The organism is Streptococcus sp. FDAARGOS_522 (assembly GCF_003812445.1).
GTDB lineage: Bacteria > Bacillota > Bacilli > Lactobacillales > Streptococcaceae > Streptococcus > Streptococcus agalactiae.
On the sequence record NZ_CP033808.1, the window covers coordinates 1,971,543 to 2,086,885 of the forward strand.

The following is a 115,343-nucleotide window of genomic DNA, read 5'->3' on the forward strand; positions in this document are numbered from 1 at the left end:
AATATTTACCATGAACGTGTCCTTCTTTTAGTTGAATTCCTGATTGTTCTGCATCTGGAAAGACTCGTCCCGTAAATACTTTTTCTCCTTTATTTATAAAGATTTCAAAGATGGACTTATCGACAAAAATATTGACACTAGTAGCATCTTTTGGAATGTCACACTGGCGACTAGTACCAAATTCTGTGGCGTACTGCTGTCCGGCTTGTGAGCGGTCAACGATAACTTTCCCCTTTGCAGTATCAATAGTAATGGATAGTCCTTGTCCTTTCGGATTAGCAAAGAGAACAAATGAAGAAAGATCGTTTCTAGGAACTAGTAATTCTAATTCATAGGTGTTGTTAGTTTGAAGTTGTGTTTTAAATTCTGCTTGATGTTGACGAAGATTTTTCATAGCAGGAACGGGATATTGATAAAGGTTCCCATTGTTTATGCTTAACTCTTTAACTAAACTCATAGCTCCTTGATAATCAAATTGATCGCTAGGATAATCAATATCTGGCAAGCCTATCCAACTCACGATAAAGGCACGACCATCAGAAGTGTTAAATCCTTGAGTAGCATAGGCTTCAAAACCATAATCTAAATTATAGATAGGGGATGGTTCAACTATCTTAGATGAGTTAGCATCGAAATATTGTCCGATTTTGTAGGTATTTGGATAAATGTTTTGGTAGTCCAATTCGTTTTTATCTAGTCCTTGAGGACTATAAAGTAATACAGGTTTTCCTTTGACCAAAATAATATTTGGACATTCAATCATATACTCAGATCCAGTACCACCAAAATCTAAATCTCCCACAAACTCCCAATGATGGATGTCATTATTAAGTGCTTTATATAATTTAATGAATCCGCATTTTTTACTATTTTGCGCCCCGATAACAGCATAGAATTGATTATCATAATTGAAAATCTGAGGGTCACGAAAATGCTCAGTGACATCATTTGGTTGTGAAATAAGGACTTTATCAAATTTTGTAATCTTGCCATCACTTGTCATCCATGCTCCAATTTGGCGGGGGTCACGGTTCCATTTCATGTCACGGACATTACCAGTATAAAAAAGGAAAAGCTTATCGTCAATGGCTAATGCAGAACCGGAGTATGCACCATGGCTATCATTGACATGGTCAGGTTTAAGCTTGATTCCTGTTTCTTTGAAATGAACTAAATCATCTGATTCTGTATGTACCCATTGTTTTAAACCATGTGCAGCTCCAAAGGGCCAATTTTGATAAAAAAGATGGAATTTTCCATTAAAGTAAGAGAAGCCATTTGGGTCATTTAAAAGCCCTGTTTTAGCTTCTAAGTGATAAGTTGCTCTCCAAGGGGATTTTGAGACATTCTTTACAATATTTTCCTTATCTTCTTCAGTCCATTCATCATAAGGACGATAGCGGATTTCAGTGGGTAAATTCATTTGATACTCCTTGACTGTCTTAATATCTAATAACTATATAGTAAACGTTTTCTCTTTTGAAATCAACTCTTAATATCAAAAAATATTATTTTATGTCAAACGCTTGACATATATTTATGAGACGTGCTAGAATATTAGAGTAAATAAAATGAAACGCTTTCAAAACATCAAAGGAGATTTATAGATGGCTTCAAATACAGAAATTGCTAAACAAGTCATTAATGCGATTGGTGGTGCTAGTAATGTGCGTAGCGTAGCACACTGTGCCACTCGTCTTCGCGTTATGGTAAAAGATGAGACAGTCATTGATAAAAATACTGTTGAAAATATCGAAAAAGTTCAGGGAGCATTTTTCAATTCAGGTCAATATCAAATTATTTTTGGAACTGGTACTGTTAATAAGATTTATGATGAAGTAGTAGCTCAAGGTTTGCCAACTTCGTCAACCTCTGATCAAAAGGCAGAAGCGGCTAAACAAGGGAATGCTTTCCAACGAGCTATTCGTACTTTCGGTGATGTTTTTGTTCCATTGTTGCCAGCCATTGTTGCTACTGGTTTATTTATGGGAATTCGCGGTGCGATTAATAATGATACAGTTTTAGCTTTATTTGGGACGACTTCAAAAGCATTTTCAAGTTCTAATTTTTATACCTATACTGTCGTTTTGACTGACACGGCCTTTGCTTTTTTTCCTGCCTTGATTTCTTGGTCAGCTTTTAGAGTTTTTGGTGGAAATCCTGTTATCGGTCTCGTATTAGGATTGATGATGGTCAACTCTGCCCTTCCAAACGCTTGGGCAGTGGCCTCAGGTGATGCCCATCCCATAAAATTTTTCGGCTTTATTCCAGTAGTTGGTTATCAAAATTCAGTATTGCCGGCATTCTTTGTAGGTTTACTTGGTGCTAAACTTGAAAAATGGTTGCATAAGAAAATCCCAGATGTTCTTGATTTACTATTAGTGCCGTTCCTAACTTTTACAGTTATGTCAATTTTAGCACTTTTTGTCATTGGTCCTATTTTCCATTCAGTTGAAAACTATGTTTTAGCAGGGACAAAATTTGTCCTTAATTTACCTCTTGGCCTGTCAGGTCTTATTTTAGGTGGTGTTCATCAGATAATTGTTGTTACAGGTGTCCATCATATCTTTAATTTACTTGAAGCTCAGTTAATTGCTGCTGATGGGAAAGATCCATTTAATGCTATTATTACAGCTGCTATGACAGCACAAGCAGGTGCTACTTTGGCAGTTGGTGTTAAAACAAAAAATTAAAAATTAAAAGCCCTTGCTTTTCCGGCAGCGCTTTCAGCTGGACTTGGTATTACAGAACCGGCTATATTTGGAGTAAACTTACGTTTTGGTAAGCCATTTATTATGGGATTAATTGCAGGAGCAGCAGGTGGCTGGTTAGCTTCAATATTGAAATTAGCAGGAACTGGTTTTGGTATTACCATTATCCCAGGAACATTACTTTATTTAAATGGTCAAATTGTTAAGTACCTTATTATGGTGATTGGAACTACGGCTTTGGCTTTTGTATTAACTTATATGTTTGGATATGAAGATAAAGATGAAAAAGTAGTAGCTGAAGTTAGTCCTTTGGTTGAAGAAACAGATGACAATCCAACAATTACTCAAACTAGCCAATTAAGGGCAGAAACGATTGTTAGCCCTCTTGATGGACAGGTTATTGCTCTTGATACAGTAAGTGACCCAGTCTTTTCATCAGGTATTATGGGAGATGGCCTTGCTATTAAACCAAGCGGTAATACAATTTACTCACCTGTTGATGGTTTTGTCCAAATTGCTTTTGAAACAGGTCATGCTTACGGTATCAAATCAGATAAAGGTGCAGAAATTTTGATTCATATAGGTATTGATACTGTCACCATGAATGGCACAGGGTTTACTTCTAAAGTAAAGGCAGACCAAAAAGTGAAAAAAGGTGATATTCTTGGCACCTTTGATTCAGCCAAGATTGCAGAAGCAGGTCTGGATAATACAGCTATGATTATTGTGACTAATACAGCTGATTTTGCTGATGTTATACCATTGGTAAAAGAGGGTGTTGTTACTACAGGTGACATGATTATTGATGTTAAGTGAGGATTAAAGGTTGGGATAATTATCCCAACCTTTGTCTTTGAGATAGAGATTATAGATAGGAAAAAAGATGACAAAGTTATATGGTAGTATTGAAGCAGGTGGGACAAAGTTTGTTTGTGCAGTTGGTGATGAGGAATTAAAAGTTGTAGAAAAAATGCAATTTCCAACAACGACGCCTCAAGAAACGATTAAAAAGACTGTTGATTTCTTTAAAAGATTTGAAAAGAAGTTAGAGGCAGTTGCTATTGGTTCTTTTGGCCCCATTGATATTGATAAAAAATCAAAGACATACGGTTATATCACAACGACCCCAAAGTTACATTGGGCTAATGTTGATTTACTCGGCTTAATTTCTAAAGATTTCAATGTTCCATTTTATTTCACAACAGATGTTAATAGCTCTGCCTATGGTGAAGTTATAGCTCGTAACAATATTGATTCACTTGTTTATTACACCATTGGTACAGGAATTGGTGCAGGAGCTATACAAAAGGGTGAATTTATAGGAGGAACTGGTCATACTGAAGCAGGTCATACTTATATGGCGATGCATCCGCAGGACCAAGCAAATGATTTTAAAGGTATCTGTCCGTTTCATAATAGCTGTTTAGAAGGTTTGGCATCTGGTCCAACTCTAGAAGCTAGGACTGGTATTCGTGGTGAATTGATTGAAGAAAATTCAATGGTTTGGGATGTTCAAGCATATTATATTGCTCAGGCTGCGATGCAAGCAACTGTATTATATCGTCCACAAGTCATTGTATTTGGTGGAGGCGTCATGGCACAAGAACACATGTTAAGACGTGTTCGCCAGACATTTGCAACTTTATTAAATGGGTATTTACCAGTTCCCGATTTGTCTGATTATATTGTGACACCAGCTATAGAAGAAAATGGTTCTGCAACGTTAGGAAATTTTGCTTTAGCAAAGAAAATATCAAAAGGTTAATAAAACCCTTAAGCCACTACTTAGTTTAGTTAGCAAATAAAAGATTAAAAAAAGTAAGCGATATGATGGATAAAATGCTATAATAGGCTTGAATTTTACAAAAGATAGGGGATTCTTATGTCGGAACCATTATTTTTAGAAGCAAGCATGCACGATAAAATCTGGGGTGGAACAAAGTTAAGGGATGAATTTGGCTATGATATTCCAAGTGAAACAACAGGAGAATATTGGGCTATTTCAGCTCATCCTAACGGTGTCTCAAGAGTTAAGAATGGTCGCTTTAAAGGTTGTTTTTTAGATAAGCTGTATCAAGGTGAAAAAAGCTTATTTGGCAACCCTGATGATACTGTCTTTCCTTTACTAACTAAAATCTTAGATGCTAATGACTGGCTTAGTGTACAGGTTCATCCGGATGATGCTTATGCTCTTAAACATGAAGGTGAACTTGGTAAAACAGAATGTTGGTATATTATTTCTGCTGATGAAGGATCTGAAATTATCTATGGTCATAATGCTAAAACTAAAGAAGAACTTCGCCAAATGATTGAATCTGGAGATTGGGAACATCTTTTAACCCGAATTCCTGTTAAATCAGGGGATTTTTACTACGTTCCAAGTGGGACAATGCATGCTATAGGTAAAGGGATATTAATTTTAGAAACACAGCAATCTAGTGATACTACTTATCGTGTTTATGATTTTGATCGTCCAGATGCTTCAGGAAAATTACGTGATTTACACATTGAACAATCAATAGATGTTCTCACGATTGGTAAACCTGCCAATACTGTTCCTGCCAATATGAAGTTAAAACATCTATCTTCAACTTTATTAGTTTCAAATGATTTCTTTACAGTTTATAAATGGGAAATTTCTGGTGTTACCAACTTTAAACAATTTGCACCCTACCTTTTGGTTAGTGTCTTAGACGGAGCGGGTCACATTACAGTAGATAACAAAGTTTATACACTTAAAAAAGGTGACCACTTTATCTTGCCAAATGATGTTGTCAAATGGGATATTGATGGACAGTTAGAAATTATAGCAAGTCATGTTAAAAAATAATGAGAGTGGGGATACCACTCTTTTTAATCTCGATTAAAACGACCATTTATTGAAAGACAACATTATTTATGGTAAAATGTGGTGATAAGAGTATCGAAAGGAATTAGAATGGCAAATATTCTACGCACTGTTATTGAAAATGACAAGGGTGAATTAAAAAAATTAGATAAAATAGCTAAGAAAGTTGACTCTTACGCAGATCATATGGCTGCGTTATCAGATGAAGCTTTACAAGCAAAAACTCCAGAATTTAAAGAACGTTATCAAAATGGTGAAACTTTAGATCAATTGTTACCGGAAGCGTTTGCGGTAGTTCGTGAAGCTTCTAAACGTGTATTAGGTTTATACCCATACCACGTCCAAATTATGGGTGGTATCGTTCTTCACCATGGTGATATTCCAGAAATGCGTACTGGTGAGGGAAAAACTTTAACAGCGACAATGCCTGTTTATCTAAATGCTATCTCAGGATTAGGTGTTCATGTTATTACTGTTAATGAGTACTTATCAACACGTGATGCGACCGAAATGGGTGAGGTTTATAGTTGGCTTGGATTATCTGTAGGGATTAACTTAGCAGCTAAGTCACCATTTGAAAAACGCGAAGCTTATAATTGTGATATCACATACTCAACTAACGCAGAAGTCGGATTTGACTACCTTCGAGACAATATGGTTGTTCGCCAAGAAGATATGGTGCAACGCCCACTCAACTATGCTTTGGTTGATGAGGTTGACTCTGTATTAATCGATGAAGCTAGGACGCCATTGATTGTTTCAGGTCCTGTAAGCTCTGAGATGAACCAACTGTATACACGTGCGGACATGTTTGTAAAAACGCTTAATAGCGATGATTATATCATTGATGTTCCAACAAAAACAATTGGTTTATCAGATACAGGTATTGACAAGGCTGAAAACTATTTCCATCTAAATAACTTGTATGATCTCGAAAATGTTGCCTTAACTCACTACATTGATAACGCTCTTCGAGCTAACTATATTATGTTGTTAAATATTGATTATGTGGTTAGTGAAGAACAAGAGATTTTAATTGTGGACCAATTTACCGGTCGTACGATGGAAGGACGTCGTTTCTCAGATGGCTTACACCAAGCTATTGAAGCAAAAGAGTCAGTGCCAATCCAAGAAGAATCAAAAACGAGCGCTTCAATTACTTACCAAAATATGTTCCGTATGTACCATAAATTAGCAGGAATGACTGGTACTGGTAAGACTGAGGAAGAAGAGTTTCGTGAAATTTATAATATGCGCGTTATTCCTATCCCAACAAATCGTCCTGTTCAACGTATAGATCATTCAGATCTACTTTATCCAACTCTTGACTCTAAATTTAGAGCGGTGGTAGCAGATGTCAAAGAACGTTATGAACAAGGACAACCTGTACTGGTTGGTACAGTAGCTGTTGAAACGTCAGACTTAATTTCTAGAAAATTAGTTGCTGCTGGAGTACCACATGAAGTTTTGAATGCTAAAAATCACTTTAAAGAAGCTCAAATCATTATGAATGCTGGGCAACGTGGTGCTGTTACAATCGCAACCAACATGGCTGGTCGTGGTACTGATATCAAGCTTGGTGAAGGGGTTCGTGAACTTGGTGGTTTATGTGTTATTGGTACAGAGCGTCATGAAAGCCGTCGTATTGATAACCAGCTTCGTGGTCGTTCGGGTCGTCAAGGAGATCCAGGTGAATCACAATTCTATCTTTCGTTAGAAGATGATTTGATGCGTCGCTTTGGTACAGATCGTATTAAAGTGGTTCTTGAGCGAATGAATTTAGCTGAAGATGATACAGTTATTAAATCAAAAATGTTGACACGACAAGTTGAATCAGCTCAACGCCGCGTTGAAGGTAATAACTATGACACACGTAAACAAGTCTTGCAATACGATGATGTTATGCGTGAACAACGTGAGATTATTTATGCTAACCGTAGAGAAGTGATTACTGCTGAGCGTGATTTAGGACCAGAGCTCAAAGGGATGATTAAACGTACGATTAAAAGAGCAGTTGATGCACATAGCAGAAGCGATAAAAATACTGCAGCAGAAGCTATTGTTAATTTTGCAAGATCGGCGTTATTAGATGAAGAAGCTATCACAGTTTCAGAACTTCGTGGTCTAAAAGAGGCTGAAATTAAAGAACTTCTTTATGAACGTGCCTTAGCTGTTTATGAGCAACAAATTGCTAAATTAAAAGATCCAGAAGCTATTATCGAATTCCAAAAAGTCTTAATCTTGATGGTAGTGGATAATCAATGGACAGAGCATATTGATGCCTTAGATCAATTACGTAACTCCGTTGGACTTCGTGGTTATGCTCAAAATAACCCAATCGTTGAGTATCAATCAGAAGGTTTCCGTATGTTCCAAGATATGATTGGTTCGATTGAGTTTGATGTGACACGTACATTGATGAAAGCTCAAATTCATCAACAAGAGCGTGAACGTGCTTCTCAACATGCTACGACAACAGCAGAGCAAAATATCTCGGCACAACATGTACCTATGAATAATGAATCACCAGAATACCAAGGGATTAAACGTAATGATAAATGTCCTTGTGGCTCTGGCATGAAGTTTAAAAATTGTCATGGTCTGAGATGTTTACAATAACAATGATTTTAAAATAAAAATAAAACAGTCTGAGAAGACTGTTTTATCATTACTTGTCTAATAGTATGACGACTATATTGTATAGCAGAGCTTATTAATAGACTTAGGTTGTATTAGGAAAAAACATGGGATTTCATCAGTTAAGTGATAAAATTAATATTGAAATATTGAAGCAGAAAACTAGCTTAGATCTAGAAGTTAGCCAAAAAAAATTAGCCAAAGAAGAAGAGTTAAAAAATATCATAAAAGGTGAGGATCAGCGGTTTCTAGTAATAGTAGGTCCTTGTTCTGCGGATAATCCAAAGGCGGTGCTAACTTATGCAAAGCGTTTAGCTAAATTGGAAGCTGCCTTTAAAGATAAAATGTTTTTGGTTATGAGAGTTTATACCGCTAAGCCAAGAACGAATGGTGATGGTTATAAAGGCTTAGTTCACCATTCTGACAAACTAGGAGTTTTTTTTCAAGCACGTAAGATGCACTATGACATCATTCGAGAGACTGGACTCCTGACAGCTGATGAATTACTTTATCCAGAGATGTTATCAGTGATGGATGATTTAGTTTCTTACTATGCTATTGGTGCGCGTTCAGTGGAAGATCAGGGACACCGTTTTATATCTTCAGGTATAGATGCACCAGTAGGTATGAAAAATCCAACGTCTGGTAATTTAAGAGTCATGTTTAATGCGGTCTATGCAGCACAAAATCAACAGGAATTATTCTATCAAAATAAGCAAGTTAGAACAGATGGTAATTTGCTGTCACATGTTATTTTGAGAGGATATCATAATGCCGACTATCGAAGTATCCCTAATTATCATTATGAAAACCTTTTAGAAACTATTACTCATTATGAAGAGACTGATTTGCAAAATCCCTTTATTGTTGTTGATACAAATCATGACAATTCAGGTAAGCAATTTTTAGAACAAATTCGCATTGTGAAATCAGTACTTGCAGACCGACAGTGGCATACTAAAATTAGAAACTATGTTCGTGGTTTTTTGATAGAATCTTATTTAGAAGATGGAAGACAAGATAAACCAGATGTTTTTGGTAAGTCTATCACAGATCCATGTCTAGGTTGGGATAAAACAGAAATGCTAATTAGGGATATTTACAATAGTTTGTAAGTATCGAACTTATAGGAGTTACACATGATTGTTGGACACGGAATTGATTTACAAGAGATAGAGGCGATTACTAAAGCATATGAGCGTAATCAACGTTTTGCAGAACGCGTTTTGACCGAACAAGAATTGCTTCTTTTTAAAGGAATTTCCAATCCCAAGCGTCAGATGTCTTTTTTAACAGGGCGATGGGCAGCAAAAGAGGCTTATAGCAAAGCACTTGGAACAGGAATTGGGAAAGTTAATTTTCATGATATCGAAATTTTATCGGATGATAAAGGAGCGCCTTTGATTACAAAAGAACCGTTTAATGGAAAATCTTTTGTTTCAATATCTCATAGTGGTAATTATGCACAAGCTAGTGTTATTTTGGAGGAAGAAAAATGATTTCAAGTTATCATAGACCAACCAGAGCCTTGATAGATTTAGAGGCGATTGCAAATAACGTTAAATCTGTACAAGAGCACATTCCAAGTGATAAAAAAACATTTGCTGTAGTTAAGGCTAATGCTTATGGGCATGGTGCTGTTGAAGTTTCAAAATACATTGAGTCTATTGTAGATGGTTTTTGCGTATCCAATTTAGATGAGGCTATTGAGCTACGTCAAGCAGGAATTGTAAAAATGATATTGGTATTAGGTGTTGTTATGCCTGAGCAGGTTATACTAGCCAAAAATGAAAATATTACTCTAACAGTTGCTAGCTTGGAGTGGTTACGTTTATGTCAGACATCAGCAGTAGATTTATCTGGTCTAGAAGTACATATCAAAGTTGATAGTGGAATGGGACGTATAGGTGTTCGCCAGTTAGATGAAGGAAATAAGCTAATTTCTGAATTGGGGGAAAGTGGTGCCTCTGTCAAGGGGATTTTCACCCATTTTGCAACAGCTGATGAAGCCGATAACTGTAAATTCAATCAACAACTTACTTTTTTTAAAGACTTTATTTCAGGATTAGATAATTGTCCGGACCTTGTTCATGCTAGTAATTCTGCTACAAGCCTTTGGCATAGTGAGACAATTTTTAATGCCGTTAGATTGGGTGTTGTTATGTACGGCTTAAATCCAAGTGGAACTGATTTAGACTTACCTTACCCTATAAACCCTGCTTTAAGTTTAGAGTCTGAGCTAGTACATGTTAAACAACTACACGATGGTTCTCAAGTTGGCTATGGCGCAACCTATCAAGTTACTGGAGACGAATTTGTTGGAACAGTACCGATTGGCTACGCTGATGGATGGACACGAGATATGCAAGGATTTTCAGTTATAGTAAATGGAGAACTTTGTGAAATTATTGGGCGTGTCTCGATGGATCAAATGACTATCCGTTTACCTCAAAAATATACTATCGGAACTAAAGTAACCTTGATTGGTCAACAAGGTAGTTGTAACATTACAACTACGGACGTCGCTCAAAAAAGACAGACGATTAATTATGAAGTACTTTGTCTTTTAAGCGATCGTATTCCGAGATATTATTAAAAACAAATGACACAGTAGTTAACTGTTTTAAAAAATTTAAAAATATGTTAAACTAATCAGTGACAATTTTTATAGAAGGAAATCATTAGTATATGTCAAAACAAAAAGTAATGGCAACTTTGTTGTTATCCACTTTAGTCTTATCGCTATCATCACCTTTAGTGACCTTAGCAGAAACTATTAATCCAGAAACAAGCCTGACAATGGCAACAGCATCAACAGAAAGTTCTTCTGAAGCAGAGAAACAGGAAAAAACACAACCTACAGATTCAGAAACTGCTTCACCTTCAGCCGAAGGAAGTATCTCAACAGAAAAAACAGAGATTGGTACGACAGAGACATCATCAAGCAATGAATCATCATCAAGTTCATCACATCAATCTTCTTCCAACGAAGATGCTAAAACATCTGATTCTGCTTCAACAGCATCTACTCCTAGCACTAATACTACAAACAGTAGTCAAGCAGACAGTAAGCCAGGTCAATCAACAAAGACTGAATTAAAACCTGAGCCTACCTTACCATTAGTAGAGCCTAAAATAACTCCCGCTCCGTCTCAGATAGAAAGTGTTCAGACAAATCAGAATGCTTCTGTTCCTGCTTTATCCTTTGATGATAACTTATTATCAACACCGATTTCACCAGTGACAGCAACGCCATTCTACGTAGAACACTGGTCTGGTCAGGATGCCTACTCTCACTATTTATTGTCACATCGTTACGGTATCAAAGCTGAACAATTAGATGGGTACTTAAAATCTTTAGGGATTCAATATGATTCTAATCGTATCAATGGTGCTAAGTTATTACAATGGGAAAAAGATAGTGGTTTAGATGTCCGTGCTATTGTAGCTATTGCTGTCCTTGAAAGTTCATTGGGAACTCAAGGAGTGGCTAAGATGCCAGGTGCTAATATGTTTGGTTATGGTGCCTTTGATCATGACTCTAGCCATGCTAGTGCTTATAATGATGAAGAAGCAATTATGTTGTTGACAAAAAATACAATTATTAAAAACAACAACTCTAGCTTTGAAATCCAAGATTTGAAAGCACAGAAATTATCTTCTGGACAACTTAATACAGTTACTGAGGGTGGTGTTTATTATACAGATAACTCTGGAACTGGTAAACGTCGTGCCCAGATTATGGAAGATTTAGATCGCTGGATTGATCAACATGGAGGGACACCAGAAATTCCTGCTGCCTTGAAAGCTTTATCGACAGCAAGTTTAGCAGATTTACCAAGTGGTTTTAGCTTATCAACAGCAGTTAACACAGCTAGCTATATTGCATCAACTTATCCATGGGGTGAATGTACATGGTATGTCTTTAACCGCGCTAAAGAGTTAGGTTATACATTTGATCCATTTATGGGTAATGGTGGAGATTGGCAACATAAGGCTGGTTTTGAAACAACACATTCACCAAAAGTAGGCTATGCTGTATCATTTTCACCAGGACAAGCTGGTGCTGATGGCACTTACGGTCACGTAGCTATTGTTGAAGAAGTTAAAAAAGATGGTTCAGTTCTTATTTCAGAATCTAATGCAATGGGACGTGGTATTGTCTCTTACCGTACTTTTAGTTCAGCACAAGCTGCACAATTAACTTATGTTATTGGCCATAAATAATTAGACATAATAAAGGCGCTCTTGAGGCGCCTTTTTGGTGATCTTTTAGTATAATAAAAGATATTAGAAGGAGAATCTTATGCTATTACAATCACCAATTTCTAATCTTAAGGGATTTGGACCAAAATCAGCAGAAAAATTTCAGAAATTAGATATTTATACAGTAGAAGATTTACTTCTTTATTATCCGTTTCGCTATGAAGATTTTAAATCAAAATCTGTTTTTGATTTAGTGGATGGTGAAAAAGCAGTCATTACAGGCCTAGTCGTTACTCCAGCTAATGTACAATATTATGGTTTTAAACGTAACCGTTTAAGTTTTAAGTTGCGTCAAGGGGAAGCTGTCTTAAATGTTAGTTTTTTTAATCAACCCTATTTAGCTGATAAAATAGAACTTGGTCAAGAGGTAGCTGTCTTTGGTAAATGGGATGCAACTAAATCAGCTATTACTGGGATGAAGGTTTTAGCTCAAGTTGAAGATGACATGCAACCTGTTTATCGCGTAGCTCAGGGAATTTCACAGTCTACTTTGATTAAAGCTATTAAGTCAGCTTTTGAAATCAGTGCGCATTTGGAATTGAAGGAAAATTTACCAGCTACTTTATTGGAAAAATACCGATTGATGGGTCGTAGTCAGGCTTGTTTAGCTATGCATTTCCCAAAAGATATCACAGAGTATAAGCAAGCGCTCCGTCGGATTAAATTTGAAGAATTATTTTACTTTCAAATGAACCTTCAAGTTTTGAAATCCGAAAATAAATCTGAAACAAATGGTTTGCCTATTCTTTATAGTAAACATGCTATGGAGACAAAAATTTCCTCTTTACCTTTTATTCTAACGAATGCTCAAAAGCGCTCTTTAGATGAAATATTATCTGATATGTCATCGGGAGCTCATATGAATCGTTTATTGCAAGGAGATGTAGGATCAGGAAAGACAGTCATTGCTGGTCTATCAATGTATGCAGCTTATACAGCAGGTTTTCAATCGGCTTTGATGGTTCCAACGGAAATCCTAGCTGAACAACACTACATTAGTCTGCAAGAGTTATTTCCAGATTTATCAATCGCTATATTAACTTCGGGTATGAAAGCAGCTGTTAAGCGTACGGTTTTAGCAGCTATTGCAAATGGCTCGGTTGATATGATTGTAGGAACTCATGCTCTTATCCAGGACTCGGTACAGTACCATAAACTGGGGCTTGTAATTACAGACGAGCAACATCGTTTTGGTGTTAAACAGCGTAGAATTTTCCGTGAAAAGGGAGAAAATCCTGATGTTTTAATGATGACAGCCACCCCAATTCCCCGAACTCTAGCAATCACAGCTTTTGGAGAAATGGATGTTTCTATTATTGATGAATTACCTGCCGGTCGTAAACCTATTATTACACGCTGGGTGAAACACGAGCAGCTAGGTACTGTGTTGGAATGGGTAAAAGGTGAATTGCAAAAAGATGCTCAAGTGTATGTCATTTCACCGTTGATTGAAGAGTCAGAAGCTTTAGATTTAAAGAATGCAGTAGCATTGCATGCTGAATTATCTACTTATTTTGAAGGAATTGCTAAGGTTGCTCTTGTACATGGACGTATGAAAAATGATGAAAAAGATGCTATAATGCAAGATTTCAAGGATAAAAAAAGTCATATTTTAGTATCTACAACAGTTATTGAAGTAGGGGTAAATGTCCCAAATGCAACGATCATGATTATTATGGATGCCGATCGTTTTGGATTAAGCCAGCTACATCAACTTCGTGGGCGTGTTGGTCGTGGATATAAACAATCATACGCTGTTTTAGTGGCTAATCCCAAAACTGATTCTGGGAAAAAACGAATGACAATCATGACAGAAACGACAGATGGTTTCGTTTTAGCTGAGTCGGATTTAAAAATGCGTGGTTCTGGTGAAATCTTTGGTACTCGTCAGTCTGGAATTCCAGAATTTCAAGTAGCTGATATCGTTGAGGATTATCCTATTTTAGAAGAAGCCAGACGTGTTGCTAGTGATATTGTCAAAGATAATAATTGGAAAGAAAATACAGAATGGGCACTTATTCTAGATAATTTACGCCAACATTCAGATTTTGATTAAGTTTCTATTAAGGCTGTGCTAAGCTCAGTTTAAGCTTGCTGTCATATGATATTCCTATCACAGATGTGGAGGTATGTTATGACAATAATGATTACTGTAATTTATAATAGTACTTTTCAGAATAGATTTTTCTTACCGACTTATTTAGTCAATAATGAGTATCAGAAAAAAAGTTGAGTTAAATTTACTCAGCTTTTTGCATTTGTAATAGTAAGCCTTTTCATAGAAATTTTGTTATAATGAATTGATTAATCTTTCTGTTAATACAAACAGATTAGAATGGGGTGCATATGTTACAAAACATTGGACAAACAGGCATTCAAGCAACTCGAATTGCTTTAGGTTGTATGAGAATGAGTGACTTGAAAGGAAAACAAGCTGAAGAAGTAGTTGGAACAGCATTAGATTTGGGTATTAATTTTTTTGATCATGCTGATATTTATGGGGGAGGGCTATCTGAATTACGCTTTCGAGATGCAATCAAACATTTAAATGTCAATCGTGACAAAATGATTATTCAATCTAAATGTGGGATACGAGAAGGTTATTTTGATTTTTCTAAAGAGTATATTTTATCATCAGTAGATGGTATTTTAGAAAGATTAGGGACAGAATATTTAGATTTTCTCATTTTTCATCGTCCAGATGTATTAGTTGAGCCTGAAGAAGTAGCAGAAGCATTTACCAAACTGAGGGCAGAAGGTAAAGTAAAACACTTTGGTGTTAGCAATCAAAACCGGTTTCAAATGGAGTTGTTACAATCCTACCTTGACGAGCCCTTAGCAGTGAATCAACTTCAGTTATCGCCAGCACATACACCAATGTTTGATGCAGGGTTAAATGTTAACATGTTAAATAAAGCTTCAATTGAACATGATGATGGCATTGTTGATTATTGTCGTCTTAAAAGAGTTACCATTCAAGCTTGGTCTCCATTTCAAATTGATTTATCTCGTGGTTTATTTGTTAATCATCCGGATTATAAGGAATTAAATGAAACCATAGCTAAACTGGCAAAAAACTACAATGTTAGCAGCGAAGCTATTGTGATTGCATGGATTTTACGTCATCCTGCCAAAATGCAGGCGATTGTTGGTTCAATGAATCCATCTCGTTTAAAGGCGATTGATAAGGCTAATGATATCGCTTTAACCCGTAAAGAATGGTATGATATTTACCGTAGTGCAGGTAATATATTGCCTTAAACTAAGGGAGAGAGTATAAATTACATACTCTCTTTTTAATTGAGTCAGTTTTTGGTAAAATGAACTGAAATAAATTGTTAAGAAAGAAGGTTATACAATGAATTCATTAAATGGGGAAACTTTACTAACTGGTCTAATTGCCAATCCTGCACGCCACTCTCTATCCCCGTTAATGTGGAATACCTCTTTTCAAGAAAAAAACATGAATTATGCCTATCTGACATTTGAAGTAGAAGAGGGTAAATTAACAGAAGCTGTTCGAGGTGTCAGGGCATTGGGTATTCGTGGTGTTAATGTTTCAATGCCATTTAAACAGAGTGTTATCCCTTTGCTAGATGATTTATCTCCTCAAGCTAAATTAGTGGGTGCTGTAAATACTATCGTTAATCAAGGTGGAACCGGACGTTTAGTAGGCCATATGACAGATGGCATTGGTTGTTTTAAAGCTTTAGCAGCTCAAGGTTTCAGTGCTAAAAATAAAATAATTACAATAGCTGGTATTGGTGGTTCAGGTAAAGCAGTTGCAGTTCAAGCAGCTATGGAGGGAGTTGCGGAAATTAGATTATTTAATCGTAACAGCTCAAATTACGATAAGGTCATTGACTTATCAGATAAAATTAAAAAACAGTTTCAAATAAAGGTAGTCGTTGATTATCTAGAAAATAAGACAGCATTTAAAGACGCTATTAGAACTAGTCATTTTTATATTGATGCTACTAGTTTAGGAATGAGGCCATTAGATAATTATAGTTTAATTAACGATCCAGAAATTTTAACACCGAATTTAGTAGTTGTCGACTTGGTTTACAAGCCTAAAGAAACAGCATTGTTACGATTTGTTAGACAAAATGGAGTGAAACATGCTTATAATGGTCTAGGGATGCTGATTTATCAAGGAGCAGAAGCATTTCAATTAATAACGAATCAAGAAATGCCTATTAGCAGTGTTGAGAGAGTATTACAAACTGAAAATTAATAAAAAACTCTAGAAATATTTCTAGAGTTTTTTATCAACCTTCAATATAGTCTTTTAGATTTTGCCCTGTGAGACCTGCATTGAGTGCAATGAGTAATTTGAGTCTGGCTTTGGGAGCGTTTAGTTCTTTAACAAACATGACACCAGATTCTTGTAATTTTGCTCCGCCACCTTCATATCCGTAAACTGGCTCAGCAATACCATTAAAACAGCGAGACACTAGAACAACAGGGACACCTTGCTCAATTAATTCTTCGATTTCTTGTGCAGCTTTTGGGGGCATATTCCCTGCACCGAGTGCTTCAATAACTAATCCGCTAATATTTTGAGAATTTAAAAAGCTAATGATACCACTATCACCCATGCCAGCATATGCTTTCACGATAGGAACAGTTCCTGTAATTTTATCTAAATCAAAACGAACTCTCTCTTTAGTTGCTTTAAAGAAAAGCAGGTCTTGTTTCATAATAATCCCAAGGGGGCCATGTGTAGGGGTTTGGAATGTCGAAACGTTTGTTGTATGTGTTTTTGTGACATATTTAGCAGCATGTATCTCATCATTCATGACAACTAGCACCCCCTTGTCGGCAGCTTTAGTACTATTAGCGACACGGAGGGCTGATAGGTAATTATAAACGCCATCGCTACCAAGTTCATTTGTGCTTCTCATAGCACCGGTAATGATGATTGGGATTTTAGGGAGTATCATTGTGTCTAAAAAATATGCTGTTTCTTCTAAAGTGTCAGTCCCATGCGTAATGACAACACCATCAAAATTACTGGCATGTTGCTTCAGATAGTGATAGATATCAAGCATATGATGAGGGGTGATTTGAGGACTGGGAAGATTTAGAAAATCTACAACAGTCAAATCAAGGTCATCTAATGATAAATCAACGTATTTCATTGGGTTATCGGCGCTGGACATGACCTGTCCCTTCTCGTTAGCATTCATGGAAATCGTTCCACCTGTGTGTAGAACAAGGATTTTTTTCATTGATTTTATACTTCTTTCAAGTTGTGATATAATTTATTTTATCATAAAAAAGAGGGGATGTTGACCCAGTGGCAATTAAGGCAGTATTTTTTGATATTGATGGTACACTTCTTAATGATCGTAAGAATGTACAAAAGTCAACAATTAAAGCAATTCGAAATTTGAAAGACCAAGGAATACTAGTCGGTTTAGCAACGGGGCGAGGTCCTAGTTTTGTACAACCTTTTTTAGAAAACCTTGGTTTAGATTTTGCTGTAACCTATAATGGTCAATATATCTATAGTAGAAGTGAAATTATTTATACCAATCAATTATCTAAGACAACTGTCTATCGTCTGATTCGTTATGCTGGAGCAAGAAGAAGAGAAATTTCATTAGGAACAGCCTCAGGATTACTCGGTTCAGGTATTATTGGTCTAGGAACTAGCCGTTTGGGGCAGATTGTATCTAGCCTTGTTCCGAGAAAATGGGCAAAAGCGATTGAACGAAGCTTTAAGCATTTTATTCGTCGGATTAAACCTCAAAATATTGATAGCCTCATGGTTATCTTACGAGAACCTATTTATCAGGTCGTTTTAGTTGCAACAGAGGGCGAATCAGAGCGAATTCAAAAACAATTTCCTCGTGTTAAATTAACAAGAAGCAGTCCTTACTCAATGGATGTCATTTCTGAAGGGCAGTCAAAAGTTAAGGGAATTGAACGTGTTGGTCAACGCTATGGTTTTGATCTATCCGAAGTGATAGCATTTGGAGATTCTGATAATGATATTGAGATGTTATCTCAAGTTGGCATTGGTGTTGCCATGGGGAACGCTAGTCAGCAAGTGAGAGAAAATGCACGTTATACAACTGCTGACAATAATGATGATGGTATCTCTAAGGCATTAGCCCATTATGGACTTATCCAATTTGAGATTGAAAAAACATTCAGTAGTCGTGACGAGAATTTCAATAAAGTAAAATCCTTCCATCTATTAATGGATGGTGAAACTATTGAAACGCCACGCTTATATGACAGTAAGGAAGCTGGTTTCAGGTCAGACTTTAAAGTAGAAGAAATCGTTGAGTTCTTGTATGCTGCTAGTCAAGGTAACCAAAAAGTATTTGACCAATCTATCCGTAATTTACACTTAGCTATTGATAAAGCAAGAGATAAGGTTATTTCTAAAGACCATCCAGAAACACCATTAGTGGGAGAAGTGGATGCCTTAACAGATTTACTTTATCTGACTTATGGCTCCTTTGTTCTTATGGGAGTCGACCCAAAACCTCTTTTTGATACAGTACATGAGGCCAATATGGGGAAAATCTTTCCAGATGGCAAAGCTCATTTTGATCCTGTTACTCATAAAATTTTAAAACCAGACGACTGGGAAGAACATTTCGCTCCTGAGCCATCAATTCGACGTGAATTAGATAGCCAAATTCAGAAATCCTTAAATCGAAAATAAAAATATCCTGAGTTAATATAACTCAGGATATTTTAGAAAGTGAGCGTATTTAAATTTACATTGTTTTATTAGGGTCACGTACAATGAGTAAATCTACTTTAGCGTGACGAAGGATGTATTCTGAGGAAGATCCGATAAGGAAACGTTCAAAGGTATTAAGACCTGTTGCACCAACCATAATCAAGTCTACTTTTTCTTTTTCTGGAATATCATGTGCAAGTAATGTTTTGGGATTACCAAATTCAATGACTTGTCTAACTTTATCTGCTCCTTTTTCACGAGCTTGTTTTTCATATTCCTCAAGGACATCTTTTGCTTCTTTTTCTAATTTTTCATAGATATAAGTATCAAATGTCGCAAAGCTTTGTAAAGCACGTGTATCTATAACATGTGTCAAGATTAATTCAGAATCATTGCGAAGAGCAACGTTAACTGCCTTTTCAAAAGCAAGTTCAGATTCTGTTGATCCATCAATAGCGACAAGGATGCGTTCATATTTTTGTGACATAAGCCTGTCCTCCTCTAAATATAACCAAAAGAGATAACCTCTTGCACTCAACTAGCCATCTTATCAGAAGGAGTGAGTGATGAGTAAGTTAGATATGTTGGTTATTCATTTTATAGCTATATTATAACGTTTTTTCTAGAAAAATGAAAGCGTTTTATGTTAGTTTTCTGAAATAGCTTAATATTAACTTAATCGCTTGATAAACCGCAGTAAAAGTTTCAATTTTGAGAATATTTGTTTTATAATGGAAGATACGAGGTATTTTTATGAAGATATTTGATAAATCAATGAAGCTGGAACATGTGGCTTATGATATTAGAGGCCCTGTTTTAGAAGAGGCGGACCGCATGAGGGCAAATGGTGAAAAGATATTGCGGTTAAATACTGGAAATCCAGCTGCCTTTGGCTTCGAAGCGCCAGATGAAGTCATTCGTGATTTAATTACGAATGCGCGTGAATCAGAAGGTTACTCTGATTCGAAAGGTATTTTTTCAGCTCGTAAGGCTGTTATGCAGTATTACCAGTTACAAAACATCCATGTTGACATGGATGATATATACATTGTTAATGGTGTTAGTGAGGGAATCTCTATGTCAATGCAAGCTTTGCTTGATAATGATGACGAGGTTCTAGTTCCAATGCCAGATTACCCGTTATGGACAGCTTGTGTTAGCCTTGCTGGTGGAAATGCTGTGCATTATATTTGTGATGAGGAAGCTAATTGGTATCCTGATATTGATGATATCAAATCAAAAATCACATCCAAAACAAAAGCAATTGTCCTCATTAATCCAAATAATCCAACTGGAGCAGTCTATCCGCGTGAAATTCTGCAAGAGATTGTGGATATCGCTAGACAAAATGACTTGATTATTTTTTCAGACGAGGTTTATGACCGTTTAGTTATGGATGGAATGGAGCATATCCCAATTGCTTCTATTGCAGAGGATATTTTTACAGTTACTTTATCTGGCTTATCTAAATCACATCGCATCTGTGGTTTCCGCGTTGGTTGGATGGTATTGTCTGGTCCGCGACAACATGTTAAAGGTTATATTGAAGGTTTGAATATGTTAGCTAACATGAGGCTGTGTTCAAATGTTCTTGCTCAACAGGTTATTCAAACATCGTTAGGCGGACAGCAATCTATTGATAGTATGTTGTTGCCAGGAGGTCGTATCTACGAGCAACGTAATTATATCCATAAAGCAATTAATGAAATACCTGGTTTATCTGCTGTAAAACCAAATGCTGGACTGTATCTTTTCCCTAAAATTGATACAGATATGTACCGTATTGATAATGATGAAGAGTTTGTGCTTAATTTCTTAAAACAAGAAAAAGTATTACTAACACACGGTAGAGGATTTAATATGAATACCGCTGACCATTTTAGAATTGTTTACTTACCACGTGTTGATGAATTGACTGAACTACAAGAAAAAATGGCTCGCTTTTTAAGCCGATACAAGCGCTAGAATGAATTTTTATTAGATAAACATTAAATTAACAATAGAAGTTCTTAAAATGTACTGATATCGATTTGCAAAAGCTAAAATGCTTTGATATAATTGTAACGCAAAACATACAAAGGATGAAGGAAATGCCGAATTTATTAGAAAAAACTAGAAAAATTACATCCATCTTACAGCGTTCCGTAGATAGCTTAGATGCCGAACTACCATATAATACAATGGCGGCTCAATTAGCTGATATTATTGACTGTAACGCATGTATTATTAATGGTGGTGGTAACTTACTTGGCTATGCCATGAAATATAAAACAAACACTGACCGTGTGGAAGAATTTTTTGAAACAAAACAATTCCCAGATTACTATGTTAAATCTGCTAGTCGTGTTTATGATACAGAAGCTAACTTATCAGTAGATAATGATTTGTCAATTTTCCCAGTTGAGACAAAGGAAAACTTCCAAGATGGTATTACAACAATCGCTCCAATTTATGGTGGTGGAATGCGCTTGGGAACATTTATTATCTGGCGTAATGATAAAGAATTTAGCGACGATGATTTGATTTTAGTTGAAATTGCAAGCACCGTTGTTGGTATTCAATTACTTAACCTTCAAACAGAAAATCTAGAAGAAAATATTCGTAAACAAACAGCGGTGACAATGGCTATCAACACTCTATCTTATTCAGAAATGAAAGCTGTAGCTGCTATCTTAGGAGAATTAGATGGACTTGAAGGACGCCTAACGGCATCTGTTATTGCAGACCGTATTGGAATTACACGTTCCGTTATTGTAAATGCTCTTCGTAAATTGGAGTCTGCGGGAATCATTGAGAGCCGCTCACTCGGTATGAAGGGAACATACCTCAAAGTTATTAACGAAGGTATTTTTGACAAATTAAAAGAATATAATTAATCATAGCATGGGACTGGGAGTAGCTTTCAGTTCCTTTTTTGAAATCAAGAGGAGATAAGAAGAAAAATGACAAAAGCACTCATCTCAATAGACTACACATATGATTTTGTGGCAGATGATGGGAAATTAACGGCAGGTAAACCAGCGCAATCTATCGCTTCAGCTATAGCTGACGTTACAGAGAAAGCATACCGGTCAGGGGATTATATTTTTTTTGCGATTGATAATCATGATATTGGAGATGTTTTTCATCCAGAGAGCAATCTTTTTCCTGAGCATAATATTAAAGGGACTTCTGGTAGAAACCTATATGGTCCTTTGGGAACTCTATATGAAACTATTAAGGAAGATAGTCGTGTTTTTTGGATAGATAAGCGTCATTATTCTGCCTTTTCTGGCACTGATTTAGATATTCGCCTACGTGAAAGACGAGTAGATACTTTGATATTGACAGGAGTATTGACAGATATTTGTGTATTACACACAGCAATTGATGCTTATAACTTAGGTTATAAAATTGAGGTCCCAGCAGCAGCTGTAGCTAGCTTAAATGATAGTAATCATCAATGGGCTTTAAATCATTTTAAAACTGTTCTTGGTGCAACTATTCTTTAGTTGAATTATAAAAGAGGTTAGATTTTTATCTAACCTCTTTTATAGTTTAGTCGTAATCATAAAAGCCGTGTCCAGCAGCTTTACCGGTACGTCCTTTATCAATGAATTCTTCTTTAAGCATTTTTGCAAGGTGAGCATGAAGACTATTAGGATCGCTGTTGGTATCTGAATAATTCTTCATGATATTATAAGCGGTATCGATGCCAATAATATCTAAAATTTCTAAAGGTCCCATCGGTGCTCCTGTTCCTAACTTCCAGGTTTTATCAATAGTTTCAGAATCAGAAACCTTATCATAGTACAATGCTAGTGCACTCTCTAAGAATGGAACTAGTATTGAATTAAGAATATAGCCAGGTTGTTCTTTATGAATATGTAAAGGCACCATACCAATATCTTTTGAGAATGCCAAAGCTTCTTTGATAACCTCGTCGTCAGTTCCCTTATGTCCCATAATTTCAACAATATTATTTTGCCAAATATTGTTAGCGAAATGCATTGCTAAAAATTTGTCAGGCCGTCCTGTTATATCAGCAAACTGACTTGGAACAAGTGTTGAAGAATTTGTTGCAAAGATTGTCTTTGAAGGTGCCACTTTAGCTAATTGTTTATAAAAATCTTCTTTTATACTAACTGTTTCTGGGACAGCTTCGATTACTAAATCGGCGTCACTTACAGCTTGGTCTAAGTTTTTTGAAAAAGTAATTTGGTTTGGTAAATCAGCAATCAAGTCTAATGAATCGGCAACTTTTGAAAGAAAAATATGGTCTAAGCTAGGCAATAAGTTTTTATTATACTTGATACTTTTAGCTTTATCACTATATGCTTCTTTTGCTGTTTCAATTTCTGATTGATAGACTTTAGCTAATTTTTTGATGCGTTCTTTTCCCTTATTTAAAGCTTCATCGTTAATGTCATATATGGTGACAGACATTCCTTTGTAAGCTGCTTGAAAGGCGATTTGACTACCTAGAACGCCACTTCCTGCAACAGTGAGATTTTTAATTGTCATATTACAACCTCCGATACTTATATTCGAAAACGTTTTCGAAGAAAGTTTAACAAAAGATATGTCTAAAAGCAAATATATAGTATGATTATTTTTAAAATAGTATCTTTTTTTACTTGATTTCAGTAAAAAAAGATATATAATATAACATATAAAATAAATAGTATACAATATATAAAGAAGGTGATCTTATTCAATTAAATCAAAGGCAAGAAAGAATTATTGATATTATCAAACAGTTTCAGCCCATTACTGGTGAGCTAATAGCTGAGAAATTAGGAGTAACAAGAGCAGCACTAAGGTCTGATTTGGCGGTTTTAAGTATGCTAGGTATCATAGATGCAAAACCTAAGGTTGGTTATTTTTATTTAGGACAGTATCATGCTTCAATAGGGACAAGTCATTTTGAAAAGATGACAGTTTCAGAAATTATGGGGATCCCTCTGACAGTTCATCAAAAAGATTCAGTTTATGATGTTATTGTACATATTTTTATGGAAGATGCTGGTTGTGCTTTTATCTTGGATGATGATGATTTTCTCTGTGGAGTCGTGTCACGTAAAGATTTACTAAAAACCAGTATTGGCGGAGGAGATCTTTCTAAAATGCCAATAGGAATGGTGATGACACGTATGCCACACGTGACAACTGTTTTAGAAAATGAAAGTCTTTTTGCGGCAGCTGATAAATTAGTGAGCAGAAAAGTGGATAGTCTCCCTGTCGTTCGTCATGATAAGCAATATCCCGAAAAATTTAAAGTGATCGGGAAATTATCTAAAACAATCCTCGCTAGTTTGTTTTTAGAAATAAGAGATTATTAGGAGGAAACTGATGGAAGATCAACTCACTATATTTATTATTTCAGATTCTTTAGGGGAAACAGCCAAAGCTATTGCGAAAGCATGTTTGTCACAATTTCCAGGACATGATGATTGGCATTTTCAACGTTTTTCCTATATTAACAGTCAGGAACGCTTAGAACAAGTTTTTGAAGAGGCTAGCCAGAAGACAGTATTTATGATGTTTAGTTTAGTTGATGTTGCTTTGGCTTCCTATGCACAGAAACGATGTGAAAGTGAACATTATGCTTATGTTGACTTATTAACAAATGTTATTCAAGGAATATCAAGGATATCGGGTATAGATCCTTTGGGAGAACCAGGGATTTTACGACGCTTAGACAATGATTATTTCAAAAGAGTAGAATCAATAGAATTTGCAGTAAAATATGATGATGGGAGAGATCCGCGAGGTATTTTACAAGCAGATTTAGTTATTATAGGAATTTCAAGAACTTCTAAAACACCATTAAGTATGTTTTTAGCAGATAAAAATATTAAAGTTATTAATATTCCTTTGGTTCCAGAGGTTCCTGTTCCTAAAGAATTACGTATGATTGATTCTAGAAGGATTATCGGACTAACTAATTCGGTTGATCATCTTAATCAAGTCCGAAAAGTTCGATTAAAGTCCTTAGGTCTTTCTAGTACGGCAAATTATGCCAGTTTAGAACGGATTTTGGAGGAGACGAGGTATGCTGAAGAAGTTATGAAAAATTTAGGTTGCCCAATCATTAATGTATCTGATAAAGCAATCGAAGAAACAGCAACGATTATTTTAGAAATCTTAAAAACAAATGGACAAGTAGCTAAAAATCTGTAAAAGGAGACGCTGATGGAAACTAAGTTTGTGTATCATTTTGATGAAGGTTGTAAGGAAATGAAGGAACTGCTAGGTGGTAAGGGGGCTAATCTAGCTGAAATGACGAGTATTGGGTTACCGGTACCACAAGGTTTTACTATTACAACACAGGCTTGTAATGATTATTATGATAACGCTTGCCATATCCGAGAGAGTATTCTTAGTCAAATTGATCAAGCAATGGCACAATTGGAGGTTGAACAGAACAAGCAATTAGGAAGTGTTGATGATCCTTTGTTGGTGTCAGTTCGGTCAGGATCAGTTTTTTCAATGCCTGGTATGATGGACACAGTTTTAAATTTAGGGTTAAATGATCGTAGTGTCCAAGGTTTAGTGAAAAAGACAGAAGACGAGCGTTTTGCTTATGACAGTTATCGTCGTTTTATCCAAATGTTTGCAGATGTGGTTACAGGCATTCCAAAATATAAATTTGATACCATTTTAGATCGACTTAAGACAGATAAATGTTATCAAGATGACACAGAACTAACTGGTTCAGATTTAAAGAGACTTGTTGAATTTTACAAGGAACTATATCAAAAAGAAGCAGGAGAAAAATTTCCGCAAGATCCTAAAAGGCAGCTTTTGTTAGCAATTGAGGCAGTTTTTAAATCATGGAATAATCCAAGAGCTAAGATTTATCGTAAATTAAATGATATTCCGGAGACGCTTGGGACAGCCGTTAATATCCAAGCTATGGTTTTTGGGAATATGGGAAATAACAGCGGAACGGGAGTTGCTTTTACACGAAACCCATCAACTGGAGCAGCAAATTTATTTGGTGAGTATTTGATTAATGCACAAGGAGAAGATGTTGTTGCAGGTATCAGAACACCACAATCCATATCAAAATTGGCAGAACAAATGCCTATTATTTACCAAGAGTTTGTAAGCGTTACCCAAAAGTTAGAAGCTCATTATCGCGATATGCAAGATATGGAGTTTACAATTGAAAATGGTAATCTTTATATGCTTCAGACGAGAAGCGGTAAGCGTACAGCGAAGGCAGCTATCAAAATAGCAGTAGATCAAGTAAATGAAGGCCTAATTAGTAAAGAAGAAGCTATACTACGTATCGAGCCCAAACAATTAGATCAGTTATTACACCCTTCTTTTGACTTGAAAAGTTTAAAGAAAGCTATTATTTTGACGACAGGACTTCCAGCTTCTCCTGGAGCTGCTTATGGGAAAGTTTATTTCCATGCAGAAGATGTTGTTAAAGAGATGAAAAAGGGAAATCCAGTGCTATTGGTCAGACAAGAGACATCACCTGAAGATATCGAGGGGATGGTTAGTGCAAACGGGATTATAACAGCAAGAGGCGGAATGACTTCCCATGCGGCAGTAGTAGCCAGAGGAATGGGGAAACCATGCGTTGCAGGCTGTAGTCAATTATTGGTTGATGAAGTAAGACGAGAAATTTCTATTGGGCATCAAACGATAAAAGAAGGTGAGATGTTATCAATCGATGGTGCTACAGGAAATGTTTATATAGGACAAGTTCCGATGGCAGAGACTAGCGTAGATCGTGATTTTGAGATATTTATGAAATGGGTAGATGAAAATCGAGATATGATGGTGTGTTCAAATGCAGATAATCCGAGAGATGCTCAAAAGGCCTTGGACTTTGGAGCAGAAGGAATAGGTCTTTGTCGCACGGAACATATGTTTTTTGACGATGAACGTATTCCAGTCGTTAGAGAAATGATTTTAGCGGATGAAATATTGAGCCGAAGGAAGGCTCTAGAAAGGCTTTTATCTTTCCAAAGAGACGATTTTTATCAAATTTTTAAAGTATTGAAAGGTAAAGCTTGTACGATTCGTTTGCTTGACCCTCCTTTACATGAATTCTTACCCCATGATAAAGAGTCTATAGAATCTATGGCAAGACAAATGGGGATATCTACTTTAGCTATTGAAAAACGGATTCAAACATTAGAAGAATTCAACCCTATGTTAGGTCATCGTGGTTGTAGACTTGCGATTACCTATCCGGAAATTTACCAAATGCAGGTGAGAGCTCTTGTACAAGGCGCTATACTTGCAATGAAAGAGGGATATGAGGCAAAGCCAGAAATTATGATTCCTTTAGTGACAGCGCATGAAGAAATCTCTATAATACGTGATCTGATTGAAGAGACAATTGTTGAGGAGAGTAAATCTAAAAAAATTAACTTATCATTCCCTATTGGGACAATGATTGAAACACCAAGAGCTTGTATGATAGCGGATGATATTGCAAAGTTTGCGGATTTCTTTAGTTTTGGGACCAATGATTTAACACAAATGAGCTTTGGATTTTCACGAGATGATGCTGGAAAATTCTTAGGAGAATACGTTGATAAAGGACTTCTAAAAAAAGACCCTTTCCAAGTTTTAGATCAAAAAGGAATAGGAAGGTTTATTGAGCAGGCAGTGAGGTTAGGAAAAGAAGTTAAGCCAAACCTTAAAATAGGTATCTGTGGAGAGCATGGTGGAGAACCATCATCTATTGAGTTCTGTTACCAACTGGGGTTACATTATGTATCGTGTTCGCCGTTTAGGATTCCTATTGCTAAATTAGCGGCTGCACAGGCTAAAATCAAACAAAGCAGAAATGATATAACAATAGATAAATAAACAGTAAACGCTTCTTATCATAGGTAAGAAGCGTTTATTATGAAAAGCTGGGATAATGTGATAACATTGAGAGTTTAATATGCTATAATAGTAGAGACTATCTTAAAACGAAAATGATACAGAGATAAGGAGAACTCATGAAAATTTCTGAAGAAGAAGTGCGTCATGTTGCCAATCTGTCAAAATTGCGCTTTTCTGATCAAGAGACTAAAGAATTTGCGTCAAGTTTGTCAAAGATTGTTGATATGATTGAACTCTTAAATGAAGTTGACACAGAAGGCGTACCAGTAACAACGACCATGGCAGATCGCAAAACCGTGATGCGTGAAGATATTGCTCAACCAGGCCATAATCGTGATGACTTATTTAAAAATGTACCACAGCATCAAGATTATTATATTAAAGTACCTGCAATTCTTGAGGATGGAGGAGATGCCTAATGTCGTTTAATAATCAATCAATTGATCAGTTGCATGATTTTCTCGTTAAAAAAGAAATTTCAGCAACTGAATTAACAAAAGCTACATTGGAAGATATTCATGCGCGTGAACAAGCGGTTGGATCTTTTATTACTATTTCTGATGAGATGGCAATAGCTCAAGCCAAAGAAATTGATGATAAAGGAATTGATGCTGATAATGTTATGTCAGGTATTCCCTTAGCAGTTAAAGATAATATTTCAACAAAGGGGATTCTTACAACAGCTGCTTCTAAAATGCTCTATAACTATGAGCCAATCTTTGATGCTACGGCTGTTGAAAAGTTATATGCTAAAGATATGATTGTGATTGGTAAAGCAAACATGGATGAATTTGCCATGGGAGGCTCTACAGAAACATCTTATTTTAAAAAGACAAATAACGCTTGGGACCATAGTAAAGTTCCGGGAGGATCATCAGGTGGTTCTGCAGCAGCAGTAGCTTCAGGACAAGTACGTTTATCATTGGGCTCTGATACAGGTGGTTCAATTCGCCAACCGGCTTCATTTAATGGAATCGTTGGTATGAAGCCAACTTACGGACGTGTATCACGCTTTGGTTTGTTTGCTTTCGGTAGTTCGCTTGACCAGATTGGACCGATGTCTCAAACAGTAAAAGAGAATGCACAGCTTTTGACAGTTATTTCTGGGCATGATGTAAGAGATTCAACTTCTTCTGAGCGTACTGTAGGCGATTTTACTGCTAAAATTGGTCAAGATATTCAAGGAATGAAAATTGCTTTACCAAAAGAATATTTGGGAGAAGGAATAGCGCAAGGAGTTAAAGAAACGATTATTAAGGCCGCAAAACATCTGGAAAAACTAGGTGCAGTTATTGAGGAAGTTAGTTTACCGCATTCTAAATACGGTGTTGCTGTTTATTATATTGTTGCTTCATCGGAAGCTTCTTCAAACTTACAACGTTTTGATGGTATTCGTTATGGATACCGTACAGAAAATTATAAAAACTTGGATGATATCTATGTCAATACACGATCTGAAGGTTTTGGAGACGAAGTTAAGCGTCGCATTATGCTGGGAACGTTCAGTTTATCTTCTGGGTATTACGATGCTTATTATAAAAAAGCAGGTCAAGTTCGTAGTTTGATTATTCAAGATTTTGAAAAAGTTTTCGCAGATTATGACTTGATTTTAGGTCCAACAGCTCCAACAACAGCCTTTGACTTAGATTCTTTAAATCACGATCCAGTTGCAATGTACCTAGCTGATATTCTAACAATACCAGTTAATTTGGCTGGTTTACCAGGTATTTCAATCCCTGCTGGTTTTGATCAAGGTCTACCGGTTGGTATGCAGTTGATTGGTCCGAAATTCAGTGAAGAAACAATATATCAGGTTGCTGCTGCCTTCGAAGCAACGACAGATTATCATAAACAACAACCTAAAATTTTTGGAGGTGAGAACTAATGAATTTTGAAACAGTCATTGGACTTGAAGTCCATGTTGAATTAAATACGAACTCTAAAATTTTCTCACCTTCTTCCGCTCATTTTGGTCAGGAACAAAATGCTAATACAAATGTAATTGACTGGTCTTTCCCAGGTGTCCTTCCAGTCATGAATAAAGGAGTTATTGATGCAGGAATCAAGGCGGCACTTGCCTTGAATATGGATATCCATCAAAACATGCATTTTGATCGTAAAAATTATTTCTATCCAGATAATCCTAAAGCTTATCAAATTTCACAGTTTGATGAGCCTATTGGTTACAATGGTTGGATTGAAATCGAATTAGAAGATGGTACACGAAAAAAAATTCGTATTGAGCGTGCCCACCTCGAAGAAGATGCAGGAAAAAATACACATGGGACAGATGGTTATTCCTATGTTGACCTTAATAGACAAGGTGTTCCACTGATTGAAATTGTATCAGAAGCTGATATGCGTTCTCCTGAGGAAGCTTATGCTTATTTGACAGCTCTCAAAGAGATTATCCAATATACTGGAATTTCTGACGTTAAAATGGAAGAAGGTTCTATGCGTGTAGATGCCAATATTTCACTTCGTCCTTATGGTCAAGAAGAGTTTGGTACTAAAGCAGAACTTAAGAACCTTAACTCATTCAATAATGTACGTAAAGGTTTGATACATGAAGAAAAACGTCAAGCACAAGTTTTACGATCTGGTGGTCAAATTCAGCAAGAGACTCGTCGTTTTGATGAAACAACAGGTGAGACTATTTTGATGCGTGTCAAGGAAGGCTCATCAGATTATCGCTATTTCCCTGAACCAGATCTACCACTATTTGATATCTCGGATGAATGGATTGATCAAGTTCGTTTAGAATTACCAGAATTTCCACAGGAACGTCGTGCGAAATATGTATCGTCTTTTGGTCTATCATCTTATGATGCTAGCCAATTAACAGCTACAAAAGCAACTTCTGATTTCTTTGAAAAAGCTGTTGCTATTGGGGGTGATGCAAAACAAGTTTCCAATTGGTTACAAGGAGAAGTGGCGCAATTTCTTAACAGTGAATCAAAATCAATCGAAGAAATTGGTCTGACTCCTGAGAATTTGGTTGAGATGATTGGCTTGATTGCTGACGGTACAATTTCATCCAAAATTGCTAAAAAAGGTTTTGTGCATTTAGCTAAAAATGGTGGTTCAGCTGAAGAATTCGTTAAAAAGGCTGGTTTAGTTCAAATTTCAGATCCTGAAGTATTAATCCCAATTATTCATCAAGTCTTTGCAGATAATGAAGCTGCTGTGATTGACTTTAAGTCAGGAAAACGCAATGCTGATAAGGCCTTCACAGGTTATCTAATGAAAGCAACAAAAGGACAAGCTAATCCACAAGTTGCTCTGAAGCTGTTAGCGCAAGAATTAGCAAAATTAAAAGAAGAATAGAAATCAGCCTTTTGGCTGGTTTTTATTCGCTAATTTAGCACGAACACCTAGGGATAAATAATTAAGAAGCTAAGATATTTATCAGATGACTTTAACTACAGTGTTTAAGAAATAAAAATGAGGGGAAAAATGACTAAAAAAGGAAAAGGAACAATGATGACCTTAGCTGCCGGACTAGCATGGGGCATTTCTGGAATTAGTGGTCAATACTTGATGTCGCACGGAGTACACGTTAACCTTTTGACTTCTTTACGATTGTTGATAACAGGTATCTTTCTCTTGTCTTTAGCTAGATCAAAACAAAAGGAGCATTTAGTAGCAGCGTGGAAACAGCCAAAATTTTTAAAGCAGGTTTTACTTTTTTCTATATTTGGTTTAGTTTTAAATCAATATGCTTTTCTCAGAGCGATTCATTTAACAAATGCTGGAACTGCAACGGTTTTGCAATATATGGCACCAATACTTATTTTGAGTATTGTTTGTATCCTAAACAGACAAAGACCAACATCTTTTGAAATAATAGCAATTGCTATGGCAATTTTAGGAACCTATATGATTGCAACGCATGGGAAGTTAGGAAGTTTAGCTATCACACCGAAAGGATTAATGTGGGGGCTTGGTTCCGCCATTACTTATTCTATTTATATTTTATTACCTGTGAAACTTATTCATGAATGGGGAAGTACGATTGTTATTGGTTCAGGAATGTTTATAGGTGGGATTTTATTTAGTTTGGTGACAAAAGCGTGGCAATACCCCTTACAAATTAATGTGATGAGTATACTTGCTTATATTGGCATTATTGGTATTGGGACTATTTTTGCTTACACTTTTTTCCTTAAAGGGGTTAGTATTGTAGGTGCTGTCAAGGGTAGCTTATTAGCATCGGTAGAGCCAGTTTCTTCGGTATTTTTGACAGTACTTGTTTTAGGAGAAATTTTTTATCCAATAGATTTACTTGGGATGCTGTTTATTTTTCTTGCTGTAACTCTAATCTCTTACAAAGATTTAATTGCATTGAAGAAAATGAAACGAGTAAGATAGTATCTTTTGGGGTTGAAACCCTAATTTAAAGGTCTTTAAAGACCTTTTTTCTTTACTCGCTATCTCTTAAGAATTATGGTAGAATGAATAGTAAAATATATTTTTTGGAGATGAAATTGAGTATAGATGATTATAGGCCGACCTTCGTGGTTGAGGCAGTTTATGATTTAAGAGCAGAAGATTTATTACGTCATGGCATTCGTGCGGTTTTAGTTGATTTAGATAATACACTCATTGCTTGGAATAATCCAGATGGTACTGCTGAGGTGCGTGCATGGTTAGATGAGATGACAACAGCGGATATTTCAGTTGTAGTAGTGTCTAATAACAATCATGCTCGCGTAGAACGTGCAGTATCACGTTTTGGTGTGGATTTTGTAAGTCGTGCGATGAAACCATTTACTCGTGGTATAAACATGGCAATTGAGCGTTATGGCTTTGATCGTGACGAGGTGATTATGGTTGGAGATCAATTGATGACAGATATTCGTGCTAGTCATCGCGCAGGAATAAAGTCCGTATTGGTAAAACCAATTGTTAAATCTGATGCTTGGAATACCAAGTTCAATCGCTTACGTGAACGTCGCGTTTGGAAAAAAATAGAAGAGAATTACGGTAAAATCGTATATCAAAAAGGAATTTAATGGAAGAGTTATTTTGTATTGGCTGCGGAGCCAGGATTCAAACTGAAAATAAAGATGCTGCTGGCTATACACCTCGTGCAGCACTTGAAAAAGGTTTAGAGACAGGAGAATTATACTGTCAGCGTTGTTTCAGATTGCGCCACTATAATGAGATTACTGACGTTCATATCACTGATGATGAATTTTTGAAATTACTACATGAGGTTGGAGATAGTGATGCCCTTGTGGTGAATGTCATTGATATTTTTGATTTCAATGGTTCAATTATTCCTGGTCTTAGTCGTTTCGTTGCAGGAAACGATGTTCTTTTAGTAGGAAATAAAAAAGATATTCTTCCCAAATCGGTTAAAGATGGAAAAGTAACACAATGGTTAACTGAGAGAGCTCATGAAGAGGGGCTTCGTCCTGTTGATGTCATCTTGACAAGTGCCCAAAATCATCATGCTATTAAGGATTTGATTGATACGATTGAAAAGTATCGTCATGGTCGAGATGTTTATGTTGTTGGGGTTACTAATGTTGGAAAGTCAACTCTTATTAACGCTATTATTCGTGAAATTACTGGTAGTCGTGATGTTATTACGACCTCACGTTTCCCAGGTACAACGTTAGATAAAATAGAAATACCTCTTGATGATGGTAGCTATATTTTTGATACCCCGGGTATTATTCATCGTCATCAAATGGCTCATTATTTGACAGCAAAAAATCTTAAATATGTTAGTCCTAAAAAAGAAATAAAACCCAAAACTTATCAGCTTAATTCAGAACAAACATTATTCTTGGCTGGCCTAGCACGTTTTGATTTTATTTCTGGTCAAAAACAAGGTTTTACGGCATATTTTGATAATAACCTGAATTTACACCGCACTAAACTAGTTGGAGCAGATGAATTTTACACTAAACATGTTGGAAAATTATTGACACCACCAACAGGTAAGGAAGTTTCAGATTTTCCTAAATTAGTTCGTCATGAATTTACAATCAAAGATAAAATGGATATTGTTTATTCGGGTCTTGGTTGGATACGTGTGAAATCAGAAGCAGAAAATCCAGTAGTAGTAGCTGTTTGGGCTCCAGAAGGCGTGGCAGTTGTTTTACGCAAAGCTTTAATTTAATAACTAAATTAACCAGCAACATATGACGGTTTTTCATCTAATTTAGCTGATGATACAGTCATAATCCTATAATAGATAAAAAGGAAACTAATATGTTAACATCTAAACAACGTGCTTTCTTAAAATCAGAAGCACATTCTATGAAACCCATTATTCAAATTGGGAAAAATGGTTTAAATGATCAAATCAAAACAAGCGTACGTAATGCACTCGATGCACGTGAGCTAATCAAAGTAACCCTTTTACAAAATACCGATGAAGATATCCACGATGTCGCTGAAGTTCTGGAAGATGAAATTGGCTGCGATACTGTCCTTAAAATAGGACGTATCTTGATTCTTTATAAAGAGTCAGCGCGCAAAGAAAATCGTAAAATTTCAGTTAAAGTAAAAGCAGTAAAATCAAACTAAACTACAATAGATTAAGAAATAGAGTATAGAACTAAAAAACGATTTACCTAAGTTACACTTCCGTATGATAGCTGATCATGATAATCAGTGTTTGTTTTTTTAGAGATACTACTTGTTCATGGAGGAATTATGGCACTCGAATTGCTAACACCATTTACAAAAGTTGAATTAGAAGAGAAAAAGCGAGATACTAACCGAAAACAAATTGGAATTATGGGAGGAAATTTTAACCCTGTTCATAACGCCCACCTTGTTGTTGCAGATCAAGTACGTCAGCAATTGTGTTTAGACCAAGTTCTGTTGATGCCTGAATTTCAGCCACCACATATTGATAAAAAAGAGACAATTGATGAACAGCATCGTCTCAAGATGCTTGAATTAGCAATAGAAGGCATTGATGGTTTATCTATTGAACCAATTGAAATTGAACGTAAAGGTATCAGCTATACATACGATACGATGAAGCTTCTAATTGAAAAAAATCCAGATGTTGATTATTATTTCATTATTGGGGCAGATATGGTGGAATATCTACCTAAGTGGCATCGTATTGATGAACTTGTTAAAATGGTGCAGTTTGTTGGTGTTCAACGTCCAAAATATAAAGCTGGTACATCATATCCCGTTATTTGGGTGGATCTGCCATTGATGGATATCTCATCAAGTATGATTCGTCAATTTATTAAAAGTAATCGTCAGCCCAACTATTTACTGCCTAGAGAGGTATTAGATTATATCAGGAAAGAAGGTCTTTACAAATGACCTACAAAGATTACACAGGTTTAGATCGGACTGAACTTTTGAGTAAAGTGCGTCATATGATGTCCGACAAACGTTTTAATCATGTGTTAGGAGTAGAGCGTGCTGCAATAGAGTTAGCAGAACGGTATGGTTATGACAAGGAAAAAGCGGGTCTAGCTGCTTTATTACATGATTATGCTAAGGAACTATCTGATGATGAATTTCTTAGATTAATTGATAAATACCAACCAGATCCCGACCTAAAAAAATGGGGTAATAATATTTGGCATGGTCTTGTTGGCATTTATAAAATACAAGAGGATCTAGCTATCAAAGATCAAGATATTTTAGCTGCTATTGCAAAACATACTGTTGGTTCAGCCCAAATGTCCACATTGGATAAAATCGTTTATGTAGCAGATTACATTGAACACAATCGAGATTTTCCAGGAGTTGAAGAAGCTCGTGAGTTAGCGAAAGTTGACCTTAATAAAGCAGTAGCTTATGAGACTGCTAGAACAGTTGCGTTTTTAGCAAGTAAGGCTCAGCCTATCTATCCTAAAACGATTGAAACCTATAATGCTTATATACCTTATCTCGACTAATTCTTTTATTGAATAATGGTCATGATAGGTTTGGCGATGCAGTGGTCATTTTGGAGGAAAGTATGACTTGTGCACTTTTACTAATTGATATCCAACAAGGTATTATGGATAAGAAACCAAAGCATTTAACAAATTTTGCAGTGCTTTTAGATGATTTACTTTTAAGTGCCAAAGGTTCTAATTGTGAAGTGATATGGATAAGGCATCATGATAAGGAATTGCCTCAAGGTTCTCCACAGTGGGAAATTTGGGAACAGCGACATCTTGTGACGCATCACAAAATAATTGATAAAACTTACAATAGTTGTTTTAAAGATACTCATTTACATGATTACTTGCAAAGTAAGCATATTAGTCAATTAATCATGATGGGACTTCAAACAGAATACTGTTTTGATACATCAGTAAAAGTTGCTTTTGAATATGGTTATGATATCTTTATTCCACAAGGTGGACACCTAACATTTGATACACCAACTTTAAGTGGGGATTCTATTAAAAAACATTACGAGAATATTTGGCATCATCGTTTTGCGACAATGGTAGCAAAAGATAGCTTATTGAAATTAATAAACGAGGAATAAAATGACAGAAAAAGACTTACTACAGCTAGTCGTTAAGGCTGCGGATGAAAAACGAGCAGAAGATATTGTAATTTTAGATTTACAGCCTGTAACGAGTGTTGCAGATTACTTTGTGATTATGAGTGCAAGTAATAGTAGGCAGTTAGAAGCAATCGCAGACAATATCCGTGAACAAGTAAAAGGAAATGGTGGGGATGCTAGCCACCTTGAAGGCGATAGTAAAGCTGGTTGGGTACTTCTTGACCTCAATAGCGTCGTGGTTCATATCTTCTCTGAAGATGAGAGACAGCACTATAACCTTGAAAAACTTTGGCATGAAGCACCATTGCTTGATGCTGAAGTCTTTATGACAGAATAAAGCTAAGCAGTCTTGGGACTGCTTTTTGAGAGATGTAATATCAAGAAAGATTTGAGAACTATTATATGGCAACGTATGAAACTTTTGCAGCTGTTTATGATGCTGTCATGGATGATACTTTATATGCTAAATGGACTGATTTTTCACTTCGTCATTTTCCAAAAGGTAAGAAAAAACCTTTGGAATTAGCATGTGGTACGGGAATTCAGTCTGTTCGATTTGCACAAGCTGGTTATGCTGTTACAGGACTTGATCTTAGTGGCGATATGCTGAAACTTGCCAAAAAACGTGCAACTTCTGCTCACCAAAGTATCCAGTTTATTGAAGGAAATATGTTAGATTTATCTAATGTTGGTAAATATGATCTCATCACGTGCTATTCAGACTCTATTTGTTATATGCAAGATGAAGTCGAGGTTGGTGATGTTTTTATCGAAGTCTATAAGGCCTTAGAAGAAAATGGCGTCTTTATTTTTGATGTTCATTCGACTTATCAAACAGATAAAGTATTTCCTGGTTATTCTTATCATGAAAATGCAGATGACTTTGCTATGGTGTGGGATACTTATGAAGATGATGCACCTCATTCTATTGTCCATGAATTAACATTTTTTGTTCAAGAAGAAGATGGTCGATTTACACGTCATGATGAAGTTCATGAAGAGCGTACTTATGATATTTTGACTTATGATATTTTACTTGAACAGGCAGGTTTTAAAGATGTTAAGGTGTATGCAGATTTTGAAGATAAAAAACCAACTGCAACTTCTGCTCGCTGGTTTTTTGTAGCTCATAAATAAGTAATAATTTGGAGGTAAAAAGATGATAATATTCTTATACGCTTGTCTGATGATATTTGGGATACTTTATATTATTGAACGTCGGGTAAGTCAGAAAAAGTCTAAAGTTATTTTGGAATTATTGATGAACCCTAAACTTCATTTGGATTTATTATCGGCATTAAAACCATTTGAAAAAGAAACAGATCGTCTCATATACCTTCGTAAAACTTATCACCTAGATATTATTGATGCTGTTACTTTAAATAATCAATTGAAAGAGAAAGAAGTATGACAGTTACAGGAATTGTTGCCGAATTTAATCCCTTTCATAATGGGCATAAGTACCTTTTAGAACAAGCTCAAGGCATAAAAGTAATAGCCATGTCGGGTAATTTTATGCAACGTGGTGAGCCGGCGATTGTAGATAAATGGACCCGTTCCCAGATGGCACTAGAAAATGGTGCTGATTTAGTGATTGAACTCCCTTTTCTGGTTTCGGTACAGTCAGCGGATTATTTCGCTAGTGGAGCTGTGTCTATCCTGGCACGATTAGGTGTGGATAACTTATGCTTCGGTACCGAAGAAATGCTTGATTATGCCCGTATTGGGGATATTTATGTGAATAAAAAAGAGGAGATGGAAGCTTTTTTGGAAAAACAATCGGATTCTCTTTCCTATCCACAAAAAATGCAAGCTATGTGGCAAGAATTTGCAGGGATTACATTTTCGGGACAAACCCCAAATCACATTTTAGGCTTAGCCTACACCAAAGCAGCTAGCCAAAATGGTATTCGATTAAATCCGATACAACGTCAAGGAGCTGGTTATCATTCATCAGAAAAAACAGAGATATTTGCTTCTGCAACAAGTCTTCGTAAACATCAATCTGATCGTTTCTTTGTAGAAAAAGGTATGCCTAACAGTGACTTGTTTTTGAATAGTCCACAAGTAGTTTGGCAAGATTATTTTAGTTTACTCAAATATCAGATAATGACGCATTCTGATTTGACACAAATTTATCAAGTGAATGAAGAGATAGCCAATCGTATAAAAAGTCAAATTCGTTATGTGGAGACTGTGGATGAGTTAGTTGATAAAGTCGCAACTAAACGGTATACCAAAGCAAGAATTCGACGTTTATTAACCTATATCTTGATAAATGCTGTGGAAAGTCCTATACCAAATGCTATTCATGTCTTAGGTTTTACACAAAAAGGTCAACAGCATTTAAAGTCTGTGAAGAAGTCTGTGGATATCGTGACGAGGATTGGTTCACAAACGTGGGATAGTTTGACGCAACGAGCAGATTCTGTTTATCAGATGGGAAATGCTAATATAGCAGAGCAAACATGGGGACGTATCCCTTTTTATCAACCTGTTAGTCAAAGTGACCTTTGATTTAAGCTTTATAAATTAATCATCACAAAATAATATTTTTCCCTTGACCCTTACTTAACGTTATACATTATACTCTTTACAGAGAGGTTATTATGAAAACAGTTAAAGAAATAAGTCACATTTCTGGTATTAGTGTGCGCACACTTCATTATTATGATGAAATAGATTTGTTATCTCCTTCATTTGTAGGAGAGAATGGTTATCGTTACTATGATGATGAATCACTGATTAAGTTACAAGAAATTTTGTTATTTAAGGAACTGGAATTTCCTCTTAAAAAAATAAAAGAGATAATGGATAGTCCAAATTATGATCGTAATCAAGCACTTCTTGATCAAATTAGGTGGCTGGAACTAAAGAAACAGCGACTAGAAGAAGTAATTGAACATGCAAAGTCTATCCAGAGGGGTAAAAATATGTCAGATTTTACAGCTTATAATCAAGAAGAATTAGAAGCATTTCAAGAGGAAGCTAGAACACGCTGGGGGGATACAGATAGTTACAAAGAATTTGAAAATAGCCATAGTAAGAATGATTTTTCAATGATTTCACAAGCTATGAGTCAGATTTTTAAAGACTTTGGACAGTTGAAAGAACTTTCTCCGACAGATGAGAAATTTCAAAAACAAGTTCAGATTTTACAAGATTATATCACAGCTCAGTTTTACAACTGCACTAACGATTTATTAGCAAGTCTTGGAATAATGTACATCCAAGATGAGCGTTTCCAAAAGTCTATTGATAATTGGGGAGGCCAGGGAACAGCATTATTTGTTTCTAAAGCTATAGATAGCTATTGTCATTAGGCTATATTTTAGGTTTGCAATGAAATGATAGGAATCAAGGAACAGTAGATATTATTAAAAATGTCAGACTCTTATCTAAATTTTTGACAGTAAGGAGCAAAAAGAGTAGACTGTAGGCATAGAAAGGTAGGTATCGTTATGAAAGGATTTCATGGGAATATCGAAAAATTGACACTAGGAAATACAAATTTCCGCCAAGTCCTCTATACCGCAGAACATTGTCAACTCGTTTTAATGACACTGCCTGTTGGGGGAGAAATTGGTAGCGAGATTCATGCAGAAAATGATCAGTTTTTCCGTTTTGAAGCTGGTCATGGTAAGGTTGTCATTGATGGTAATGAATATGAAGTTGCAGATGGAGACGCTATAATAGTTCCGGCAGGTGCTGAACATAACGTAATTAACACTTCTGAAACTGAGATGTTAAAACTCTATACAATTTACAGTCCAGCTCATCACAAAGATGGTATTATCCGTGCCACAAGAGAAGAAGCTGAAGAAAATGAAGAAGATTTTGATGGAGTTACTACTGAAACTAAATAATACTAGACTAAAAAGCGCTATGTCAATAGCGCTTTTTAGCTTAATAGTAGTCATTTCTTGGAGAATATAAATAGTAATTTAGGAAGTAATGTTAATAACCGAGCTTTTAAGGAAACGTTAAGTAAGGGCGGTTATACTATAAACATCCTAAACTTTTTTCATAAAATCTCCAGAAAGAACACTAAGTATTTTGGTGTTTTTTCTATTTTGAAAGCATACTGCAACTATGAAAAACCAGAAAGTATTAACTTTCTGGTTTTTTAGTTAAACTAAAGTCAAAGCAATATTGTATAAGATAGCCCCAAGGACACCGCCGATAATTGGACCTACAACTGGAATCCAAGCGTATGACCAATCTGAGTTACCCTTATTTTCAATAGGTAAGATAGCATGCATAAGACGAGGCCCTAGGTCACGTGCAGGGTTAATAGCATAACCAGTTGTTGGACCAAGAGAGAATCCTACTGCGAAAATAACTATACCAACGATAATTGGACCAAGACCTGCTGCAACTTTACTAGGACCAATTGCCATAATTGTAATCACAAGAATAGCAGTACCGATAATTTCACCAAGGAGATTCGATGGTGTATGGCGGATAGCAGGTCCGGTTGAGAAGCTGGCAAGGATAAGTCCACTATCTTTTGTTTCTTTCCAATGAGGATAATAGTGTAACCATAAAATAGTTGCCGCAACCATTGCTCCTAACATCTGTGCAATGATAAAGGGGATAACTTGTCCCCAAGAAATTGCTCCAATAGAAGCCATTGCTAATGTGACTGCTGGATTTAGATGAGCGGGACTGAATAATCCAGAAACATAAACAGCAACGGTACAAGCAATTCCCCAGCCAAAAACAATAGCAGTCCATCCAGTTCCTTCTTCTTTGGTTTTACTGAGCACATTTCCTGCAACTACGCCATCCCCAAGAAGAACCAAAATAAATGTTCCTAAAAATTCCCCAAGAAATTGAGTCATAATATCTCCTTATTTATTGATAGTTAATTCAGCTAATTGTGATTGAATACTATCCAGGTCAGCACCTGCCTGTAGAAGAGCAGCAGCGGTGTAAGCTCCCTCCACTACTGGGACAGAGTTAATGATAATATTTTTTTCTGAAAAATCAGCTACTAACTCTAAATTCATTTTTGCTGAACCTAAATCAAAGAAAGCTAATAACGTCTTTTTATCATTTTGCTCTACAATCTGTTGAACTTGATCAAAAGAAGTACCAATCTCACCATCTTCTGTTCCACCCACGTAAGTTATTGAGACATCCTTTGCTACCTCTGAAATAAGATCAACAACTCCTTGAGCAATATTTTTAGAGTGAGAAACAACAATAATACCAATATCAGACATTAGACACCTCCAACTTCTAGTAATGCTTTAAATAATAATCCTGAAGAAAATGATCCTGGATCAATGTGTCCTACTGAGCGTTCTCCAACATAAGAAGCGCGTCCTTTTGTTGCTTTCATCCCTTTTGTAGCATCTACTAAGGAATCGATACGGTCTTCAGTCAATTCATTTTTTTCAATCGCTTCAATAACACCGTGCCAAACATCAACCATTGTTTTTTCATTAAGTTCAGCTTTACCACGTTTTTGAATCATTTCAAGTCCTGCGCCAAGTGCCTCTGAAATGGTACTTTTACTCTGTTCAGCTTTTGTAATTCCCATAAATGCAGAACCATAGAGTGGTCCAGATGCTCCGCCTACTTTGCTTAAAAGTTGCATGGACACGGTTTTGAAAACATCGGCAGCACTACTAAATTCATTGTTATCAAGGTTTTCAATAACAGCAGTCATACCACGCGCCATATTGCCACCATGGTCGCCATCACCTATTGGAGTATCTAGTTCGGATAAATAGTCCTTGTTGGATTGAATTTTTTGGTTAAAAGTGTGCATCCATTCTATTGCAGTTTTTACTTCCATAAGAGTTCCTTCCTTTTGTTCTAATTAACAGGAATGATTACCAAGCAATGGTTGTAACGTCACTATTAAGTGCTTCTAACCACTCTTGATTTTCCAGTTTAATCAAGGTTAGTGATAAACCAGCCATATCAATTGAAGTCATATAGTTACCAAGTTTTTTGTAATTCACTTCAATGCCTTTATCCTCAAGGAGTTTGGCAACATCGTTAGCAAAGACATATTGTTCCATAAGTGGGGTTGCACCCATACCGTTAATAAGGACACCATATTTTTCGCCAGATTTAGCATCGAACGATTCAATTAACTTATCAACTAATTCTGTCGCTAAAGCCTTTGAAGGTTGCATTTTTTCTTTACGATAACCTGGTTCACCATGAATACCGATACCAAATTCAATTTCATCTTCTGCAAGAACAAATCCTGGCTTGCCTACTTCAGGAACAGTAGCCCCGCTTAGTGCAAGTCCAACAGTGTGAATGTTTGGTACTAATTCATCAGCAATAGCTTTGATTTCCTGAAGTGATTTGCCATGACGAGCAGCATGTCCTAGAATTTTATGGACGAGTATCGTACCAGCTACACCACGTTTTCCTTGTGTGTAAAGACTGTCTTCGACTGCAATATCATCATCAACGACCACACTTGCAACTTCTATGCCTTCCATTTCAGCCATATCTTGTGCCATTTCAAAGTTCATGATATCCCCTGAATAATTTTTGATAACCATGAAAACTCCAGCCCCCTCATCAGCTTCTTTAATTGCTTCAAGAACTTGGTCAGGAGTTGGAGAAGTAAATACTGCACCACACACAGCTGCAGATAACATTCCTTCGCCTACGAAACCAGCATGTGAAGGCTCATGTCCACTTCCTCCGCCAGAAATGAGAGCCACTTTTCCTGACTTCTCTTCATTGCGAGCAATGATATCAAAACCTTCTATGCGATGTACTAAATCATTATGAACATATGCTAATCCATCTAGCATTTCAGTAACAACATCAGTTGGTTGATTGAGAATTTTTTTCATTTGGAAACTCCTTTTATGTTTAATTCTCTTTTATTATAAAATTTGTAAGCCTTTTCTGGAATGGACAGATTTTCTTGTTTGTCCGCTTTGTTAGGGTTTTCAATAATCATAAATCATGTTACACTAAACCATAATAAATCATCAGCAATTCAATATAAAATAAAGGAGAAATTATGACTTCTTCGCTTATTACTAAGAAAAAAATAGCCAAGTCATTTAAACGTTTATTTATTTCGCAAGCTTTTGACAAAATATCGGTGAGTGATATTATGGAAGATGCAGGTATTAGACGTCAAACATTTTATAATCACTTTGTTGATAAATATGCTTTATTAGAATGGATTTTCCAAACAGAATTAAGCGAACAAGTTACGGATAATTTAGACTATATCTCAGGTTTTCAGTTGTTATCAGAGTTGTTGACTTTTTTTAAAATGAATCAAGAATTCTATATTAAATTATTTCAAATTGAAGATCAAAATGATTTTTCTTCGTATTTTGAGTCTTACTGTGAGCAGTTAGTAGATAAGCTTCTTTCTGATTATAGTAAATCTAACTTTAATCAGAAAGAAAGAGTTACATTTATTAATTATCATAGTAAAGCCCTCTCTTATTTTATAAAATATGAGTTAATAAATAACTCAAAAGAAGAATTATTTAATAGGAAAGTCATTGAAAAAATTATCAGAACATCAATAGAAAATTATTAGGACAAGGATATGAGAAAAACAGAACATCATAAAATGGAATATGTTTTTGAAACAATAAAAGCAATCACTAAAACTAATCCTAAAGTAGAGCAAATAAAAGATTTGCCCGCTATTCATTATTTAGGGCAATCCGAGCAAGTAATTCCGATTTTATCAGGAGGAGGCAGCGGACATGAGCCGGCTCACTTTGGATATGTTGGTGAGGGAATGCTATCGGCAGCGATTAGTGGTCCTATTTTTGTACCACCATGTGCTAGTGATATTCTAGAGACTATTAGATTTATCAATCGAGGCAAAGGTGTCTTTGTTATTATCAAAAATTTTGAAGCTGATTTGGAAGAATTTTCCCAAGCGATTGAACAGGCTCGTCAAGAAGGCATTCCAATCAAATACATCGTTTCTCATGATGACATCTCTGTTGAAACATCAAATTTTAAAATTCGTCATCGAGGCGTTGCTGGTACTGTGTTGCTACATAAAATTATTGGACAAGCTGCTTTAGAAGGAGCAAGCTTAGATGAATTAGAACAGCTAGGACTATCTTTGACAACTTCAATGGCTACTTTAGGTGTAGCAAGTAAGTCAGCCACTATTTTAGGTCAGCATCAACCTGTTTTTGATTTAGAAGAAGGTTACATCTCATTTGGAATCGGTATTCATGGTGAGCCAGGATACCGGACAATGCCTTTCGTGTCCATGGAACATTTGGCAAACGAACTAGTTAACAAATTGAAAATGAAATTACGTTGGCAAGATGGAGAAGCATTCATTCTATTGATAAATAATCTTGGAGGAAGTTCTAAAATGGAGGAATTACTTTTTACAAATGCTGTCATGGAATTTCTGGCTTTAGACGATTTACAATTACCTTTTATTAAAACAGGCCACCTAATTACAAGTTTAGATATGGCTGGTTTATCAGTTACCTTGTGTCGTGTAAAGGATAGTAGATGGATTGATTACTTAAAACATAAGACAGATGCTAGAGCTTGGTGATAGAATTTCCATTTTACCAATTGCTATCAAAGTGCTATAATAATAGAGTTAAAATTAAGATTGCTTGCCAATATGAGCCAGCAGGTTATTAAAAATGAAATCAAAGGAGATTTTCCAATGGGACGTAAGTGGGCCAATATTGTTGCCAAAAAGACTGCTAAAGATGGTGCTAACTCAAAAGTATACGCTAAATTCGGTGTTGAAATATATGTTGCTGCAAAGCAAGGTGAACCAGACCCCGAGTCAAACTCAGCTCTAAAATTCGTTTTGGACCGTGCTAAGCAAGCACAAGTTCCAAAGCATGTTATTGATAAAGCGATTGATAAAGCCAAAGGAAACACAGATGAAACTTTTGTAGAGGGACGCTATGAAGGTTTTGGTCCAAATGGTTCAATGATTATTGTGGATACTTTGACATCAAATGTTAACCGTACGGCAGCAAATGTACGTACTGCTTACGGTAAGAACGGTGGCAATATGGGAGCTTCAGGATCGGTATCCTACTTATTTGATAAAAAAGGTGTCATCGTTTTTGCTGGTGATGATGCTGACACTGTCTTCGAACAATTACTTGAAGCGGATGTAGACGTAGATGATGTTGAAGCAGAAGAGGGAACCATAACAGTTTATACCGCCCCAACAGATCTTCATAAAGGTATCCAAGCACTTCGCGATAATGGTGTAGAAGAATTCCAAGTTACTGAACTTGAAATGATTCCTCAATCAGAAGTAGTATTGGAAGGTGATGACCTTGAAACTTTTGAAAAGCTTATTGACGCACTCGAATCAGATGATGATGTTCAAAAAGTTTATCATAATGTAGCAGATTTCTAAAAAATAAAACCGTAGTATTAATACTATGGTTTTTATTTTTGTGAGAGTTGATAGGTATTGTTAAAGAAGTGATAGGTAAAAAATATTATTCAAAAAGGTTTTTTAGGTGTAAAATGATAATTATTAGACAGTTATTGGTTGATGAGGGAGCAAAATGTTAACAAAGCCTATTATTGGTATTACAGGAAATGAAAGAGAAATGTCAGATATTCCAGGTTATTATTATGATTCGGTATCTAGGCATATTTCGGAAGGAGTTAAAAACGCAGGCGGGTTACCAGTTATCCTACCAATAAGTGAAGCAGAAAGTGCCAAAGCTTATGTTGAGATGATAGATAAGCTGATCATATCTGGTGGCCAAAATGTTTTACCATCCTATTATGGTGAAGAGAAGATAATTGAGAGTGATGATTATTCACTTGCGCGTGATATTTTTGAATTTGCATTAGTCGAAGAAGCGTTGAAACAAAATAAACCAATCTTTGCGATTTGCCGTGGCATGCAGTTAGTAAATGTGGCGCTTGGTGGTACACTTAATCAATCTATTGATAATCACTATCAAGAGCCTTACATTGGATTTGCTCATTATTTAAATGTGGAAAAAGGGAGTTTTCTAGAAGGCTTTATATCAGGTGATTTTAAGATCAATTCTCTTCATAGACAAAGTGTTAAACTGTTAGCTGAAGGTCTGATAGTTAGTGCTAGAGATCCTAGAGATGGGACAGTAGAAGCTTATGAAAGTCGAACAGAACAATGTATTATAGGTGTTCAATGGCATCCAGAATTAATGCTTCACCAAATTGAAAACCAAACCTTATTTGGTTATTTTGTTAATGAAACGTAGCATCCATATAATAGCAAAAACTCTCAGACGATAGAAGATAAGTGTTAGTTAAAAACTTAAAGATGTTATGATGTCGTGTACAATTAAAGAGGAGAAAAAAGATGACAATAAAAAAAGTGTTAAGTGTAACAGGAATTATTTTAGTGACAGTAGCGTCTCTAGCTGCTTGTAGCTCAAAATCTCATACTACTAAGACGGGCAAAAAAGAAGTTAATTTTGCAACTGTTGGAACAACGGCACCTTTTTCTTATGTGAAGGATGGGAAACTGACTGGCTTTGATATTGAAGTAGCCAAAGCTGTTTTTAAAGGTTCAGATAACTATAAAGTCACTTTTAAAAAAACAGAATGGTCATCGGTATTTACCGGCATAGATTCAGGAAAGTTTCAAATGGGTGGAAATAATATTTCTTATTCATCAGAGAGATCTCAAAAATATTTATTTTCATACCCAATAGGCTCTACTCCTTCAGTTTTAGCAGTTCCTAAGAATAGTAATATCAAAGCTTATAATGATATTAGTGGTCATAAAACACAGGTTGTCCAAGGAACGACAACTGCCAAGCAATTAGAAAATTTCAATAAAGAGCATCAGAAAAATCCTGTTACTCTAAAATATACTAATGAAAATATTACACAGATTCTAACGAATTTGAGTGATGGAAAAGCTGATTTTAAACTTTTTGACGGACCAACTGTTAACGCTATCATAAAGAATCAAGGTCTCACGAATTTAAAAACCATCCCTTTGACTATGAGAGATCAGCCTTATATTTATTTCATCTTTGGTCAGGATCAAAAAGACTTGCAAAAGTATGTGAATAATCGCCTTAAACAATTACGTAAAGATGGGACACTTTCAAAAATAGCTAAAGAATACCTTGGAGGTGATTACGTACCAAATGAGAAAGATCTCGTTACTCCTAAGGAGAAGTAGTAATAAAAACTAAGGAGATGTCAATCCTTAGTTTTTTGTTATATAGTTTAAAACTATAACAAGAGACAGTTTATAACAATTTGATTCTAATAACTTCCTATGGGATAATATCTTTATCACAAAAATTGAGGGAATTTATTATGAAGTTAAAACATATTGTCTTAGGATTAGCCTTAACAACACTTTTAGGAGTCACATTTAGTAATCAAGAAGTTTCAGCAAGCTCAACTTCAAGTAAAGTTGTTAAAGTTGGTGTTATGACCTTTTCTGACACTGAAAAAGCACGTTGGGATAAAATTGAAAAGCTAGTAGGTGATAAAGCTAAAATCAAATTTACAGAATTTACAGATTATACACAACCAAATCAAGCGACAGCCAATAAGGATGTGGATATTAATGCCTTTCAACATTACAATTTCTTAGAAAACTGGAATAAGGAAAATAAGAAAAACTTAATTCCACTTGAAAAGACTTACTTAGCTCCAATTCGTATCTATTCTGAGAAGGTAAAATCTCTTAAAAAATTGAAAAAAGGAGCCACTATTGCAATTCCAAATGATGCAACAAATGGTAGCCGTGCATTGTATGTCCTTCAGTCAGCAGGTTTAATCAAATTGAATGTTTCTGGTAAGAAGGTTGCAACAGTTGCTAATATCACATCTAATAAAAAGGATATTAATATTCAGGAGTTAGATGCGAGTCAAACACCACGTGCACTCAAAGATGTAGATGCAGCTATTATTAATAATACATACATTGAGCAAGCTAATTTAAAACCTTCAGATGCTATCTTTGTTGAGAAATCAGATAAAAATTCAAAACAATGGATTAATATCATTGCGGGACGTAAAAATTGGAAAAAGCAAAAGAACGCTAAAGCTATCCAAGCTATCTTGGATGCTTATCACACAGATGAAGTGAAAAAAGTTATCAAAGATACTTCAGCTGATATTCCACAATGGTAACGTGAATTGACTGTATAAGTTTAACAGGGAATCCTAATAGGATACAACTTATCAGCCATATAGCCATAAAGGGCCTGGGACGAATACAATGTGCCAGGCCCTTGGATTGTTTTTGAAGGAAGGTGGATGAAAGATGACTTTAACAAACGAAGAAAATCAAATTCAAAAGTTTCTATCTGATACTATTGTTCAGGATGATATCAATATTTTAAGAGATTTAATTGCAATTAAGTCAATTTTTGCTCAGAAAGTTGGTTTAAATGACTTATCAAGCTATCTTGGAGAAGTTTTCAGAAAAGCTGGCGCAGAAGTCATTATAGATGACAGCTATAGCGCTCCCTTTATCGTGGCAAATTTCAAATCATCAAAAGTAGATGCTAAGCGTATTATTTTTTACAATCATTATGATACTGTACCAGCAGATGAGGTAGAACAGTGGACTGAGGACCCTTTTACACTTTCACTTCGATATGGTAAGATGTATGGACGTGGTGTAGATGATGATAAAGGTCACATTACCGCACGTTTATCAGCAGTTAAAAAATATTTATCAAGACACAAAGGGGAACTTCCTCTAGATATCACTTTTATTGTGGAAGGAGCAGAGGAATCAGCTTCAGTAGGCCTTGATTATTATTTAGAAAAGTATCAAGAGCAGCTACAAGGGGCTGATTTGATCGTGTGGGAAGATGGCCCTAAAAATCCTAAAGGACAGTTGGAAATTGCTGGTGGAAATAAAGGCATTGTCACTTTTGATTTATCAGTAAGTTCAGCGGATGTTGATATTCATTCATCCTTTGGTGGGGTTGTTGATTCCTCGACATGGTATTTAATTCAAGCCCTCAATACGTTAAGGGATAACAAAGGTCATATATTGGTAGAAGGTATTTATGATAAAGTTATTCCCCCTACTAAGAGAGAGTTAGAATTAGTTGAAAAATATTCTTATAGATCTGCAAAGGCGCTAGAAGGTGCTTACCAATTAGTTTTGCCCAGTTTAGCAGATAGTCATAAAACTTTTTTGAGAAAGCTTTATTTTGAACCTTCTATAGCCATTGAAGGTATAACCTCAGGTTATCAAGGTGAAGGCGTCAAAACAATTTTACCTGCTTATGCTAAATGTAAAGCAGAGGTTAGGTTAGTACCAGGGTTAACCCCGAAAGGTGTACTAGATTCAATACAAAATCATTTGAAAGAGAATGGCTTTAAAGACATTGAGCTAACCTATACCCTTGGTGAAATGTCTTATCGTAGTGATATGTCAGCGCCATCTATCCTAAAGGTTGTTGATTTAGCTGAGCAATTTTATCCAGAAGGGATATCTCTGTTACCTACCTCACCAGGTACAGGACCAATGTATTTAGTTCATCAAGCTCTAAGAGCGCCAATTGCAGCTATTGGCATAGGACATGCCAATAGTCGAGACCATGGCGTTGATGAAAATGTTAGTATTGCTGATTATTACACCCATATTGAATTAGTGGAGGCTTTAATAGAATCATATGAGTAAAGAACCAATTATTAAATTAGACAACATTGATGTTACTTTCCACCAAAAGAAACGTGAGATTAATGCTGTTAAAGATGTTACTATCCATATTAATCAAGGTGATATATATGGAATTGTCGGTTATTCAGGAGCCGGAAAATCTACCCTTGTTCGTGTTATTAATTTGCTACAAGAACCTTCAGCAGGTAAAATTACTATTGATGACCAAGTTATTTACGACAACAAGGTGACACTGACTAGCACACAATTACGCGAACAGCGCCGTGAAATTGGAATGATTTTTCAACATTTTAACCTAATGTCACAGTTGACAGCAGAGCAGAATGTAGTTTTTGCTCTTAAACATTCAGGTTTATCAAAAGAGGCGAAAGCAGCTAAGGTTGCTAAATTATTAGAACTTGTTGGATTATCCGATCGTGCTCAAAACTATCCTTCACAATTATCAGGAGGGCAAAAACAGCGTGTTGCCATTGCGCGTGCATTGGCTAACGATCCTAAAATCTTAATTTCAGATGAGTCTACCTCTGCACTTGACCCTAAAACAACAAAACAAATACTTGCCCTTCTCCAAGATCTGAATAAAAAATTGGGACTTACGATTGTTTTGATTACACATGAGATGCAAATTGTCAAAGACATTGCTAATCGCGTTGCTGTTATGCAAAATGGTAAATTGATTGAAGAAGGATCAGTTTTAGACATTTTTTCACATCCTAGAGAGAGTCTTACACAAGATTTTATAAAAATAGCTACTGGGATTGATGAGGCAATGCTTAAGATTGAGCAACAAGAAGTTGTCAAAAATCTACCAGTAGGTAGCAAATTAGTTCAACTGAAATACGCTGGGCATAGCACGGATGAGCCGCTTTTAAATCAAATTTATAAAGAATTTGAAGTAACTGCTAACATCCTCTATGGGAATATTGAAATTTTAGATGGTATTCCAGTTGGAGAAATGGTAGTTATCTTATCAGGTGACGAAGAAAAATTAAGACAAGCCTGCCAAGCAATTACAGATTCGCAAGTTCAATTAACGTTATTGAAAGAAGGTGGTAAAGCATGATAGAGTGGATTCAAACACATTTACCAAATGTATATCAAATGGGTTGGGAAGGTGCTTACGGCTGGCAGACAGCTATTGTACAAACCCTTTATATGACTTTTTGGTCGTTCCTTATTGGAGGTTTAATGGGATTGTTAGGAGGTTTATTCCTTGTTTTAACTAGTCCTAGAGGAGTTATTGCTAATAAATTAGTATTTGGAGTTTTAGATAAAGTTGTTTCTGTTTTTAGAGCTCTGCCCTTCATTATTCTTCTTGCTTTGATTGCGCCAGTAACTCGCGTAATTGTAGGAACAACACTTGGTTCACCAGCAGCTTTGGTACCTCTTTCTTTGGCAGTTTTCCCATTTTTTGCTCGTCAAGTTCAAGTTGTTTTAGCTGAACTTGATGGTGGAGTTATTGAGGCTGCACAAGCCTCAGGTGGAACACTTTGGGATATTATTGTAGTTTATCTTCGTGAAGGTCTACCAGATTTAATTCGAGTATCAACGGTTACTTTGATTTCTTTAGTAGGTGAAACAGCTATGGCTGGCGCTATTGGTGCAGGAGGATTGGGTTCTGTTGCTATTACTAAAGGATATAACTATTCTCGTGATGATATTACTTTAGTAGCGACTATTCTGATTTTATTATTAATTTTCTTTATCCAATTTTTAGGTGATTTTTTAACACGTCGCTTGAGTCATAAATAAAAATGTGAGAAGGCTATTCTTCTCACATTTTCATTTGTTTAAAAATTATCAGGCTGGAGTAATATCGTTTTCGATGATAACTTTGAGAGTATTGTTTTCTTCAGCAGCTTTAAATACCTTATAAGCTTCTTCGATTTCAGATAGCTTGAAGTGATGTGTTACTAGTTGTGTTGCATCGATTTTGCCTGTCTCAAGAACTTCAAGGAGCATTTCAGTTGTATTAGCATTAACTAATCCAGTATTAAGGGTTATATTTTTTATCCATAAATCTTGGAGGTTAAATTCAACAGGTTTACCATGAACACCAACATTTGCGATATGTCCTCCAATAGAAACTACATTTTGACAAATATCAAATGTTGCAGGATAACCAACACATTCTAATACGACATCAACGCCACGGCCTTTGGTAATTTTATCAATTTCTTCTTTAACTTCTTGAGTAGACGTTGATAGAATGGTGTGTGTTGCACCAAATTTTTTAGAGGCTTCAAGTCGTTTTTGAGATAAATCAACCATAATAATTTTGGCAGGAGAATAGAATTGTGCAGTTAGTAAGGCAGATAGTCCAATTGGTCCAGCGCCTACAATACAAACAGTATCACCTGGTTTAATGTGAGAAGGTAAGACGCCGATTTCGTATGAAGTTGGTAAAATATCAGATAACATAACCAATGCATCGTCACAAACACCTTCAGGTGCATGATAAAGGCTACCATCTGCATGTGGAATATGAACATATTCTGCTTGAGTACCTTCAATAAGATGTCCTAAAATCCACCCGCCATCTTCACAATGTGAAGGCAACTGGTGCTTACAGTAATAGCAAGTATTACAGGCAGTGACACAAGAAATAATTACTTTATCTCCGACTTTAAAATGATTGACAGCAGAACCAACTTCTTCGACGATACCAATGCCTTCATGACCTAAAGTTGTTCCTGGTTTACAAGCAGGAACATCGCCACCAAGGATATGTAGATCAGTACCACAAATGGTTGTTTTGACAAGTCTTACAACCGCATCTGTGGGTTTTATTACTTGAGGTTTAGCCTTATCAGTAAGTGATAATTCATTAGCTGAAAGATAAGTTGCAGCTCTCATATTAGAGTTCCTCCAAAAATTATTTATTTTCAAGGCTATTATACCACCAAAAGAAAGCGGTTACAATAATTATTTTAAAATAAAAGCAGTAATTTTCGTACTGCTTTAAATTATTATGCTTTTACTTTTTTTAGAATAAGACCAACTAAGACACCACAAATTGCAAAACTAATCCATCCCATAGAATATTCACCTAAAGGAACAACTTTAGTAAAGAATGTGGTCAAAGCGGATGGAATGGTAAATAAACCAGTCATTTCGCCGAGTTTTGATAAGGCATCGTATAAAGCAGCGACAGCAGTGGCGGCAATAGAAGTTTGGTAGACAATGCGGCTACTTTCAAATTTTTGATCAAAAAAGACTAAGAAAATTAAGACTATAGTTAATGGATAGAGAAGGTAGAGAACTGGTAGTGACCAACGGATAATCTCTGATAAACCACCAAAATAGAACGTAATAGCAATTAAAGTAAAGATTGTAGCCCAAGTAATGTGACTAATCTTTGGAAGTAATTTGTGGAAGTATTCCGCACAAGCAGTGATTAATCCAGTAGCTGTTGTTAAGCAAGCAAGAAAAATAGCCGTACCTAAAATAGCTTGTCCCACAATTCCTAAATAGAAGTTAGCTGATTGACTAAGAACATGCCCACCGTCTATTGGAGTATTGTGAAGTAAGAAGGAACCATTTGCAAATTTAAACAAGCTTTGTGAAGTTGCACCAATACGTCCTACAAAAATATAAATAAAAGCTAAAAGAAATGTAGCGATAGCACCAGATTTAAGTGCCATAGAAGTAATTTCTTTTTTGGTAATTGCTCCGTACTGTTTACTTGCTTGAATAACGATAATAGCAAAAGCAATTGATGCAAGGGCATCCATTGTACCATACCCCTGAATCAGTCCTGCTAGGAATGGTAAATCCTTGAAAGCATCGCTGACATTCGTTGAAGCGTTATGTGGTGTTCCAACGATAGCAGCTGGATGGATGAGTGAGGCAATAATTAAAATACTAATAACAGTTAGTAAAAAGGGAGTTAGATATTTACCAATACGATCTACAATCTGACTAGGTCTAATAGCTAAGAAATAAGAAATACCAAAGAAAATTAAACCATAGATAATTTTGACTAAGGAGCTGTCGCCTAAGATAGGTTGAATACCAACTGAGAATGAGGTTGCCCCTGTTCGAGGAATGGCAAAGAAAGGTCCAATAGATAGGTATAGTGCTACTGCAAAGAAAATAGCATATGTTTTAGAGACAGGTTTGGTGAAGCTTTCAACATCGGTTGCTCCTGAGTACGCCACAGCTGCAACACCAAGTAGGGGTAAAGTTACGCCTGTTAAGCAGAACCCAATGATAGCCCACGCCCAATTAGAACCAGAGTAGATACCTAAGTAGGCTGGATAAATAAGATTACCGGCTCCAAAGAACAGCGCAAAAAGCATCAAGCCGATAATGATATAAGTGTTTTTTAGTTTCATCAATGTACCTTTCTGTACAAAAAAATATTTTATTTTCGAAATTGATTGAATATTTCAAAAAGTAATTATATCAGAAAAATTTAGAATTCGTCAACCTCTAAAAAATTAAAAAGGTATTTGACGAATCTTTTTTTTTATCATATCATAGAGTTTAAGAATTTTTTAGGAGTTTAGTATGAAACGATTTTTAAAAGCTTGGAGAAAAACAAGCTTGATAAAAAAAATAACAATTGGAGTCGTTATTGGCTTATTCTTGGGTATTTTAGTCCCTAAAGCCTCTGCGATTGGTTTACTTGGTCAACTTTTTGTAGGAGGGTTGAAAGCTATTGCCCCTCTTTTAGTTTTCACTTTAGTTATTAGTGCCTTGTCGCAACACCGTGAGGGCGGTAAGACCAATATGTCAACGATAATTGGTTTGTATATCACTGCAACTTTTGCAGCGGCCCTAATCGCTGTTGTTGTGAACTATATTTTCCCTTTGACACTGATATTGAAAACGCCAGCAAAGACAGACTTATTACCTCCCAAGGGGATTTCAGAAGTCTTTCAATCTCTTTTGTTGAAAATTGTTGATAATCCCATTCATGCCATTACCGAGGCCAATTATATGAGTATTCTATTTTGGGCGGTTATTTTTGGTTTGGCGATGCGAAGCAGTAATCAGCGTACAAAAGATTTAATGCAAACTTTTGCTGATGCTACTTCACAAGTTGTCAAATGGATTATCAATTTGGCCCCAATTGGTATTATGGGGTTGGTTTTCACTAGCATTTCAGAAAACGGTATTGGTATACTAGGTGATTATGGTCTTTTAATATTAGTTTTGGTGGGTACGATGTTATTTGTAGCTCTTGTCGTTAACCCAATCATTGCTTTTGTTATGATGCGTAAAAATCCTTACCCTTTGGTATTACGATGCTTAAAGGATTCAGGTATTACAGCTTTCTTTACACGTAGTTCTGCGGCGAATATTCCTGTTAATATGAGACTATGTGAGGATTTAGGATTAGATAAAGATACTTACTCAGTATCTATCCCGCTTGGTGCAGCTATCAATATGGCTGGTGCAGCTATTACAATTAATATCCTGACTTTAGCAGCAGTAAATACTTTAGGAATTACTGTTGATTTTCCAACAGCATTCTTATTAAGTGTGGTTGCTGCTGTATCAGCATGTGGAGCTTCTGGTGTAACTGGTGGTTCACTTTTATTGATTCCGGTGGCATGTAGCTTATTTGGTATTTCAAATGACGTTGCAATGCAAGTCGTAGGAGTTGGTTTCATTGTAGGGGTGATACAGGATTCGTGTGAGACAGCCTTAAATTCATCGACAGACGTTCTGTTCACGGCTGTAGCTGAAAAATCAGTTTTTGGAAAAAAATAAACTAATGAAGGTCTTAGGTATTCTATCTGAGATCTTTTTTGGTATTTAATATTATTTTCAATCGTTTTTCAGTTCTTCTTGTCAATAAGGTTTCAAATCAGCTTGAAATATGATAAAATTAAACAGATTGTAAGTGACTGTTTAAGCTTGTTTTTCAGAGAGGTTTTTATGAATACAAACACAATAAAAAAGGTTGTAGCGACTGGAATTGGAGCTGCACTTTTTATCATTATAGGTATGCTAGTTAATATACCAACACCAATTCCAAATACTAATATTCAATTGCAGTATGCAGTTTTAGCATTATTTGCAGTTATTTATGGACCAGGAGTTGGTTTTTTTACTGGTTTTATCGGACACGCATTGAAAGATTCGATTCAATATGGTTCTCCGTGGTGGACTTGGGTTTTAGTTAGTGGTCTTTTAGGTTTGATGATAGGCTTTTTTGCTAAAAAATTAGCTATTCAATTATCTGGCATGACTAAGAAGGATTTGCTTCTATTTAATGTAGTTCAAGTTATTGCTAACCTTATAGGTTGGTCTGTCGTTGCACCGTATGGTGATATTTTCTTTTATAGCGAACCTGCAAGCAAAGTTTTTGCACAAGGTTTCTTATCAAGCCTTGTGAATTCCATTACTATTGGAGTAGGTGGTACGCTTTTGTTGCTAGCATACGCTAAATCACGACCACAAAAAGGTAGTTTATCCAAAGATTAGGATAAGAGAGTAATCTATGAAAGATTTTATTGAATGGAAGGATTTTACCTTTCAATATGACGTTCAATCTGAACCAACTTTAAAAGGGATTAACTTAAGCATTCCTAAAGGTGAAAAGGTCTTGATATTAGGACCTTCAGGGTCGGGGAAGTCAACGCTTGGTCATTGTTTAAATGGTATTATCCCAAATACTCATAAAGGCCAATATAGTGGTATTTTTACGATTAACCATAAAAATGCTTTTGACTTGTCAATATATGACAAGTCTCATTTAGTTTCTACGGTTTTACAAGATCCAGATGGCCAATTTATAGGATTGACAGTAGCAGAAGATATTGCTTTTGCATTAGAAAATGATGTTGTAGCACAGGAAGAAATGGCCTCTATCGTTGAAATGTGGGCAAAACGTTTAGAAATAGCTCCTCTTTTGTCTAAACGTCCACAAGACTTGTCGGGAGGACAAAAACAACGGGTTAGTTTAGCTGGAGTTTTAGTAGACGATAGCCCAATTCTATTATTTGATGAGCCTTTGGCTAATCTAGATCCACAATCGGGACAAGATATCATGGCATTGGTTGACCGTATTCATCAAGAGCAAGATGCGACCACTATTATTATTGAACATCGATTGGAAGATGTTCTTTATGAGCGAGTAGATCGTGTAGTTCTTTTTAGTGATGGACAAATTATTTATAATGGGGAGCCGGATCAACTTTTAAAAACTAATTTTTTATCTGAATATGGTATTCGAGAACCACTGTATATTTCTGCTCTCAAAAATTTAGGATATGACTTTGAAAAACAAAATACAATGACGTCTATTGATGACTTTGATTTCAGTGAACTATTGATACCTAAAATGCGAGCATTAGATTTAGATAAACATACAGATAAATTATTATCAGTACAGCATTTGTCGGTGTCATATGATTTAGAGAATAATACTTTAGATGATGTTTCGTTTGATTTATATAAAGGTCAGCGGTTAGCTATCGTTGGGAAAAATGGTGCAGGTAAATCTACTTTAGCTAAAGCGTTATGTCAATTTATCCCTAATAATGCTACTCTAATTTATAATAATGAAGATGTCAGTCAAGACTCTATAAAAGAAAGAGCAGAACGAATTGGCTATGTTTTGCAAAATCCCAATCAGATGATAAGTCAAGCGATGGTTTTTGATGAAGTTGCTCTGGGTCTCCGTTTAAGAGGTTTTAGTGATAATGATATAGAAAGTCGTGTCTACGATATATTAAAGGTTTGTGGGCTCTACCAATTTAGGAATTGGCCTATATCGGCTCTATCATTCGGTCAGAAAAAACGTGTTACGATTGCTTCGATACTGATTTTAAATCCAGAAGTTATTATTTTGGATGAACCAACAGCTGGTCAAGATATGAAGCATTATACTGAAATGATGTCTTTCCTTGATAAACTAAGTTGTGATGGACATACCATTGTTATGATTACACATGATATGCAGCTTATGTTAGAGTATACAGATCGTGCAATTGTAATCGACAATGGTCTGATTGTTGCAGATGATCATCCTATTAACATCCTTTCAAATACAGAGCTTTTGAAAAAGACTCATTTAAAGAAAACGAGTTTATTTGCTTTAGCAGACAGATTAGGGATATCTCCACAGAAACTAACACAATGGTACATTGATAATCAAGGAGGTAAGAATGGCTAAACAATTAATTGGTTATCAAGAGGGTTATGGCTTTCTATACAGGCTATCAGGTGCCAGTAAGTTACTATTTTTTATTTTAGTTTCTGTTGCTTGCATGACCACTTATGATACAAGATTTTTAATTGTTGTTTCATTGGGATCGCTAGTCTTATTTAGATTAGCAAAAATCAAATGGCAACAGGTGTCCTTTGTTATGACTTTAGTTGTTGTATTCGCTGTTTTAAATATTATAATGGTCTATCTTTTTGCTCCCCATTATGGTGATAAGATTTATGGTAGTTCTTCTTTATTGTTAAAAGGAATTGGCCCATATGATGTGACTAGCCAAGAGTTGTTTTACCTCTTTAATCTGATTTTAAAATACTTTTGTACAGTGCCTTTAGCTCTTTTGTTTTTGATGACAACTAATCCTAGTCAGTTCGCATCAAGTTTAAATCAATTAGGTTTATCATATAAAATAGCTTATGCTGTTAGTTTGACCCTTAGATATATACCTGATGTTCAAGAAGAATTTTATACAATACGTCGAGCACAAGAGGCAAGAGGAATAGAATTATCAAAAAAATCGAACTTAGTAGCACGCATTAAGGGGAATTTGCAGATTGTCACACCATTAATTTTTAGCTCTCTAGAACGTATTGATACAGTAGCAACTGCTATGGAACTTCGACGATTTGGTAAAAATAAAAGACGTACTTGGTACTCTAAGCAATCTTTGGAAAAAAGTGACATTGTCTTAATCATACTTGCTCTAGCTAGTCTGTTTGTAAGCCTTTATTTAATTCACCTTAATCATGGACGTTTCTATAACCCATGGCAATAAAAAACTGACCTTAATAGTCAGTTTTTTAATTTCTTTAGTTAAAGTATCCTAAATAGTCATAGCGTTGGAAGGCATCTGAGTTAGCGATAGCCACTAGAATAATACCTTCTTCAAGTGGACTATTGATTGGAACTTCGGTATCGACAGGTTTGTTTTTTGCTTTTCTGATACCTATGAGGTTAAGATCAAACTTGTGACGGATATTTAATTGTTCGACAGTTTTCCCTACCCATGATTTGGGAATTTTAAATTCAATGACAGAAATATCAGATTCAATCTGGAAGACATCTGTAATTTTATTTCTCATGAGGTTTGCAGCAACATTTTGCCCAGATTCTCGCTCCGGAGAGATAACCAAATCAGCACCAATTTCATAAAGTACTTCTTCGTATACAAGGTTTCGAGCTTTAGCAATAACTTGTGGGACGCCTAACTTTTTACAGTGCATTACGGCCAATACTGAGCTCTCTAAACTGTTTCCTGTAGCAATAATAACAGTATCACAGTCACTGATCCCGATGTGTTTTAGGAAAGCTAAATCAGTAATGTCTCCGATAGCTGCTTTTGTAACAACTTCGGCGACAGCTTGTACATTTTCAGGATTGCTGTCAATAGCAATAACATCTTGTTCAAAGTTACTTAGTTCTTGTGCGAGTGTTTGTCCAAATATTCCTAGACCAAGTACACCAATAATTTTTGTTTTCATAAAAGACCTTTTCTAACCTAGAATAATTTCTGTTTCAGCATAGTGAATTTCCTTCTCTTTTTTCTGAAGAATTGATAGCAGTACGGTAATTGGACCGACTCGACCAATAAACATGAGGAACATAATTACAATTCGACCGCCCAGAGTTAATTGATTGGTAGTGTTCATTGTTACACCCACGGTTGCTAAGGCACTAGATGCCTCAAAGAAAAGAGAAAAAGGATCTATATGGGGATTGAGTTCCAGAAGAAGGAGATAGCCGCTAATAAGTATGATAAAAAAGAAAGTTAAAATCGATAGTGTTTGTTTAATAATACTGGAAGGAATTGTTCGATAATGAAAAGTCACTTGGCTTTGGCCACTCAGTTCGGCTTTAAATAGTAAGAGTAAAATGGCGATAACAGTGACTTTAAATCCTCCTGCCGTTCCACCAGGAGCTCCTCCAATTAACATTTGGATAATATAAACAAGGTTGGTTGCGAAATCAGTTTGGGTATAATCAATAGTTGAAAATCCAGCGGTACGCATCGTAACTGTTTGGAAAAAGCTGACCATTAGTTGTTTAGGTAGAGATAAATTAGCAATTGTTCTAAAATTTCCAAACTCTAACAACCAAGAAAGCAAAGTTCCTGTTAGTAAAATAATGGTTGTTGTTTTTAAAACCAGTTTAGAATGGTTGCTGAGGCGTTTTGGAAATGTCTTGATTAATTTTGGTCCCTTGTGAGATGTTTGTATAGTAGCTTCAATTAAATCTTTCCATACGGCAAATCCAAGTCCTCCTGAAATAATCAAGAAACAAACGATAATGTTAACCAAAGGATTTAGTTTAAATTGAGCTAAGCTCGTTGCCCCTAGATTATCAAAACCGGCATTACAAAAGGCTGAGACAGCTAAGAATATACTATTAAAGATACCATGACCCAAACCAAATCGAGGAATAAAATCTATGGCTAAAATGCTGGCTGCTAAAACTTCTAAAGTTAAAGTTACTTTAAAAATCATATAGAGATATTTTTTTAAATCTGTCGAACTGTTATAAGTTATCGCTGACTGCAAAAGGGTCTGATCATTTAACGACATTTTACGTCTTAGGGTATAGTAAGACAACGACATTAGTGTTACTAAACCAAGTCCCCCTGTTTGCATGAGTAAAATAGCTACAATCTGCCCCCAACCGTTATAAACCTTACTGATAGGAAAAACAGATAAACCAGTTACACATACCATTGAAACAGTCGTGAAAAGGTGATCAATGTAATGTGTTTTAGGGGCGTTAGCATATTGAAAAATTGGAAGTGAAAGTAAAATACTTCCCAATAGGATAACAGCGATAAAACTAATGCTGAGTTTACGTGCGACAGACATTGTCTTGTAATCAAAGAAATGTTTCATACTAGCTCCCAACTTTACAAAGGCTTCTTGTTTGGAGTACCAGCTTTACGAGGGTATTTATTAGGCGTTTCTTTTTTCTTGCTAACGATTGTGATATTTCGGTCATCACCATTAGGTAACTTATAATTTTTATTTACAGTTACTTGTGAAAATAGTGTTTTCAAAGCTTTTTCTGCAGAAATTAATTCCTCTTCAGCAGCTGCAGCTTTCAGTGCAATCAAGCGACCATTAACTTTAAGAAAAGGTATTGTCAATTCTGCTAGAACCTGCATTCTAGCTACTGCACGAGCTGTTACGATATCAAATTTAGCTCGAAATACTTTATCTTGACCAAAGTCCTCAGCGCGCCCATGGAAGAAGTGAACTCCTGAAAGTTCAAGTTCATTAGCTAATATGTTTAGAAAATTAATGCGTTTATTCAGTGAATCAATAATAGTAATATCAATTTCAGGATAAAGGATTTTCATAGGAATACTAGGAAAACCTGCACCAGCACCAATATCTAAAATGCTAAGAGGACTATTGTCAATATAACCTTGTAAAATCGGCGCAATAGAATCATAGAAGTGCTTTAAGTAAACCTCTTCCTTATCTGTAATAGCTGTTAGGTTAATTTTCTCATTCCATTCAACAAGAAGTCTAAAATAAGTTTCAAATTGTTTTTTCTGTTTGTCAGTAAGTGTAATACCATGCTCTATCAGAACTTGATAAAATGCTTGGGGTGTCATAGTAAACCTCAATTTCTATATCGTATAATGACTCTATTTTATCACAAATACTAATAATGGGAATAACAGGACTTTCCTAATCTAAAGAAAATTGCTATAATGGAAAAAATGTAAAGGAGCTACTACTATGGGAACTATGATTTTAATAGCAATTATTGCTTTGTTTGTTATTTGGTTGATTGTTGCTTATAACAGTTTAGTTAGAAGTCGCATGCATACTAAAGAATCATGGAGTCAAATAGACGTTCAATTGAAACGTCGTAACGATTTAATTCCAAACCTAATCGAAACTGTTAAAGGCTATGCTGCGTACGAAGGGAAAACACTTGAGAAGATTGCAGAACTGCGTGCTCAAGTTGCTAAAGCTAACACACCTGCTGAAGCAATGACAGCAAGTAATGAGCTAACAAGACAGCTTTCAAGTATTTTAGCGGTTGCTGAAAATTACCCAGATTTAAAAGCCAACAATAGCTTTGTTAAACTTCAAGAAGAACTAACTAATACGGAAAATAAAATTTCTTATTCACGTCAGTTATATAACACAACAACATCCAATTATAATGTGAAATTAGAAACTTTCCCAAGTAATATTGTTGGAAAACTATTTGGGTTCAAACCAAGCCAATTCTTAGAAACTCCTGAAGAAGAAAAAGAAGTGCCAAAAGTTTCCTTTGACTTTTAATTGAGAAGGGAGAGAGGCTTTTGCTGTATCAACAAATTGCAAGTAATAAGAGAAAAACAGTTGTCTTGTTAATTGTCTTCTTCTGTCTTTTAGCAGCTATTGGAGCAGCTGTAGGTTATTTGGTATTAGGCAGCTACCAATTTGGGCTTGTTCTAGCTCTAATTATTGGGGTTATCTATGCAGTAAGTATGATTTTTCAATCAACTAATGTTGTTATGTCAATGAACAATGCGCGTGAAGTTACAGAAGATGAGGCGCCAAATTATTTTCATATTGTTGAAGATATGGCAATGATAGCTCAGATACCTATGCCACGCGTTTTCATTGTTGAAGATGACTCCCTAAATGCCTTTGCCACAGGCTCTAAGCCAGAAAATGCTGCTGTTGCAGCAACGACAGGCCTATTAGCTGTTATGAACCGCGAAGAGCTAGAGGGTGTTATTGGACATGAGGTTAGTCATATTCGTAATTATGATATCCGTATTTCAACCATTGCAGTAGCTTTAGCGAGTGCTGTAACTCTAATATCAAGCATTGGTAGCCGTATGTTATTTTACGGCGGAGGTCGTAGGCGTGATGATGACAGAGAAGATGGTGGAAACATCTTGGTTTTGATTTTCTCTATTTTATCACTAATCCTTGCACCATTAGCCGCTAGTTTAGTTCAATTAGCTATTTCAAGACAGCGCGAATACTTAGCAGACGCTAGTTCTGTTGAGTTAACAAGAAATCCACAAGGAATGATCTCTGCTTTAGAAAAACTTGATCGTTCTGAACCTATGGGGCATCCAGTAGATGATGCTAGTGCGGCTCTCTATATCAATGACCCAACGAAAAAAGAAGGGTTAAAGTCTTTATTTTATACGCATCCACCAATTGCAGATCGTATTGAGCGTTTGCGTCATATGTAGTCGTTAACAAAACGTAGGGTAGCTATGCCTTGCGTTTTGTTTTTTTAAGACAAAGCCTGTAAAACTTGATATAATATGACATATACTATAAAGGGAGATGGCACGTGTTACTTACAGAAATCAAAAAATCACCAGAGGGGCTTTATTTTGATAAAAAAATAGATATCAAAGAGTCGCTTATGGAGCGTCATTCAGAGATAATGGATATTTCTGATATTCAAGTTTCAGGTCATGTGGTGTATGAAGATGGTCTCTATCTACTTGACTATAATATGGCTTACGATATTACATTACCGTCTAGTCGTTCTATGAAACCAGTTGTTTTATCTGAAAAGCAAACTATTAATGAAGTTTTTATTGAAGCTGAAAATGTTAGCACTAAAAAAGAGCTCGTTGATCAGGATTTGGTCTTAATATTAGAGGAAGATGATATTAATTTAGAAGAAAGCGTTATCGATAATATCTTGTTAAATATACCTCTTCGTGTTCTGGCAGCTGATGAGGTTGGGGTAGAAGCGGATTTATCAGGTAAAAATTGGTCGTTAATGACTGAAAAGCAGTATGAAGAAAAACAAGCTAAAGAAAAAGAAAAATCTAATCCTTTCGCAGCCTTAGAAGGTATGTTTGATAGTGATTAGATAAAAATTATTAATAACATCAGTTGATATTTTAATTTTTTTTTAGTAGAATTGAAAAGTGACAGAGGACACTACTCAATAATAAAAATTAAGTCTCGCTATCGAACAATTGTTTGGGATGGCGATTTATTTATTTAAAGAAACGTTAGTAAAATGTGGGCTATCTTGTTTTTTATCTAGATATTCTAAAAAATAATTGATAGTGTTAAGTAAAGAATAAGAAGGTTGGTGTAGATGGGTAAAAAGATCTTAATAATCGAAGATGAGAAAAATTTAGCTCGCTTCGTCTCGTTAGAACTACTACATGAAGGATATGATGTTGTTGTTGAAACAAACGGTCGTGAAGGATTGGACACAGCATTAGAAAAAGATTTTGATTTGATTCTACTGGATTTAATGCTTCCAGAGATGGATGGTTTCGAAATCACACGTCGCCTGCAGGCTGAAAAAACAACCTATATCATGATGATGACAGCACGTGATTCTGTTATGGATATTGTAGCTGGTCTTGATCGTGGAGCAGATGATTATATTGTTAAGCCGTTTGCAATCGAAGAATTATTAGCACGTGTTAGAGCGATTTTCCGACGCCAAGAAATTGAAACGAAGACAAAAGGAAAAGGTGATAGTGGTAGTTTCCGTGATTTGTCATTAAATACTCATAATCGTTCAGCGATGCGTGGTGATGAGGAAATTTCACTAACAAAACGTGAATTTGATTTGTTGAATGTCTTGATGACAAATATGAATCGTGTTATGACACGAGAAGAGTTGCTAGAACATGTTTGGAAATACGATGTGGCAGCAGAGACAAACGTTGTTGATGTTTATATCCGTTACCTAAGAGGTAAAATTGATATCCCAGGTCGTGAATCATATATTCAAACTGTTCGCGGAATGGGCTATGTGATTCGTGAAAAATAAAAAAGATCAGTTTATAGGGGTAAAACAACCTCTGTCAAAAAAATTATCGCAATTAGTTTTTATCTTATTTTTTAGCCTATTTACAGTATTTTCTGTTTTAGTTTATACTTCGGCAACAAGATACGTCCTTCACAGGGAAAAAATTAATGTCGGTAGGTCATTAGAAAAAACTAGAGTTCGTTTGTCGCAAGCGAACTCTAGTTTGACATCCGATGATATTTTAGAGATCCTGTACAACCAGGTTTTTGCGGATGACATCTATCCTCATAAGCGTCAAAATGGAATTGTTAGAACGGGCGAGTCAATCGATAGTATTCTTTATGTTAATCAAGAAATGACCCTATACGATGTCAACAGGAAACCAGTTTTTTCTACACTGAGAACGGGTATGCCAACTATTGGTAAATCCATGGGAAAAGTTATCATCTCTAAAGTTGCAGATATGGAAGGTTTTGTTGGTACAAAAGCAATCTACTCTCAAAAAACAGGACAGTTGCTTGGATACGTTCAAATTTTCTATAATTTAGGTCGTTATTATAGTATGAGGCAAAACATCATTGTTTTCTTGATTATGATGGAAGTTTTAGGGACTGTTTTAGCCTTGGTCGTTATTAATAGTGCTACTAAGCGTATTGTTCGTCCGGTTAAAAATTTACACGACTTAATGCATCAGATATCTGAAAATCCTAGTAATTTAGAAATTAGAAGTAAGGTCCGTTCAGAAGACGAAATTGGAGAATTGTCTAGGATTTTTGATGGGATGTTGGATCAGTTGGAAGACTATACTCGTCGACAATCACAATTCATTAGTGATGTTAGTCATGAATTAAGAACGCCTGTCGCTGTTGTAAAGGGTCATATTGGTTTATTACAACGTTGGGGGAAAGATGATCCAGAAATTCTTGAAGAAAGTTTAGCAGCGGCATACCATGAGGCAGATCGTATGTCCTTAATGATTAATGACATGTTAAATATGATTCGCGTCCAAGGAAGCTTGGAACTTCATCAAGATGAAATGACAGATTTATCAAGCTCTATATCAGTTGTTATTGAAAATTTCCGTATTTTGAGAGAAGATTTTCAATTTATTTTTGAAAATAATATTTCAGATATCGTTTGGGGAAAGATATATAAGATACATTTTGAGCAAGCTCTCATGATCTTAATTGATAACGCTATCAAGTACTCTCCTAGTTATAAAGAAGTCAGTGTTGTTTTATCAGTAGACAATGATTTTGCGACAGTAGTTGTAAAAGATAAAGGAGAAGGTATCTCAGATGAAGATATTGAGTTTATCTTTGATCGTTTTTATCGAACTGATAAATCACGTAACAGAGAAAGTACACAAGCTGGTTTAGGTATCGGGCTTTCAGTGTTTAAACAAATTATGGATGCTTACCATTTAAAGGTGGATATTAAAAGTGAACTAAATCAAGGGACTGAATTCATTGTTCGCATTCCTATAAAAAAATTTGAAGAAACTAAAGAAATATAAGAAAAATCCTTATGCTTAATGATAAAAGACATAAGGATTATTTTGTGTTTTGATATGATGAGGTGATAAGAGAGGCGCTTCTTTTGTTATTACTGAATTTGTGTTAAAATAAGATGATTAAATGATATGATAGAATAGGGGTGTTGACATGCGTTGTCCAAAATGTGGCTATAATAAATCTAGTGTGGTTGATAGCCGACAAGCTGAAGAAGGTACGACTATCAGACGCCGGAGAGAGTGCGAAAAATGTGGCAACCGCTTTACAACATTTGAACGTTTGGAAGAATTGCCTCTTTTAGTCATAAAGAAAGATGGTACTCGCGAGCAATTTTCTCGAGATAAAATTTTGAATGGTATTATTCAGAGTGCTCAAAAACGCCCTGTTTCGAGCGAAGATATTGAAAATTGTATCTTACGTATCGAACGTAAAATTAGGAGTGAGTATGAAGATGAGGTTTCTAGTATCACTATCGGAAATTTAGTGATGGATGAACTCGCCGAATTAGATGAGATTACTTATGTGCGCTTTGCTAGTGTTTATAAATCTTTTAAAGATGTAGATGAAATTGAAGAACTACTTCAACAAATTACAAAGCGCGTACGGAGTAAAAAGAGTGGTAGCGTGTGATGAGTCCAATAGATGAGTTTACATATATTAAGCAAAATAAGATTGTTTATGATAGTAATAGTTTAATACAATTGTATTTCCCAATTATGGGAAGTGATGCCATGGCACTCTATGATTATTTTGTTCATTTTTTTGATGACGGAATACGACGTCATAAATTTTCAGAGGTTCTCAATCATCTGCAATACGGGATGCCAAGATTTCAAGATGCATTGGTAATGTTAACAGCTTTGGATTTGTTGACTGTTTACCAAGCCACAGGTACTTACCTTGTTAAGTTGAATCAAGCTATGTCAAATGAGTTATTTTTATCTAATCCCATCTATCGTCGTTTGTTAGAAAAACGTATAGGAGAGGTAGCAGTGGCAGAATTAGATATGAAAATACCTAAAAATGCTAGAGATATCTCTAAAAAATTTACAGATGTTTTCTCGGATTTAGGACAACCAAAACAAGAGGTAAACCGGAGTAAAAATGTTTTTGACTTGGAAAGTTTCAAACGTTTGATGATGCGAGATGGCTTACGTTTTAACAATGAAAAAGATGATGTCTTAGGTATTTATAGTGTATCAGAACTTTATCATTTAAATTGGTATGATACCTATCAATTAGCAAAACAAACAGCTATCAATGGAATGATTGCGCCTCAGCGAATGAAAGTTCAACAAAATGAGGGGCAGCATATTAAAGATAATCAGAGTTTTACAAATAATGAAAAGGTCATACTAAGGGAATCTAAAAATGATAGTGCTCTAGTGTTCCTTGAAAAAATCAAGAGAAGCCGTAAGGCAGTGACAACAAGTGGTGAGAAGACTTTACTTGAGGATTTGGCAAAAATGAATTTCCTAGACGAAGTCATTAATGTTATGGTTTTATATACCTTGAATAAGACAAAATCTGCTAACTTAAATAAGGCCTATATCATGAAAGTTGCTAATGATTTTGCCTTTCAGAATGTTATGACGGCCGAAGATGCTGTGCTTAAAATTCGTGATTTTTCAGATCAAAAAGTAAGGACTAAAACAGAAACGAAGAAGAAACAATCGAATGTTCCTGAATGGAGTAATCCTGATTATAAAGATGAGGTTAGCCCAGAAAAAGAAATTGAATTAGAACAGTTTAAAACAGATGCCCTCAAGCGTTTAGAACGATTAGGAAAGGATGGTGAATCATGAAATCAGTGGGACAAGCATTAGAAAATCAAGGGAGAGTGCCTCGTAATACAAATGATGAGCTTATTCAAATGATTTTAGCAGATGCTCAGGTAGCGGAGTTCATTAAAACCCACCAACTTTCTCAGCGTGAAATAAATATCAGCATGTCTAAATTTAATCAATTTTTGATTGAGCGTCAGAAATTTAAAAATAAGGATAGTCAATATATTGCTAAAGGCTATGAGCCTATTTTGGTTATGAATGAAGGTTATGCAGATGTTTCTTATTTAGAAACACGAGAGTTAATTGAAGCACAAAAAAAACAAGCTATCAGTGATCGTATTAATTTAGTTAATCTACCCAAGTCCTATCGGAATATCAGAATGACTGACTTTGATATTAATAACGAGAGTCGAATGAAAGCTATGTCACAACTGCTTGATTTTGTAGAGACTTATCCTTCATATAATCACAAGGGGCTTTATTTATATGGAGATATGGGGGTTGGGAAATCCTATTTAATGGCAGCAATGGCGAGGGAATTATCAGAGAGAAAGGGTGTGTCAACGACTCTTCTTCATTTCCCTAGTTTTGCTATTGATGTCAAAAATGCTATTTCAAGCGGAACTGTAAAAGATGAAATTGATGCTGTGAAAAGTGTTCCGATTTTGATTTTAGATGATATTGGGGCTGAACAGGCAACGTCCTGGGTTCGTGACGAGATTTTACAAGTTATATTACAACATCGTATGCTAGAAGAGTTGCCCACTTTCTTTACGTCAAATTATAGTTTTAACGATTTGGAAAGAAAATGGGCTAATATAAAAGGAAGCGACGAAACTTGGCAAGCAAAACGAGTTATGGAGCGCGTACGGTATTTAGCGATAGAATTCCACTTAGAAGGACCGAATCGCCGTTAATAAAATAGAATGGAATTGGGAGTATTCCCAATAGTGAGAGGAGAATTATGGTATTACCTACAGTTGCTATTGTTGGTCGTCCGAATGTTGGAAAATCAACATTATTTAACAGAATTGCAGGAGAACGTATTTCCATTGTTGAGGACGTTGAAGGAGTCACTCGTGATCGTATCTATACAACGGGTGAGTGGCTAAATCGTAAGTTTTCATTAATTGATACTGGTGGGATTGATGATGTTGATGCACCGTTTATGGAGCAAATTAAGCACCAAGCAGACATTGCTATGACAGAGGCTGATGTTATTGTGTTTGTTGTGTCGGGTAAAGAAGGTGTGACTGATGCAGATGAGTATGTCTCACGTATTCTTTATAAGACCAATAAACCGGTTATTTTAGCTGTTAATAAGGTAGATAATCCTGAGATGCGCAATGATATTTACGATTTCTACTCTCTTGGTTTAGGGGATCCTTATCCCTTGTCATCAGTTCATGGTATTGGTACTGGTGATATATTGGATGCTATTGTGGAAAATCTTCCGGTAGAAGAGGAAAATGAAAATCCAGATATTATTCGTTTTAGTTTGATTGGACGTCCAAATGTTGGGAAATCTAGTTTAATTAATGCCATCCTTGGGGAAGACCGTGTTATTGCTAGCCCAGTTGCTGGTACTACGCGCGATGCTATTGATACTAATTTCGTTGATAGCCAGGGGCAAGAGTATACTATGATTGATACTGCTGGTATGCGTAAATCTGGTAAGGTATATGAAAACACAGAGAAATATTCTGTTATGCGTTCTATGCGCGCCATCGACCGCTCAGATGTTGTTCTTATGGTGATTAATGCAGAGGAAGGTATTCGTGAGTATGACAAGCGTATTGCAGGGTTTGCACATGAAACTGGTAAAGGTATTATTATTGTAGTTAATAAATGGGATACTATCGAAAAAGACAATCATACTGTCAGTCAGTGGGAAGCTGATATACGTGATAACTTCCAATTCTTGTCTTATGCGCCAATTATCTTTGTTTCTGCAGAGACAAAGCAACGTTTGCACAAGTTACCAGATATGATTAAACGTATTAGCGAAAGTCAAAACAAACGTATTCCGTCTGCTGTATTAAATGATGTGATTATGGATGCTATTGCTATTAATCCAACACCAACTGATAAAGGAAAACGTCTTAAGATTTTCTACGCAACTCAAGTTGCTGTTAAACCACCAACTTTCGTTGTTTTTGTTAACGAAGAAGAATTGATGCACTTTTCATATCTTCGTTTCTTAGAAAATCAAATCCGTGAAGCATTTGTTTTTGAAGGAACACCAATTAATCTAATAGCACGTAAACGTAAATAACATCTTATTGTTGAAATTGAAATAGAAGGTTAGGACAGTTGTTTTAGCCTTTTTTATTTGTTACTGTATCAAAAAACAATCAATTTAGTATTTTTACAAGAAATTGGACTTGAATTTTGTTATAATTAAGGGATAAGATGAAGGTGGTAGCATAATGAGTAGAATGATTCCAGGACGTATTCGAAATCAAGGTATAGAACTCTACGAACAAGGTTTGGTGTCCTTGATTTCTCAAGAAGGTAATCTATTAAAAGCTAAAGTTGGGGATTGTCAGATTGAATATTCATTAGTAACAGAAGAAACAAAATGTTCTTGTGATTTTTTTGCAAGAAAAGGCTATTGTCAACATTTAGCTGCTCTGGAGCATTTCTTGAAAAACGATCCAGAAGGTAAAGCAATCTTATCTAAAGTTCAAGTTCAACAAGAAAGTCAACAAGAAACTAAGAAGAAAACCTCTTTTGGTAGTGTTTTTTTAGATAGTCTAATTATTAATGAAGATGATACTATAAAATATCAATTATCGGCTCAAGGAGAACAAAATCCTTATGCTAATGATATCTGGTGGACTTTAAAAATTAGACGACTGCCTGATGATAGAAGTTATGTTATTCGTGACATCAAAGCCTTTTTAAATACTGTTCGAAAAGAAGCTTATTATCAGATTGGAAAACAATACTTTGAAACTTTGTCTTTGATACAGTTTGATGAGACCAGTCAAGAATTGATAGAATTTTTATGGAGGCTCATTCCAAGTCATTCAAGCAAAATTGATCTAGAGTTTATTTTACCAAATCAAGGTCGTCACCTTAGTCTCACTCGTGGTTTTTTTGAAGAGGGTGTTACTTTGATGAATGCTTTAGAAAATTTTTCATTTGAAAGTGATTTTCATCAATTTAATCACCTCTACTTTAAGGAATTAGAAGGTGAGGATCATCTTTATCAATTTAAGGTTATTGTCCATAGGCAATCAATTGAATTAGAAATCAAAGAGAAAGACTTAAAACCACTATTTGCGAATTCTTATTTGTTTTATCGCGATACTTTCTACCATCTTAATTTGAAGCAAGAAAAGATGGTAACGGCTATTCGTAGTCTTCCCATTGAGGGAGATTTAGCAAAACATATCCATTTTGATTTAGATGATCAAGATAAGTTAGCAGCTCATTTACTGGATTTTAAGGAGATTGGACTAGTGGATGCTCCACGGAGCTTCTCTATTCATGATTTTAAGGTAAATTTTGAGTTCGATATTAATAGTCAAAATGAAATTTTATTGCAAATGGTATTTGATTATGGTAATGATTTAACTGTTCATAATCGTCAAGAACTAGAACAGTTAACATTTGCTAGTCACTTCAAACATGAAGAAAAAGTATTTAAACTCTTAGAAAAATATGGCTTTGCACCCCACTTTTCAACCAGCCATCCAGCATACAGTGCACAAGAATTATACGATTTTTATACCTATATGCTTCCACAATTTAAAAAAATGGGAACAGTGAGCTTATCCGCAAAATTGGAAAGTTATCGTCTCATAGAACGACCGCAAATTGATATTGAAGCTAAGGGAAGCCTGCTAGATATTTCTTTTGATTTCTCTGATTTACTGGAAAACGATGTTGATCAAGCTCTGGTAGCTTTGTTTGACAATAATCCTTATTTTGTGAATAAATCAGGGCAATTAGTTATTTTTGATGAAGAAACTAAGAAAGTAAGTGCAACTTTGCAAGGGTTGAGAGCTAGACGAGCAAAGAATGGGCATATTGAATTAGATAATATTGCAGCATTTCAATTATCAGAACTGTTTGCAAATCAAGATAATGTTAGCTTTTCACAACATTTTTACCAATTGATTGAAGATTTGAGACACCCAGAAAAGTTTAAAATACCTGGTCTATCTGTTTCAGCTTCCTTGCGCGATTATCAGCTTACAGGTGTCCGTTGGTTAAGTATGTTAGATCATTATGGCTTTGCAGGGATTTTAGCTGATGATATGGGGCTTGGAAAAACACTTCAAACGATTTCATTTTTAAGTACAAAACTAACTAGAGATTCTCGTGTGCTTATTTTATCACCATCAAGTTTAATTTATAATTGGCAAGATGAATTCCACAAATTTTCGCCAGACGTAGATGTAGCAGTTGCCTATGGTTCTAAGATTCGTAGAGATGAAATTATTGCTGAACGTCATCAAGTAATCATTACAAGTTATTCATCATTTAGGCAGGATTTTGAGACTTATTCTGAAGGAAATTATGATTATTTAATTTTGGATGAAGCACAGGTTATGAAAAATGCTCAAACTAAAATAGCCCATAGCTTGAGATCTTTTGAGGTCAAAAACTGTTTTGCATTATCGGGAACACCTATTGAGAATAAACTGTTAGAAATTTGGTCCATTTTCCAGATCATTTTACCTGGTTTATTACCTGGTAAGAAAGAGTTTTTGAAGTTGAACCCTAAACAAGTTGCTCGTTATATCAAACCATTTGTGATGAGACGTCGAAAAGAAGAAGTTCTCCCAGAATTACCGGATTTGATTGAAATGAACTATCCAAATGAAATGACAGACAGTCAAAAAGTTATCTATTTGGCGCAATTACGCCAAATTCAAGAAAGTATCCAACATTCTAGTGACGCTGACTTAAATCGTCGTAAAATTGAAATTTTATCTGGCATCACACGATTACGTCAAATTTGTGACACTCCACGTCTTTTTATGGATTATGATGGTGAAAGCGGTAAGTTAGAAAGCCTACGTCAACTTTTAACACAAATTAAGGAAAATGGACATCGTGCTCTGATTTTTTCTCAGTTCAGGGGTATGTTAGATATCGCAGAACGTGAGATGGTAGCTATGGGGCTTACAACTTATAAAATTACTGGTTCTACACCAGCAAATGAACGTCATGAAATGACCAGAGCATTTAATGCAGGATCAAAAGATGCTTTCTTGATTTCTTTAAAAGCTGGTGGCGTTGGTCTCAACCTTACAGGAGCTGATACCGTTGTTCTGATTGACTTGTGGTGGAATCCAGCTGTTGAAATGCAGGCGATTAGTCGCGCACATAGGTTGGGGCAAAAAGAGAATGTCGAGGTTTATCGCTTGATTACTAGAGGCACAATCGAAGAAAAAATTCTAGAAATGCAAGAAACTAAAAAACATTTGGTTACAACAGTTCTGGATGGAAATGAAACCCATGCTAGCATGAGCGTAGATGATATTCGAGAGATACTTGGAGTTTCTAAATAAATATGATGATGTGACTATAATATAAAAAAGAAAGTGGTCTCTCGCTTTCTTTTTTTATATAAATGAATGAAAAATACCAATCTGATAAGCTTTACTTAGTTGAAAACTTTGAAAAAACAGAAAAATTAGTTTATAATAGGTCTGTTGTAGAAAGGAAGTGATAATGTGAATAGAGGCTCTAGACGATTTCCGTTGATAGCAGATGATGAACCAGTAATGTCTCCGCTTGTAAAGATGAATCTTTATGATAATGAAGATTTAATTAACAACATTCGAGGCTTTTATCAAGAAAAAACATATCAAAGCATGGTCAAAAGCAATTATGAACATGAAGAAATATCACATCCTAAGGTAATTGAAAATGATCCTGTACCACCGCAGAGTTTTGTAAAAAAAGCGACAGAGTTGAGCAAATCTCGACAAGAGGCAAAGAGGTCTGTTCGGGAGAAACGACAAGCTTACTATGCGAAACAGGAATTTAAGGCGCCATCAAAGGAAGCTTTTCAGCAACAATTGAAGGCAACAGTACCGAAAAAACAAACTCAGCGAAAGGTGACTGAACTAAGTCATCTTTCTGATCGTTTACAGCAGGAAAGCTATATATTAGCAGAAATTCCAATCATATTTCAAGAACCTGATAATACACCGAACCCAAAAACAAAGAAAAATAATTTTGATTTTTTGAAACGCAGTCAAGTTTACAATAAACAAGACAATCAGTTTCATAAAGAAAGAGCCAAGGCTCAAGAATTAAATCTGACACGTTTTAAAGACATTAATTAAGGAGAGACCATGTCAAAAACTTATCATTTTATTGGTATTAAAGGATCCGGAATGAGTGCCCTAGCACTGATGCTTCATCAAATGGGACATAACGTCCAAGGAAGTGACGTTGACAAATATTATTTTACCCAACGTGGTTTAGAGCAAGCAGGTGTAACTATATTACCTTTCTCACCGAATAATATCAGTGAGGATTTAGAGATTATTGCAGGAAATGCTTTTCGTCCAGATAACAATGAAGAGTTGGCTTATGTTATTGAAAAGGGCTATCATTTTAAACGATATCATGAATTTCTCGGAGATTTTATGCGTCAGTTCACTAGTCTAGGTGTAGCTGGGGCACATGGAAAAACCTCAACGACAGGTTTATTAGCTCATGTTTTAAAAAATATTACAGACACTTCTTTCCTAATTGGAGATGGTACAGGACGTGGTTCTGCTAATGCTAATTACTTTGTGTTTGAAGCTGATGAATACGAACGTCATTTTATGCCGTACCATCCAGAATACTCAATTATTACCAATATTGATTTTGACCATCCTGATTATTTTACAGGCCTAGAGGACGTATTCAATGCCTTTAATGACTATGCTAAGCAAGTTCAAAAAGGTTTATTCATTTATGGAGAAGATCCAAAACTTCATGAAATCACTTCTGAGGCACCAATATATTATTATGGTTTTGAAGATTCAAATGATTTTATAGCAAAAGACATCACTCGAACTGTTAATGGTTCTGACTTTAAGGTTTTCTATAACCAAGAAGAAATTGGTCAGTTTCATGTACCAGCATACGGTAAACATAATATCTTAAATGCAACTGCTGTTATTGCTAACCTTTACATAATGGGAATTGATATGGCATTAGTAGCTGAGCATTTGAAGACATTTTCAGGGGTAAAGCGTCGTTTTACTGAGAAGATTATTGACGATACTGTCATTATTGATGACTTTGCTCACCATCCTACTGAGATTATTGCGACATTAGATGCTGCTCGACAAAAATACCCGTCAAAAGAAATTGTAGCTATTTTCCAACCGCATACGTTCACTCGTACGATAGCTCTTTTAGACGAATTTGCCCATGCCTTGAGTCAAGCGGATAGCGTTTATCTCGCTCAAATATATGGTTCTGCTAGAGAAGTAGATAATGGTGAGGTGAAGGTAGAAGATTTAGCTGCTAAGATTGTCAAACACTCAGATTTAGTGACAGTCGAAAATGTCTCGCCTTTACTCAATCATGATAATGCTGTCTATGTCTTTATGGGTGCTGGAGACATTCAATTGTATGAGCGCTCTTTTGAAGAATTATTAGCTAACCTAACTAAAAATACACAATAAGTTGATGGTAAGGGCTGAGAGAAGTTTCTCAGTCCTCTATCTGACTTTATCAAGAGAATTTCATAAAGAAATTAAGGAGATGAGTATGATTATTAGAAATGGTTGCCTAGAGGATTTACAGCAAGTCATTAGTATTGAACAAATAAATTTTTCAGAAGCAGAGGCTGCGAGTAAAAAAGCAATGCAAGAACGTTTAACGATAATGACTGATACTTTTTTAGTTGCAGAGATTAATGGTCGTTTAGCAGGTTACATTGAAGGACCGGTTATTAAAGGTCGGTACTTAACGGACGATTTATTCCATAAAGTTTCTGAATTCCCTGTAAGGGTAGGTGGTTTCATAGGAATTACTAGTCTATCAATACATCCTGATTTTAAAGGTCAGGGGATTGGTACAGCATTATTAGCAGCGATGAAAGACCTGGTTGTTTCTCAAGAACGAGATGGTATAAGTTTAACTTGCCATGATGATTTAATTTCCTTCTATGAAATGAATGGATTTAAAGATGAGGGAGAATCTGACTCCCAACATGGTGGTTCGCTTTGGTATAATATGATTTGGAATAATCCAACACGATCAATTTGTTAAAAGTAGATAACATTGTCAAAGTTTTGTTGATTTTATAGACTATTTAAGATATAATTGCCTGTGATTATTATTAGGAGGAAATCTCTTTGACCGAATTTAATGACGATCAGCATTCTAACCATGATCAGAAAAGTTTTAAAGAACAAATTCTGGCAGAGTTAGAAGAAGCTAACCGTTTGAGAAAGTTGCGTGAAGAAGAACTCTATCAAAAAGAGCAAGAAGCCAAAGAAGCTGCTCGCAGAACAGCACAATTGATGGCAGATTATGAAGCGCAACGTTTGAAAGACGAACAAGAAGCTAGAGCAAAGGCGCTAGAGACTAAGCAACGCTTAGAAGAGCAAGAGAAGGCTCGGATTGAGGCGAAACTTCTGGCAGAAGCTGCTCGAGAAGAAGAAAGACGTCAGGCGGAACAAGCATTAGCTTCCCAAGAAGAACAAGTTATCAATCAAGGGATGGAACCTTCAAGAGAGCTTGATAGCGGCTCCAAATCTAGTGAATTTAGGACAACTGAAAATGTACCTGACATAGATTTAAAAGCAGATAAGACTGATGTTGCAACTGCTGTGCCTAATCAAGAAACGGAAGAAATCTTTCTTGTGAGAGCAACAGATATTCCTACAGAAGGTGAAAATGTAAAACTTGGTGAGACATCAGAGTTAGAGCCCGTAGCAAAGGAACCTATCCGAGTAGAGGATTTGTCAAAAGAAGAAGAGGGTATAGCTTTGTCAGCCAAGAACAAACATAACAAGCGTGAAAGACGTCAGAAAGCAGATAATGTGGCAAAACGAATTGCACGTATTCTGATATCAATTATCATACTTGTATTGCTCTTGACAGCATTTGTAGGTTATCGTTTTGTAGATAGTGCTATTAAACCTGTTGATTCCAATTCAAATAAATTTGTACAAGTTGAAATTCCGATAGGATCTGGGAATAAATTAATTGGTCAAATTTTAGAAAAAGCAGGAGTCATTAAGAGCGCCACAGTCTTTAATTACTATTCCAAGTTCAAAAACTATAGTAATTTTCAAAGTGGATACTACAATCTTAAAAAAAGTATGACTTTAGATCAGATTGCTGCTGAATTGGAAAAAGGCGGAACTGCAGAACCGACAAAACCAGCTTTAGGTAAGATATTAATTACCGAGGGTTACACTATTAAACAGATTGCTAAAGCTATTGAGTCTAATAAAATTGATACAAAGACTACAAGTACACCTTATAAAGCTGATGATTTCTTGAAACTTGTTCAAGATGAAACGTTTATTAAAAAAATGGTAGCTAAATATCCAAATTTACTAGGAAGTTTACCTGATAAATCAAAAGCTATTTATCAATTGGAAGGATATTTATTCCCAGCTACCTACAACTATTATAAAGATACAACCTTAGAAGGACTTGTTGAAGATATGATTTCAACAATGAATACTAAGATGGCACCTTACTATAACACTATTAAAGCGAAGAATATGTCTGTAAATGATGTTTTGACATTATCATCTCTTGTTGAAAAAGAGGGATCAACAGACGAAGATCGCCGTAAAATAGCAAGTGTCTTTTATAACCGATTATCAGCCGGTCAAGCTCTTCAAAGTAACATTGCAATTTTGTATGCTATGGGGAAATTAGGTGATAAAACAAGTTTAGCTGAAGATGCTCAAATTAATACTTCAATTAAATCACCATACAACATCTATACTAATACTGGTTTGATGCCTGGACCAGTTGATAGTCCAAGTATCTCAGCAATTGAAGCGACTATAAAACCTGCTTCAACAGATTACCTTTATTTTGTCGCTGATGTGAAGACCGGAAATGTATACTACGCTAAAGATTTTGAAACACACAAGGCTAACGTTGAAAAATATATCAATAGTCAAATTAACTAAGCTTATAAACATGGTGCGAGTCATCATGTTTATATCTTTGACTTGAAAAAATGAAAAGGAAAGAGAAATAAAATGGCAGAAAAAACTTACCCAATGACACAAGTGGAAAAAGATCAACTTGAAAAAGAACTTGAAGAGTTAAAATTAGTTCGTAGACCAGAAGTTGTAGAGCGTATCAAGATTGCTCGTTCTTATGGTGACTTATCAGAAAATAGCGAATATGATGCAGCAAAAGACGAACAAGCATTTGTTGAGGGTCAAATTCAAATTTTAGAAACAAAAATTCGTTATGCTGAAATTATTGATAGTGATGCAGTTGCTAAAGATGAGGTTGCAATTGGTAAAACTGTCCTTGTCCAAGAAGTTGGTACAAATGATAAAGATACTTACCATATCGTTGGTGCTGCTGGAGCTGACATTTTTTCAGGAAAAATTTCGAATGAAAGCCCAATTGCTCATGCTTTAATTGGTAAAAAAACAGGAGACTTAGCTACAATTGAATCACCTGCTGGTAGCTATCAAGTTGAAATCATTAGTGTTGAAAAAACAAATTAATAGTATAAATCATAGAATAATATCTAGAGTCTAGACGTTATTCTATTTTTTTTAAGTATTTTTTGTTATCTTATAATAAAAATACATTTTATGAGGTGTTTATATGGTTTTTAAAGATGCTACCGCTATGGTACAAGCGATAAAACAGCATAAGATTTCGTCGCAAGAATTAGTAGAGCAAGCAATCTACAAGATCGAGGAACAGAATGTAAGCGTTAATGCTGTTGTCAGCAAGCAATATAATGAGGCGCGTCAAGCAGCCAAATACGCAAATGAATCAAATGCTCCTTTTGCAGGAGTTCCTATTCTTCTGAAAGATTTGGGACAGAATCAAAAAGGACAACTCTCAACCTCAGGTTCACAATTATTTAAACACTATCATGCTAAACAAACGGACTATTTAGTGCAGTCCTTTGAAAAATTAGGGTTTATTATTTTAGGAAGAACAAATACCCCTGAATTTGGTTTTAAGAATATTAGTGATGGTCAACTTCACGGGAATGTTAATCTTCCATTTGACCATTCAAGAAATGCTGGAGGCTCTAGTGGTGGTGCAGCCGCAGCTGTTAGTTCAGGAATGGTTCCAATTGCAGGAGCTAGTGATGGAGGAGGGTCAATCAGAATTCCAGCAAGTTTTAATGGTTTGATTGGTTTAAAACCGAGTCGAGGACGTATACCTGTTGGACCTTCATCCTATAGAGGTTGGCAAGGGGCTTCTAGTCATTTTGCTTTAACAAAGTCAGTTAGGGATACAAAACGACTATTATATTATTTACAATCATATCAAGTAGAAAGCCCATTTCCCCTGAAAAAACTCAGCAAAGAGAGTCTTTTCGAGTTTAGCGTTAGTAAACCCCTAAAAATAGCAGTATTGATGGATTCTCCCTTAAAAACAAAGGTATCAAGTGAGGCTAAAGCAGCTATTAAAGAAGCCGCAGATTTTCTGTCTCAAAAAGGGAATCATTTAGAATTAGTAGAACAACCTTTAGATGGTATTCATTCTATGAAAACTTATTGTATGATGAATAGCGTTGAAACAGCAGCAATGTTTGATGACATCGAAAAGAGTTTAGGGCGTTCAATGGAATTTAGCGATATGGAATTAATGACCTGGGCTATGTATCAGAGTGGACAAAGGGTATTGGCTAAAGATTACAGTAAACTCTTAGATTCATGGGATCAATTTGCAGCTACCATGGCGAGGTTTCATGAAAATTATGATTTAATTTTAACAGCAGCAACTAATCAACCAGCTCCTTTTCATGGACAATTTGATTTAGACGAGACACTCCAGAAACAATTGAGGCATATGGGAGAATTCTCAGTAAGTGAACAACAGGATTTAATTTGGAAAATGTTTGAAGACTCAATGGCCTGGACACCTTTTACACATCAGCCAAACTTGACAGGGCAACCTTCTTTAGCCATACCAACTCATCTAACTAAAGAGGGGCTACCTTTAGGTGTACAATTGACAGCGGCTAAAGGGAGAGAAGATTTATTGCTTGCTGTTGCAGAGTTGTTTGAAAAAGAGAAGCAATTCAAAGGGCCTGTTTACCATTAATTTGAAAAGTAAACAATATTTTTGCGAAAACGGATACAATATGGTACTCTTAACAATGGTTGTATTATTATCGTAAATTTATGTATTAATTTTCATTAAATTTAATTTTCGATAGAGTACGCCAAACCATTTTAATATAATTTAATCTACAGGAGTACTTATGAAAAAGACAATTTTACTTGGTTTAGTCGGTTTATCTGCAATGACATTAGCAGCTTGCTCAAATGGTCAATCTAGCAAAGAAACAACATGGGACAATATTAAAAAAGATGGTGTCCTTAAGGTTGCTACCCCTGCAACGCTTTATCCAACAAGTTATTATGATGACCATAAAAAATTGACTGGTTATGAGATTGATATGATGAAAGCGATTGCTAAAAAACTTAAGATAAAAGTTAAGTTTGTTGAAGTTGGAGTTGCTGAATCATTTACTTCTGTAGATAGTGGTAAGGTGGATGTTGCTGTCAATAACTTTGACACAACTCCCGAGCGTTTGAAAAAATACAATTTCTCTCAACCTTATAAATATTCTGTTGGAGGTATGATTGTACGTGCAGATGGTTCTTCAAAGATTACAGCAAAAGATTTATCTGACTGGAAAGGTAAAAAAGCTGGTGGTGGCGCTGGAACGCAATATATGAAAATTGCAAAACAGCAAGGTGCTGAACCTGTTATTTATGACAATGTAACTAATGACGTTTACCTTCGAGATGTATCAACTGGACGTACAGATTTCATTCCGAATGATTACTACACACAAGTCATTGCTGTAAAATATGTAACAAAACAATATCCAGATATCAAAGTAAAAATGGGTGATGTGAAGTATAATCCGACTGAGCAAGGTATTGTGATGAGTAAAAAAGATAAGAGCCTCAAAACAAAAATTGATGCAGCTATCAAGGATATGAAGAAAGACGGTTCTTTGAAAAAAATCTCTGAAAAATATTATGCTGGTCAAGATCTCACAAAAGAACCTGCTGGAACGGATAAAATTCCAGTAATTAAAGTTAAATAAAAAATTTCGAGAGGAGTAGATAAGTGATAAACTGGGATGCCATTTTTAATTTGGAACTAGCTGTTAAGGCTTTTCCAAGTGTTATTCAGGGGTTACCATATACCATTGGATTATCCTTGGTTGGCTTTATTTTAGGAGCTATCGTAGGATTCTTTGTAGCTCTAATGAAGATGTCTCATTTCCGCTTACTGAGGTATCTAGCTAATATTCATATTTCCTTAATGCGTGGGATTCCTTTAATGGTTCTACTCTTTCTTATCTACTTTGGTTTGCCTTTTATAGGGATACAGTTAGATGCTGTGACTGCTTCTATCGTAGGTTTTACCATGATGTCTAGTGCATATATATCAGAAATTATCAGAGCAGCTCTTTTAGCTGTTGATCATGGTCAGTGGGAAGCTGCTAGAGCTTTAGGGTTAAAAACACCGACGATTTATAGAGGCATTATTATTCCGCAAGCAACAAGAATTGCACTCCCTTCTTTAAGTAATGTTTTGCTAGATATGGTCAAGGGTTCCTCATTGACTGCGATGATTACGGTACCTGATATCTTTAATAATGCTAAAATAGTTGGGGGAACCTACTCCGACTATATGACCGCCTATATCTTAGTAGCCCTTATCTATTGGGTAATTTGTACGCTTTATGCAATTATTCAAGACTGGTGGGAAAAACGATTACTTTATTAATAAGGTAGTCTGTTAGCTAGATTACTTGCACTTTAAAAGCTAGATTTTTATCTGACTTTTAGGGTGCTTTTTATATGAAAAGCTAGGCAAAACTAAAAAGACTTAGCTATGTAGGACATAGAACTAAGTCTTTTTTACTTGAATTACATAATAATCTTTAACTGTTTAGGACAACACACCATTATTTAGTATGCTTGTTTTATCCCCGTCTTTTTTGGTTTCCGGCGTTACGATTTGTTTTTTTAGATGTAATAATTGCTTGATTAGATTCAGTGGCTTTAGTTGAATTTGTAACATCTTTTCGTGCGTTATTAGCTTTGTAGGCTTTAGGAGGATTTTTAGTATATTCTTCTTCTACTTTTCGGCGTAGTTTAGGCTTAAGTACATAAGTCGTAACTAGCTGCTGGATAATACTGAAAATACCACCAATAAACCAATAAAGCGCAACACTAGCAGGTAAACTAATAGACATGAATACCATCATTATTGGCATCAGATACATCATTGTTTTCATTTGCTGACGTTGTTCATCTGGAACACCTTGCATTGACAACCAAGATTGTACAAAATAAAGAATGGCGATAATGACAGTAAGTGTCAGACTCTTTTGACCTAAGTTAAGTCCCAAGAAGGTTGCACTAGAGACTCCAGGAGTATAGCGTGCAGCAAAGAAAATAGCTGAGAAAAATGGCATCTGAATGAGTAATGGCAAGCAGCCAATACCGCCAAACATGCTAAGGCCATTCTCACGTTGAGCTGTCATTAATTCTGTCTGAGCTGCTAATTTTTCTTCTTGTGTTTTAGCATTGCGTAGTCGTTCATTGATAGGTTCGAATAAAGGCTTAAAGTACGCCATTTTTTCAGCTTGATAGCTAGCTTTCCAAGACTGATAAAGTCCAAGTGGTAAGATAACGACACGTACGATGATGGTTACAATAATGATAGCGACACCAAAACCAAGCCCTTGGTGTTGAGCGAAATAAGTAATGAGGTTGGCCATAGGCACTCCAAGAGTATTCCAGATAACTCCATAGGGTTTTCCAGCCTTATCAACGCTAACACATCCTGTCAATAATAATAACATAGACAAAGATAAGCTAGAGAATAAGATACGTTTCAATGTTTTTTTCAATGTTTTTAGTTCCTCTAATTTTTAATATACCTATCTATTTTACTTTTTTTTTAAGAATTAAACAATACTTCCGCAGAATGATTTTTAATTCCTCATTTTAAAGTCATTAAAATCATCGAAGTTATCTAGTTTAATATCAACATAAGTTACTTTAGACCATTTTGAAGGTCCTTTTCGAATTTTTTGAATAAATTGTGTCATTTTATTTGAATCTGTGGATTGTGCTAAAATTTCAACAGTTCCATCATCGTTATTCCAAACGCGACCGTAAATATCACCTATTTCTAAAGCTAAGAAATAAGTTGCATAGCGAAATCCGACTCCTTGAACGCGCCCTGAGACAATTAAATGAACTTTTTTCATAACTTGACCTCTTTTCTGATATAATAGGTTTATGACTACTATTATAACTTCAAAATCAAATAATCTCATTAAAAAAACGAAAAAGTTGTTACAAAAAAAATATCGGAAATCTTCATATCTTATTGAAGGCTGGCATTTATTTGAGGAAGCTGAAAAATATGGTGCACAATTTTTAAATATTTTTGTGACAGAAACGGCAATAGATCGTTTGAGAAAACCCGAGAGAGCTATTGTTGTTACAGATGATATTTTGAAAGAATTAACTGACTCACAGACTCCTCAAGGGATTGTAGCTGAGATTGCCTTTCAAGAGACAAGATGGACAGATATTAAAAAAGGACGTTTTCTTGTATTGGAAGATGTGCAGGATCCAGGAAACCTAGGAACAATGGTTCGAACTGCAGATGCAGCGAATTTTGATGCTGTTTTTTTATCTCAGAAATCTGCTGATTTGTATAACCAAAAAACACTTCGTTCTATGCAAGGCAGTCACTTTCATTTACCAGTATTTAGGGTAGAAATAGAGCAGTTTGTTAACTTTTGTAAAGCAGAAGGGATAACTATGATTGCCACAACTTTATCTGAACAATCGGTAAATTATAAAAATCTCCCTAAATATGATTATTTTGCTTTAATCATGGGAAATGAGGGACAGGGAATTTCCAAAACTATGACAGAAGAAGCAGATGTTTTAGCACATATTGAAATGCCTGGACAAGCAGAAAGTCTTAATGTAGCAGTAGCTGCGGGAGTAGTCATTTTCAGCTTAATTTAAGTTCATATGTTATAATATCCCCAGAGGGGTGATTATAATGAAAAAGTATCAAGACGATAAGGACTTCATGGATTTGGTCGGTCACCTTATTGACCATCCACGTTTCCAAAAACTCGAAGCTATTGTCCAACATCATCACTCAACTCGCTTAGAGCATTCTATAAATGTTAGTTATACAAGTTATAAAATTGCTAAGAAGTTTGGTTGGGATGCGAGTAGTACTGCTCGAGGTGGTTTACTACATGATTTCTTTTATTATGATTGGCGTGTAACGAAATTTAACAAGAGCCATGCCTGGGTTCATCCAAGGATAGCGGTTCGTAATGCGCGAAAATTAACTGATTTAAACGCTAGAGAAGAAGATATTATTTTGAAACACATGTGGGGAGCGACTATTGCACCACCACGTTATAAAGAAAGTTATATTGTGACTATGGTTGATAAGTATTGGGCAGTACGAGAGGCTTCTCGTCCACTCAAACGTATTTTTAAGAAACCTATCCGTTTTAGTCGCAAATTCTTAGGTAGTCACAATCATTAAAATTTAGAATAGGAAAATACATATGAATGATAACGTCATTTACACACAATCTGATTCAGGGCTGAATCAATTTTTTGCTAAGATTTACGGTCTTGTAGGGATAGGAGTAGGTTTGTCAGCTGCTGTTTCTGCTATTATGCTGTATATGTTTCCACAAAATATGATTGCCATCATGCAAAAAATGCCAGGGTTGTATTTTGGAGCAATCATCTTAGAATTGGTTTTAGTCTTTGTTGCTAGTGGAGCGGCGCGTCGAAACACACCAGCTGCATTACCATTATTTTTGATTTATTCAGCTTTGAATGGGTTTACTTTAAGTTTCATTATCGCAAGGTACACGCAAACAACAGTTCTTCAAGCTTTTATAACATCTGCAGCTGTTTTCTTTGCAATGGCTTTGATTGGAGCTAAGACTAAAAAAGATTTATCAGGTATGCGTAAAGCGTTAATGGCTGCTTTAATTGGGATTTTAATTGCAAGTCTTGTTAATTTATTTATCGGTAGTGGGGGGATGAGTTATATCATTAGTATCGTATGTGTCATCATCTTTTCTGGATTGATTGCTTACGATAACCAAATGATTAAATATGTCTACAATAGCCAAGGCGGCCAAGTCGCAGATGGTTGGGCAGTTTCGATGGCACTAAGCCTTTATCTTGATTTTATTAATCTATTCTTAAATATTCTTCGTCTTTTTGCACGAAATGATTGAGGCTAACTGGTTAGATATTCTAGCCAGTTTTTAATTGTGAAATAACACCAAAGAAGGAATTTGTTATATGAAGGCACAGGAGCGTCGAGAAAATATTTTAACGACTTTAAAAGGAACAAAAGAAGCTATATCGGCAAGCACATTAGCAAAGATTTTTAGTGTTAGTAGGCAGGTGATTGTTGGAGATATTGCCTTATTGCGTGCACAACAATGTGATATTATTTCTACCCCAAAAGGATACCTCATGTCCAGTGCTCTAAGTACTCATCAATTCACTGCTAGATTGGTTTGTCAGCATGGCATAGAACAGACAGAAGAAGAACTGGAAATTATTTTGCGGTATCAAGGAATCATTATGAATGTGGAGGTAGAGCACCCTATTTATGGGATGCTGACTGCTCCCTTAAACATTCAAAGCCAAAAAGACATTGATAATTTTACTGCTAAATTAAAAGTTTCCAATGCAGAATTGCTATCCTCTTTGACAGATGGTTTACATACACATATGATTTCTTGTCAAGATCAGTCAGTTTTTGACCAAATATGTGAGGCTCTAAAAAAAGCAGGAATTTTATACATAGACAAATAACCTTACAGGTGTCTTTACACCTGTAAGGTTATTTTGTATAATAGCTTCAAAGGAGATAAAAATGTCAAAAAAAACAACACAAATGGTTTCTTATACTTCTATTTTAGTAGCTTTTGCAATCATGATTCCTATAATCATGCCTGCTAAAATAATTATTGGGCCTGCTTCTTTCACCTTAGCAAGCCATGTACCTTTATTTTTAAGTATTTTTATATCTGTTCCAGTTGCAATATTAGTAGCTTTAGGGACAGGACTTGGATTTCTACTAGCTGGTTTTCCGATTGTAATCGTTCTTAGAGCTTTATCACATATCGGATTTGCATTAATTGCGGCTTTCTTGATTAAGTCAAAGCCCTCTTTATTGATGAGTAAATGGCAAACATTGTTATTTGCTGTAGCTATTAACATAATTCATGGTCTGCTCGAATTTATTACTGTTTATATAATCACAATGACTTCTAACAGTAGTTCAACTTATTTATGGTCACTATTTTCTTTGATAGGGCTAGGCTCTTTGCTACATGGATTGGTAGATTTTTATATAGCTCTCTTCATTTGGAAATGGATGACACAAAAGTTGGGGAAAACACTTAGGATAAGATAAAGGACTCGGCTATGTGCTTAATCATGCTCTAGTGAAAATTTAATAGTGTATTGACGTGACAAGGACGATAGAGGCTTTGATTTTGTTTACATATATTTGTAAACTCTTTCTTTTTTTGCTATAATGAGTCATGTAAATAAATGAGGAGAATGAATAGATGTCAACAACTATTTGGATTTTATTAATTATCGTCGCTTTGTTTGGTGGTCTCGTGGGAGGCATTTTTATTGCTCGTAAACAAATTGAAAAAGAGATTGGAGAGCACCCTCGTTTAACACCGGATGCTATTCGTGAAATGATGAGTCAAATGGGACAAAAACCTAGTGAAGCTAAAGTTCAACAGACATACCGTAATATTGTAAAACACGCAAAAACAGCTATCAAAACTAAAAAATAAGAGTGTTTTAGCATTGAAGCGTTTAGTGATGAAATAGTGAGTGATAGTCCATCAGATTTCTAGACAAGATTTGGGCAAACTTGGTCAAGTGTAGATTTGACTGATTGGTTATTGTATAGAGAGGCTAGGACTGTTGTCCAGCCTCTTTTAGTCACTAATATTGGAGGAATAAAAATGGATAGTAGGCCTATTGGCTTTCTAGATTCTGGTGTAGGTGGTTTAACGGTTGTTAAGGAAATGTTCCGTCAACTTCCAGAAGAGGAAGTAATCTTCATTGGAGATCAGGCTAGAGCTCCGTATGGTCCTAGACCTGCTCAACAGATTAGAGAGTTTACCTGGCAGATGGTTAATTTCTTATTGACTAAAAATGTTAAGATGATTGTTATAGCTTGTAATACAGCAACTGCAGTTGCCTGGCAAGAAATTAAAGAAAAACTAGACATACCTGTTTTAGGCGTTATTTTACCAGGAGCTAGCGCAGCTATCAAATCAACTAATTCAGGGAAAGTTGGTATTATAGGTACTCCCATGACTGTTAAATCAGATGCTTATCGTCAAAAAATTCAAGCTTTGTCTCCAAATACTGCTGTGGTATCCCTTGCTTGTCCGAAATTTGTTCCAATTGTGGAATCAAATCAGATGTCTTCTAGTTTAGCCAAAAAGGTGGTTTATGAAACGTTGTCCCCATTAGTTGGTAAATTAGATACTTTAATTTTAGGTTGCACGCATTATCCCTTATTACGTCCCATCATTCAAAATGTTATGGGGGCTGAGGTTAAATTAATTGATAGTGGCGCAGAAACCGTTCGTGATATTTCTGTTTTATTGAACTATTTTGAGATAAACCATAATTGGCAAAATAAACACGGTGGTCATCACTTTTACACAACCGCCAGCCCAAAAGGTTTTAAAGAAATTGCAGAACAATGGCTTAGTCAAGAAATAAATGTGGAGCGTATAGTATTATGACAAAAACAATTTTTGAAAGTAAAACTGAAGGCAATTGGTTTTTAGGTAGTTTCCAAGCTTTTAATTATTTTACTTGTTTTGGTAATGATGAATCTTACGAAGCTATCCAAGATGTTTTTCATCGTCTATTATCAACTTTGAAAGTTGAAGGTCTACAGCTTCACGTTGTGCAGATGACTTCGGATTTTCAATTATTAGCATTCCTCGTTGATATGATTAATCAAGAGTATTCAAGGCACATCAAAGTGACTCAACATAAAGGGGCCATCTTAGTTAGTGAAGATGATCAGTTGTTCTTAGTTCACTTACCTAAAGAGGGCACTTCTTTAGAAAAATTCTTTGATTTAAAGAATGATAATAATTTTGGGGATACCATATTAATTGCGACTCACAATGAAGGAAAAACGAAGGAATTTAGAGAATTATTTGGGAAATTAGGACTCAAAGTTGAAAATTTAAATGATTACCCAGATTTACCAGAAGTTGAAGAGACTGGTATGACCTTTGAAGAAAATGCTCGACTTAAAGCAGAGACTATTTCAAAATTAACTGGGAAAATGGTAATTTCAGATGATTCCGGATTAAAAGTAGATGCTTTAGGTGGTTTACCAGGGGTATGGTCTGCTCGTTTTTCAGGTCCTGACGCGACAGATGCTCGTAATAATGCCAAATTATTGCATGAATTAGCCATGGTATTTGACAAAGAAAGACGTTCAGCACAGTTTCATACAACCTTAGTCGTGTCAGCTCCAAATAAAGAAAGTTTGGTAGTTGAAGCAGAGTGGCCAGGTTATATTGGTACGGAACCTAAGGGGGAAAATGGCTTTGGTTATGATCCACTCTTTATTGTTGGAGAAGGTAGTAGGACAGCAGCTGAATTGAGCGCACAAGAAAAAAATAATCTATCACATCGTGGGCAAGCTGTCCGTAAATTGATGGAGGTATTTCCAAAATGGCAATTAGAAAATTAGTTGTAATGAGTGATTCTCACGGAGATCGTGACATTGTAAAAGATATAAAGAATCATTATTTGGGAAAAGTGGATGTTATTTTTCACAATGGGGATTCCGAACTTCCTAGTTCAGATCCTATATGGGAAGGCATTCATGTGGTCACAGGAAATTGTGATTATGATTCAGGTTATCCGGAAGTTTTGGTTACAAAAATAGATAATACTGTTATTGTTCAAACCCATGGTCATCTCCATCAGATTAATTTTACTTGGGATAAATTGGATTTGTTAGCTCAGCAAGAAGACGCGGATATTTGTTTATATGGTCATCTTCATCGTGCAGATGCTTGGAAAAATGGTAAAACTATTTTTATCAATCCAGGTAGTGTTTTGCAGCCAAGAGGACCAATAAATGAGAAGCTTTACGCTGTTGTAACTATAACAGATAGTAAGGTTTTGGTAGAGTATTATACTCGCCAACACCAACCCTATCCTAACTTGACAAAGGAATTTTCAAGATGATTGCTAAAGAATTTGAGTCGTTTTTGCTAAGTCATTTGGACCACTATCTAATTCCAGCTGAAGACGTTGCTATTTTTGTGGATACGCATAATGCAGACCACGTTATGCTACTATTAGCAAGTAATGGTTTTTCACGTGTACCAGTTATCACTAAAGAAAAAAAATATGTAGGTACTATTAGTATCTCAGACATTATGGGCTACCAATCTAAAGGTCAATTAACAGATTGGGAGATGGCACAGACTGATATTGTTGAGATGGTTAATACAAAAATCGAGCCGATTAATGAGGCAGCTACTCTGACAGCAATTATGCATAAGATTGTAGATTATCCATTTTTACCTGTTATCAGTGATCAAAATGATTTTAGAGGCATTATAACCCGTAAATCGATTTTAAAAGCTATTAATAGCCTCCTACATGATTTTACAGACGAATATACTATCACTCCTAAAAACAATGATAAATGATATTAATAATTTTATTGAGAGTAAGAAATTATCTCTCAATTCGCGTAAGTCCTATCACTATGATTTAAAGCAATTTTATAAAATAATTGGTGGACATGTAAATTCTGAAAAACTGGCATTGTATCAACAGTCTCTAAGTGAATTTAAGTTAACAGCTCGTAAGCGAAAGTTATCTGCAGTCAATCAATTTCTTTTCTTTTTATATAATAGAGGAACGCTGAAGGAATTTTACAGACTACAAGAGACTGAAAAAATCACTTTGGCTCAGACAAAGTCTCAAATAATGGATTTATCAAATTTCTATCAAGATACTGATTATCCGAGTGGTCGTTTGATTGCTTTGTTGATTTTATCTTTAGGTTTAACTCCGGCTGAAATTGCTAATTTGAAGAAGGCTGATTTTGATACAACTTTTAATATCTTAAGTATTGAAAAATCGCAGATGAAGCGTATTTTAAAACTTCCAGAAGACTTGCTTCCTTTTCTTTTGGAATCTTTAGAGGAAGATGGTGACTTAGTCTTTGAGCATAACGGTAAGCCTTATTCTAGACAATGGTTTTTTAATCAATTAACAGATTTCTTAAATGAGAAGAATGAGCAACAACTAACTGCACAACTTCTGCGAGAACAATTTATTCTAAAGCAAAAAGAAAATGGCAAAACGATGACGGAGCTCAGTCGCCTTCTAGGCTTAAAAACTCCTATCACTTTAGAGAGATATTATAGATAATGGATATTAAGTTAAAAGATTTCGAGGGGCCCCTAGACTTACTCTTACACCTCGTATCTAAATATGAGGTTGATATATACGATGTACCGATTGTGGAAGTTATTGAGCAGTACCTTGCTTATATAGCAACATTACAGGCGATGCGTCTAGAAGTAGCTGGTGAGTATATGCTTATGGCAAGTCAGCTGATGTTGATAAAAAGCCGTAACTTATTACCTAAAGTAGTGGAGTCAAATCCTATTGAAGATGATCCAGAAATGGAATTGTTGAGCCAATTAGAGGAATATAGACGTTTTAAAGTGCTAAGTGAAGAGTTAGCTAATCAGCATCAAGAACGTGCCAAATATTTTTCAAAACCAAAACAAGAAGTTATCTTTGAAGATGCAATTCTTCTACACGATAAATCGGTGATGGATCTTTTTTTGACTTTTTCTCAAATGATGTCCCAAAAACAAAAAGAATTGTCAAATAGTCAAACGGTAATTGAGAAAGAAGACTACCGTATTGAAGATATGATGATCGTTATTGAAAGACATTTTAATCTTAAAAAGAAAACGACATTACAAGAAGTGTTTGCGGATTGCCAAACAAAATCTGAAATGATAACTTTATTTTTGGCAATGTTAGAGTTGATAAAATTACATCAAATCACAGTAGAACAAGACAGTAATTTTAGTCAAGTTATCTTAAGAAAGGAAGAGAAATGACTTATTTAGGCTCAATAGAAGCTCTTCTTTTTGTTGCAGGTGAAGATGGACTGAGTTTGCGTCAAATGGCAGAATTATTGTCTTTGACACCATCAGCATTAATACAGCAACTAGAAAAGTTGGCTAAACGATATGAAGAAGATGACGATTCTAGTCTATTATTGCTTGAGACAGCACAAACTTATAAATTGGTAACAAAGGATAGTTATATGACTTTGTTGAGAGATTATGCGAAGGCTCCTATTAATCAGAGTCTATCTCGGGCAAGTTTGGAAGTTCTATCTATTATTGCTTATAAACAACCTATTACTAGGATTGAAATTGATGATATTCGTGGCGTGAATTCCAGTGGAGCTATAACTAGACTGATAGCTTTTGGTTTAATTAAAGAGGCTGGAAAGAAAGAAGTGTTGGGACGTCCTAACCTTTATGAGACAACTAATTATTTCTTAGATTATATGGGAATTAATCAGTTAGATGACTTAATTGACGCCTCTTCAATTGAATTAGTTGACGAAGAAGTATCGTTATTTTCAATGGATTCAATTAATACAGAAGATAAGGAAAACAATGAGAATTAATAAATATATTGCGCATGCAGGGATTGCAAGTCGTAGAAAAGCTGAGGAATTAATCAAGCAAGGAATGGTCACGATTAATGGTCAAGTGGTTAATGAATTGGCGACCCAAGTAAAGGCTGGTGATCTGGTTGAAATTGAAGGAAGTCCAATTTACAACGAAGAGAAGGTATATTATCTCTTAAATAAACCACGTGGTGTTATTTCAAGTGTCTCAGATGACAAAGGACGTAAGACAGTTATTGACTTGTTGCCACAAGTCAAAGAACGGATATATCCTGTTGGTCGCTTGGATTGGGATACAACTGGACTTTTAATTTTGACTAATGATGGTGATTTTACTGATAAAATGATTCATCCTCGTAATGAAATTGATAAAGTTTATTTAGCACGTGTTAAAGGAATAGCTACTAAAGAAAACCTTCGACCATTAACGCGTGGCGTTGTTATCGATGGTAAGAAAACAAAACCTGCTCGCTATACTATCATAAAAGTGGATCATGAAAAAAATCGTTCAGTAGTTGAATTAACTATTCATGAAGGTCGTAATCATCAAGTTAAGAAAATGTTTGAACAAGTTGGGTTATTAGTGGACAAGCTATCTCGTACACAATTCGGTACCTTAGATTTAACGGGTCTCCGTCCTGGGGAAGCACGACGATTAAATAAAAAAGAAATTAGTCAGTTGCATAATGCGGCTATTAATAAATCTTAATGCTTAAATCTTTTTTGATTTTCTTGGTTCGCTTTTACCAAAAAAATATTTCTCCAGCTTTCCCAGCTAGCTGTCGTTATCGTCCAACTTGCTCTACGTATATGATAGAAGCTATTCAAAAACATGGTCTAAAAGGTGTTCTGATGGGGATTGCACGTATTTTGCGATGTCATCCCTTAGCCCACGGAGGAAATGATCCTGTCCCTGATCATTTTAGCTTAAGACGTAATAAAACGGATATATCAGATTGATATATCCGTTTTATTATTTGTAATTATAGTTTTGACCATGTTTTAGGAATAAACATCAATAAAACAGGGTATATTTCTAAACGTCCTGCTATCATAGCAAATGAAAGAAGGAGTTTTGAGAATGGACTAAAGAATGAGAAAGTTTCATTGCTACCTAAGAGTGGGCCTATGTTGTTAAAACATGAGGCTGCAGCACTGACAACAACCAAAAAATCATTAGTATCAAGCGTTAAAACAAGAACGAGTGCCATGAAGATAGCTAAATAGATAGTTAGATATTTTAAAACGCCATGTTGTGTATTTTTATCTAGAACGCTTTTATTAATGTGTAGTGACATGACTCTATTAGGATAGAGTGTAGACAATACTTGGTTACGTGCAATCTTTGCTAGGATTAAGCTACGCATGACTTTAAAGCCCCCAGCTGTAGAGCCAGCAGAACCACCGATAAACATCAAGAATAGCAAAATAACCTGTGAAAACAAAGGCCAACGAGTGATATCAGTCACGCCAAAACCAGTTGTCGTAATAATAGCTGATACTTCAAAGAAAATATGTTCGAGGCCTTGTCGAAAATTATCATACATACCGATGACGTTTAGAGCAATCATGAAAGTTGCTATTGCCACGATGCGGAGATAGGTTTTTAGTTCCTCATCACCAAAGAATGCTTTAATTTTTCGGAGTAAAAGAAGATAGTAAAGATTAAAGTTAACCCCGAAGATAAGCATACCAATAGAAACTAAGTTAGTTATCAGAGGACTATTATAATGGGCAATGCTATCATTGTAAACTGCAAAACCACCTGTACCTGCAGTTCCCATCGCTATGATAATACTATCAAAGAAAGGCATACCTGCAAAATATAATATTACTGCAAATACTGCAAACATAAGAAGATATAACAGATACAAAATTTGTGCAGTTTTTTTAAGTTTCGAGACAACTTTACCAAATACAGGTCCAGGAACTTCAGCTCTCATAACCTCTAAATGGCTATTTTTAGAATTTTCCATGATGGCAAGGGCAAATACTAAAACCCCCATTCCACCGATAAGATGGGTAAAACTACGCCAAAATAAGAGCGCGGGGGATAAGACACTGACGTCATCAAGAATAGTTGCTCCTGTTGTCGTAAAACCAGAAGATACTTCAAAGAAAGCATCGATAATATTAGGGATTTGTCCTGAAATAACAAATGGAAGGGCGCCAAAGAAGGACCAAAGTATCCAGCAGAGTGCAACAATTAACATGCCTTCCTTAGTGTAGATATGATAATTTTTAGGTTTAAAGAGAGAACCCAGTAATCCAAGGATGATTAGAATAATCATGGTAATGACTATACTCATCATGACACTTTGCGGTTCACGGTAAATAAGTCCAACAGTTAGAGGAATCGCTAGAAGAGCAGCTTCAATCATCAAAAGTTTTGAGAGGAGGAAACGAATCATACTTTTATTCATATTCCTACCTCGCTAACATATCACTAGTTCTAGTAATATTTTTTAATAAGGTGATAACAACGATACGATCACCCACTGTTAAAACATCCTCACCAGTTGGGAAAATCGTTTTATTATTGCGAATAATCGCTGCAATTAAAATATTTTGCTTTAATTTTAAAGATGCAAGACTACGATTTGCTAATTTGCTAGTTTCTTTTATTTCAAATTGTAAGGTTTCAATGCGATCGTTAGCAATATGATGCATAGCTTCTAGGTTGGAATCCTGAGCATTTACACGCCCGCGTACAAAGTGCATCACATGGTCTACGGCAATACGCTTGGGTGTGATAATGCTTGATAGTTGTTTATCGTCAATGATTTCTAGTAGGCTAGTTCGATTAACTTTGGTAATGTTTTTAGGAATACCGATACTTTCTAAGAACATTGAGGTAATGATATTTTCTTCATCAACACCAGTTAAAGTAGCAACTGCGTCAAAACTTGTAACGCTTTCTTCTAACAAAATATTTTTAGCAGTACCATCCCCATGAACGACAGGAACATTGGGAAATTCTTGACTAAAATATTCAGCTTGTTCTTGGTTGAGTTCAACTAGTTTGACGTGTGTATTGGTATTTTTAAGGATATTGAGTAGGTAGTAGGCGATGCGTCCTGCACCGATAACCATCAAGTTTTTGACAACTTTATTTTTAACGTAATTATGGAAAAGTATCATTTCAATACGGTTTCCAGTTACAAAGATTTTATCTTTGACTTGGATAGTTGCATCGCCATCAGGAATAATCAATTTGCCATCGCGTTCAATTGCGCAAATAACAATATTACCAAATTTTTTACGAATTTGACTCATTGAAGTATGACAGAGTTTATTTCCTTCTAAAATTTTAAATTCCATTAACATCACACGCCCGTTGGCGAAATGTTCAACTGAAGTTGCATTTGGAAATTCTATGGTATTAGCGATATATTGTGCTGCTAACAATTCAGGGTTGACAACTGAAGAGAAGCCAAGAAAGTTTTTATCTTTGAAGTAAGGATTAGAATACTCAGGATTACGCATGCGAACAACAGTCTCTTTTGCCCCCATTTTTTTGGCAAGAACTGCTGAAATCATATTAACTTCATCTCGATCAGTGATAGCGATAAAAATATCACAATTTTTGACTTCGGCTTGTTCTAAAATTTTATAGTTTGCCCCATTCCCAACAATTCCCATAATATCATGCTGTTTAGTGACACGTTTAAGGACGTTTTCTTTTTTCTCAATTAAAACAACATCGTGCTTTTCAGCAACAAGTGAGCGACAAAGTGCGGTTCCGACTTTACCTCCGCCGACAACAATTATTCTCATTTTTACCTCCAATAATAAACTCTATGATACCTTTTTTTTAGTAAAAATGCACGAGAATTATGGTTAAAAAACGTTTTCATCTTTCTGATAAGAGTAATATGATTCTCTTATCAGAATCTGGTGAAAAATAACACAGATAAACTTGTGACAAGCCCTAAATTAGGTTATAATTAACCTTTAAGCGTACAGTAGAAATGGAGATATTATGGAGAATCATAATTCTATTAAACAGACCTATGGATTAATGACTACAATTGCTATGATTGTAGGTGTAGTGATTGGTTCAGGCATTTATTTTAAAGTTGATGACATCCTTAAATTTACTGGTGGAGATGTCTTTTTAGGCATGGTAATTTTAGTACTAGGTTCTTTTTCGATTGTTTTTGGAAGTTTGTCAATTTCTGAGCTAGCTATTAGAACGAGTGAAAGTGGTGGTATTTTTTCTTACTACGAAAAATATGTTAGCCCAGCTTTAGCAGCAACTTTAGGCTTGTTTGCGTCTTTTTTGTATCTTCCAACTTTAACAGCAATCGTTTCATGGGTAGCTGCATTTTATACTTTAGGTGAATCATCAAGTTTGGAATCACAGATTATTTTAGCTGCTGTTTATATTTTAGCGCTTAGTCTCATGAATATCTTTGCTAAGCGTATTGCAGGGGGATTCCAATCTTTAACGACCTTTGTAAAAATGATTCCTTTAGTCCTAATTGCTTTAATTGGTGCTTTTTGGTCTGATAAAGCTCCACAACTTCCACAACATTTAACAGCTATTCAACCGTCAAATGTTGGATGGAGTTGGGTGTCAGGTCTGGTACCATTGTATTTTGCATATGATGGTTGGACAATTTTTGTTAGTATTGCACCAGAAGTCAAGAATCCCAAGAAGAATTTACCACTTGCCTTTGTCATTGGTCCAGCGCTTATCTTATTATCATATTTGGCATTTTTCTATGGTTTGACACAAATTTTAGGTGCTAGCTTTATTATGACAACCGGTAATGATGCTATTAATTATGCAGCTAACATTATTTTCGGTCCTAGTGTTGGGCGTTTATTATCTTTCATTGTTATTTTATCTGTATTAGGTGTTGCCAATGGACTTTTACTTGGGACGATGCGTCTACCTCAAGCTTTTGCGGAACGCGGATGGATCAAAAGTGAGAGGATGGCTAACATAAATTTGAAGTATCAAATGTCATTGCCAGCTAGTTTGACGGTGACGGCTGTAGCTATTTTTTGGCTTTTTGTTCACTTTATGGTTACAAAATTTAATTTATTGCCGGGTAGTGATATTAGTGAAATTGCTGTGGTGTTTAATAATACCAGTTTAATCATTCTTTATGTTTTAGTACTCAGCCTTTATCTCAAAAAAGATATTAAAAATAAATTTACCGGCTTAGTTTCACCGATTCTAGCAATTTTAGGCGGTTTGATCCTCTTTATCGGGAGTTTGTTAAGTAATTTCTTTACGGTTTTAATTTTCCAATGTTTTTGCTTATTATTCTGTTTGATTTGTCATTATATCTATCAAAAAAATAACCCAAAAACTCATGAATAGGTTGACTTTGTAGACTGAAGTGCTATAATAGTGTCAACGATTTGTTAGTTTAAATCAAACCTGTTATGATTTAAGCTAACAAACCACCATAAACCACATTGTTTGCTGAGATTGACTCCGAGCAGTGTGGTTTTTTTGCGAGTCAGAATGAGTTCTAGAAAGTGATGATGAGATGAATATTGAAACATTAACGCAGAAAAATCATCGTTCCGATAGTGGACGAAATCATATTGTTTTATTTGAACCACAGATTCCAGCAAATACTGGTAATATTGCTAGAACTTGTGCGGCAACAAATGCTCCTTTGCACATCATACGACCGATGGGATTTCCTATTGATGATAAAAAAATGAAACGAGCAGGACTGGATTACTGGAATAAGCTAGATGTTAGTTTCTATGATAGTTTGGAAGAATTTATGTTGTCATGTCGTGGGAAAGTTCACCTAATTAGCAAATTTGCTGACAAGGTTTACTCAGATGAAAATTATAATGATGATCAAGACCATTATTTTATGTTTGGTCGTGAAGATAAAGGATTGCCAGAAACTTTTATGCGCGAGCATGCCGAAAAGGCCTTACGAATTCCCATGAATGATGAGCATGTGCGTAGCTTGAATGTTTCAAACACTGTTTGTATGATTGTTTATGAAGCCCTTAGGCAGCAAAGTTTTCCTAATTTAGAATTAAGCCATACTTATGAAAATGATAAATTAAAATAATAAAGAAAGTGATCGTTTAAAATGGTCACTTTTATCTTTAGAATGTTAATTAGTATATAGTATCAAAAACAAATGGTAAAATAGTCACCAAGGCGACAAGGGATATTTTTAGCTGTAGAATAGTCAGGAGTAATTATGATTACATATGATTTCACAAGTTTACCAGAACGTTTTTCAAGTAATGCCATAAAATGGAAGGCGGTTCAAAAAGATCAAGAAATCCTTCCCCTTTGGATTGCGGATATGGATTTTCCTATCTTTCCAGAAATGTCGGAGGCTATTGAAGATTTTTCACACCAAATGGTTTTTGGCTATGATAGTCCTAAAGACAGTTTATACCAAGCTATCTCTAATTGGGAAGTGCAAGAACATGGTTATCAATTTGATAAAAAATCATTATTATTAATTGATGGGGTTATACCAGCGATTTCAGTTGCCATACAAGCCTTCACAAAGGAGGGAGATGCTGTTCTAATTAATACCCCAGTCTATCCGCCCTTTGCTAGAACTATAAAATACAATAATCGTCATTTAGTTTCAAATAGTTTACTTAATAATAATCAGTATTTTGAGATTGACGTTAAACAATTAGAAAAAGATATCATTGAAAATAATGTAAAGCTTTATATTTTTTGTAGTCCACATAATCCCGGTGGGCGTGTCTGGACAAAAGGAGAAATTCAAAAAATAGGAGATATCTGTAAACGGTATAATGTTATCCTAGTTTCTGACGAAATACATCAAGATTTGGTATTATTTGATAATGTACACCATAGCTTTAATACTGTTGATTCTACTTTTAAAGAATTGAGTGTTATTTTATCTAGTGCAACTAAAACGTTTAATATTGCAGGGACTAAAAATAGTTTTGCAATAATTGAAAATGAAAAGTTACGCTCTGATTTTAAGAAGAGGCAAATAGCTAACAATCAACAAGAAATTTCCTCATTGGGGTTATTAGCTACAGAAGTTGCCTTTACAAAAGGGAAACAATGGTTAAAGGCCCTAAAAATGGAGTTAGAAGGATCAATAGAATACCTTTATGAGCAATTAACGCAAAAAACTCATATCAAAGTGATGAAACCAGAGGGAACTTATCTTGTTTGGTTAGATTTTTCTGCTTATAATTTAACGCATTTAGAAATTCAAGAAAAACTTCGATATGATGCCAAATTAATATTAAATGATGGTTTAACTTTTGGAAAAGAAGGGAAAAAACATGCTAGAATCAATGTCGCAGCTCCTAGGTCTGTTATTGAGGAGGCAGTTTTGCGATTAGTGACAAACTTTAGAAAAAATGACTAGACTATAAAAAAAAGTCGCATGGAAAGGGTTTTTATGTTATAATACTTTGAATGTAAACAAGCGTTAGAATGTTTTTAATGCTCAAAATTAAATAGAAAGCGGTCATTATAATGGGAAAATTTCAAGTCATTTCACATCCACTTATTCAACATAAACTGTCAATCTTACGTCGCACTACAACATCTACTAAAGATTTTCGTGAGTTAGTTGATGAGATTGCGATGTTAATGGGCTATGAAGTGTCTCGTGATTTGCCTTTAGAAGATGTTGAAATCCAAACACCAGTAGCGACAACTGTACAAAAACAATTAGCTGGGAAAAAGTTAGCAATTGTTCCAATTTTACGCGCAGGTATTGGTATGGTTGATGGTTTCTTAAGCCTTGTGCCAGCTGCTAAAGTTGGTCATATCGGTATGTATCGTGATGAAGAGACTTTCCAACCAGTCGAATATTTAGTTAAGTTACCTGAAGATATTGATCAACGTCAGATTTTTGTAGTTGATCCAATGCTTGCTACAGGTGGGTCTGCTATTTTAGCAGTAGATTCTCTAAAAAAACGTGGCGCAGCTAGTATCAAATTCGTTTGTTTAGTAGCAGCTCCAGAAGGAGTGGCAGCACTTCAAGAAGCACATCCAGATGTAGATATTTATACCGCTGCTTTGGATGAAAAACTCAATGAACATGGCTACATTGTTCCTGGACTCGGAGATGCTGGTGATCGCTTATTTGGTACAAAATAAGATTTGAGATGAATAAGGCTTTTCTGAAGAACTCAGAAAGCCTTTTCTTAAAAAAGTTATTATTTGACCTTTGTTGACCAAATGATTATAATAGTGACAGTGATAAAAAGAAATGGAGAAAGATATGATTCCAGTAGTTATTGAACAAACAAGTCGTGGTGAACGCTCTTATGATATTTACTCACGTCTTTTAAAAGATCGTATTATTATGTTGACCGGCCAAGTTGAGGATAATATGGCCAATAGTATCATTGCACAGTTATTGTTTCTCGATGCACAAGATAATACAAAGGATATTTACCTTTATGTCAATACACCAGGTGGTTCAGTATCGGCTGGACTTGCTATTGTGGATACCATGAACTTTATTAAATCGGACGTACAGACGATTGTTATGGGGATGGCTGCTTCGATGGGAACCATTATTGCTTCGAGTGGTGCTAAAGGAAAACGTTTTATGTTACCGAATGCAGAATATATGATCCACCAACCAATGGGTGGAACAGGCGGAGGCACACAGCAATCTGATATGGCTATCGCTGCTGAGCATCTTTTAAAAACGCGTCATACTTTAGAAAAAATCTTAGCTGATAATTCTGGTCAATCTATTGAAAAAGTCCATGATGATGCAGAGCGTGATCGTTGGATGAGTGCTCAAGAAACACTTGATTATGGCTTTATTGATGCTATTATGGAAAATAATAATCTACAATAATAGATTTAAAAGAGTTGAGTTTATCAACTCTTTTTTTATTTGTTGGAATTATGTTATAATCTTAGTAATTACAGATATGACGCAGAAAGGAAAAAATTATTGAATAAACAAGAGCGTTTAGGAATGAGCGTTTATCTTTACTATAATCGTGACGCTCGTAAATTATATAAATACGGAGATGTTCATTATCATTCTCGTAGATTAAGATATCTAGTCATTTATGTTAATAAAGAGGATATTGTTAGCGTTAGTAAAGAGATAAAACATTTAAAATTTGTTAAGGATGTTCGGTTATCAGCAATTGATGATATTGATCAGGATTTTGTTGGAAACTTATATCGCTAAGATACTTATAGTAGTTATTAGAAAGAAGGAGTTCGGATGTCCTTCTTTTTTATTTAGTTTCTATAATTTTCAAAAAAATAATTTAAAAACTATTGACAATATTCTGATAATTCTGTATTATTTTAGTTACCATTTTCAAAAAAGGAGAAAAATATGGAAAAGAGACTTAGTTTAGGAGCTCTTGTTTTAGCTAGTACAGTTCTTTTAGCAGCATGTGGAAATGTCGGAGGAGGAGCATCTTCGACAGGAACAAAAATAGGGAAAGATATTAAGGTAGGGTATAACTGGGAATTATCAGGAAACGTTTCTTCGTATGGAAATTCAATGAAGAATGGAGCTGACTTAGCAGTAAAAGAAATTAATGCTGCTGGAGGGGTTGGCGGCAAGAAGTTAAAAGTCCTATCACAGGATAATAAATCAGAAAATGCAGAGGCAGCAACGGTTGCCACAAACTTGGTTACCAAAGGAGCTAATGTCATTATCGGACCAGCAACATCGGGTGCAGCTGCATCTTCAACTCCAAAAGTAAATGCAGCAGCAGTTCCAATGATTGCACCTGCTGCGACACAAGACAATTTAGTCTATGGTTCTGATGGAAAAACCTTAAATCAGTATTTCTTCCGAGCTACTTTTGTCGATAATTATCAAGGAAAGCTATTGTCTCAGTATGCTACAGACAACCTTAAAGCTAAAAAAGTTGTTCTATTTTATGATAATTCATCAGATTACTCAAAGGGGGTAGCAAAATCATTTAAGGAAAGTTATAGTGGAAAAATTGTTGATAGCATGACATTCTCCGCTGGTGATACTGATTTCCAAGCGTCATTGACTAAGTTGAAAGGGAAAGAATATGATGCTATTGTGATGCCAGGTTACTATACCGAGACAGGATTAATAGTTAAGCAAGCGCGTGATTTAGGTATCTCTAAACCGGTTCTTGGGCCTGATGGTTTTGATAGTCCGAAATTTGTGCAATCGGCAACACCTGTGGGAGCTTCAAACGTTTATTATTTGACAGGTTTCACTACACAAGGATCAACCAAAGCTAAAGCTTTCCATGATCATTACGTTAAGGCATATGGTGAAGAACCATCCATGTTCTCGGCTTTATCATACGATGCCGTGTATATGGCAGCTAAATCTGCTAAAGGAGCTAAAACTTCAATTGATCTTAAAAAAGCTTTAGCTAAGCTGAAAGATTTTAAAGGTGTGACAGGGAAAATGTCTATTGATAAAAATCATAATGTTGTTAAATCAGCTTACGTTGTCAAATTAGACGATGGAAAAACAAGTAGCGTTAACATTATTTCAGCAAAATAAGTATTCTCTAGAAAAATGGGAGTTTAATTTTCAGCTCCCCTTTTTTAAAAAGTAATTTTTCAGAATAATTCGACAATAATATATAATAGAAAGTATGGTTATAATATGCTTCAACAGCTCATTAATGGACTTATCTTAGGATCCATATATGCTTTACTTGCCTTAGGATATACTATGGTATATGGCATTATTAAGCTGATTAATTTTGCTCATGGGGACATCTATATGATGGGCGCTTTCATGGGCTATTATTTGATTAATCATCTTCATCTTAATTTTTTCCTAGCTTTATTAATTGCAATGCTGGGGTCTGCTTTCCTAGGTGCTGTAATTGAATATTTAGCTTATCGTCCACTGAGAAAATCAACTAGAATTGCCGCGTTAATTACAGCTATTGGTGTTTCTTTTCTTTTGGAGTACGGGATGGTATACCTTGTTGGAGCGGATACTAGGGCATTTCCGCAAGCCATTCATACTGTTAAATATAATTTAGGACCGATAACTATAACCAATGTTCAGCTCATCATTTTAGGTATTGCGCTATTACTAATGCTTACTTTACAGTTCATCGTTCAAAAAACTAAAATGGGGAAAGCTATGAGAGCTTTATCAGTGGATAGCGATGCCGCACAATTGATGGGAATTAATGTTAACCGTACCATTAGTTTTACATTTGCGCTGGGGTCTGCTTTAGCTGGAGCAGGTGGAGTACTGATTGGGCTTTATTATAATTCTGTTCAACCTCTTATGGGGGTAACTCCAGGGTTGAAAGCATTTGTTGCAGCTGTCTTAGGTGGTATTGGTATCATTCCGGGAGCGGCTATCGGTGGTTTTGTTATTGGCATTTTAGAAACTTTAGCGACTGCACTTGGTGTGTCAGATTTTCGAGATGGTATCGTTTATGCTATTTTAATTCTCATTTTCTTGATCCGTCCAGCAGGAATTCTTGGAAAAAATATTAAGGAGAAGGTCTAGGCATGAAAGAAAATATGAAATCAATTTTATCTTGGTTAGCTATAGTAGTGTTAGGTTATCTCTTGATTAGCGTGCTAATATCTATGGGTATATTTAACCTCTATCATATTCAAATTATTGAAACAATTGGGATTAATGTTATTTTAGCAGTTGGTTTGAACCTAATTGTAGGTTGTTCGGGACAGTTTTCACTAGGACATGCAGGTTTCATGGCTATTGGCGCTTATGCAGTTGCTATTATCGGCGTTAAAATGCCAACTTATGTAGGTTTTTTGATAGCTATACTTGTTGGAACTCTTGTTGCAGGAGGTATTGCCTTAGGTGTAGGAATTCCTACTTTGAGACTAAAAGGTGATTATTTAGCTATAGCTACTTTAGGTGTTGCTGAGATTATCCGTATTTTGTTGGTTAATGGAGGTGATATTACGAATGGTGCTGCGGGTATCATGGGGATTCCGCCTTTTACAACCTGGTCTTTAGTTTATGGGGTGGCAGTTGTGAGTCTTATCCTTGCAATGAATTTTTTGCGTAGTCCCTTAGGGCGTAATACAATTGCTATACGAGAAGATGAAATTGCAGCAGAGTCTATGGGTGTGGATACAACAAAAGTGAAAGTAATTGTTTTTATTTTTGGAGCTATTTTAGCTTCTATCGCTGGTAGTTTACAGGCTGGCTACGTTGGAACTGTTATGCCAAAAGACTTTTCATTTATGATGTCTGTCAATGTTTTAATTATTGTTGTTTTAGGTGGTTTAGGTTCAATGACAGGGACAGTTTTAGCAGCAATTTTATTAGGATTATTGAATATGTTACTACAAGACTACGCTTCTGTTCGAATGATTATCTATGCTTTAGCCCTGATTTTAATTATGATTTTTAGACCTAGCGGTTTATTAGGAACGAAAGAGTTAACTCTATCTCATCTATTTCGTAAGACGAGTAAGGGAGACATTTAGATGGCACTTCTTGAAGTAAAAAATTTAAGTAAACATTTCGGTGGCCTAACTGCTGTAGGTGATGTTTCGATGAAATTACATAAAGGTGAATTAATTGGCTTAATCGGCCCCAACGGTGCGGGTAAGACAACGCTTTTTAATCTCTTAACAGGAGTATACCTTCCTAGTAAAGGGACAATATCACTTGATGGTAAGATATTAAATGGGAGGAAACCAGCTAAAATAGCTTCTTTAGGTTTAGGTAGAACTTTTCAAAATATCCGACTTTTTAAAAATATGACTGTTTTAGACAATGTACTAGTAGGACTCAGTAATCATCACTTATCACATCCTATTGCTAGTTTTTTACGATTACCCAAATACTATCATAGTGAAAAAGCCTTAAGGAAAAAGGCACTAGAGCTATTAGAGATTTTTGGTTTGAAAGCATATCAAGATGCTCTTGCCAAGAACCTCCCTTATGGAAAACAACGGCGTTTAGAAATTGTTCGTGCTTTAGTAACAGAACCAAAAATATTGTTTTTGGATGAGCCCGCGGCAGGAATGAATCCTCAAGAAACTGCAGAATTGACGCAGTTAATTAGTCAAATAAAGAGTGATTTTGATATTACTATTATGCTGATTGAACATGATATGAACTTGGTTATGCAAGTAACAGAGAGAATTTATGTATTGGAATATGGTCGTCTGATTGCTCACGGGACACCTGAAGAAATTAAAAATAATAAACGTGTTATAGAAGCATACTTGGGGGGTGAGTTATAATGACCATGTTGAAAGTAGAAAATCTATCTATTCATTATGGTGTTATTCAAGCGGTGAATGATGTCTCGTTTGAAGTTAACCAAGGTGAGGTTATAACCTTAATTGGAGCCAATGGTGCAGGAAAGACATCAATTTTGAGGACAATTTCTGGTTTAGTAAGACCAAGTCAGGCTTCTATTTCTTTTATGGGGAAACCTATACATAAGTTAGCAGCTAGAAAAATTGTTGGCAATGGTTTAGCTCAGGTTCCAGAAGGGCGCCACGTTTTCTCAAGTTTGTCTGTTATGGAAAATTTAGAAATGGGAGCCTTTCTTCAAAAGGATCGTGAACAAAATCAAAAAATGTTAAAAAAAGTGTTTGATCGTTTTCCTCGCTTAGAAGAACGTAAAAACCAAGATGCAGCAACCTTATCAGGTGGTGAGCAGCAAATGCTCGCTATGGGGCGTGCATTGATGAGTCGTCCTAAATTATTACTTTTAGATGAACCGTCAATGGGCCTAGCTCCAATTTTTATTCAAGAAATTTTTAATATCATTGAAGACATCAAAAAACAAGGGACTACAGTTCTTTTAGTTGAACAAAATGCAAATAAAGCTCTGACAATTGCTGATAAAGCATATGTTCTAGAGACTGGGAAGGTTGTTTTATCAGGGACAGGTAAGGAATTACTAGTTTCAGATCAAGTTCGTAAAGCTTACTTAGGTGGATAATATTTAGAGGAGTCAGGTATGCCAGTGAAAGATTTTATGACAAAAAAATTAGTTTATGTCTCTCCAGACACTACAGTTGCAGAAGCTGCTGATTTATTGAGAGAACACCACTTAAGGCGTTTGCCAGTTGTTGAAAATGATCAGCTAGTGGGGTTAGTGACAGAAGGGACAATGGCAGAAGCACAACCTTCTAAAGCAACCAGTCTTTCTATATATGAGATGAACTATCTTCTTAATAAGACAAAAATTCGAGATATTATGATTAAAGATATTGTGACTGTTTCACAGTATGCTAGCCTTGAGGACGCTATTTATTTGATGATGTCTCGAAAGATCGGTGTTTTACCAGTAGTTGATAATGGACAACTTTATGGGATTGTCACGGATAGGGATGTTTTTAAAGCCTTTCTTGAAATTGCGGGGTATGGTCAAGAAGGTTATCGCTTGGTTATATTAGCTGATGAGGGGATAGGGGTACTATCAAAAGTCCTAAATCGTCTTTCTAGTGCAAATTTAAGTGTTAAACGTTTAGTCATTATTGAACGAAAAGCAGGTAAGAAAGCGGTCGAGATACAACTAGAAGGATACGCTGACAAGGATGTTTTAAAACAAGAACTAGTATTTGATGATGTTATTGTGGAAACTTTAGAAAAGACCGTGAAAAAACCACTTTCTTAAAAATATCAGACATGCACAATCAAGTTGTGGGTGTCTTTTTTTGATAAATTTTGATAGAATAGTAGTAATTATAAATAAAGGATGTACCATGAAAAAAGGACTAATGATTTCTTTTGAGGGCCCAGATGGTGCGGGTAAAACAACCGTTTTAGAAGCTGTTGTACCCTTGCTCAGAGAAAAATTATCACAAGATATTCTCACCACCAGAGAGCCTGGTGGCGTAACTATTTCAGAAGAAATTCGTCATATTATTTTAGATGTTAAACACACGCAAATGGATAAAAAAACAGAGCTATTGCTTTACATGGCTGCTCGACGCCAACATCTAGTGGAAAAGGTACTCCCAGCTCTAGAAGAAGGGAAAATAGTCCTAATGGATCGTTTTATTGATAGTTCTGTTGCCTATCAGGGATCAGGAAGAGGATTAGATAAGTCACATATAAAATGGCTTAATGACTATGCGACTGATAGTCATAAACCTGATTTAACTTTATATTTTGATGTTCCTTCTGAAGTAGGTTTAGAGCGTATTCAAAAAAGTGTTCAAAGGGAGATAAATCGTCTAGATCTCGAGCAATTAGATATGCATCAACGCGTCCGTCAAGGTTACCTTGAATTGGCAGATTTAGAGCCAAACCGCATTGTGACGATTGATGCCTCCCAACAGCTAGATGAAGTAATAGCTGAGACATTCTCTATTATTTTAGATCGTATCAACCAATGAATCAGGAAGTACAAAGGTCATGGATTTAAAGCGAACACAACCCAAATTGCTGGAAAAGTTTAATACTATTTTACAGTCAGATAGGATGAGTCATGCCTATCTTTTTTCGGGAAATTTTGCAAGTCTAGATATGGCACTTTATTTAGCACAAAGTCAGTTCTGTGAAAAGCGCCAGAGTGGTTTACCATGCCAAAAGTGTAGAGCTTGTCGTTTAATCGCTAATGGAGAATTTTCAGATGTTAAAATCATAGAACCACAGGGGCAACTTATTAAGACAGAGACTATAAAAGAGCTGACTAAAGATTTTTCAAGATCAGGTTTTGAAGGGAAATCACAGGTCTTTATCATCAAAGATTGCGAAAAAATGCATGTCAATGCAGCCAACAGCCTTTTGAAATTTATTGAAGAACCTCAAAGTTCATCTTATGTCATCTTATTGACTAATGATGAAAACAATGTTTTGCCAACAATTAAGAGTAGAACGCAAATTTTTCGTTTTCCAAAACAATTGGACATGTTGGTTCATCAAGCTGAACAAGCAGGATTGCTAAAATCACAAGCTAGCTTATTAGCTCAAGTAGCAGACGATCCTAAACATTTAGAAATATTGTTGGCTAACAAAAAGTTATTAGATTACTTGAATTTAAGTCAACAGTTTGTGACGACCTTGGCAAAAGATAGGCAAACTGCTTATTTAGAAGTATCTCGCTTGACATCGCAAGTTGTAGATAAAAATGATCAGGCATTTGTTTTTCAATGGCTGACAATAATGCTGGCTAAAGAAGGCCAACTTTATGATTTAGAAAATACTTATAGAGCTCAGCAAATGTGGAAGAGCAATGTTAGTTTTCAAAATAGTTTAGAGTATATGGTGCTTTCTTAGACAAATAATACGCGCAGAGAGGAAGAGTGAATGGATAAAAAAGACTTGTTTGATGCCTTTGATGATTTTTCACAAAATTTATTAGTTGGGTTGTCTGAAATTGAGACTATGAAAAAACAAATCCAAAAATTATTGGAGGAGAATACTGTTCTACGTATTGAAAATGGTAAACTTCGTGAGCGTCTGAGCGTTATTGAAGCAGAAACAGAAACTGCAGTTAAAAATTCTAAACAAGGAAGAGAACTACTCGAAGGAATTTACAATGATGGCTTTCACATTTGTAATACTTTCTATGGTCAACGTCGTGAAAATGACGAAGAATGTGCTTTTTGTATTGAATTATTATATAGAGATTGATGGAAATGCAAGTTCAAAAAAGTTTTAAATCAAATACACATTACGGGACACTCTATCTAGTCCCAACTCCAATTGGTAATCTAGATGATATGACTTTTCGTGCCATTAGGATTTTAAGAGAAGTTGATTTTATTTGTGCAGAGGATACACGAAATACGGGACTTTTACTCAAGCACTTTGATATTACTACTAAACAAATTAGTTTTCACGAACACAATGCTTATGATAAAATCTCTGGGTTAATTGATTTGTTAAAAGAAGGGAGATCTTTAGCCCAAGTATCTGATGCAGGAATGCCCTCTATTTCTGACCCAGGACATGACCTTGTCAAGGCTGCTATTGAAGGGGATATCCCGGTCGTATCTATACCAGGAGCTAGCGCTGGTATTACTGCTCTCATCGCTTCAGGTTTAGCTCCACAACCTCATATTTTTTATGGCTTCTTACCGCGTAAGCAAGGTCAACAAATAACTTTTTTTGAAACAAAGAAAGATTACCCTGAAACACAAATCTTTTATGAGTCACCGTTTCGAGTCTCTGATACGCTAAAACACATGAAAGAGATTTATGGAGATCGCCAAGTTGTTTTAGTACGCGAATTGACGAAACTCTATGAAGAGTATCAAAGAGGAACCATTAGTCAACTTTTAGGGCATATTGAAAAGGTCCCTCTCAAAGGTGAATGCTTAATTATTGTTGATGGTAAGAGAGATACTGAGCGAGTGAAAGACAGTAGCCAACAAGATCCACTAGTATTAGTAAAAGAATATATCGCTAATGGCGATAAAACTAATCAAGCGATAAAAAAAGTAGCAAAAGAACTTAATCTCAATAGACAAGAACTCTACGCTAGTTTCCATGATTTATAAGTAATAATATAAAAAGGTTGCCAAAGAAAACTTTGGCAACCTTTTATAATCTCCGATTTACCTATTGGAATAAATAAGTAAGACACTTCCAATTTCCTTAAGATTTTTAATTTCAGCTCTTTTGAATACCATTGCAAATTGGATTTTATTTCTGAGAGCAGGTTATAAAAGATGGTATGCTCTTATTCCGGTTCTTTCAGGTTTTACAAAACATGAAAGAACTTAGTAGTAAATATACTAAAGAAACTTATAGTCCTGTTTCGAATTTTTTATTGAGTTATTCTAGTACCATGGGCTTGTCTAACCCCAGTTTCTTGGCAAATATATTGATAGTTTTCAGCAGTCACACCACCGCCAACCATAATTTCAATACGATTATTAGCATATTCAACTAGTGCTTTGATATGTTTGATATTTTCTATAATTGGTTCGCCATTAGATGAACCATGTAGGAGAATCCTTGTAAAGCCTAAAGCAACTAACTGATCTATTGCTTTTTTTTGGTCAGATTTCGGGATAACATCAAATGCCATATGAAAAACAAGTGGTAAACCTTGGGTAGCGGGTAGAAGTTGTTCAATGGCTTCAGTATCAATATGATTATTTGAAGTTAATATTCCCAAAACAAGAGCATCTGATTCTAACTCAACAGCACGTAGGATGTCCTCTTCCATAATACGTAATTCTAAATCATTGTATACAAAATTTCCTCCACGGGGACGAATCATAACAGCGACACTAATACCTTTTTCATGTAAATATTGATTAGCTTCTTTGATAACACCATAGCTAGGAGTAGTGCCTCCGACAGCAAGGTTATCACAAAGCTCGACACGTGAAATAATAGCTTTATCTAATCTGGTTAAGTCTGTTAAATTCTCTGCACAAAATTCCCTCAAAATCATAAATTACTCCTTTAAACTTGATTGTTCGCCTTTACCATTATATCACGAATAAAAAGCAAAATTAATCAAAAAAATCTTTACAATATTCAAAATACTGTGCTATAATCTTACACAATTATATGGAGGTGTTATATGACAATTTATAATTTTTCTGCAGGTCCTGCAGTCTTACCAAAACCAGTGCTTGTAAAAGCCCAATCTGAACTCCTTAATTATCAAGGGTCCAGTATGAGTGTTTTGGAGGTATCGCACCGCTCCAAAGAGTTTGATGATATTATCAAAGGTGCTGAGCGTTACTTAAGAGATTTGATGGGAATTCCGGATAATTATAAAGTAATCTTTTTACAAGGTGGTGCATCCTTACAGTTTAGTATGATTCCCTTGAATATTGCCAGAGGGCGTAAAGCTTACTATCATGTTGCTGGTTCGTGGGGGAAAAAAGCTTATACAGAGGCTGTAAAACTATCAAAAACAATTCCTTTTGAACCAATTCTATTAGCCTCATCAGAAGAATCAGTTTATGATTATATTCCAGAGTTTGATGAAAAAGAGATTGATCCTAAAGCTGCCTATGTTCATGTGACAACAAATAATACCATTGAAGGAACATCGCTTTATGATATTCCTAAAACTAATGGAGTGCCTGTTATTGCGGATATGTCTTCTAATATCTTAGCTGTAAAATATAAAGTAGAAGATTTTGCAATGATTTATGCAGGAGCTCAAAAAAATATTGGACCTGCTGGTGTAACGGTAGTTATTATCCGTGAAGATATGATTAATGAGGAACCAACTTTATCATCAATGTTGGATTATAAGATTCAGTCAGATGCTGGTTCTCTTTATAATACGCCGCCTGCTTACAGTATTTACATTGCTAAATTAGTCTTTGAATGGGTGAAAAGTCTAGGTGGTGTTGATGCTATGGAGAAAGCTAACCGTGAAAAATCAGGACTTCTCTATGATTATATTGATTCCTCAGAATTTTATAGTAATCCTGTCAGAGATAAAAAGAGTCGTTCTCTATGTAACATTCCTTTCATAACTATTAATAAAGATTTAGATGAAAAATTTGTAAAGGAAGCGACAGAACGTGGATTTAAAAATATTAAAGGACATCGTTCGGTAGGTGGTATGAGGGCTAGCCTTTATAATGCCTTTCCTAAACAAGGTGTCATCGAATTAATTGATTTTATGAAAACATTTGAAGCAGAAAATGCATAGTAAATGTTATCACGAAAGAAAATTAAACCGTTATTATAGTCTATAATATATAAAAGTGGGTAATATAATGCAAATCAGATTAGCTTTTCCAAATGAAATTGACCAAATTATGCTTCTTATTGAGGAAGCGCGTGCCGAAATTGCTAAAACAGGAAGTGATCAATGGCAAAAAGAAGATGGATACCCTAATCGTAACGATATTATTGATGATATCTTGAACGGTTATGCTTGGGTTGGTATTGAAGATGGGATGCTAGCGACTTATGCGGCTGTCATTGATGGTCATGAAGAGGTTTATGATGCTATTTATGAGGGAAAATGGCTCCATGATAACCATCGCTATCTAACATTTCATCGTATTGCTATTTCAAATCAATTTCGTGGTAGAGGACTAGCACAGACATTCCTTCAAGGGTTAATTGAAGGTCATAAAGGACCTGATTTTCGTTGCGATACTCATGAAAAAAATGTCACTATGCAGCATATTCTAAATAAATTAGGCTATCAATATTGTGGTAAAGTACCTCTAGATGGGGTACGATTGGCTTATCAGAAGATAAAAGAAAAGGGAGAAACGAGCATCTATCGTGAGATTGATGAAAGAAATCCCATGTAAGAAAAAAAGAAAGGGGTTATTTTAGTCAATGATGACTAAAGAGATAACCTTAGTGAAAAAGAATGGTTTTTAGTGTCAAAACATTTAATAATATTAATCAAATTGGTTTACAAGAGTTAGGGAATCGTTTCCAGATTGATGGGGATATGTCAGAAAATCCTGATGCCTATATTATTCGTAGTCAAAATTTGCATAATCAGGATTTCCCAAGTAACCTCAAAGCTATTGCTAGGGCGGGTGCAGGAACAAATAATATTCCTATTGAAGAGGCAAGTGCACAGGGAATAGTCGTCTTTAATACCCCAGGTGCAAATGCTAATGCTGTAAAAGAAGCAGTCATTGCTGCCTTATTGCTTTCAGCTCGTGATTATTTAGGAGCTAACCGATGGGTTAATACTCTAACTGGAACAGATATTCCCAAACAAATTGAAGCAGGAAAGAAAGCTTTTGCTGGTAATGAAATTGCAGGAAAAAAATTGGGAGTTATCGGCCTTGGTGCCATTGGAGCTAGAATTGCGAATGATGCTAGACGCTTAGGAATGACAGTTCTTGGTTATGATCCCTATGTTTCAATTGAAACAGCTTGGAATATTTCAAGCCATGTTCAAAGGGTTAAAGAGATTAAGGATATTTTTGAAACTTGTGACTATATCACAATTCATGTTCCCTTAACAAATGAAACTAAGCATACTTTTGATGCGGAAGCTTTTTCAATCATGAAAAAAGGAACTACGATTATCAACTTTGCTCGTGCAGAATTAGTCAATAACCAAGAGCTATTTGAAGCGATAGAAACTGGTGTTGTCAAGCGCTATATTACTGATTTTGGAGACAAAGAATTATTAAACCAAAAAGGAATTACAGTCTTTCCTCATGTAGGCGGATCAACAGATGAGGCAGAGCTAAATTGTGCTATTATGGCAAGTCAAACCATTCGTTGTTTTATGGAGACAGGAGAAATCACTAATTCAGTTAATTTCCCCAATGTACATCAAATTCAAACCGCACCATTTCGTATTACTTTAATTAACAAGAATGTTCCTAACATTGTGGCTAAAATTTCAACTGCTGTATCAGAGTTAGGTATAAATATTGATAACATTATTAACCGTTCAAAGGGTGACTATGCCTACACACTAATAGATTTAGATGAAACGGATAATAACAAGATTTCTACTTTAATTGAAGAATTTGAAGGTGATGAGAATATCGTCCGTGTACGTTTAATTGCAAAAAAACAATAAAGAACTAAAAAAAGTCATGAATTGCTTTTCATGGCTTTTTAAGTTATGCTTATCATATGTTATATCAAGAATTCTATCAGTCCCCTCTTGGAGAAATTCGCCTTCTAGCAGACAATCTAGGTTTATCAGGGCTTTATTTTGTTGGGCAAAAATATGATATGCTAGCAGTCAACCAAGAGGAAATTGTTAATATGTCAAATTCCTATACTTTACTTGGTAAGAAGTGGTTAGATGCTTATTTTTCACAGCAAAATTTACCTAGTATTCCATTATCATTGAGAGGGACAGCATTTCAGACGAGAGTATGGCAGGAATTACAGAAAATCCCTTTTGGAGATACAAAAACTTATGGAGAATTAGCGAAAGAGCTAAATTGTCAATCTGCACAGGCTGTTGGAGGAGCAATAGGTAAAAATCCTATTTCTCTAATCATACCTTGTCACCGTGTTTTAGGAAGATATGGTCAATTAACTGGTTATGCTGGTGGCTTAGAAAGAAAATCTTGGTTATTAGAATACGAAAAGGAGAAATAATATGTATACGTTTTATGAATACCCCAAATGTACCACTTGTCGTTCAGCAAAAAAAGAGTTAACTGAACTCGGCTTGACTTTTGAAGCGATTGATATAAAAAGCAATCCTCCCAAAGCTTCGTTATTAAAAGAATTGTTAGAGAATTCGCCTTATGACCTTAAAAAGTTTTTCAATACTTCAGGAAATTCTTACAGAGAATTAGGCTTAAAAGATAAATTTGATGATTTAACTCTTGACCAAGCTTTGGACTTATTGGCATCGGATGGGATGCTTATTAAGCGTCCATTGCTAGTTAAAGATAATAAAATTCTTCAGATTGGCTACCGTACTAAGTATAAAGACCTCAACTTAGTATAAAAAGATGATTGAGTTATAACTCAATCATCTTTTTTGGGGTTTATAGTTCAATCTCCAAAATAATTGGTGTATGATCTTGACGATCACCAGAATGAATCATTTCTGACTTGGTAATTTTATCTGCGACACGGTTACTTGTTAGCCAATAATCAATTCTCCACCCTGTATTGTTGATTTTGGATGTACGACTTCGTTGTGCCCACCAGCTATAAACATTTGGAACATCGCCATGAAGGTAACGAAAAGTATCTGTAAAACCTTTGGCTAGTAGATTTGTAAAGCCTTGGCGCTCTTCATCTGTGAATCCAGCAGAACGACGATTACTGCTAGGATTAGCTAGGTCTATTTCCTTGTGGGCTACGTTATAGTCACCTGTTGCTAGAACAGGTTTTTGACTATCCAATGTTGCTAAATACTCAGCATATTTAATATCCCATATTTGACGGTCAGCTAAGCGCTTTAGGCCATCACCTGCATTTGGAGTATAGACCTGTGTGATATAGCAGTTTTCCAATTCGAGAGTAATAATGCGACCTTCATTATCCATTGTAGTAGGAGCATCGATTTCAGGGAAGCTAACAATAGGATTTAACCCTTTACGATATAAGAACATTGTACCAGCATAGCCCTTACGAGCAGGTTCGACTGATGATCGCCAAACCAAATCATATTCTGGGAAGTAAGTTTCAAGTACTTCCAAATGTTTTTTAGTAGGTC

119 protein-coding genes and 1 pseudogene (2 of these 120 cut by a window edge) are annotated in these 115,343 nt (G+C 35.5%); 101 read left to right on the plus strand and 19 right to left on the minus strand.

The features are described from left to right. A protein-coding gene (locus EGX70_RS10340; RefSeq protein WP_001053056.1) for a sucrose-6-phosphate hydrolase crosses the window boundary here: on the minus strand, positions 1-1,423 show its 5' portion. The gene continues 17 nt to the left of window position 1, outside the view; 1,423 of the gene's 1,440 nt are visible here — the first part of the coding sequence; it begins with the start codon at positions 1,421-1,423; its stop codon lies off the left edge, out of view. 184 nt (positions 1,424-1,607) lie between these two features. On the opposite strand from EGX70_RS10340, the pseudogene EGX70_RS10345 reads away from it, so the two are divergent. The 11 genes and pseudogenes from EGX70_RS10345 to aroE all read left to right on the plus strand — a co-directional run bounded on the left by EGX70_RS10345 (position 1,608) and on the right by aroE (position 16,699). After that, a pseudogene (locus tag EGX70_RS10345) lies at positions 1,608-3,527 on the plus strand (sucrose-specific PTS transporter subunit IIBC). A 67-nt stretch (positions 3,528-3,594) separates the two neighbouring features. Beyond that, complete coding sequence (gene scrK / locus EGX70_RS10350; RefSeq protein ID WP_000164274.1) at positions 3,595-4,476, plus strand: fructokinase ScrK; 882 nt, start codon at positions 3,595-3,597, stop codon at positions 4,474-4,476. 117 nt (positions 4,477-4,593) lie between these two features. Further along, on the plus strand, positions 4,594-5,541 hold the full coding sequence (gene manA / locus EGX70_RS10355) for a mannose-6-phosphate isomerase, class I (protein ID WP_001294263.1): 948 nt from the start codon (positions 4,594-4,596) through the stop codon (positions 5,539-5,541). Positions 5,542-5,649: 108 nt separating this feature from the next. Then, a complete protein-coding gene (gene secA / locus EGX70_RS10360; protein ID WP_001284142.1) occupies positions 5,650-8,178 on the plus strand; it encodes a preprotein translocase subunit SecA in 2,529 nt (842 codons plus the stop codon). A gap of 125 nt (positions 8,179-8,303) precedes the next feature. After that, on the plus strand, positions 8,304-9,311 hold the full coding sequence (locus EGX70_RS10365; protein ID WP_000505724.1) for a 3-deoxy-7-phosphoheptulonate synthase: 1,008 nt from the start codon (positions 8,304-8,306) through the stop codon (positions 9,309-9,311). Positions 9,312-9,335: 24 nt separating this feature from the next. After that, positions 9,336-9,695 (plus strand): holo-ACP synthase, encoded by a 360-nt coding sequence (gene acpS, locus EGX70_RS10370; protein ID WP_000635015.1) that lies wholly within the window; start codon positions 9,336-9,338, stop codon positions 9,693-9,695. Next, positions 9,692-10,792 carry an alanine racemase gene (gene alr / locus EGX70_RS10375; protein ID WP_000625941.1) on the plus strand — a complete coding sequence of 367 codons (1,101 nt, stop codon included), beginning with the start codon at positions 9,692-9,694 and terminating at the stop codon, positions 10,790-10,792. Before acpS ends, alr begins: the two co-directional genes overlap by 4 nt. Before the next feature lie 92 nt (positions 10,793-10,884). Next, complete coding sequence (locus tag EGX70_RS10380) at positions 10,885-12,423, plus strand: CHAP domain-containing protein (protein WP_000043255.1); 1,539 nt, start codon at positions 10,885-10,887, stop codon at positions 12,421-12,423. A 79-nt stretch (positions 12,424-12,502) separates the two neighbouring features. Next, positions 12,503-14,518: an ATP-dependent DNA helicase RecG gene (recG, locus tag EGX70_RS10385; RefSeq protein WP_000926633.1), complete on the plus strand. Its 2,016-nt coding sequence runs from the start codon at positions 12,503-12,505 to the stop codon at positions 14,516-14,518. Between the two features lie 290 nt (positions 14,519-14,808). Next, entirely contained in the window at positions 14,809-15,723 is a 915-nt protein-coding gene (locus EGX70_RS10390; protein ID WP_123948121.1) for an aldo/keto reductase family oxidoreductase, read from the plus strand. Between the two features lie 97 nt (positions 15,724-15,820). After that, entirely contained in the window at positions 15,821-16,699 is an 879-nt protein-coding gene (gene aroE, locus EGX70_RS10395; protein ID WP_001086864.1) for a shikimate dehydrogenase, read from the plus strand. Positions 16,700-16,733: 34 nt separating this feature from the next. On the opposite strand, the gene EGX70_RS10400 is transcribed toward aroE, so the two are convergent. Further along, positions 16,734-17,696 carry an asparaginase gene (locus EGX70_RS10400; protein ID WP_000723062.1) on the minus strand — a complete coding sequence of 321 codons (963 nt, stop codon included), beginning with the start codon at positions 17,694-17,696 and terminating at the stop codon, positions 16,734-16,736. A gap of 68 nt (positions 17,697-17,764) precedes the next feature. Here EGX70_RS10400 and EGX70_RS10405 point away from each other — a divergent pair, with 68 nt between their 5' ends. Then, a complete protein-coding gene (locus tag EGX70_RS10405; protein ID WP_000974899.1) occupies positions 17,765-19,147 on the plus strand; it encodes an HAD-IIB family hydrolase in 1,383 nt (460 codons plus the stop codon). 55 nt (positions 19,148-19,202) lie between these two features. Here EGX70_RS10405 and EGX70_RS10410 read toward each other — a convergent pair whose 3' ends face one another. Then, on the minus strand, positions 19,203-19,655 hold the full coding sequence (locus EGX70_RS10410) for a universal stress protein (protein WP_000080032.1): 453 nt from the start codon (positions 19,653-19,655) through the stop codon (positions 19,203-19,205). 266 nt (positions 19,656-19,921) lie between these two features. Here EGX70_RS10410 and EGX70_RS10415 point away from each other — a divergent pair, with 266 nt between their 5' ends. From EGX70_RS10415 to EGX70_RS10425, 3 genes are all read left to right on the plus strand, one after another. Beyond that, positions 19,922-21,133 (plus strand): pyridoxal phosphate-dependent aminotransferase, encoded by a 1,212-nt coding sequence (locus EGX70_RS10415; protein WP_000688109.1) that lies wholly within the window; start codon positions 19,922-19,924, stop codon positions 21,131-21,133. Positions 21,134-21,258: 125 nt separating this feature from the next. Continuing rightward, complete coding sequence (gene codY / locus EGX70_RS10420; protein WP_001133183.1) at positions 21,259-22,044, plus strand: GTP-sensing pleiotropic transcriptional regulator CodY; 786 nt, start codon at positions 21,259-21,261, stop codon at positions 22,042-22,044. A 66-nt stretch (positions 22,045-22,110) separates the two neighbouring features. Next, a complete protein-coding gene (locus EGX70_RS10425; protein WP_000158740.1) occupies positions 22,111-22,659 on the plus strand; it encodes a cysteine hydrolase family protein in 549 nt (182 codons plus the stop codon). 46 nt (positions 22,660-22,705) lie between these two features. Here the strand turns inward: EGX70_RS10425 and EGX70_RS10430 are convergent, their stop codons facing one another. Next, a complete protein-coding gene (locus tag EGX70_RS10430; protein WP_000153115.1) occupies positions 22,706-23,671 on the minus strand; it encodes a 3-hydroxyacyl-CoA dehydrogenase in 966 nt (321 codons plus the stop codon). 167 nt (positions 23,672-23,838) lie between these two features. Between EGX70_RS10430 and EGX70_RS10435 the strand changes: the two genes are divergently transcribed. From EGX70_RS10435 to EGX70_RS10525, 19 genes are all read left to right on the plus strand, one after another. After that, positions 23,839-24,489: a helix-turn-helix transcriptional regulator gene (locus EGX70_RS10435; RefSeq protein ID WP_071659924.1), complete on the plus strand. Its 651-nt coding sequence runs from the start codon at positions 23,839-23,841 to the stop codon at positions 24,487-24,489. 10 nt (positions 24,490-24,499) lie between these two features. Continuing rightward, entirely contained in the window at positions 24,500-25,330 is an 831-nt protein-coding gene (locus EGX70_RS10440; RefSeq protein ID WP_000390093.1) for a pyruvate, water dikinase regulatory protein, read from the plus strand. Positions 25,331-25,342: 12 nt separating this feature from the next. Continuing rightward, complete coding sequence (ppdK, locus tag EGX70_RS10445) at positions 25,343-27,988, plus strand: pyruvate, phosphate dikinase (protein WP_000448264.1); 2,646 nt, start codon at positions 25,343-25,345, stop codon at positions 27,986-27,988. Positions 27,989-28,125: 137 nt separating this feature from the next. Next, entirely contained in the window at positions 28,126-28,428 is a 303-nt protein-coding gene (gene gatC / locus EGX70_RS10450; RefSeq protein ID WP_000703032.1) for an Asp-tRNA(Asn)/Glu-tRNA(Gln) amidotransferase subunit GatC, read from the plus strand. Continuing rightward, positions 28,428-29,894, plus strand: a complete 1,467-nt coding sequence (gene gatA, locus EGX70_RS10455; protein WP_000009529.1) for an Asp-tRNA(Asn)/Glu-tRNA(Gln) amidotransferase subunit GatA — start codon at positions 28,428-28,430, stop codon at positions 29,892-29,894. The genes gatC and gatA overlap by 1 nt, the downstream gene beginning before the upstream one ends. Further along, a complete protein-coding gene (gatB, locus tag EGX70_RS10460) occupies positions 29,894-31,336 on the plus strand; it encodes an Asp-tRNA(Asn)/Glu-tRNA(Gln) amidotransferase subunit GatB (protein WP_123948123.1) in 1,443 nt (480 codons plus the stop codon). Before gatA ends, gatB begins: the two co-directional genes overlap by 1 nt. Before the next feature lie 129 nt (positions 31,337-31,465). Then, on the plus strand, positions 31,466-32,380 hold the full coding sequence (locus EGX70_RS10465) for a DMT family transporter (protein WP_123948125.1): 915 nt from the start codon (positions 31,466-31,468) through the stop codon (positions 32,378-32,380). Between the two features lie 116 nt (positions 32,381-32,496). Continuing rightward, the gene (locus tag EGX70_RS10470) at positions 32,497-33,024 is read left to right on the plus strand and encodes a YqeG family HAD IIIA-type phosphatase (protein WP_000020580.1); all 528 of its coding nucleotides are present in this window, start codon (positions 32,497-32,499) and stop codon (positions 33,022-33,024) included. Beyond that, on the plus strand, positions 33,024-34,142 hold the full coding sequence (gene yqeH / locus EGX70_RS10475) for a ribosome biogenesis GTPase YqeH (RefSeq protein WP_000391743.1): 1,119 nt from the start codon (positions 33,024-33,026) through the stop codon (positions 34,140-34,142). Before EGX70_RS10470 ends, yqeH begins: the two co-directional genes overlap by 1 nt. A gap of 92 nt (positions 34,143-34,234) precedes the next feature. Then, complete coding sequence (yhbY, locus tag EGX70_RS10480; protein ID WP_000958131.1) at positions 34,235-34,552, plus strand: ribosome assembly RNA-binding protein YhbY; 318 nt, start codon at positions 34,235-34,237, stop codon at positions 34,550-34,552. A 129-nt stretch (positions 34,553-34,681) separates the two neighbouring features. Further along, positions 34,682-35,314 carry a nicotinate-nucleotide adenylyltransferase gene (locus EGX70_RS10485; protein WP_001162767.1) on the plus strand — a complete coding sequence of 211 codons (633 nt, stop codon included), beginning with the start codon at positions 34,682-34,684 and terminating at the stop codon, positions 35,312-35,314. After that, the gene (gene yqeK / locus EGX70_RS10490) at positions 35,311-35,898 is read left to right on the plus strand and encodes a bis(5'-nucleosyl)-tetraphosphatase (symmetrical) YqeK (RefSeq protein WP_000221169.1); all 588 of its coding nucleotides are present in this window, start codon (positions 35,311-35,313) and stop codon (positions 35,896-35,898) included. The genes EGX70_RS10485 and yqeK overlap by 4 nt, the downstream gene beginning before the upstream one ends. A 62-nt stretch (positions 35,899-35,960) precedes the next feature. After that, positions 35,961-36,482: a cysteine hydrolase family protein gene (locus tag EGX70_RS10495; RefSeq protein ID WP_000128173.1), complete on the plus strand. Its 522-nt coding sequence runs from the start codon at positions 35,961-35,963 to the stop codon at positions 36,480-36,482. Between the two features lies 1 nt (position 36,483). Beyond that, positions 36,484-36,840, plus strand: coding sequence for a ribosome silencing factor (rsfS, locus tag EGX70_RS10500; RefSeq protein WP_000136424.1), 357 nt, complete (start codon positions 36,484-36,486; stop codon positions 36,838-36,840). Positions 36,841-36,905: 65 nt separating this feature from the next. Beyond that, positions 36,906-37,640 (plus strand): class I SAM-dependent methyltransferase, encoded by a 735-nt coding sequence (locus EGX70_RS10505; protein ID WP_123948127.1) that lies wholly within the window; start codon positions 36,906-36,908, stop codon positions 37,638-37,640. 22 nt (positions 37,641-37,662) lie between these two features. Next, a complete protein-coding gene (locus EGX70_RS10510; RefSeq protein WP_000583229.1) occupies positions 37,663-37,914 on the plus strand; it encodes a hypothetical protein in 252 nt (83 codons plus the stop codon). Continuing rightward, entirely contained in the window at positions 37,911-39,020 is a 1,110-nt protein-coding gene (locus EGX70_RS10515; RefSeq protein ID WP_123948129.1) for a nucleotidyltransferase, read from the plus strand. Before EGX70_RS10510 ends, EGX70_RS10515 begins: the two co-directional genes overlap by 4 nt. Positions 39,021-39,112: 92 nt before the next feature. Further along, positions 39,113-39,826 (plus strand): MerR family transcriptional regulator, encoded by a 714-nt coding sequence (locus EGX70_RS10520; RefSeq protein WP_000859557.1) that lies wholly within the window; start codon positions 39,113-39,115, stop codon positions 39,824-39,826. A gap of 138 nt (positions 39,827-39,964) precedes the next feature. Continuing rightward, the gene (locus EGX70_RS10525) at positions 39,965-40,369 is read left to right on the plus strand and encodes a cupin domain-containing protein (RefSeq protein ID WP_000675692.1); all 405 of its coding nucleotides are present in this window, start codon (positions 39,965-39,967) and stop codon (positions 40,367-40,369) included. A gap of 264 nt (positions 40,370-40,633) precedes the next feature. Here EGX70_RS10525 and EGX70_RS10530 read toward each other — a convergent pair whose 3' ends face one another. The 4 genes from EGX70_RS10530 to dhaK are packed head-to-tail and all read right to left on the minus strand — an operon-like array spanning position 40,634 to position 43,336. After that, positions 40,634-41,347, minus strand: a complete 714-nt coding sequence (locus EGX70_RS10530) for an MIP/aquaporin family protein (protein ID WP_000191476.1) — start codon at positions 41,345-41,347, stop codon at positions 40,634-40,636. A gap of 9 nt (positions 41,348-41,356) precedes the next feature. Beyond that, entirely contained in the window at positions 41,357-41,731 is a 375-nt protein-coding gene (gene dhaM / locus EGX70_RS10535) for a dihydroxyacetone kinase phosphoryl donor subunit DhaM (protein ID WP_001279899.1), read from the minus strand. Next, positions 41,731-42,309 carry a dihydroxyacetone kinase subunit DhaL gene (gene dhaL / locus EGX70_RS10540; RefSeq protein WP_000453282.1) on the minus strand — a complete coding sequence of 193 codons (579 nt, stop codon included), beginning with the start codon at positions 42,307-42,309 and terminating at the stop codon, positions 41,731-41,733. The genes dhaM and dhaL overlap by 1 nt, the downstream gene beginning before the upstream one ends. Before the next feature lie 37 nt (positions 42,310-42,346). After that, entirely contained in the window at positions 42,347-43,336 is a 990-nt protein-coding gene (gene dhaK, locus EGX70_RS10545; RefSeq protein WP_000722647.1) for a dihydroxyacetone kinase subunit DhaK, read from the minus strand. Between the two features lie 173 nt (positions 43,337-43,509). Between dhaK and dhaS the strand changes: the two genes are divergently transcribed. The 9 genes from dhaS to EGX70_RS10605 all read left to right on the plus strand — a co-directional run bounded on the left by dhaS (position 43,510) and on the right by EGX70_RS10605 (position 51,882). Further along, the gene (gene dhaS, locus EGX70_RS10555; RefSeq protein WP_000204281.1) at positions 43,510-44,046 is read left to right on the plus strand and encodes a dihydroxyacetone kinase transcriptional activator DhaS; all 537 of its coding nucleotides are present in this window, start codon (positions 43,510-43,512) and stop codon (positions 44,044-44,046) included. A gap of 9 nt (positions 44,047-44,055) precedes the next feature. After that, positions 44,056-45,042 carry a DhaKLM operon coactivator DhaQ gene (gene dhaQ, locus EGX70_RS10560; protein WP_001232461.1) on the plus strand — a complete coding sequence of 329 codons (987 nt, stop codon included), beginning with the start codon at positions 44,056-44,058 and terminating at the stop codon, positions 45,040-45,042. A 117-nt stretch (positions 45,043-45,159) separates the two neighbouring features. Next, positions 45,160-45,876 (plus strand): YebC/PmpR family DNA-binding transcriptional regulator, encoded by a 717-nt coding sequence (locus EGX70_RS10570; RefSeq protein WP_000532903.1) that lies wholly within the window; start codon positions 45,160-45,162, stop codon positions 45,874-45,876. 154 nt (positions 45,877-46,030) lie between these two features. Next, positions 46,031-46,720: a gamma-glutamyl-gamma-aminobutyrate hydrolase family protein gene (locus EGX70_RS10580; protein ID WP_000956420.1), complete on the plus strand. Its 690-nt coding sequence runs from the start codon at positions 46,031-46,033 to the stop codon at positions 46,718-46,720. 101 nt (positions 46,721-46,821) lie between these two features. Beyond that, entirely contained in the window at positions 46,822-47,655 is an 834-nt protein-coding gene (locus EGX70_RS10585) for an amino acid ABC transporter substrate-binding protein (RefSeq protein ID WP_000152903.1), read from the plus strand. Between the two features lie 140 nt (positions 47,656-47,795). Continuing rightward, positions 47,796-48,620, plus strand: a complete 825-nt coding sequence (locus tag EGX70_RS10590) for a MetQ/NlpA family ABC transporter substrate-binding protein (RefSeq protein ID WP_000768250.1) — start codon at positions 47,796-47,798, stop codon at positions 48,618-48,620. 133 nt (positions 48,621-48,753) lie between these two features. Beyond that, positions 48,754-50,130: a M20/M25/M40 family metallo-hydrolase gene (locus EGX70_RS10595; RefSeq protein WP_000176660.1), complete on the plus strand. Its 1,377-nt coding sequence runs from the start codon at positions 48,754-48,756 to the stop codon at positions 50,128-50,130. After that, on the plus strand, positions 50,123-51,193 hold the full coding sequence (locus tag EGX70_RS10600) for a methionine ABC transporter ATP-binding protein (protein WP_000032383.1): 1,071 nt from the start codon (positions 50,123-50,125) through the stop codon (positions 51,191-51,193). Before EGX70_RS10595 ends, EGX70_RS10600 begins: the two co-directional genes overlap by 8 nt. Then, on the plus strand, positions 51,190-51,882 hold the full coding sequence (locus tag EGX70_RS10605) for a methionine ABC transporter permease (protein ID WP_000574037.1): 693 nt from the start codon (positions 51,190-51,192) through the stop codon (positions 51,880-51,882). Before EGX70_RS10600 ends, EGX70_RS10605 begins: the two co-directional genes overlap by 4 nt. 48 nt (positions 51,883-51,930) lie before the next feature. Here the strand turns inward: EGX70_RS10605 and EGX70_RS10610 are convergent, their stop codons facing one another. Next, entirely contained in the window at positions 51,931-52,986 is a 1,056-nt protein-coding gene (locus EGX70_RS10610) for a zinc-dependent alcohol dehydrogenase family protein (protein ID WP_001200719.1), read from the minus strand. 113 nt (positions 52,987-53,099) lie between these two features. After that, positions 53,100-54,467, minus strand: coding sequence for a branched-chain amino acid transport system II carrier protein (gene brnQ / locus EGX70_RS10615; RefSeq protein WP_000769345.1), 1,368 nt, complete (start codon positions 54,465-54,467; stop codon positions 53,100-53,102). Positions 54,468-54,642: 175 nt separating this feature from the next. Here brnQ and sstT point away from each other — a divergent pair, with 175 nt between their 5' ends. The 4 genes from sstT to EGX70_RS10635 all read left to right on the plus strand — a co-directional run bounded on the left by sstT (position 54,643) and on the right by EGX70_RS10635 (position 59,084). Then, positions 54,643-55,851 carry a serine/threonine transporter SstT gene (gene sstT / locus EGX70_RS10620; protein ID WP_000819596.1) on the plus strand — a complete coding sequence of 403 codons (1,209 nt, stop codon included), beginning with the start codon at positions 54,643-54,645 and terminating at the stop codon, positions 55,849-55,851. A gap of 168 nt (positions 55,852-56,019) precedes the next feature. After that, positions 56,020-56,568 carry an ECF-type riboflavin transporter substrate-binding protein gene (locus EGX70_RS10625; RefSeq protein ID WP_001095696.1) on the plus strand — a complete coding sequence of 183 codons (549 nt, stop codon included), beginning with the start codon at positions 56,020-56,022 and terminating at the stop codon, positions 56,566-56,568. A 16-nt stretch (positions 56,569-56,584) separates the two neighbouring features. Further along, on the plus strand, positions 56,585-58,261 hold the full coding sequence (locus tag EGX70_RS10630; RefSeq protein ID WP_000651251.1) for an ABC transporter ATP-binding protein: 1,677 nt from the start codon (positions 56,585-56,587) through the stop codon (positions 58,259-58,261). Further along, the gene (locus EGX70_RS10635; RefSeq protein ID WP_001118813.1) at positions 58,254-59,084 is read left to right on the plus strand and encodes an energy-coupling factor transporter transmembrane protein EcfT; all 831 of its coding nucleotides are present in this window, start codon (positions 58,254-58,256) and stop codon (positions 59,082-59,084) included. Before EGX70_RS10630 ends, EGX70_RS10635 begins: the two co-directional genes overlap by 8 nt. 34 nt (positions 59,085-59,118) lie before the next feature. On the opposite strand, the gene EGX70_RS10640 is transcribed toward EGX70_RS10635, so the two are convergent. Genes EGX70_RS10640 through rsmG form a run of 3 tightly spaced genes read right to left on the minus strand, consistent with a single transcriptional unit; the run spans position 59,119 to position 61,910 of the window. Then, positions 59,119-59,790, minus strand: coding sequence for a TrkA family potassium uptake protein (locus EGX70_RS10640; protein ID WP_000850144.1), 672 nt, complete (start codon positions 59,788-59,790; stop codon positions 59,119-59,121). Positions 59,791-59,802: 12 nt separating this feature from the next. After that, positions 59,803-61,182, minus strand: a complete 1,380-nt coding sequence (locus tag EGX70_RS10645; RefSeq protein ID WP_000680112.1) for a TrkH family potassium uptake protein — start codon at positions 61,180-61,182, stop codon at positions 59,803-59,805. 14 nt (positions 61,183-61,196) lie between these two features. Next, positions 61,197-61,910 carry a 16S rRNA (guanine(527)-N(7))-methyltransferase RsmG gene (gene rsmG, locus EGX70_RS10650; RefSeq protein ID WP_000188792.1) on the minus strand — a complete coding sequence of 238 codons (714 nt, stop codon included), beginning with the start codon at positions 61,908-61,910 and terminating at the stop codon, positions 61,197-61,199. A 127-nt stretch (positions 61,911-62,037) separates the two neighbouring features. On the opposite strand from rsmG, the gene EGX70_RS10655 reads away from it, so the two are divergent. The 18 genes from EGX70_RS10655 (at position 62,038) to EGX70_RS10745 (ending at position 82,301) form a co-directional block, all read left to right on the plus strand. After that, on the plus strand, positions 62,038-62,592 hold the full coding sequence (locus EGX70_RS10655; protein ID WP_000537055.1) for a LemA family protein: 555 nt from the start codon (positions 62,038-62,040) through the stop codon (positions 62,590-62,592). Positions 62,593-62,612: 20 nt separating this feature from the next. Then, the gene (gene htpX / locus EGX70_RS10660; protein WP_000966817.1) at positions 62,613-63,503 is read left to right on the plus strand and encodes a zinc metalloprotease HtpX; all 891 of its coding nucleotides are present in this window, start codon (positions 62,613-62,615) and stop codon (positions 63,501-63,503) included. 104 nt (positions 63,504-63,607) lie between these two features. Then, the gene (locus EGX70_RS10665; protein ID WP_000927543.1) at positions 63,608-64,141 is read left to right on the plus strand and encodes a DUF177 domain-containing protein; all 534 of its coding nucleotides are present in this window, start codon (positions 63,608-63,610) and stop codon (positions 64,139-64,141) included. 234 nt (positions 64,142-64,375) lie between these two features. Further along, positions 64,376-65,065, plus strand: a complete 690-nt coding sequence (locus EGX70_RS10670) for a response regulator transcription factor (protein WP_123948131.1) — start codon at positions 64,376-64,378, stop codon at positions 65,063-65,065. Next, the gene (locus EGX70_RS10675) at positions 65,055-66,560 is read left to right on the plus strand and encodes a HAMP domain-containing histidine kinase (RefSeq protein WP_000791112.1); all 1,506 of its coding nucleotides are present in this window, start codon (positions 65,055-65,057) and stop codon (positions 66,558-66,560) included. The genes EGX70_RS10670 and EGX70_RS10675 overlap by 11 nt, the downstream gene beginning before the upstream one ends. Positions 66,561-66,708: 148 nt before the next feature. After that, positions 66,709-67,188, plus strand: coding sequence for a transcriptional regulator NrdR (gene nrdR / locus EGX70_RS10680; RefSeq protein ID WP_001203682.1), 480 nt, complete (start codon positions 66,709-66,711; stop codon positions 67,186-67,188). Beyond that, positions 67,188-68,363, plus strand: a complete 1,176-nt coding sequence (locus EGX70_RS10685) for a DnaD domain protein (protein ID WP_000074512.1) — start codon at positions 67,188-67,190, stop codon at positions 68,361-68,363. The genes nrdR and EGX70_RS10685 overlap by 1 nt, the downstream gene beginning before the upstream one ends. Continuing rightward, on the plus strand, positions 68,360-69,262 hold the full coding sequence (gene dnaI, locus EGX70_RS10690; protein WP_000843626.1) for a primosomal protein DnaI: 903 nt from the start codon (positions 68,360-68,362) through the stop codon (positions 69,260-69,262). The genes EGX70_RS10685 and dnaI overlap by 4 nt, the downstream gene beginning before the upstream one ends. Before the next feature lie 47 nt (positions 69,263-69,309). Next, the gene (der, locus tag EGX70_RS10695; RefSeq protein WP_000244022.1) at positions 69,310-70,620 is read left to right on the plus strand and encodes a ribosome biogenesis GTPase Der; all 1,311 of its coding nucleotides are present in this window, start codon (positions 69,310-69,312) and stop codon (positions 70,618-70,620) included. 154 nt (positions 70,621-70,774) lie between these two features. Further along, positions 70,775-73,873 (plus strand): DEAD/DEAH box helicase, encoded by a 3,099-nt coding sequence (locus EGX70_RS10700; RefSeq protein ID WP_000089136.1) that lies wholly within the window; start codon positions 70,775-70,777, stop codon positions 73,871-73,873. Positions 73,874-74,038: 165 nt separating this feature from the next. Then, a complete protein-coding gene (locus EGX70_RS10710; RefSeq protein ID WP_001079337.1) occupies positions 74,039-74,656 on the plus strand; it encodes a hypothetical protein in 618 nt (205 codons plus the stop codon). A 9-nt stretch (positions 74,657-74,665) separates the two neighbouring features. Beyond that, complete coding sequence (murC, locus tag EGX70_RS10715; RefSeq protein ID WP_000048107.1) at positions 74,666-75,997, plus strand: UDP-N-acetylmuramate--L-alanine ligase; 1,332 nt, start codon at positions 74,666-74,668, stop codon at positions 75,995-75,997. 85 nt (positions 75,998-76,082) lie between these two features. After that, positions 76,083-76,586, plus strand: coding sequence for a GNAT family N-acetyltransferase (locus EGX70_RS10720; RefSeq protein WP_000586872.1), 504 nt, complete (start codon positions 76,083-76,085; stop codon positions 76,584-76,586). An 86-nt stretch (positions 76,587-76,672) separates the two neighbouring features. Next, positions 76,673-78,475 carry an endolytic transglycosylase MltG gene (gene mltG, locus EGX70_RS10725; RefSeq protein WP_000134317.1) on the plus strand — a complete coding sequence of 601 codons (1,803 nt, stop codon included), beginning with the start codon at positions 76,673-76,675 and terminating at the stop codon, positions 78,473-78,475. A gap of 72 nt (positions 78,476-78,547) precedes the next feature. Further along, positions 78,548-79,030, plus strand: a complete 483-nt coding sequence (greA, locus tag EGX70_RS10730; protein WP_000818772.1) for a transcription elongation factor GreA — start codon at positions 78,548-78,550, stop codon at positions 79,028-79,030. A 103-nt stretch (positions 79,031-79,133) separates the two neighbouring features. Continuing rightward, positions 79,134-80,594, plus strand: coding sequence for an amidase (locus EGX70_RS10735; RefSeq protein WP_000231326.1), 1,461 nt, complete (start codon positions 79,134-79,136; stop codon positions 80,592-80,594). Positions 80,595-80,754: 160 nt separating this feature from the next. After that, positions 80,755-81,612 (plus strand): transporter substrate-binding domain-containing protein, encoded by an 858-nt coding sequence (locus tag EGX70_RS10740; protein ID WP_000751026.1) that lies wholly within the window; start codon positions 80,755-80,757, stop codon positions 81,610-81,612. Positions 81,613-81,635: 23 nt separating this feature from the next. Further along, entirely contained in the window at positions 81,636-82,301 is a 666-nt protein-coding gene (locus EGX70_RS10745; RefSeq protein ID WP_000611497.1) for an amino acid ABC transporter permease, read from the plus strand. 199 nt (positions 82,302-82,500) lie between these two features. On the opposite strand, the gene yidC is transcribed toward EGX70_RS10745, so the two are convergent. Together yidC and EGX70_RS10755 are read right to left on the minus strand one after the other, a co-directional pair. Further along, positions 82,501-83,433: a membrane protein insertase YidC gene (gene yidC, locus EGX70_RS10750; protein WP_123948133.1), complete on the minus strand. Its 933-nt coding sequence runs from the start codon at positions 83,431-83,433 to the stop codon at positions 82,501-82,503. A gap of 84 nt (positions 83,434-83,517) precedes the next feature. Continuing rightward, a complete protein-coding gene (locus EGX70_RS10755) occupies positions 83,518-83,796 on the minus strand; it encodes an acylphosphatase (RefSeq protein WP_000755488.1) in 279 nt (92 codons plus the stop codon). 31 nt (positions 83,797-83,827) lie between these two features. Here EGX70_RS10755 and EGX70_RS10760 point away from each other — a divergent pair, with 31 nt between their 5' ends. From EGX70_RS10760 to yidD, 15 genes are all read left to right on the plus strand, one after another. Beyond that, on the plus strand, positions 83,828-84,571 hold the full coding sequence (locus EGX70_RS10760) for an RNA methyltransferase (RefSeq protein ID WP_000207504.1): 744 nt from the start codon (positions 83,828-83,830) through the stop codon (positions 84,569-84,571). A gap of 37 nt (positions 84,572-84,608) precedes the next feature. Next, positions 84,609-85,112 carry an HD domain-containing protein gene (locus EGX70_RS10765; RefSeq protein ID WP_000760496.1) on the plus strand — a complete coding sequence of 168 codons (504 nt, stop codon included), beginning with the start codon at positions 84,609-84,611 and terminating at the stop codon, positions 85,110-85,112. A 22-nt stretch (positions 85,113-85,134) separates the two neighbouring features. After that, positions 85,135-85,824, plus strand: a complete 690-nt coding sequence (locus tag EGX70_RS10770) for a Bax inhibitor-1/YccA family protein (RefSeq protein WP_000999457.1) — start codon at positions 85,135-85,137, stop codon at positions 85,822-85,824. A gap of 67 nt (positions 85,825-85,891) precedes the next feature. Next, entirely contained in the window at positions 85,892-86,413 is a 522-nt protein-coding gene (locus tag EGX70_RS10775; protein ID WP_000647216.1) for a transcription repressor NadR, read from the plus strand. 61 nt (positions 86,414-86,474) lie between these two features. Continuing rightward, positions 86,475-87,017, plus strand: a complete 543-nt coding sequence (locus EGX70_RS10780; RefSeq protein ID WP_000039538.1) for a hypothetical protein — start codon at positions 86,475-86,477, stop codon at positions 87,015-87,017. A gap of 157 nt (positions 87,018-87,174) precedes the next feature. Beyond that, positions 87,175-87,414, plus strand: coding sequence for a YneF family protein (locus EGX70_RS10785; protein WP_000108275.1), 240 nt, complete (start codon positions 87,175-87,177; stop codon positions 87,412-87,414). A 174-nt stretch (positions 87,415-87,588) separates the two neighbouring features. Then, positions 87,589-88,383, plus strand: a complete 795-nt coding sequence (gene racE / locus EGX70_RS10790; RefSeq protein ID WP_000378351.1) for a glutamate racemase — start codon at positions 87,589-87,591, stop codon at positions 88,381-88,383. Continuing rightward, positions 88,380-89,354, plus strand: coding sequence for a nucleoside-triphosphate diphosphatase (locus EGX70_RS10795; protein ID WP_000167813.1), 975 nt, complete (start codon positions 88,380-88,382; stop codon positions 89,352-89,354). Before racE ends, EGX70_RS10795 begins: the two co-directional genes overlap by 4 nt. After that, positions 89,336-89,857, plus strand: a complete 522-nt coding sequence (locus EGX70_RS10800) for a metallophosphoesterase (RefSeq protein WP_001007724.1) — start codon at positions 89,336-89,338, stop codon at positions 89,855-89,857. Before EGX70_RS10795 ends, EGX70_RS10800 begins: the two co-directional genes overlap by 19 nt. Beyond that, a complete protein-coding gene (gene cbpB / locus EGX70_RS10805) occupies positions 89,854-90,327 on the plus strand; it encodes a cyclic-di-AMP-binding protein CbpB (RefSeq protein WP_000560709.1) in 474 nt (157 codons plus the stop codon). The genes EGX70_RS10800 and cbpB overlap by 4 nt, the downstream gene beginning before the upstream one ends. After that, positions 90,317-91,057, plus strand: coding sequence for a site-specific tyrosine recombinase XerD (gene xerD, locus EGX70_RS10810; RefSeq protein ID WP_000606411.1), 741 nt, complete (start codon positions 90,317-90,319; stop codon positions 91,055-91,057). Before cbpB ends, xerD begins: the two co-directional genes overlap by 11 nt. Beyond that, the gene (locus tag EGX70_RS10815) at positions 91,057-91,764 is read left to right on the plus strand and encodes a segregation/condensation protein A (protein WP_000351869.1); all 708 of its coding nucleotides are present in this window, start codon (positions 91,057-91,059) and stop codon (positions 91,762-91,764) included. Before xerD ends, EGX70_RS10815 begins: the two co-directional genes overlap by 1 nt. Continuing rightward, a complete protein-coding gene (scpB, locus tag EGX70_RS10820) occupies positions 91,761-92,345 on the plus strand; it encodes an SMC-Scp complex subunit ScpB (RefSeq protein ID WP_000221690.1) in 585 nt (194 codons plus the stop codon). The genes EGX70_RS10815 and scpB overlap by 4 nt, the downstream gene beginning before the upstream one ends. Further along, entirely contained in the window at positions 92,335-93,057 is a 723-nt protein-coding gene (locus EGX70_RS10825) for a pseudouridine synthase (RefSeq protein WP_001222207.1), read from the plus strand. Before scpB ends, EGX70_RS10825 begins: the two co-directional genes overlap by 11 nt. Then, positions 93,057-93,308, plus strand: coding sequence for a membrane protein insertion efficiency factor YidD (gene yidD, locus EGX70_RS10830; RefSeq protein WP_000920196.1), 252 nt, complete (start codon positions 93,057-93,059; stop codon positions 93,306-93,308). Before EGX70_RS10825 ends, yidD begins: the two co-directional genes overlap by 1 nt. Positions 93,309-93,331: 23 nt before the next feature. Here yidD and EGX70_RS10835 read toward each other — a convergent pair whose 3' ends face one another. Together EGX70_RS10835 and trkA are read right to left on the minus strand one after the other, a co-directional pair. Then, a complete protein-coding gene (locus EGX70_RS10835; protein WP_001043415.1) occupies positions 93,332-94,771 on the minus strand; it encodes a TrkH family potassium uptake protein in 1,440 nt (479 codons plus the stop codon). Between the two features lie 4 nt (positions 94,772-94,775). After that, on the minus strand, positions 94,776-96,125 hold the full coding sequence (gene trkA / locus EGX70_RS10840) for a Trk system potassium transporter TrkA (RefSeq protein WP_001220338.1): 1,350 nt from the start codon (positions 96,123-96,125) through the stop codon (positions 94,776-94,778). A gap of 205 nt (positions 96,126-96,330) precedes the next feature. Between trkA and EGX70_RS10845 the strand changes: the two genes are divergently transcribed. The 16 genes from EGX70_RS10845 (at position 96,331) to rsmI (ending at position 109,746) form a co-directional block, all read left to right on the plus strand. Then, a complete protein-coding gene (locus EGX70_RS10845) occupies positions 96,331-97,683 on the plus strand; it encodes an APC family permease (protein ID WP_000427467.1) in 1,353 nt (450 codons plus the stop codon). Between the two features lie 172 nt (positions 97,684-97,855). Continuing rightward, the gene (locus EGX70_RS10850; RefSeq protein ID WP_123948135.1) at positions 97,856-98,404 is read left to right on the plus strand and encodes a tRNA (cytidine(34)-2'-O)-methyltransferase; all 549 of its coding nucleotides are present in this window, start codon (positions 97,856-97,858) and stop codon (positions 98,402-98,404) included. A 135-nt stretch (positions 98,405-98,539) separates the two neighbouring features. Next, positions 98,540-99,709 (plus strand): MalY/PatB family protein, encoded by a 1,170-nt coding sequence (locus tag EGX70_RS10855; RefSeq protein WP_000634079.1) that lies wholly within the window; start codon positions 98,540-98,542, stop codon positions 99,707-99,709. Positions 99,710-99,819: 110 nt separating this feature from the next. After that, entirely contained in the window at positions 99,820-100,449 is a 630-nt protein-coding gene (gene upp / locus EGX70_RS10860) for a uracil phosphoribosyltransferase (protein ID WP_000514490.1), read from the plus strand. A gap of 124 nt (positions 100,450-100,573) precedes the next feature. Beyond that, positions 100,574-101,164 (plus strand): ATP-dependent Clp protease proteolytic subunit, encoded by a 591-nt coding sequence (locus EGX70_RS10865; RefSeq protein ID WP_000613483.1) that lies wholly within the window; start codon positions 100,574-100,576, stop codon positions 101,162-101,164. A gap of 99 nt (positions 101,165-101,263) precedes the next feature. After that, positions 101,264-101,509 (plus strand): DUF2129 domain-containing protein, encoded by a 246-nt coding sequence (locus tag EGX70_RS10870; protein ID WP_001041186.1) that lies wholly within the window; start codon positions 101,264-101,266, stop codon positions 101,507-101,509. Between the two features lie 153 nt (positions 101,510-101,662). Next, the gene (locus EGX70_RS10875; protein WP_000415516.1) at positions 101,663-102,829 is read left to right on the plus strand and encodes an ABC transporter substrate-binding protein; all 1,167 of its coding nucleotides are present in this window, start codon (positions 101,663-101,665) and stop codon (positions 102,827-102,829) included. Positions 102,830-102,934: 105 nt separating this feature from the next. Next, positions 102,935-103,804, plus strand: coding sequence for a branched-chain amino acid ABC transporter permease (locus EGX70_RS10880; protein WP_000941396.1), 870 nt, complete (start codon positions 102,935-102,937; stop codon positions 103,802-103,804). A 2-nt stretch (positions 103,805-103,806) separates the two neighbouring features. Then, on the plus strand, positions 103,807-104,760 hold the full coding sequence (locus tag EGX70_RS10885; RefSeq protein WP_029140712.1) for a branched-chain amino acid ABC transporter permease: 954 nt from the start codon (positions 103,807-103,809) through the stop codon (positions 104,758-104,760). Further along, positions 104,761-105,525 (plus strand): ABC transporter ATP-binding protein, encoded by a 765-nt coding sequence (locus EGX70_RS10890; protein ID WP_001185989.1) that lies wholly within the window; start codon positions 104,761-104,763, stop codon positions 105,523-105,525. Beyond that, on the plus strand, positions 105,525-106,235 hold the full coding sequence (locus EGX70_RS10895) for an ABC transporter ATP-binding protein (protein WP_000178141.1): 711 nt from the start codon (positions 105,525-105,527) through the stop codon (positions 106,233-106,235). The genes EGX70_RS10890 and EGX70_RS10895 overlap by 1 nt, the downstream gene beginning before the upstream one ends. 18 nt (positions 106,236-106,253) lie before the next feature. Then, positions 106,254-106,913 carry a CBS domain-containing protein gene (locus tag EGX70_RS10900; RefSeq protein WP_001144246.1) on the plus strand — a complete coding sequence of 220 codons (660 nt, stop codon included), beginning with the start codon at positions 106,254-106,256 and terminating at the stop codon, positions 106,911-106,913. A gap of 88 nt (positions 106,914-107,001) precedes the next feature. Continuing rightward, positions 107,002-107,637: a dTMP kinase gene (gene tmk, locus EGX70_RS10905; RefSeq protein ID WP_000715594.1), complete on the plus strand. Its 636-nt coding sequence runs from the start codon at positions 107,002-107,004 to the stop codon at positions 107,635-107,637. Between the two features lie 19 nt (positions 107,638-107,656). Next, positions 107,657-108,520, plus strand: a complete 864-nt coding sequence (locus EGX70_RS10910) for a DNA polymerase III subunit delta' (protein ID WP_000364568.1) — start codon at positions 107,657-107,659, stop codon at positions 108,518-108,520. A 30-nt stretch (positions 108,521-108,550) separates the two neighbouring features. Beyond that, entirely contained in the window at positions 108,551-108,877 is a 327-nt protein-coding gene (gene yabA / locus EGX70_RS10915) for a DNA replication initiation control protein YabA (RefSeq protein ID WP_000358198.1), read from the plus strand. Beyond that, complete coding sequence (gene rsmI / locus EGX70_RS10920) at positions 108,877-109,746, plus strand: 16S rRNA (cytidine(1402)-2'-O)-methyltransferase (RefSeq protein ID WP_000425864.1); 870 nt, start codon at positions 108,877-108,879, stop codon at positions 109,744-109,746. The genes yabA and rsmI overlap by 1 nt, the downstream gene beginning before the upstream one ends. Before the next feature lie 269 nt (positions 109,747-110,015). On the opposite strand, the gene EGX70_RS10935 is transcribed toward rsmI, so the two are convergent. Then, positions 110,016-110,651: a copper homeostasis protein CutC gene (locus EGX70_RS10935; RefSeq protein WP_000603275.1), complete on the minus strand. Its 636-nt coding sequence runs from the start codon at positions 110,649-110,651 to the stop codon at positions 110,016-110,018. A gap of 132 nt (positions 110,652-110,783) precedes the next feature. Here EGX70_RS10935 and serC point away from each other — a divergent pair, with 132 nt between their 5' ends. The 5 genes from serC to EGX70_RS10960 all read left to right on the plus strand — a co-directional run bounded on the left by serC (position 110,784) and on the right by EGX70_RS10960 (position 114,626). Beyond that, a complete protein-coding gene (gene serC, locus EGX70_RS10940) occupies positions 110,784-111,875 on the plus strand; it encodes a 3-phosphoserine/phosphohydroxythreonine transaminase (RefSeq protein WP_000158399.1) in 1,092 nt (363 codons plus the stop codon). Between the two features lie 67 nt (positions 111,876-111,942). Continuing rightward, positions 111,943-112,491, plus strand: a complete 549-nt coding sequence (locus EGX70_RS10945; RefSeq protein WP_001167085.1) for an acetyltransferase — start codon at positions 111,943-111,945, stop codon at positions 112,489-112,491. A 62-nt stretch (positions 112,492-112,553) separates the two neighbouring features. Further along, positions 112,554-113,735 (plus strand): phosphoglycerate dehydrogenase, encoded by a 1,182-nt coding sequence (locus EGX70_RS10950; protein ID WP_000232152.1) that lies wholly within the window; start codon positions 112,554-112,556, stop codon positions 113,733-113,735. A 56-nt stretch (positions 113,736-113,791) separates the two neighbouring features. Further along, a complete protein-coding gene (locus EGX70_RS10955; protein WP_000966772.1) occupies positions 113,792-114,268 on the plus strand; it encodes a methylated-DNA--[protein]-cysteine S-methyltransferase in 477 nt (158 codons plus the stop codon). A gap of 1 nt (position 114,269) precedes the next feature. Then, positions 114,270-114,626 (plus strand): arsenate reductase family protein, encoded by a 357-nt coding sequence (locus tag EGX70_RS10960; RefSeq protein WP_000287943.1) that lies wholly within the window; start codon positions 114,270-114,272, stop codon positions 114,624-114,626. A 40-nt stretch (positions 114,627-114,666) separates the two neighbouring features. Here EGX70_RS10960 and EGX70_RS10965 read toward each other — a convergent pair whose 3' ends face one another. Continuing rightward, positions 114,667-115,343, minus strand: the 3' portion of a protein-coding gene (locus EGX70_RS10965) for an exodeoxyribonuclease III (RefSeq protein ID WP_000767485.1). Its footprint extends 151 nt past the window's final position; only the last 677 of its 828 coding nucleotides appear in the window; the start codon falls outside the window, past its right edge; its stop codon occupies positions 114,667-114,669.

Bases quoted from the DNA above. Each gene is read 5' to 3' on its own strand.
- scrK (WP_000164274.1), top strand. From the start codon at position 3,595: ATGACAAAGTTATATGGTAGTATTGAAGCAGGTGGGACAAAGTTTGTT.
- manA (WP_001294263.1), top strand. From the start codon at position 4,594: ATGTCGGAACCATTATTTTTAGAAGCAAGCATGCACGATAAAATCTGG.
- secA (WP_001284142.1), top strand. From the start codon at position 5,650: ATGGCAAATATTCTACGCACTGTTATTGAAAATGACAAGGGTGAATTA.
- EGX70_RS10365 (WP_000505724.1), top strand. From the start codon at position 8,304: ATGGGATTTCATCAGTTAAGTGATAAAATTAATATTGAAATATTGAAG.
- acpS (WP_000635015.1), top strand. From the start codon at position 9,336: ATGATTGTTGGACACGGAATTGATTTACAAGAGATAGAGGCGATTACT.
- alr (WP_000625941.1), top strand. From the start codon at position 9,692: ATGATTTCAAGTTATCATAGACCAACCAGAGCCTTGATAGATTTAGAG.
- EGX70_RS10380 (WP_000043255.1), top strand. From the start codon at position 10,885: ATGTCAAAACAAAAAGTAATGGCAACTTTGTTGTTATCCACTTTAGTC.
- recG (WP_000926633.1), top strand. From the start codon at position 12,503: ATGCTATTACAATCACCAATTTCTAATCTTAAGGGATTTGGACCAAAA.
- EGX70_RS10390 (WP_123948121.1), top strand. From the start codon at position 14,809: ATGTTACAAAACATTGGACAAACAGGCATTCAAGCAACTCGAATTGCT.
- aroE (WP_001086864.1), top strand. From the start codon at position 15,821: ATGAATTCATTAAATGGGGAAACTTTACTAACTGGTCTAATTGCCAAT.
- EGX70_RS10400 (WP_000723062.1), bottom strand. From the start codon at position 17,696: ATGAAAAAAATCCTTGTTCTACACACAGGTGGAACGATTTCCATGAAT.
- EGX70_RS10410 (WP_000080032.1), bottom strand. From the start codon at position 19,655: ATGTCACAAAAATATGAACGCATCCTTGTCGCTATTGATGGATCAACA.
- EGX70_RS10415 (WP_000688109.1), top strand. From the start codon at position 19,922: ATGAAGATATTTGATAAATCAATGAAGCTGGAACATGTGGCTTATGAT.
- codY (WP_001133183.1), top strand. From the start codon at position 21,259: ATGCCGAATTTATTAGAAAAAACTAGAAAAATTACATCCATCTTACAG.
- EGX70_RS10425 (WP_000158740.1), top strand. From the start codon at position 22,111: ATGACAAAAGCACTCATCTCAATAGACTACACATATGATTTTGTGGCA.
- EGX70_RS10430 (WP_000153115.1), bottom strand. From the start codon at position 23,671: ATGACAATTAAAAATCTCACTGTTGCAGGAAGTGGCGTTCTAGGTAGT.
- EGX70_RS10440 (WP_000390093.1), top strand. From the start codon at position 24,500: ATGGAAGATCAACTCACTATATTTATTATTTCAGATTCTTTAGGGGAA.
- ppdK (WP_000448264.1), top strand. From the start codon at position 25,343: ATGGAAACTAAGTTTGTGTATCATTTTGATGAAGGTTGTAAGGAAATG.
- gatC (WP_000703032.1), top strand. From the start codon at position 28,126: ATGAAAATTTCTGAAGAAGAAGTGCGTCATGTTGCCAATCTGTCAAAA.
- gatA (WP_000009529.1), top strand. From the start codon at position 28,428: ATGTCGTTTAATAATCAATCAATTGATCAGTTGCATGATTTTCTCGTT.
- gatB (WP_123948123.1), top strand. From the start codon at position 29,894: ATGAATTTTGAAACAGTCATTGGACTTGAAGTCCATGTTGAATTAAAT.
- EGX70_RS10465 (WP_123948125.1), top strand. From the start codon at position 31,466: ATGACTAAAAAAGGAAAAGGAACAATGATGACCTTAGCTGCCGGACTA.
- yqeH (WP_000391743.1), top strand. From the start codon at position 33,024: ATGGAAGAGTTATTTTGTATTGGCTGCGGAGCCAGGATTCAAACTGAA.
- yhbY (WP_000958131.1), top strand. From the start codon at position 34,235: ATGTTAACATCTAAACAACGTGCTTTCTTAAAATCAGAAGCACATTCT.
- EGX70_RS10485 (WP_001162767.1), top strand. From the start codon at position 34,682: ATGGCACTCGAATTGCTAACACCATTTACAAAAGTTGAATTAGAAGAG.
- yqeK (WP_000221169.1), top strand. From the start codon at position 35,311: ATGACCTACAAAGATTACACAGGTTTAGATCGGACTGAACTTTTGAGT.
- EGX70_RS10495 (WP_000128173.1), top strand. From the start codon at position 35,961: ATGACTTGTGCACTTTTACTAATTGATATCCAACAAGGTATTATGGAT.
- rsfS (WP_000136424.1), top strand. From the start codon at position 36,484: ATGACAGAAAAAGACTTACTACAGCTAGTCGTTAAGGCTGCGGATGAA.
- EGX70_RS10505 (WP_123948127.1), top strand. From the start codon at position 36,906: ATGGCAACGTATGAAACTTTTGCAGCTGTTTATGATGCTGTCATGGAT.
- EGX70_RS10510 (WP_000583229.1), top strand. From the start codon at position 37,663: ATGATAATATTCTTATACGCTTGTCTGATGATATTTGGGATACTTTAT.
- EGX70_RS10515 (WP_123948129.1), top strand. From the start codon at position 37,911: ATGACAGTTACAGGAATTGTTGCCGAATTTAATCCCTTTCATAATGGG.
- EGX70_RS10520 (WP_000859557.1), top strand. From the start codon at position 39,113: ATGAAAACAGTTAAAGAAATAAGTCACATTTCTGGTATTAGTGTGCGC.
- EGX70_RS10525 (WP_000675692.1), top strand. From the start codon at position 39,965: ATGAAAGGATTTCATGGGAATATCGAAAAATTGACACTAGGAAATACA.
- EGX70_RS10530 (WP_000191476.1), bottom strand. From the start codon at position 41,347: ATGACTCAATTTCTTGGGGAATTTTTAGGAACATTTATTTTGGTTCTT.
- dhaM (WP_001279899.1), bottom strand. From the start codon at position 41,731: ATGTCTGATATTGGTATTATTGTTGTTTCTCACTCTAAAAATATTGCT.
- dhaL (WP_000453282.1), bottom strand. From the start codon at position 42,309: ATGGAAGTAAAAACTGCAATAGAATGGATGCACACTTTTAACCAAAAA.
- dhaK (WP_000722647.1), bottom strand. From the start codon at position 43,336: ATGAAAAAAATTCTCAATCAACCAACTGATGTTGTTACTGAAATGCTA.
- dhaS (WP_000204281.1), top strand. From the start codon at position 43,510: ATGACTTCTTCGCTTATTACTAAGAAAAAAATAGCCAAGTCATTTAAA.
- dhaQ (WP_001232461.1), top strand. From the start codon at position 44,056: ATGAGAAAAACAGAACATCATAAAATGGAATATGTTTTTGAAACAATA.
- EGX70_RS10570 (WP_000532903.1), top strand. From the start codon at position 45,160: ATGGGACGTAAGTGGGCCAATATTGTTGCCAAAAAGACTGCTAAAGAT.
- EGX70_RS10580 (WP_000956420.1), top strand. From the start codon at position 46,031: ATGTTAACAAAGCCTATTATTGGTATTACAGGAAATGAAAGAGAAATG.
- EGX70_RS10585 (WP_000152903.1), top strand. From the start codon at position 46,822: ATGACAATAAAAAAAGTGTTAAGTGTAACAGGAATTATTTTAGTGACA.
- EGX70_RS10590 (WP_000768250.1), top strand. From the start codon at position 47,796: ATGAAGTTAAAACATATTGTCTTAGGATTAGCCTTAACAACACTTTTA.
- EGX70_RS10595 (WP_000176660.1), top strand. From the start codon at position 48,754: ATGACTTTAACAAACGAAGAAAATCAAATTCAAAAGTTTCTATCTGAT.
- EGX70_RS10600 (WP_000032383.1), top strand. From the start codon at position 50,123: ATGAGTAAAGAACCAATTATTAAATTAGACAACATTGATGTTACTTTC.
- EGX70_RS10605 (WP_000574037.1), top strand. From the start codon at position 51,190: ATGATAGAGTGGATTCAAACACATTTACCAAATGTATATCAAATGGGT.
- EGX70_RS10610 (WP_001200719.1), bottom strand. From the start codon at position 52,986: ATGAGAGCTGCAACTTATCTTTCAGCTAATGAATTATCACTTACTGAT.
- brnQ (WP_000769345.1), bottom strand. From the start codon at position 54,467: ATGAAACTAAAAAACACTTATATCATTATCGGCTTGATGCTTTTTGCG.
- sstT (WP_000819596.1), top strand. From the start codon at position 54,643: ATGAAACGATTTTTAAAAGCTTGGAGAAAAACAAGCTTGATAAAAAAA.
- EGX70_RS10625 (WP_001095696.1), top strand. From the start codon at position 56,020: ATGAATACAAACACAATAAAAAAGGTTGTAGCGACTGGAATTGGAGCT.
- EGX70_RS10630 (WP_000651251.1), top strand. From the start codon at position 56,585: ATGAAAGATTTTATTGAATGGAAGGATTTTACCTTTCAATATGACGTT.
- EGX70_RS10635 (WP_001118813.1), top strand. From the start codon at position 58,254: ATGGCTAAACAATTAATTGGTTATCAAGAGGGTTATGGCTTTCTATAC.
- EGX70_RS10640 (WP_000850144.1), bottom strand. From the start codon at position 59,790: ATGAAAACAAAAATTATTGGTGTACTTGGTCTAGGAATATTTGGACAA.
- EGX70_RS10645 (WP_000680112.1), bottom strand. From the start codon at position 61,182: ATGAAACATTTCTTTGATTACAAGACAATGTCTGTCGCACGTAAACTC.
- rsmG (WP_000188792.1), bottom strand. From the start codon at position 61,910: ATGACACCCCAAGCATTTTATCAAGTTCTGATAGAGCATGGTATTACA.
- EGX70_RS10655 (WP_000537055.1), top strand. From the start codon at position 62,038: ATGGGAACTATGATTTTAATAGCAATTATTGCTTTGTTTGTTATTTGG.
- EGX70_RS10670 (WP_123948131.1), top strand. From the start codon at position 64,376: ATGGGTAAAAAGATCTTAATAATCGAAGATGAGAAAAATTTAGCTCGC.
- nrdR (WP_001203682.1), top strand. From the start codon at position 66,709: ATGCGTTGTCCAAAATGTGGCTATAATAAATCTAGTGTGGTTGATAGC.
- EGX70_RS10685 (WP_000074512.1), top strand. From the start codon at position 67,188: ATGAGTCCAATAGATGAGTTTACATATATTAAGCAAAATAAGATTGTT.
- dnaI (WP_000843626.1), top strand. From the start codon at position 68,360: ATGAAATCAGTGGGACAAGCATTAGAAAATCAAGGGAGAGTGCCTCGT.
- der (WP_000244022.1), top strand. From the start codon at position 69,310: ATGGTATTACCTACAGTTGCTATTGTTGGTCGTCCGAATGTTGGAAAA.
- EGX70_RS10700 (WP_000089136.1), top strand. From the start codon at position 70,775: ATGAGTAGAATGATTCCAGGACGTATTCGAAATCAAGGTATAGAACTC.
- murC (WP_000048107.1), top strand. From the start codon at position 74,666: ATGTCAAAAACTTATCATTTTATTGGTATTAAAGGATCCGGAATGAGT.
- EGX70_RS10720 (WP_000586872.1), top strand. From the start codon at position 76,083: ATGATTATTAGAAATGGTTGCCTAGAGGATTTACAGCAAGTCATTAGT.
- greA (WP_000818772.1), top strand. From the start codon at position 78,548: ATGGCAGAAAAAACTTACCCAATGACACAAGTGGAAAAAGATCAACTT.
- EGX70_RS10735 (WP_000231326.1), top strand. From the start codon at position 79,134: ATGGTTTTTAAAGATGCTACCGCTATGGTACAAGCGATAAAACAGCAT.
- EGX70_RS10740 (WP_000751026.1), top strand. From the start codon at position 80,755: ATGAAAAAGACAATTTTACTTGGTTTAGTCGGTTTATCTGCAATGACA.
- EGX70_RS10755 (WP_000755488.1), bottom strand. From the start codon at position 83,796: ATGAAAAAAGTTCATTTAATTGTCTCAGGGCGCGTTCAAGGAGTCGGA.
- EGX70_RS10760 (WP_000207504.1), top strand. From the start codon at position 83,828: ATGACTACTATTATAACTTCAAAATCAAATAATCTCATTAAAAAAACG.
- EGX70_RS10765 (WP_000760496.1), top strand. From the start codon at position 84,609: ATGAAAAAGTATCAAGACGATAAGGACTTCATGGATTTGGTCGGTCAC.
- EGX70_RS10770 (WP_000999457.1), top strand. From the start codon at position 85,135: ATGAATGATAACGTCATTTACACACAATCTGATTCAGGGCTGAATCAA.
- EGX70_RS10775 (WP_000647216.1), top strand. From the start codon at position 85,892: ATGAAGGCACAGGAGCGTCGAGAAAATATTTTAACGACTTTAAAAGGA.
- EGX70_RS10780 (WP_000039538.1), top strand. From the start codon at position 86,475: ATGTCAAAAAAAACAACACAAATGGTTTCTTATACTTCTATTTTAGTA.
- EGX70_RS10785 (WP_000108275.1), top strand. From the start codon at position 87,175: ATGTCAACAACTATTTGGATTTTATTAATTATCGTCGCTTTGTTTGGT.
- racE (WP_000378351.1), top strand. From the start codon at position 87,589: ATGGATAGTAGGCCTATTGGCTTTCTAGATTCTGGTGTAGGTGGTTTA.
- EGX70_RS10795 (WP_000167813.1), top strand. From the start codon at position 88,380: ATGACAAAAACAATTTTTGAAAGTAAAACTGAAGGCAATTGGTTTTTA.
- EGX70_RS10800 (WP_001007724.1), top strand. From the start codon at position 89,336: ATGGCAATTAGAAAATTAGTTGTAATGAGTGATTCTCACGGAGATCGT.
- cbpB (WP_000560709.1), top strand. From the start codon at position 89,854: ATGATTGCTAAAGAATTTGAGTCGTTTTTGCTAAGTCATTTGGACCAC.
- xerD (WP_000606411.1), top strand. From the start codon at position 90,317: ATGATAAATGATATTAATAATTTTATTGAGAGTAAGAAATTATCTCTC.
- EGX70_RS10815 (WP_000351869.1), top strand. From the start codon at position 91,057: ATGGATATTAAGTTAAAAGATTTCGAGGGGCCCCTAGACTTACTCTTA.
- scpB (WP_000221690.1), top strand. From the start codon at position 91,761: ATGACTTATTTAGGCTCAATAGAAGCTCTTCTTTTTGTTGCAGGTGAA.
- EGX70_RS10825 (WP_001222207.1), top strand. From the start codon at position 92,335: ATGAGAATTAATAAATATATTGCGCATGCAGGGATTGCAAGTCGTAGA.
- yidD (WP_000920196.1), top strand. From the start codon at position 93,057: ATGCTTAAATCTTTTTTGATTTTCTTGGTTCGCTTTTACCAAAAAAAT.
- EGX70_RS10835 (WP_001043415.1), bottom strand. From the start codon at position 94,771: ATGAATAAAAGTATGATTCGTTTCCTCCTCTCAAAACTTTTGATGATT.
- trkA (WP_001220338.1), bottom strand. From the start codon at position 96,125: ATGAGAATAATTGTTGTCGGCGGAGGTAAAGTCGGAACCGCACTTTGT.
- EGX70_RS10845 (WP_000427467.1), top strand. From the start codon at position 96,331: ATGGAGAATCATAATTCTATTAAACAGACCTATGGATTAATGACTACA.
- EGX70_RS10850 (WP_123948135.1), top strand. From the start codon at position 97,856: ATGAATATTGAAACATTAACGCAGAAAAATCATCGTTCCGATAGTGGA.
- EGX70_RS10855 (WP_000634079.1), top strand. From the start codon at position 98,540: ATGATTACATATGATTTCACAAGTTTACCAGAACGTTTTTCAAGTAAT.
- upp (WP_000514490.1), top strand. From the start codon at position 99,820: ATGGGAAAATTTCAAGTCATTTCACATCCACTTATTCAACATAAACTG.
- EGX70_RS10865 (WP_000613483.1), top strand. From the start codon at position 100,574: ATGATTCCAGTAGTTATTGAACAAACAAGTCGTGGTGAACGCTCTTAT.
- EGX70_RS10875 (WP_000415516.1), top strand. From the start codon at position 101,663: ATGGAAAAGAGACTTAGTTTAGGAGCTCTTGTTTTAGCTAGTACAGTT.
- EGX70_RS10880 (WP_000941396.1), top strand. From the start codon at position 102,935: ATGCTTCAACAGCTCATTAATGGACTTATCTTAGGATCCATATATGCT.
- EGX70_RS10885 (WP_029140712.1), top strand. From the start codon at position 103,807: ATGAAAGAAAATATGAAATCAATTTTATCTTGGTTAGCTATAGTAGTG.
- EGX70_RS10890 (WP_001185989.1), top strand. From the start codon at position 104,761: ATGGCACTTCTTGAAGTAAAAAATTTAAGTAAACATTTCGGTGGCCTA.
- EGX70_RS10895 (WP_000178141.1), top strand. From the start codon at position 105,525: ATGACCATGTTGAAAGTAGAAAATCTATCTATTCATTATGGTGTTATT.
- EGX70_RS10900 (WP_001144246.1), top strand. From the start codon at position 106,254: ATGCCAGTGAAAGATTTTATGACAAAAAAATTAGTTTATGTCTCTCCA.
- tmk (WP_000715594.1), top strand. From the start codon at position 107,002: ATGAAAAAAGGACTAATGATTTCTTTTGAGGGCCCAGATGGTGCGGGT.
- EGX70_RS10910 (WP_000364568.1), top strand. From the start codon at position 107,657: ATGGATTTAAAGCGAACACAACCCAAATTGCTGGAAAAGTTTAATACT.
- yabA (WP_000358198.1), top strand. From the start codon at position 108,551: ATGGATAAAAAAGACTTGTTTGATGCCTTTGATGATTTTTCACAAAAT.
- rsmI (WP_000425864.1), top strand. From the start codon at position 108,877: ATGGAAATGCAAGTTCAAAAAAGTTTTAAATCAAATACACATTACGGG.
- EGX70_RS10935 (WP_000603275.1), bottom strand. From the start codon at position 110,651: ATGATTTTGAGGGAATTTTGTGCAGAGAATTTAACAGACTTAACCAGA.
- serC (WP_000158399.1), top strand. From the start codon at position 110,784: ATGACAATTTATAATTTTTCTGCAGGTCCTGCAGTCTTACCAAAACCA.
- EGX70_RS10945 (WP_001167085.1), top strand. From the start codon at position 111,943: ATGCAAATCAGATTAGCTTTTCCAAATGAAATTGACCAAATTATGCTT.
- EGX70_RS10950 (WP_000232152.1), top strand. From the start codon at position 112,554: ATGGTTTTTAGTGTCAAAACATTTAATAATATTAATCAAATTGGTTTA.
- EGX70_RS10955 (WP_000966772.1), top strand. From the start codon at position 113,792: ATGTTATATCAAGAATTCTATCAGTCCCCTCTTGGAGAAATTCGCCTT.
- EGX70_RS10960 (WP_000287943.1), top strand. From the start codon at position 114,270: ATGTATACGTTTTATGAATACCCCAAATGTACCACTTGTCGTTCAGCA.